The sequence below is a fragment of the Mesorhizobium sp. B2-4-15 genome (genome assembly GCF_006658505.1).
Taxonomy (GTDB): Bacteria; Pseudomonadota; Alphaproteobacteria; order Rhizobiales; family Rhizobiaceae; genus Mesorhizobium.
Genome location: NZ_VFUZ01000010.1, coordinates 54,610 through 167,563, shown reverse-complemented (window position 1 = coordinate 167,563; position 112,954 = coordinate 54,610). Strand labels below are relative to the sequence as shown.

Annotated in this window: 107 protein-coding genes, 1 tRNA gene and 1 pseudogene (2 of these 109 running past the window's edge); 54 read left to right on the top strand and 55 right to left on the bottom strand. The window is 64.4% G+C overall.

Features of this window, described 5'->3' with window-relative positions; translation table 11 throughout:
• Both FJ930_RS14595 and FJ930_RS14590 read left to right on the top strand, forming a co-directional pair.
• Positions 1–717, top strand: partial view of a ParA family protein gene (locus FJ930_RS14595; protein WP_141838536.1) — the 3' portion only. 84 nt of this gene lie to the left of the window's left edge; 717 of the gene's 801 nt are visible here — the last part of the coding sequence; its start codon lies beyond the left edge, outside the window; the stop codon is at positions 715–717.
• A gap of 76 nt (positions 718–793) precedes the next feature.
• Positions 794–1,684, top strand: coding sequence for a ParB/RepB/Spo0J family partition protein (locus FJ930_RS14590; protein WP_141838534.1), 891 nt, complete (start codon positions 794–796; stop codon positions 1,682–1,684).
• Positions 1,685–1,970: 286 nt separating this feature from the next.
• Here FJ930_RS14590 and holA read toward each other — a convergent pair whose 3' ends face one another.
• The 7 genes from holA to FJ930_RS14555 all read right to left on the bottom strand — a co-directional run bounded on the left by holA (position 1,971) and on the right by FJ930_RS14555 (position 20,137).
• Positions 1,971–3,014 carry a DNA polymerase III subunit delta gene (gene holA / locus FJ930_RS14585; RefSeq protein WP_141838532.1) on the bottom strand — a complete coding sequence of 348 codons (1,044 nt, stop codon included), beginning with the start codon at positions 3,012–3,014 and terminating at the stop codon, positions 1,971–1,973.
• Positions 3,015–3,266: 252 nt separating this feature from the next.
• Positions 3,267–3,818 (bottom strand): GNAT family N-acetyltransferase, encoded by a 552-nt coding sequence (locus FJ930_RS14580; protein WP_141838530.1) that lies wholly within the window; start codon positions 3,816–3,818, stop codon positions 3,267–3,269.
• A 16-nt stretch (positions 3,819–3,834) separates the two neighbouring features.
• Positions 3,835–5,160: a hypothetical protein gene (locus FJ930_RS14575; protein WP_141838529.1), complete on the bottom strand. Its 1,326-nt coding sequence runs from the start codon at positions 5,158–5,160 to the stop codon at positions 3,835–3,837.
• 28 nt (positions 5,161–5,188) lie between these two features.
• Positions 5,189–5,719, bottom strand: a complete 531-nt coding sequence (locus tag FJ930_RS14570) for a tail fiber protein (protein ID WP_141838527.1) — start codon at positions 5,717–5,719, stop codon at positions 5,189–5,191.
• 9 nt (positions 5,720–5,728) lie between these two features.
• Positions 5,729–6,232: a tail fiber protein gene (locus FJ930_RS14565; protein WP_140740516.1), complete on the bottom strand. Its 504-nt coding sequence runs from the start codon at positions 6,230–6,232 to the stop codon at positions 5,729–5,731.
• 12 nt (positions 6,233–6,244) lie between these two features.
• Positions 6,245–6,745, bottom strand: coding sequence for a tail fiber protein (locus FJ930_RS14560; RefSeq protein WP_140740811.1), 501 nt, complete (start codon positions 6,743–6,745; stop codon positions 6,245–6,247).
• A gap of 240 nt (positions 6,746–6,985) precedes the next feature.
• On the bottom strand, positions 6,986–20,137 hold the full coding sequence (locus FJ930_RS14555) for a right-handed parallel beta-helix repeat-containing protein (protein WP_181763378.1): 13,152 nt from the start codon (positions 20,135–20,137) through the stop codon (positions 6,986–6,988).
• Between the two features lie 354 nt (positions 20,138–20,491).
• Here FJ930_RS14555 and FJ930_RS14550 point away from each other — a divergent pair, with 354 nt between their 5' ends.
• Positions 20,492–20,971 carry an invasion associated locus B family protein gene (locus FJ930_RS14550; RefSeq protein WP_246676919.1) on the top strand — a complete coding sequence of 160 codons (480 nt, stop codon included), beginning with the start codon at positions 20,492–20,494 and terminating at the stop codon, positions 20,969–20,971.
• 196 nt (positions 20,972–21,167) lie between these two features.
• The gene (locus tag FJ930_RS14545; RefSeq protein WP_141838523.1) at positions 21,168–22,412 is read left to right on the top strand and encodes a Xaa-Pro peptidase family protein; all 1,245 of its coding nucleotides are present in this window, start codon (positions 21,168–21,170) and stop codon (positions 22,410–22,412) included.
• A 325-nt stretch (positions 22,413–22,737) separates the two neighbouring features.
• On the opposite strand, the gene FJ930_RS14535 is transcribed toward FJ930_RS14545, so the two are convergent.
• The 5 genes from FJ930_RS14535 to FJ930_RS14510 all read right to left on the bottom strand — a co-directional run bounded on the left by FJ930_RS14535 (position 22,738) and on the right by FJ930_RS14510 (position 28,548).
• Positions 22,738–24,174, bottom strand: a complete 1,437-nt coding sequence (locus FJ930_RS14535; protein WP_141838522.1) for an amidase — start codon at positions 24,172–24,174, stop codon at positions 22,738–22,740.
• Between the two features lie 75 nt (positions 24,175–24,249).
• Positions 24,250–25,341 carry a Gfo/Idh/MocA family oxidoreductase gene (locus FJ930_RS14530; protein WP_141838520.1) on the bottom strand — a complete coding sequence of 364 codons (1,092 nt, stop codon included), beginning with the start codon at positions 25,339–25,341 and terminating at the stop codon, positions 24,250–24,252.
• Between the two features lie 306 nt (positions 25,342–25,647).
• Entirely contained in the window at positions 25,648–26,814 is a 1,167-nt protein-coding gene (locus FJ930_RS14520) for an ABC transporter substrate-binding protein (protein WP_140740501.1), read from the bottom strand.
• A 61-nt stretch (positions 26,815–26,875) separates the two neighbouring features.
• Positions 26,876–27,718, bottom strand: coding sequence for an ABC transporter permease (locus tag FJ930_RS14515; protein ID WP_141838518.1), 843 nt, complete (start codon positions 27,716–27,718; stop codon positions 26,876–26,878).
• Positions 27,715–28,548 carry an ABC transporter ATP-binding protein gene (locus tag FJ930_RS14510; protein ID WP_140740495.1) on the bottom strand — a complete coding sequence of 278 codons (834 nt, stop codon included), beginning with the start codon at positions 28,546–28,548 and terminating at the stop codon, positions 27,715–27,717. Before FJ930_RS14510 ends, FJ930_RS14515 begins: the two co-directional genes overlap by 4 nt.
• 310 nt (positions 28,549–28,858) lie before the next feature.
• On the opposite strand from FJ930_RS14510, the gene FJ930_RS14505 reads away from it, so the two are divergent.
• From FJ930_RS14505 to FJ930_RS14495, 3 genes are all read left to right on the top strand, one after another.
• A complete protein-coding gene (locus FJ930_RS14505; protein ID WP_140697548.1) occupies positions 28,859–29,791 on the top strand; it encodes a MurR/RpiR family transcriptional regulator in 933 nt (310 codons plus the stop codon).
• 112 nt (positions 29,792–29,903) lie between these two features.
• Entirely contained in the window at positions 29,904–31,700 is a 1,797-nt protein-coding gene (locus FJ930_RS14500) for an NAD(P)/FAD-dependent oxidoreductase (RefSeq protein WP_141838517.1), read from the top strand.
• 106 nt (positions 31,701–31,806) lie between these two features.
• Positions 31,807–32,388, top strand: a complete 582-nt coding sequence (locus FJ930_RS14495) for a CatB-related O-acetyltransferase (RefSeq protein ID WP_141838515.1) — start codon at positions 31,807–31,809, stop codon at positions 32,386–32,388.
• Positions 32,389–32,438: 50 nt separating this feature from the next.
• Here FJ930_RS14495 and FJ930_RS14490 read toward each other — a convergent pair whose 3' ends face one another.
• Together FJ930_RS14490 and FJ930_RS14485 are read right to left on the bottom strand one after the other, a co-directional pair.
• A complete protein-coding gene (locus tag FJ930_RS14490; protein ID WP_141838512.1) occupies positions 32,439–33,674 on the bottom strand; it encodes an amidohydrolase/deacetylase family metallohydrolase in 1,236 nt (411 codons plus the stop codon).
• 28 nt (positions 33,675–33,702) lie between these two features.
• Positions 33,703–34,068 carry a RidA family protein gene (locus tag FJ930_RS14485; RefSeq protein ID WP_141838510.1) on the bottom strand — a complete coding sequence of 122 codons (366 nt, stop codon included), beginning with the start codon at positions 34,066–34,068 and terminating at the stop codon, positions 33,703–33,705.
• Positions 34,069–34,286: 218 nt separating this feature from the next.
• Between FJ930_RS14485 and FJ930_RS14480 the strand changes: the two genes are divergently transcribed.
• Positions 34,287–34,772 carry a hypothetical protein gene (locus FJ930_RS14480; protein ID WP_141838508.1) on the top strand — a complete coding sequence of 162 codons (486 nt, stop codon included), beginning with the start codon at positions 34,287–34,289 and terminating at the stop codon, positions 34,770–34,772.
• A 146-nt stretch (positions 34,773–34,918) separates the two neighbouring features.
• Here FJ930_RS14480 and FJ930_RS14475 read toward each other — a convergent pair whose 3' ends face one another.
• Complete coding sequence (locus tag FJ930_RS14475; RefSeq protein ID WP_141838506.1) at positions 34,919–35,554, bottom strand: isoprenylcysteine carboxylmethyltransferase family protein; 636 nt, start codon at positions 35,552–35,554, stop codon at positions 34,919–34,921.
• Positions 35,555–35,818: 264 nt separating this feature from the next.
• Here FJ930_RS14475 and FJ930_RS14470 point away from each other — a divergent pair, with 264 nt between their 5' ends.
• The 9 genes from FJ930_RS14470 to FJ930_RS14430 all read left to right on the top strand — a co-directional run bounded on the left by FJ930_RS14470 (position 35,819) and on the right by FJ930_RS14430 (position 44,231).
• Positions 35,819–36,076 carry a hypothetical protein gene (locus FJ930_RS14470; RefSeq protein ID WP_140740474.1) on the top strand — a complete coding sequence of 86 codons (258 nt, stop codon included), beginning with the start codon at positions 35,819–35,821 and terminating at the stop codon, positions 36,074–36,076.
• Between the two features lie 27 nt (positions 36,077–36,103).
• The gene (locus FJ930_RS14465) at positions 36,104–36,901 is read left to right on the top strand and encodes a hypothetical protein (RefSeq protein ID WP_141838504.1); all 798 of its coding nucleotides are present in this window, start codon (positions 36,104–36,106) and stop codon (positions 36,899–36,901) included.
• A 107-nt stretch (positions 36,902–37,008) separates the two neighbouring features.
• On the top strand, positions 37,009–37,692 hold the full coding sequence (locus FJ930_RS14460) for a winged helix-turn-helix domain-containing protein (protein WP_141838502.1): 684 nt from the start codon (positions 37,009–37,011) through the stop codon (positions 37,690–37,692).
• Positions 37,689–39,068 (top strand): ATP-binding protein, encoded by a 1,380-nt coding sequence (locus tag FJ930_RS14455; protein WP_141838500.1) that lies wholly within the window; start codon positions 37,689–37,691, stop codon positions 39,066–39,068. The genes FJ930_RS14460 and FJ930_RS14455 overlap by 4 nt, the downstream gene beginning before the upstream one ends.
• Positions 39,069–39,199: 131 nt before the next feature.
• On the top strand, positions 39,200–39,805 hold the full coding sequence (locus tag FJ930_RS14450) for a hypothetical protein (RefSeq protein WP_141838498.1): 606 nt from the start codon (positions 39,200–39,202) through the stop codon (positions 39,803–39,805).
• Position 39,806: 1 nt separating this feature from the next.
• The gene (locus tag FJ930_RS14445; RefSeq protein ID WP_140740459.1) at positions 39,807–40,469 is read left to right on the top strand and encodes an ABC transporter ATP-binding protein; all 663 of its coding nucleotides are present in this window, start codon (positions 39,807–39,809) and stop codon (positions 40,467–40,469) included.
• Complete coding sequence (locus FJ930_RS14440; RefSeq protein WP_246676918.1) at positions 40,462–41,145, top strand: ABC transporter ATP-binding protein; 684 nt, start codon at positions 40,462–40,464, stop codon at positions 41,143–41,145. Before FJ930_RS14445 ends, FJ930_RS14440 begins: the two co-directional genes overlap by 8 nt.
• Positions 41,142–43,796, top strand: a complete 2,655-nt coding sequence (locus tag FJ930_RS14435; protein WP_141838494.1) for an ABC transporter permease — start codon at positions 41,142–41,144, stop codon at positions 43,794–43,796. Before FJ930_RS14440 ends, FJ930_RS14435 begins: the two co-directional genes overlap by 4 nt.
• A 180-nt stretch (positions 43,797–43,976) precedes the next feature.
• On the top strand, positions 43,977–44,231 hold the full coding sequence (locus tag FJ930_RS14430) for a DUF1344 domain-containing protein (RefSeq protein WP_141838492.1): 255 nt from the start codon (positions 43,977–43,979) through the stop codon (positions 44,229–44,231).
• Between the two features lie 563 nt (positions 44,232–44,794).
• On the opposite strand, the gene FJ930_RS14425 is transcribed toward FJ930_RS14430, so the two are convergent.
• The gene (locus FJ930_RS14425; protein WP_140740809.1) at positions 44,795–45,223 is read right to left on the bottom strand and encodes an Lrp/AsnC family transcriptional regulator; all 429 of its coding nucleotides are present in this window, start codon (positions 45,221–45,223) and stop codon (positions 44,795–44,797) included.
• A 122-nt stretch (positions 45,224–45,345) separates the two neighbouring features.
• Here FJ930_RS14425 and FJ930_RS14420 point away from each other — a divergent pair, with 122 nt between their 5' ends.
• Entirely contained in the window at positions 45,346–46,449 is a 1,104-nt protein-coding gene (locus tag FJ930_RS14420) for a saccharopine dehydrogenase family protein (RefSeq protein WP_181763377.1), read from the top strand.
• Positions 46,450–46,646: 197 nt separating this feature from the next.
• Here the strand turns inward: FJ930_RS14420 and lpdA are convergent, their stop codons facing one another.
• The 5 genes from lpdA to FJ930_RS14395 form a co-directional block, all read right to left on the bottom strand.
• On the bottom strand, positions 46,647–48,041 hold the full coding sequence (lpdA, locus tag FJ930_RS14415; protein ID WP_141838488.1) for a dihydrolipoyl dehydrogenase: 1,395 nt from the start codon (positions 48,039–48,041) through the stop codon (positions 46,647–46,649).
• 264 nt (positions 48,042–48,305) lie between these two features.
• On the bottom strand, positions 48,306–49,685 hold the full coding sequence (locus FJ930_RS14410) for a dihydrolipoamide acetyltransferase family protein (protein WP_141838486.1): 1,380 nt from the start codon (positions 49,683–49,685) through the stop codon (positions 48,306–48,308).
• Positions 49,686–49,702: 17 nt separating this feature from the next.
• Positions 49,703–50,716: an alpha-ketoacid dehydrogenase subunit beta gene (locus FJ930_RS14405; RefSeq protein ID WP_141838484.1), complete on the bottom strand. Its 1,014-nt coding sequence runs from the start codon at positions 50,714–50,716 to the stop codon at positions 49,703–49,705.
• A gap of 3 nt (positions 50,717–50,719) precedes the next feature.
• Positions 50,720–51,952: a 3-methyl-2-oxobutanoate dehydrogenase (2-methylpropanoyl-transferring) subunit alpha gene (locus FJ930_RS14400; RefSeq protein WP_141838482.1), complete on the bottom strand. Its 1,233-nt coding sequence runs from the start codon at positions 51,950–51,952 to the stop codon at positions 50,720–50,722.
• A gap of 304 nt (positions 51,953–52,256) precedes the next feature.
• Positions 52,257–52,529 (bottom strand): hypothetical protein, encoded by a 273-nt coding sequence (locus tag FJ930_RS14395; RefSeq protein ID WP_140740436.1) that lies wholly within the window; start codon positions 52,527–52,529, stop codon positions 52,257–52,259.
• A gap of 318 nt (positions 52,530–52,847) precedes the next feature.
• Between FJ930_RS14395 and FJ930_RS14390 the strand changes: the two genes are divergently transcribed.
• A complete protein-coding gene (locus FJ930_RS14390; RefSeq protein WP_141838480.1) occupies positions 52,848–53,651 on the top strand; it encodes a SapC family protein in 804 nt (267 codons plus the stop codon).
• 170 nt (positions 53,652–53,821) lie between these two features.
• The gene (locus tag FJ930_RS14385; RefSeq protein WP_141838478.1) at positions 53,822–54,022 is read left to right on the top strand and encodes a DUF2934 domain-containing protein; all 201 of its coding nucleotides are present in this window, start codon (positions 53,822–53,824) and stop codon (positions 54,020–54,022) included.
• A 168-nt stretch (positions 54,023–54,190) separates the two neighbouring features.
• On the opposite strand, the gene FJ930_RS14380 is transcribed toward FJ930_RS14385, so the two are convergent.
• Both FJ930_RS14380 and FJ930_RS14375 read right to left on the bottom strand, forming a co-directional pair.
• The gene (locus FJ930_RS14380; RefSeq protein WP_141838587.1) at positions 54,191–54,754 is read right to left on the bottom strand and encodes a type 1 glutamine amidotransferase domain-containing protein; all 564 of its coding nucleotides are present in this window, start codon (positions 54,752–54,754) and stop codon (positions 54,191–54,193) included.
• Positions 54,755–54,927: 173 nt separating this feature from the next.
• Positions 54,928–55,002 (bottom strand) — tRNA-Gly (locus FJ930_RS14375).
• A 214-nt stretch (positions 55,003–55,216) separates the two neighbouring features.
• Here FJ930_RS14375 and FJ930_RS14370 point away from each other — a divergent pair.
• The 4 genes from FJ930_RS14370 (at position 55,217) to FJ930_RS14355 (ending at position 58,026) form a co-directional block, all read left to right on the top strand.
• A complete protein-coding gene (locus FJ930_RS14370; RefSeq protein WP_141838476.1) occupies positions 55,217–55,714 on the top strand; it encodes a prolyl-tRNA synthetase associated domain-containing protein in 498 nt (165 codons plus the stop codon).
• An 85-nt stretch (positions 55,715–55,799) separates the two neighbouring features.
• Positions 55,800–56,807, top strand: a complete 1,008-nt coding sequence (trxA, locus tag FJ930_RS14365) for a thioredoxin (RefSeq protein WP_140740803.1) — start codon at positions 55,800–55,802, stop codon at positions 56,805–56,807.
• 207 nt (positions 56,808–57,014) lie between these two features.
• The gene (locus FJ930_RS14360; protein ID WP_140740407.1) at positions 57,015–57,686 is read left to right on the top strand and encodes an LON peptidase substrate-binding domain-containing protein; all 672 of its coding nucleotides are present in this window, start codon (positions 57,015–57,017) and stop codon (positions 57,684–57,686) included.
• A gap of 91 nt (positions 57,687–57,777) precedes the next feature.
• Positions 57,778–58,026 carry a Trm112 family protein gene (locus FJ930_RS14355; protein WP_140610253.1) on the top strand — a complete coding sequence of 83 codons (249 nt, stop codon included), beginning with the start codon at positions 57,778–57,780 and terminating at the stop codon, positions 58,024–58,026.
• Positions 58,027–58,270: 244 nt separating this feature from the next.
• Here FJ930_RS14355 and FJ930_RS14350 read toward each other — a convergent pair whose 3' ends face one another.
• The 3 genes from FJ930_RS14350 to FJ930_RS30480 are packed head-to-tail and all read right to left on the bottom strand — an operon-like array spanning position 58,271 to position 64,087.
• A complete protein-coding gene (locus FJ930_RS14350) occupies positions 58,271–61,618 on the bottom strand; it encodes an error-prone DNA polymerase (RefSeq protein ID WP_141838474.1) in 3,348 nt (1,115 codons plus the stop codon).
• Positions 61,615–63,093 (bottom strand): DNA polymerase Y family protein, encoded by a 1,479-nt coding sequence (locus FJ930_RS14345; RefSeq protein WP_246676917.1) that lies wholly within the window; start codon positions 63,091–63,093, stop codon positions 61,615–61,617. The genes FJ930_RS14350 and FJ930_RS14345 overlap by 4 nt, the downstream gene beginning before the upstream one ends.
• Positions 63,035–64,087, bottom strand: a complete 1,053-nt coding sequence (locus tag FJ930_RS30480; protein ID WP_141838472.1) for a hypothetical protein — start codon at positions 64,085–64,087, stop codon at positions 63,035–63,037. Before FJ930_RS30480 ends, FJ930_RS14345 begins: the two co-directional genes overlap by 59 nt.
• A gap of 182 nt (positions 64,088–64,269) precedes the next feature.
• Here FJ930_RS30480 and FJ930_RS14335 point away from each other — a divergent pair, with 182 nt between their 5' ends.
• On the top strand, positions 64,270–64,692 hold the full coding sequence (locus FJ930_RS14335; RefSeq protein ID WP_140610249.1) for a metallopeptidase family protein: 423 nt from the start codon (positions 64,270–64,272) through the stop codon (positions 64,690–64,692).
• Between the two features lie 162 nt (positions 64,693–64,854).
• Here FJ930_RS14335 and FJ930_RS14330 read toward each other — a convergent pair whose 3' ends face one another.
• Together FJ930_RS14330 and FJ930_RS14325 are read right to left on the bottom strand one after the other, a co-directional pair.
• Positions 64,855–65,061: a DUF1737 domain-containing protein gene (locus FJ930_RS14330; protein WP_027145959.1), complete on the bottom strand. Its 207-nt coding sequence runs from the start codon at positions 65,059–65,061 to the stop codon at positions 64,855–64,857.
• A gap of 33 nt (positions 65,062–65,094) precedes the next feature.
• Positions 65,095–65,990: pseudogene (locus FJ930_RS14325) on the bottom strand (CoA ester lyase).
• Between the two features lie 533 nt (positions 65,991–66,523).
• Here FJ930_RS14325 and FJ930_RS14320 point away from each other — a divergent pair.
• The 4 genes from FJ930_RS14320 to FJ930_RS14305 are packed head-to-tail and all read left to right on the top strand — an operon-like array spanning position 66,524 to position 70,557.
• Positions 66,524–67,063 (top strand): DUF4153 domain-containing protein, encoded by a 540-nt coding sequence (locus FJ930_RS14320; RefSeq protein WP_348642725.1) that lies wholly within the window; start codon positions 66,524–66,526, stop codon positions 67,061–67,063.
• A 3-nt stretch (positions 67,064–67,066) separates the two neighbouring features.
• On the top strand, positions 67,067–67,759 hold the full coding sequence (locus FJ930_RS14315) for a response regulator transcription factor (RefSeq protein ID WP_141838471.1): 693 nt from the start codon (positions 67,067–67,069) through the stop codon (positions 67,757–67,759).
• Positions 67,750–69,351 carry an ATP-binding protein gene (locus FJ930_RS14310; RefSeq protein WP_141838469.1) on the top strand — a complete coding sequence of 534 codons (1,602 nt, stop codon included), beginning with the start codon at positions 67,750–67,752 and terminating at the stop codon, positions 69,349–69,351. Before FJ930_RS14315 ends, FJ930_RS14310 begins: the two co-directional genes overlap by 10 nt.
• 39 nt (positions 69,352–69,390) lie before the next feature.
• Positions 69,391–70,557: an FAD-binding oxidoreductase gene (locus tag FJ930_RS14305; RefSeq protein ID WP_141838467.1), complete on the top strand. Its 1,167-nt coding sequence runs from the start codon at positions 69,391–69,393 to the stop codon at positions 70,555–70,557.
• A gap of 169 nt (positions 70,558–70,726) precedes the next feature.
• On the opposite strand, the gene FJ930_RS14300 is transcribed toward FJ930_RS14305, so the two are convergent.
• The 5 genes from FJ930_RS14300 to FJ930_RS14280 form a co-directional block, all read right to left on the bottom strand.
• On the bottom strand, positions 70,727–71,347 hold the full coding sequence (locus FJ930_RS14300) for a DUF72 domain-containing protein (protein WP_348642724.1): 621 nt from the start codon (positions 71,345–71,347) through the stop codon (positions 70,727–70,729).
• A gap of 66 nt (positions 71,348–71,413) precedes the next feature.
• Complete coding sequence (locus FJ930_RS14295; protein ID WP_140740389.1) at positions 71,414–71,905, bottom strand: SRPBCC domain-containing protein; 492 nt, start codon at positions 71,903–71,905, stop codon at positions 71,414–71,416.
• Between the two features lie 42 nt (positions 71,906–71,947).
• Positions 71,948–72,394 carry an SRPBCC family protein gene (locus FJ930_RS14290; RefSeq protein WP_141838464.1) on the bottom strand — a complete coding sequence of 149 codons (447 nt, stop codon included), beginning with the start codon at positions 72,392–72,394 and terminating at the stop codon, positions 71,948–71,950.
• Positions 72,391–72,705, bottom strand: coding sequence for a metalloregulator ArsR/SmtB family transcription factor (locus tag FJ930_RS14285; protein WP_140740799.1), 315 nt, complete (start codon positions 72,703–72,705; stop codon positions 72,391–72,393). The genes FJ930_RS14290 and FJ930_RS14285 overlap by 4 nt, the downstream gene beginning before the upstream one ends.
• A gap of 90 nt (positions 72,706–72,795) precedes the next feature.
• Complete coding sequence (locus tag FJ930_RS14280; protein WP_140740386.1) at positions 72,796–73,221, bottom strand: GNAT family N-acetyltransferase; 426 nt, start codon at positions 73,219–73,221, stop codon at positions 72,796–72,798.
• A 152-nt stretch (positions 73,222–73,373) separates the two neighbouring features.
• On the opposite strand from FJ930_RS14280, the gene leuD reads away from it, so the two are divergent.
• From leuD to leuB, 5 genes are all read left to right on the top strand, one after another.
• The gene (gene leuD, locus FJ930_RS14275; RefSeq protein WP_141838462.1) at positions 73,374–73,979 is read left to right on the top strand and encodes a 3-isopropylmalate dehydratase small subunit; all 606 of its coding nucleotides are present in this window, start codon (positions 73,374–73,376) and stop codon (positions 73,977–73,979) included.
• A gap of 70 nt (positions 73,980–74,049) precedes the next feature.
• Positions 74,050–74,979 carry a hypothetical protein gene (locus tag FJ930_RS14270; RefSeq protein WP_141838460.1) on the top strand — a complete coding sequence of 310 codons (930 nt, stop codon included), beginning with the start codon at positions 74,050–74,052 and terminating at the stop codon, positions 74,977–74,979.
• A 359-nt stretch (positions 74,980–75,338) separates the two neighbouring features.
• Entirely contained in the window at positions 75,339–75,722 is a 384-nt protein-coding gene (locus FJ930_RS14260) for a RidA family protein (RefSeq protein ID WP_141838458.1), read from the top strand.
• A gap of 11 nt (positions 75,723–75,733) precedes the next feature.
• Entirely contained in the window at positions 75,734–76,084 is a 351-nt protein-coding gene (locus FJ930_RS14255; RefSeq protein WP_141838456.1) for a VOC family protein, read from the top strand.
• A 297-nt stretch (positions 76,085–76,381) separates the two neighbouring features.
• Entirely contained in the window at positions 76,382–77,485 is a 1,104-nt protein-coding gene (leuB, locus tag FJ930_RS14245) for a 3-isopropylmalate dehydrogenase (protein ID WP_141838455.1), read from the top strand.
• 119 nt (positions 77,486–77,604) lie between these two features.
• On the opposite strand, the gene FJ930_RS14240 is transcribed toward leuB, so the two are convergent.
• From FJ930_RS14240 to FJ930_RS14230, 3 genes are all read right to left on the bottom strand, one after another.
• Positions 77,605–78,063, bottom strand: a complete 459-nt coding sequence (locus tag FJ930_RS14240; protein WP_140740378.1) for a MarR family winged helix-turn-helix transcriptional regulator — start codon at positions 78,061–78,063, stop codon at positions 77,605–77,607.
• Positions 78,056–78,484 (bottom strand): polyketide cyclase, encoded by a 429-nt coding sequence (locus tag FJ930_RS14235; protein WP_140740375.1) that lies wholly within the window; start codon positions 78,482–78,484, stop codon positions 78,056–78,058. Before FJ930_RS14235 ends, FJ930_RS14240 begins: the two co-directional genes overlap by 8 nt.
• A gap of 177 nt (positions 78,485–78,661) precedes the next feature.
• Positions 78,662–79,297, bottom strand: coding sequence for a DUF805 domain-containing protein (locus FJ930_RS14230; protein WP_246676916.1), 636 nt, complete (start codon positions 79,295–79,297; stop codon positions 78,662–78,664).
• 75 nt (positions 79,298–79,372) lie between these two features.
• Between FJ930_RS14230 and FJ930_RS14225 the strand changes: the two genes are divergently transcribed.
• On the top strand, positions 79,373–79,627 hold the full coding sequence (locus tag FJ930_RS14225; protein ID WP_246676915.1) for a hypothetical protein: 255 nt from the start codon (positions 79,373–79,375) through the stop codon (positions 79,625–79,627).
• Here the strand turns inward: FJ930_RS14225 and FJ930_RS14220 are convergent.
• Entirely contained in the window at positions 79,622–81,487 is a 1,866-nt protein-coding gene (locus tag FJ930_RS14220) for a DEAD/DEAH box helicase (protein WP_141838451.1), read from the bottom strand. The genes FJ930_RS14225 and FJ930_RS14220 overlap by 6 nt on opposite strands.
• A 616-nt stretch (positions 81,488–82,103) precedes the next feature.
• On the opposite strand from FJ930_RS14220, the gene FJ930_RS14210 reads away from it, so the two are divergent.
• Entirely contained in the window at positions 82,104–83,138 is a 1,035-nt protein-coding gene (locus FJ930_RS14210) for an aspartate-semialdehyde dehydrogenase (protein ID WP_140740365.1), read from the top strand.
• A gap of 281 nt (positions 83,139–83,419) precedes the next feature.
• Here FJ930_RS14210 and FJ930_RS14205 read toward each other — a convergent pair whose 3' ends face one another.
• Positions 83,420–83,827: an ACT domain-containing protein gene (locus FJ930_RS14205; RefSeq protein ID WP_141838447.1), complete on the bottom strand. Its 408-nt coding sequence runs from the start codon at positions 83,825–83,827 to the stop codon at positions 83,420–83,422.
• Positions 83,828–84,009: 182 nt separating this feature from the next.
• On the opposite strand from FJ930_RS14205, the gene FJ930_RS14200 reads away from it, so the two are divergent.
• The 4 genes from FJ930_RS14200 (at position 84,010) to FJ930_RS14185 (ending at position 86,395) form a co-directional block, all read left to right on the top strand.
• On the top strand, positions 84,010–84,915 hold the full coding sequence (locus FJ930_RS14200; RefSeq protein WP_141838445.1) for a bestrophin family protein: 906 nt from the start codon (positions 84,010–84,012) through the stop codon (positions 84,913–84,915).
• A gap of 131 nt (positions 84,916–85,046) precedes the next feature.
• Complete coding sequence (locus FJ930_RS14195) at positions 85,047–85,457, top strand: DoxX family protein (protein ID WP_141838443.1); 411 nt, start codon at positions 85,047–85,049, stop codon at positions 85,455–85,457.
• Positions 85,458–85,474: 17 nt separating this feature from the next.
• Positions 85,475–86,002, top strand: a complete 528-nt coding sequence (locus FJ930_RS14190; protein ID WP_141838441.1) for an SRPBCC family protein — start codon at positions 85,475–85,477, stop codon at positions 86,000–86,002.
• 129 nt (positions 86,003–86,131) lie between these two features.
• The gene (locus tag FJ930_RS14185) at positions 86,132–86,395 is read left to right on the top strand and encodes a YMGG-like glycine zipper-containing protein (RefSeq protein ID WP_140740348.1); all 264 of its coding nucleotides are present in this window, start codon (positions 86,132–86,134) and stop codon (positions 86,393–86,395) included.
• Positions 86,396–86,471: 76 nt separating this feature from the next.
• Here FJ930_RS14185 and rpsP read toward each other — a convergent pair whose 3' ends face one another.
• The 6 genes from rpsP to FJ930_RS14155 form a co-directional block, all read right to left on the bottom strand.
• Positions 86,472–86,870: a 30S ribosomal protein S16 gene (rpsP, locus tag FJ930_RS14180; protein ID WP_140695945.1), complete on the bottom strand. Its 399-nt coding sequence runs from the start codon at positions 86,868–86,870 to the stop codon at positions 86,472–86,474.
• Between the two features lie 51 nt (positions 86,871–86,921).
• On the bottom strand, positions 86,922–87,248 hold the full coding sequence (locus FJ930_RS14175) for a chorismate mutase (protein WP_140610224.1): 327 nt from the start codon (positions 87,246–87,248) through the stop codon (positions 86,922–86,924).
• Between the two features lie 10 nt (positions 87,249–87,258).
• The gene (ffh, locus tag FJ930_RS14170; protein WP_141838439.1) at positions 87,259–88,848 is read right to left on the bottom strand and encodes a signal recognition particle protein; all 1,590 of its coding nucleotides are present in this window, start codon (positions 88,846–88,848) and stop codon (positions 87,259–87,261) included.
• Positions 88,849–89,166: 318 nt separating this feature from the next.
• Positions 89,167–90,126, bottom strand: coding sequence for a type II CAAX endopeptidase family protein (locus FJ930_RS14165; RefSeq protein ID WP_141838437.1), 960 nt, complete (start codon positions 90,124–90,126; stop codon positions 89,167–89,169).
• A gap of 179 nt (positions 90,127–90,305) precedes the next feature.
• Positions 90,306–90,911: a DUF1236 domain-containing protein gene (locus FJ930_RS14160; RefSeq protein WP_140740336.1), complete on the bottom strand. Its 606-nt coding sequence runs from the start codon at positions 90,909–90,911 to the stop codon at positions 90,306–90,308.
• Positions 90,912–90,974: 63 nt separating this feature from the next.
• The gene (locus FJ930_RS14155; protein ID WP_141838435.1) at positions 90,975–92,072 is read right to left on the bottom strand and encodes a putative zinc-binding metallopeptidase; all 1,098 of its coding nucleotides are present in this window, start codon (positions 92,070–92,072) and stop codon (positions 90,975–90,977) included.
• 248 nt (positions 92,073–92,320) lie between these two features.
• Here FJ930_RS14155 and FJ930_RS14150 point away from each other — a divergent pair, with 248 nt between their 5' ends.
• The gene (locus tag FJ930_RS14150) at positions 92,321–93,118 is read left to right on the top strand and encodes a lytic transglycosylase domain-containing protein (RefSeq protein ID WP_141838433.1); all 798 of its coding nucleotides are present in this window, start codon (positions 92,321–92,323) and stop codon (positions 93,116–93,118) included.
• Positions 93,119–93,226: 108 nt separating this feature from the next.
• On the opposite strand, the gene FJ930_RS14145 is transcribed toward FJ930_RS14150, so the two are convergent.
• Complete coding sequence (locus FJ930_RS14145) at positions 93,227–94,450, bottom strand: argininosuccinate synthase (protein WP_140740327.1); 1,224 nt, start codon at positions 94,448–94,450, stop codon at positions 93,227–93,229.
• 306 nt (positions 94,451–94,756) lie between these two features.
• Between FJ930_RS14145 and FJ930_RS14140 the strand changes: the two genes are divergently transcribed.
• The 9 genes from FJ930_RS14140 (at position 94,757) to FJ930_RS14100 (ending at position 103,519) form a co-directional block, all read left to right on the top strand.
• A complete protein-coding gene (locus FJ930_RS14140; protein WP_141838431.1) occupies positions 94,757–96,814 on the top strand; it encodes a bifunctional diguanylate cyclase/phosphodiesterase in 2,058 nt (685 codons plus the stop codon).
• Between the two features lie 377 nt (positions 96,815–97,191).
• Positions 97,192–98,040 carry an amino acid ABC transporter permease gene (locus tag FJ930_RS14135; RefSeq protein ID WP_246676914.1) on the top strand — a complete coding sequence of 283 codons (849 nt, stop codon included), beginning with the start codon at positions 97,192–97,194 and terminating at the stop codon, positions 98,038–98,040.
• On the top strand, positions 98,037–98,801 hold the full coding sequence (locus FJ930_RS14130) for an amino acid ABC transporter ATP-binding protein (protein ID WP_141838427.1): 765 nt from the start codon (positions 98,037–98,039) through the stop codon (positions 98,799–98,801). Before FJ930_RS14135 ends, FJ930_RS14130 begins: the two co-directional genes overlap by 4 nt.
• Positions 98,802–98,839: 38 nt before the next feature.
• A complete protein-coding gene (locus FJ930_RS14125; protein WP_181763375.1) occupies positions 98,840–99,703 on the top strand; it encodes an ABC transporter substrate-binding protein in 864 nt (287 codons plus the stop codon).
• 7 nt (positions 99,704–99,710) lie between these two features.
• The gene (locus FJ930_RS14120) at positions 99,711–100,538 is read left to right on the top strand and encodes a GntR family transcriptional regulator (protein ID WP_141838423.1); all 828 of its coding nucleotides are present in this window, start codon (positions 99,711–99,713) and stop codon (positions 100,536–100,538) included.
• Complete coding sequence (locus FJ930_RS14115; RefSeq protein ID WP_141838421.1) at positions 100,535–101,275, top strand: BtpA/SgcQ family protein; 741 nt, start codon at positions 100,535–100,537, stop codon at positions 101,273–101,275. Before FJ930_RS14120 ends, FJ930_RS14115 begins: the two co-directional genes overlap by 4 nt.
• 14 nt (positions 101,276–101,289) lie before the next feature.
• Positions 101,290–101,787, top strand: a complete 498-nt coding sequence (locus tag FJ930_RS14110; RefSeq protein WP_181763374.1) for an ureidoglycolate lyase — start codon at positions 101,290–101,292, stop codon at positions 101,785–101,787.
• Positions 101,784–102,749, top strand: a complete 966-nt coding sequence (locus FJ930_RS14105; RefSeq protein WP_141838417.1) for a carbohydrate kinase family protein — start codon at positions 101,784–101,786, stop codon at positions 102,747–102,749. Before FJ930_RS14110 ends, FJ930_RS14105 begins: the two co-directional genes overlap by 4 nt.
• Positions 102,750–102,877: 128 nt before the next feature.
• Positions 102,878–103,519, top strand: a complete 642-nt coding sequence (locus tag FJ930_RS14100) for a LysE family translocator (RefSeq protein WP_141838415.1) — start codon at positions 102,878–102,880, stop codon at positions 103,517–103,519.
• A 73-nt stretch (positions 103,520–103,592) separates the two neighbouring features.
• Here FJ930_RS14100 and FJ930_RS14095 read toward each other — a convergent pair whose 3' ends face one another.
• From FJ930_RS14095 to rlmN, 3 genes are read right to left on the bottom strand one after another with little or no spacing between them, the layout of a single operon-like run.
• Positions 103,593–104,054 carry a hypothetical protein gene (locus FJ930_RS14095; RefSeq protein ID WP_141838413.1) on the bottom strand — a complete coding sequence of 154 codons (462 nt, stop codon included), beginning with the start codon at positions 104,052–104,054 and terminating at the stop codon, positions 103,593–103,595.
• On the bottom strand, positions 104,051–104,500 hold the full coding sequence (locus FJ930_RS14090; RefSeq protein WP_141838411.1) for a hypothetical protein: 450 nt from the start codon (positions 104,498–104,500) through the stop codon (positions 104,051–104,053). The genes FJ930_RS14095 and FJ930_RS14090 overlap by 4 nt, the downstream gene beginning before the upstream one ends.
• Positions 104,497–105,732 (bottom strand): 23S rRNA (adenine(2503)-C(2))-methyltransferase RlmN, encoded by a 1,236-nt coding sequence (rlmN, locus tag FJ930_RS14085; RefSeq protein WP_141838409.1) that lies wholly within the window; start codon positions 105,730–105,732, stop codon positions 104,497–104,499. The genes FJ930_RS14090 and rlmN overlap by 4 nt, the downstream gene beginning before the upstream one ends.
• Positions 105,733–105,987: 255 nt before the next feature.
• On the opposite strand from rlmN, the gene FJ930_RS14080 reads away from it, so the two are divergent.
• Positions 105,988–106,287: a hypothetical protein gene (locus FJ930_RS14080; protein ID WP_141838407.1), complete on the top strand. Its 300-nt coding sequence runs from the start codon at positions 105,988–105,990 to the stop codon at positions 106,285–106,287.
• Positions 106,288–106,440: 153 nt separating this feature from the next.
• Here FJ930_RS14080 and FJ930_RS14075 read toward each other — a convergent pair whose 3' ends face one another.
• From FJ930_RS14075 to FJ930_RS14065, 3 genes are all read right to left on the bottom strand, one after another.
• Positions 106,441–107,298 (bottom strand): sigma-70 family RNA polymerase sigma factor, encoded by an 858-nt coding sequence (locus FJ930_RS14075; RefSeq protein ID WP_141838406.1) that lies wholly within the window; start codon positions 107,296–107,298, stop codon positions 106,441–106,443.
• Positions 107,299–107,481: 183 nt separating this feature from the next.
• On the bottom strand, positions 107,482–107,796 hold the full coding sequence (locus FJ930_RS14070) for an EthD family reductase (RefSeq protein ID WP_141838403.1): 315 nt from the start codon (positions 107,794–107,796) through the stop codon (positions 107,482–107,484).
• Positions 107,797–107,850: 54 nt separating this feature from the next.
• Positions 107,851–108,156 (bottom strand): antibiotic biosynthesis monooxygenase family protein, encoded by a 306-nt coding sequence (locus FJ930_RS14065; protein ID WP_141838401.1) that lies wholly within the window; start codon positions 108,154–108,156, stop codon positions 107,851–107,853.
• A 282-nt stretch (positions 108,157–108,438) separates the two neighbouring features.
• Here FJ930_RS14065 and FJ930_RS14060 point away from each other — a divergent pair, with 282 nt between their 5' ends.
• Positions 108,439–109,791: a chloride channel protein gene (locus FJ930_RS14060; protein ID WP_141838399.1), complete on the top strand. Its 1,353-nt coding sequence runs from the start codon at positions 108,439–108,441 to the stop codon at positions 109,789–109,791.
• A gap of 66 nt (positions 109,792–109,857) precedes the next feature.
• Here FJ930_RS14060 and FJ930_RS14055 read toward each other — a convergent pair whose 3' ends face one another.
• Entirely contained in the window at positions 109,858–110,361 is a 504-nt protein-coding gene (locus FJ930_RS14055) for an invasion associated locus B family protein (protein ID WP_141838397.1), read from the bottom strand.
• A 365-nt stretch (positions 110,362–110,726) separates the two neighbouring features.
• Between FJ930_RS14055 and FJ930_RS14050 the strand changes: the two genes are divergently transcribed.
• Positions 110,727–111,341: an isoprenylcysteine carboxylmethyltransferase family protein gene (locus FJ930_RS14050; protein WP_141838395.1), complete on the top strand. Its 615-nt coding sequence runs from the start codon at positions 110,727–110,729 to the stop codon at positions 111,339–111,341.
• Positions 111,342–111,386: 45 nt separating this feature from the next.
• Here the strand turns inward: FJ930_RS14050 and FJ930_RS14045 are convergent, their stop codons facing one another.
• Positions 111,387–111,749, bottom strand: a complete 363-nt coding sequence (locus FJ930_RS14045; RefSeq protein WP_141838393.1) for a YkvA family protein — start codon at positions 111,747–111,749, stop codon at positions 111,387–111,389.
• A gap of 136 nt (positions 111,750–111,885) precedes the next feature.
• The gene (locus FJ930_RS14040; protein WP_141838391.1) at positions 111,886–112,182 is read right to left on the bottom strand and encodes a 4a-hydroxytetrahydrobiopterin dehydratase; all 297 of its coding nucleotides are present in this window, start codon (positions 112,180–112,182) and stop codon (positions 111,886–111,888) included.
• A 160-nt stretch (positions 112,183–112,342) separates the two neighbouring features.
• Here FJ930_RS14040 and FJ930_RS14035 point away from each other — a divergent pair, with 160 nt between their 5' ends.
• Positions 112,343–112,861: a low molecular weight protein-tyrosine-phosphatase gene (locus tag FJ930_RS14035; protein WP_141838389.1), complete on the top strand. Its 519-nt coding sequence runs from the start codon at positions 112,343–112,345 to the stop codon at positions 112,859–112,861.
• Here the strand turns inward: FJ930_RS14035 and thpR are convergent.
• A protein-coding gene (thpR, locus tag FJ930_RS14030) for an RNA 2',3'-cyclic phosphodiesterase (protein ID WP_141838387.1) crosses the window boundary here: on the bottom strand, positions 112,765–112,954 show its end. Its footprint extends 407 nt past the window's final position; the window shows 190 of its 597 coding nt (coding positions 408–597); its start codon lies beyond the right edge, outside the window; the stop codon is at positions 112,765–112,767. The genes FJ930_RS14035 and thpR overlap by 97 nt on opposite strands.

The following is a 112,954-nucleotide window of genomic DNA, read 5'->3' as shown; positions in this document are numbered from 1 at the left end:
ACGGCGCTGGCCGCCATCGGCGAAAAAGTGCTGATCGTCGATCTCGATCCGCAAGGCAACGCCAGCACCGGTCTCGGCATCGACCGCAAGGACCGCACGGTCTCGTCCTATGACGTGCTGACGGGCGAGCTGGATCTTGAAGCCGCGGCGGTTCCGACCGCCGTGCCAGGCCTGTCGATCGTGCCGTCGACGCTCGATCTGCTCGGCATCGAAATGGAAATCGCCTCGGCGCCGGATCGGGTGCTGCGGCTGCGCAACGCCTTGCGCGCCGCGGCCGGGCGCTCGGCCAATTTCGGCTATGTGCTGATCGACTGCCCGCCCTCGCTCAATCTGCTCACGCTCAATTCGATGGCGGCCGCCGATTCGGTGTTGGTGCCGCTGCAATGCGAGTTCTTCGCGCTTGAAGGCCTCAGCCAGCTGCTGGAAACGGTCGAGCAGGTGCGCCGTTCGATCAATCCGGATCTCACCATCCAGGGCATCGTGCTGACCATGTATGATGGCCGCAACAATCTGGCCAACCAGGTGGTGCAGGACGTCCGGGAGCACATGGGCGACAAGGTCTATGAGACCATCATCCCGCGCAATGTGCGGGTGTCCGAGGCGCCGTCCTATGGCAAGCCGGCGATTCTGTACGATCTGAAGTGCTCGGGCAGCCAGGCCTACCTGCAATTGGCCTCCGAGGTCATCCGCCGCGAGCGCAAATTGCGCGCCGCTTGATGAGTTCCTGCGCATAATCAACAGCGATTCGATACCGAAACGATCTGACGACAACGATCTGAAGCCTGGAATAAAGATGAGCGAAGACCTTTCGAGAAAAAGACTGGGGCGGGGACTGGCAGCGCTGATCGGCGAGATCGATCGCCCGGCGGCGCCGGAAAAGCCCGGCATGAGCGCCGATGGCAAGGTGCCGATCGAGTTTCTCAGCCCCAACCCGAAGAATCCACGCCGGCATTTTGGTGACGCCGAACTTACCGATCTCGCCCAGTCGATCCGCGAACATGGCGTCGTGCAGCCGGTCGTCGCGCGGCCATCGCCGACACAGGCCGGCCGCTACGAGATCATCGCCGGCGAGCGCCGCTGGCGGGCGGCACAGCGCGCCGGGCTGACCGAAATTCCGGTCATCATCCGCGATGTCAATGACCGCACCGCGCTCGAACTGGCGATCATAGAGAACGTTCAGCGTGCCGACCTCAACGCGGTCGAAGAGGCGATGGGTTACCAACAGCTGATCGACGACCATGGCTACACCCAGGCCGATCTCGGCCAGGTGATCGGCAAGAGCCGCAGCCATGTCGCCAACACGCTGCGGCTGCTGAAATTGCCCGACGTGATCCGCGACATGCTGGTCGACGGCGTGCTGTCGGCGGGGCATGCCCGCACGCTGGTCACCGCGGAGGATCCGGCTGGCCTCGCCAAGCGCATCGTCGAGGAGGGGCTTTCCGTGCGCCAGGCCGAGGCGCTGGCGCAGATGCCGGCCGGCAGCGCCGCGAAAGAAGCTCGGCCCGCGGCCACGCCGGAACAGAAAGACGCGGATACGCTGGCGCTCGAAAAGCTGCTGACCGACACGCTCGGCATGATCGTGACCGTCGATCACAAGGGCAAAGGCGGCGGCCTGCTTCGTGTCGCCTATCGCAGCCTTGAGCAACTGGACGAGGTTTGCCGCAGGTTGAAGGCCGAGCGGTAGGCGTGTTGAAGCGCTGAGGATTAGCCGGCTAAATCTTTGATTGAAGATGATGAGGGCCGGCAGCTGCCGGCCTTTCTCATTTCAGCGTTGGCGATTGGCGAAAATCTCCCCCCTTGAGGGGGAGATGGCCGGCAGGCCAGAGGGGGTCGGTTCGACCGGACGCTAACGTCCTGAGGCGATTGAGGTTAGCGCTCCGCGCGCGGCGACCCCCTCTGTCGCCTTCGGCGACATCTCCCCCTCGAGGGGGGAGATTCCGACCGCGCTTTTTGCGACGATCTCCGTGCCGCTACCGCTGTGCCAGCCTCGCGCTCTCAACCGCTATCCCCAGCAGCGCCTGTCTTGCCAGTGCGACGGAGAGGTCTGGTCTGCGCCGTGTCTGCAGCACGGCCGTCTGCAGCCGGGTCAGCGCGCGGCCAAGCGCTTCGCTGCTCCAGCGTTCCAGCGCCTTCTCCACCAGCTTGCGTCGCGAGAAGAAAACCGGCGGGCGCGCGCCGGCAACGACCGAAGCCGCGTTGCGGCCGCTCGATTCCATCTGGCCGCGCATGAGCTGGATCTGCTGCAATTGCCGCATGGCGGAGGACAGAACGAGAAAAGGCGGGCCGCCGGACTGGCAGTGGCGGGTGAAAGCGGTGTCGAAGTCGCCGATCTTGCCTTCGAGAAGCGCATCGACGGCGTCGTCGAACGAGGCGCCGGATACGTCGCCGGACATCGCCTTGACCTCCTCCAGACCGATCTCCTTCTGCCCGTGAGCATAGAGGACGAGCTTCTCGATCTCGCCACGCGAGGCCAGCCGGTCGCCGCCGAGATTGCGGCGCAGCGCCTGCCTTGCCTCCAGCGTCATCGACATGCCGGCCTTGCGCAGCTCGTCGTCGATGACCGTGTCGATATCGCGGGCCTCGTCGGCGTAGCAGGGCAGCGCCATGGCGTTGTCGGCGCCTTCGACCACGGCGCGCAGGCCAACGCCCTTCTTGAGATCGCCGGCCTCGATCAGGATGATGGCGTCTCGCGCCGGCTCCGCCGTCAACGCCTTGACGTCGTCGGCCAGCGCCTTCTGCCCGGTGGCATTGCGCACCCACAGCAGCCGCCGGTCGGAAAACATCGGTACGGTGCGGGCTTCGTCGAGCAGCCGGCCCTCGTCGCGGTCGACCTCGGAGCCCTCAAGCCGGACCACGGAGAACGGATCATCCAGCGGCAGCCCGGTCTTCTCGGCAAAGGCCTTCGCCCGCTCGGAAACGAGCCCCCGATCAGGACCATAGAGCAGGACGATCGAGGTGCGCGGATCGGGCCGCGACAGCCAGGAATCGACCTCGAAAGCTTTCTTCTGTGCCATGAAGGGTGGTTAGCATGACTGGAGCTAGTGGTGGTAGCTCGAGATTTGGCGGGGGTGCCTCCTCGTCCTCTCCACCCCTTGGGGGATGGCCTGACGGCAAGGGCTAAAGCGCGTCGCGTCGAAACGGATTCATGCGTCGGGCTTTAGGTCTTTGTCTTTACGCATGTCGTTCTCCCAAAACCGAGGTCACTTTTAGGCGACATGCACAGGGATGAGGTCGAGGCGGATTTTGCTGGATCGGATCACCGGCATTTAGCGGCGTGCTACTGGCCGGTTCGGCGCCACCGGAGGCGCGCAAGCCATCAGGTCGTAGACGCCCTTGTCCTCGACGATTGTGAAGCCGAGCCTGACATAGAGCTGCCGCGCCGGATTGTCTTTCTCGACATGGATGGAAGCTGATTTGCCGGCTAACCATGCCTCCTCGACCAGGTCGCGCAACAGGGCCGAACCATAGCCGTTGCGGCGGTATGCCGGCAGGAAAGCGATGTCGATGATGCGATGCTGGCTCGGCCAGCGTTCGATATAGAGACGCCCTATATCCTGCCCGGCGCCGTTCACCACCAGCCACTCGGCCTTGGGATAATGCCTGACATAGTGGGCGCGCTGCGCCTGGAACTGCATGTCGAGAAAGGCAGCCTTCTGCGCGTCGCTCCAATCCGTCACGGCGAGTTCCTCGGCGCGGGTCGAGGCGTAGAGCCGCGACAGAAACGGTATGTCGGCCTCCTCGGCCGGGCGAAAATTCAGCCCGGCCTGCCCGGAGCGAGGCCAGGCCGGAAGGGGGCGTGCCGGCTTACCGTTTGTCACGCTGCCCGCAACGCCGTCAGACCGGCGGCGTCAGGTCGCGCACCACGACAATCTGCTTGAGGTTGTCGTTGGTCAGCGACGTCCAGGCATGCTCCCACTCGGAACTGTCGATGGCCATCTGGTTGACCGTCCAGAGTCCGTGGGTGCCGTCCGGCATGGTCATCAGGCTGAACAAGGCGAGCCGGCCGTCGGCATTGTAGTTGAGCGTCAGGCGTGTCGAGTAGAGGGACGCGCCGAAATCGCGCCATCCCGACCAGTTCTGGGTGCGGGCGTCCCACTGCGCGTTGAATTCGTGGACACGCTGCTGGTCGGACGAGACCAGCACGATGTCGCCATCACCCTGGATGCCGGCGGCGAGCGTGTATTTGGGCACCCTGGAGTAGCCCGGCGTCGCCCATTGCGTCCATGTATCCGAGCCGGCGGGCTGCTGGCGCGTGTGCAGTACCTGCCCGTTCTGGGTCAGGGCGAACAGGTTGGTGGCGCCCAGCGGGCCGACCACCGGCGCCATCTCGGTGAACCCGCCGGTCTGGCCGTTGTCGATCTGCACCCACGGCGTCCAGTCGGTGGCTTTCAGCGCTTCCGCCTTCGCCTGCTGGCAGCGGTAGAGGTGGAGGCCCGAATTGATGCCGAACAGCCCGATGCGGCCATCGGCCTGCCGTATGGCGGTGACTGCCACCAGCCCACCGGGAATCTGGATCCACTCACCCCACATCTTGGCCGGTGGAACGCGCACGTCGACGGTGACGACGATCGGCGTCGTCGTGCCGGGCGGCGTAATGGTTTTCTTCACCTGAACGACCTGGTCCGGATTCTGGTAGATCCACCAGATGCGGCCCTGATGATCGGTGACGAAAACCTCGATGCGGCCGTCGGCATCGTTGGCCATCGACAGTTTCTGGTAGCTGGTGGCGCCGGGGGGCGCACCGATGTCCATCGGCGGATTCCATTTCTCGATCGGGCCGATCTGGTTGGCGTCCTCGGTGATGAAGGAGAGTTTGGTGCTCCCTGACTTCTGCGCCACCACCGCCACCCGCCCGTCCTTGGTCAGGCCGGCGGTCATGATCACATAGGCGCCGGGAGCGATGGCCGACCAGTTGGCCGGCCACGGGCCGTTCGGGGCGGTCTGCGCCTTCTGGATCAGGCGTCCGGCAGCCGAATCGATCCCCACCACCATCAGCCGCGACAATTCGAAAAAGGGCGTGCCAGCCGGCATGTTCTGATAGACGGGCGCTGTGCCTGATGCCCGCGAGCGGGCCGGCGCCCGTCTTTCGCTGGACGCAGGCGCGGCTTCCGCCTTCTTGCCACTGGCCGCTTTCGACTTTGGAGCTGTTGTCTTGGCCATTTGATCGGTCCTGCCTGTTGGCTCGGTGTCAGGTTCTCGGCGGGTAGACGCCTTGCAGCGCGATGCAGAAATTGAGTGTGAGATACGGCATCAGGTTGTTGTGCGGCTGGTCGGCGCCGGCAGACGTCAAAGCCTGATCGGCCATCGCGACCATGTTGGCGTTTGTCGTGGCCTGATAGGCATTTCCCTGGGCCGATTGCGCAAATGAAGTCGCTGGCGTCGGCGTCTGAATGTCGGCAGGGTCGCCATTGTGCGCCCTCATGAAGTGGCTGTGCGACGGGATCTCGGATTGAAGCAAAGATACCGTGTCCGAACCGCCGGTCTCGCCCAGATAGTGCAGCGAAAGGCCGATGCCCTGGCCCGGATGCATGGGGGCATTGCCCTGCATATCCGGCAGGGCGAAATTGGACTTGCCGTCGCCGCCATAGGTGGTCCCCAGCAACGAAAATAGCGCCGTGTTCTGAGAAAGCGGCAGCAGTTGGCCATCGCAGAAGGCCCAGCCCTTGGGTGGGAAATTGAAGGGAAAGATCCGGATTTCGGCGACGAATGGATCGGCCATGACGTCCTCTTAGGTCTGTGACGGAAAGATGCCGAACAGCGAGATGATGAAGTCGACGCAAAGATAAGGTTGGAAATTGTTATGTGGCTGGTTACCGCCTACGAAACTGACAGCTGCAGCCGCCATGTTGGCGTCGGTGACATCCGCCGTGTACAGCGTGACTGAGGGCGATGCGGCGGTCACGGAGGCAGCCGGCGAGTTCCGGGTGCCGGCCGCTGTCGAAGCGAGCATCGCATGACCATGATTTGGAAGCTGCTGCATCGTCAGCGTGATCTCTTCCGCACCGCCAGTCTCGGCCAGGACAAAGCCGTTGCCCTGGTGAATCGGCAGCCGGCCGCGCAGGTCAGGCAACGCGAAAGTCGATTGGCCGTCGCCGCCATAAGTGGTGCCGATCAGATTGAACAGCGTCTCGTTCTCGGAGATCGGCAAGAGTTGTCCTTCGCAGAACATCCAACCGGCCGGCGCGAAATTGCCGGCAAACATGCGGATTTCGCCAACGTAAGGCTGTGCCACGATGCGTCTCCGTTAATTCTGCGAGGGGAAGATGCCCTGCAGCGCAATGCAGAAGCTAAGCGTCAGGAACGGTTGCATGTTGAGGTGCGCCTGACTGCCGCCAGCATTGGCAATGGTTGTCGGATTCAATGAGGTGAGGCTGGTTGGCGCCCCATAGGCATTGAGCGTGGACGCCAGGACATTGTTGGCGGGAAAGCTGACGTTTCCGGCAGTGGCTGTCGATGCCATGGCTGTGTGCACATGCGTGGGCATTTCGGAGATCGACAGCGTGTGGCTCTGTTCACCGCCGCGCTCGCCAAGCGTGTGGCCGCCGCCCCTGTGCATGGGCGCGCGTGCCTGCAGGTTAGGCAAGCCGAAATTCACCCGGCCATCGCCGCCAAAAGTGGTTCCGAGCAGCGAAAACAGCCCCTGGTTCTGGTTGATGGGAAGAAGCTGGCCGTTACACAACGCCCACCCTTTGGGTGGAAAATCGAATGACATGATCCTGATTTCGGAAAGAAAAGGCTCTGCCATCGAAATCCCCTCCGACACGGCTCATAACAACATCTGGCGGGCAAAGTCTCATCGTGTCGAACCATAAAGCATATGGTTCAGCAAAACGCCCTCTGATCGTCACGGAACTTTGACACCGCCAAATTAGCACTCAGCATAGCCGCTGATGTAGTTGAATTCAAGTAGCCATTAACAGTTCCGACGCGGTTCTATTCTAGCGAAAACTTAGTCAACTTGATGGGCCGACACGAGAACGAACCGTCAATTCGGCACCGTCGGCAGTGGTGTCGTGCCGCTCAGGAATCCATGTCCACTCGTCGTGAATTGCGACGTCGTCGTGATGTCGCTTGCCGGCGTCAGGCCTGGATTCAGGCCGCTGAGATACGAGATGACAGCCGCCGTATCGCCGGCGGCGCCGGCATAGCCTTGTAGATGGACGGTAGAGTCGTTGCGCTGACGAATCCGGATTGTGCTTCCCGAGTTGGGCGGCGTGGCGCCGAGATCCACCGTGTTTCCGAAGATATTGAGGAATGCGACGCTGTTGGTCGAAACCGCGGCAGCGCCAATATTGAAGACAATACCGTGCTGCGAACCGGCGCCGGGGGTGTCGATGATGTTGTTGCTTACCGTCGCATTGAGCACAGCCGTTCCGTTGTCCGGCTCGCCATCCTGAAGGTTTATTGCGGGGCCACCACCCCAACCCGAAACGTGATTGCTATCGATGATGACCGTCATGATGCCGCCGGTAGAATGGTTCTCCGCGCGAATGCCGGAAGACTGCGTCGTGCCCGAAGTGGCGTTGCCCACGGTGCCGATGGTGTTGCCCGCTACCTGACCCTGCCAAATGCCGCTGCCCGCGCCCTCATTGACGTTGATTGCACCGCCCTGAATCGTTCCCGTCATCGTATTGTTCGAGATGTTGAAATTCACATGCTCGGTGCTGCCGGCGGAGCCACCGGAAATTGTTATGCCTTGGCCGAGCGCGTTGACGCCACCGCCACCCGAGAAAGTATTGCCCGTGGCGACGATGGTCATCGTCGCACTGTTGTCGCCGACGGTTTGCAGATGGTCGCCATTGGTGGCGGCAAACGTGTTGCCGGTCACATGCGCGGTGACGGTGGCGGTGCCATTCGCCTCGATGAAGAGATTGTCGTTGCCATTGGTGCCGGTATCGGTGTCGCGGATGGTGCTGCCCGAGATCGTCAGGGCGAGCGTACCGCTTGAGGTCAGGATGCTGATATTGTCCTGATGACCTCCCTTGACGACGCTGTTGGTAATGGCCGCCGTGCCGGTCAGATCGGTGAAATAGATGCTGCCCTGATTGATCGCGCTGCCCCCATTGGCACCGTCGATCGTCGAGTTGGCAAGTGAGAAACCATTGACAGTCGTGCCGCCGATGCCGTTACCGGATGTGTTGGTGACATGGATATTTGTCAGTGACACCTTGGCCGTGTTCGTCAGCGATATGCCGTCGCCCGACGTGTTCTGGATTGTACCACCGCTATTTGCGGCACCCGTGCCTGTCACCGTCAACCCGCCGCTGGACCCGGTGGTGTTGAGCACGATGCCGTTGACCGCGCCGTTGGACGAAATGCTCTGGAACGTCAGGTTGCCCGCGCCGATCGTCGTATTGGCGACGTTGAGTGCGGTCGCGGTGCCCGAGTTGATGCTGCTGCCGGTGCCGGTGGCGCTGATTGTGCCACCGCCGGTGGCGCTGAAGCCGTTGGTGCCGCTGCTCGAGGTGTCGATCGTCAGCGTGTTGGCGAAGTTGATGGTCGAGCCGGTGTTGCTGTTCAGGAAGATGCCGTCGCTCGCGCCAGTCGAAGTGATGGCGCCGTTGAACGTGACCGAGCCGCCGGTACGGTTCTGGATGTCGATCGTCCGGCCGTTGCTGCTCTTGGTGATCGAGCCGCCGTAGGTGATGGAGGTGGTGCCGCCAGAGCCAAGGAAGGCGACGCCCGTGGCGCCTGTCAGCGAACCGGTTCCCAGGCTGACGACGCCGGCGCCGGTGACACCGCTGACCACGACATTGTTGACGCCGCCGCCCGAGGTGGTCGAGGTGAAGTTGATGCCTGTCGTCGTGGCGATGCCGTTAAGGTTGATCGCCTGGCTGGCAGTCGTGCTCACCGAGCCGGTGGCGACATTGACCGTGCCGCCATTGGTGGCGGTGAAGGCCGTGTTGGAGCCGCCCGTTGTGATGGTGAGATTGGCGAAGCTGACGGTCGAGGTCTGGCCGCCATTGTTGATCGAGACAGCGGCGCCGGTGGCGTTGTTGTGGCTGACGGCGCCGGTGAAGCTGACCGTGTTTGCTCCCGTCGCGCCGGAGATGACGATGCCGCTGGCCCCAATGCTCGATGTAACCGTGCCGGCAAAGCCGAAGCTGCCGCCGGAGCGGTTGGTGATGCTGACAGCCGTGCCGGCGACGCTGGCGACCGAGCTCGTGCTGTCGAAGCTGAACGCAGCATCGCCACCGACGACGGACAGGCCACCGCCGCCCGTCGTATCGACATTGGTGGCGGTGACCGTACCGGAGGCAGCGCCGAACTTGATGGCGGTCCCGGGCGCCCCCGTGGAGACGAGGAAGAGATTGGCCAGCGTCGTCGTGCCGGTGGCGCCGGTGCCGAAGTCGATATCGGCACCGGTGACGTTCCTGATCGTCATGTTGCTGATCGTGGCGTTCGCAGTGCCGTTGCCGCTGATGCCGATAGCGGCATTCACGCCCGTGCCGTCGTCACCATTGATGGTAAAGCCGTCGATGATGTTGCCGCTGCTGCCCAGCGTGATGACGCTGCTGCCATCCGCGCTTGTCAGCGTCGCCGCGCCGCCGGACGTCTGATCGGCGATCGAAAGGCTGTTGCTGGCCAGCTGGACCGGCAACGGCACATTCAGCGCCAGATTGATGTTGCCGTTGCCGAAGCCGCGCACCTGTTCATTGGCCTGCAGAACCAGCGTGTTGTTGCCGTTGCTGCTTGCCGCGGTGATGACGCCATTGTTGACGAGAACGATGATGTCGGTCGAAACCGCCGCCGCTTCCGCTGTCGAGAGCGTCGCGAGGTTGTTCTGGTCCTTGCCGCTGCCGTCGCCGGTCGCGCTGGCGCCGACGAAATAGATCTTGCCGATGCCGAAGCCGAGGCCGGGGCTCGCCTGGAAGTTCACGTCCTTGAAATTGTAGGTGCCGGAGGCCGGCGCGCTGGAGGCGTCGATGCCGACATTGGCGCTGATGGTCGAGCCCTGGTCGGTCCCCGATTCGCCGTCGCCAAAGGTGAAGGCAAGGTTCGTCGTGCTGTTCAGGAATATGCCGGTGTTGACGCCGGCGATGCTGGAGCTCACGCCGCCGGCAGCAGCGTCGCCGAGGCGCATGGTCTGGCCGCCGGTGGCGCCGCGCAGGTCGACGCCGATCGAGGTGCCGGCGGCAGCCGCGTTGGTAACGTCGAAATCGGCGGCCGTGATCGCCGCGTTGATCGTCGCGCCGTTGAGACTGAAGGCTGTCGCCGTGGAGCTGTTGAGGCCGATGGCGAGCGAGTTGAAGGACAGCGGGGGACCCAACGTGCCGGAAACGGAGACGCCGGTGCCGGTGATGCCTTGCAGGGTGACCGTGCCGAGCGCGACGGCGCCGGCGCCGGACGACGCGACGTTGGTCAGCGAGATGCCGGTCGCCGCGCCATTGGCCGAGACGCTGGAGAAGTTCACGCCGCCAGCGCCGACGGTGACACCGTTCAGGCTGAGCGCGGTGCCGGTGCCGGTCGAAATGGTGTTGCCGGACCCCGTGGCGCTGATTGTGCCACCGCCCGTGGCGCTGAAGCCGGCGGCGCCGCTGCCGCTGGTGTTGAGGGTCAGCGTGTTGGTGAAATTGATGATCGCGCCGGTGTTGGTGGCAAGAGCAATGCCGCCGCTGGTGCCGCTGGCTGCAATGGTTCCGCCGAAGCTTGCCGTGCCGCCGGTGCGGTTCTGCACCGAGACAATGTTGTTCGCATTGTTCTTGGCGATGGTGCCGGCATAGGTGATGTTGCCCGCGCCGCCATCGACGTTGAAGCCCACGCCGCTCGGGTTGGTGATCGAGGTGTTGGCGCCGAAGCTGAAGGTGCCGTTCGAGCCGGTGGTGATGTCGACGCCGGCATCGCCGCCGTTCAGCGTCGTCGTGCCGTTGAAATTGTAGGTGCCGTCGGCGTTGCTGAACTGCAGGCCGGTGCCGTTGGTCGCCGACAGCGTGCCGGTGCTGAAGGTCAGCGTGCCGGTATGGCCGCCCGAGACGCTGACCATGGCGGCGTTGCTGGCCTGCGTGATGTTGCCGGAATAAGTGACATTCGCCGTGCCGCCGGAAACCAGGAACGAGGCACCCGTCGCGCCGCTCAGCGCGCCGCTGCCGAGGCCGAGCGTGCCGCCGAGATTGGTCAGGCCGACATTGTTGGCGCCACCGCCCGATGACGTCGAGTCGAGCGCGATGGCGGCAGTCATGTTCGCGAGGCTGATCGCCTGGCCGCTGATGGAATTCACCGTCTCGCTGCCGCCGGTGGCGGCGACGGTCATCATACCGCCTGTTCCGACAATGCCGGTGCCGGTCGTTGTGTCTATGGTCAGGCCGCCGTCGAAGCCGGTCGTGCCGCCGCTCTGCGTAAATCCGGCGCCGCTCGTCGTGTCGATATTGGCGAGCCCGGTGACGTTGAGCGTGCCGGTCGCCCAGCCGATGCCGCCGCCGGTCGTGTTGTTGACCGTCACGGTGTTGAAATTGAAGGTGCCTGTGTTGGTGTTGATGGCGCTGATGCCATCGCCCGTCGTGCCGGTGATGGTCGTGGCTCCGGTGACGGTGAATGTGCCGGCGACACCGTCGAAGATGATGCCGTTGGCGCCGCCGCTGGCGGAGACGCTGTCGACCGTCATGTTGACCGTCAGCGGGTCGAGGTTGAATGCGGCGCCGTTGGTGGTGTCGACCGATCCGCCGCTGCTGTTGAGAGAGAAGGTGGTGGCGGGCGGCCCTTTGGCGTCGACCAGCAGGCCGGTGCCGCCATCGTTGAAGACGGTGAACGTGCCGAGATCGAGCGTACCGCTGGTGTTGACGAGACTGATGCCGTCGCCGCTGACCCGCGCGGCCAATGTCCCAATGTCGAGCGTGCCCACACTGACGGTGCCACCGCTGCCGGTGGAGTCGAAAGTGACTCCGCTGAAGGCGATGCCGCCGCCGGTGCCGCCGCCAACCGTGTTGCCGGCAAACGACCGGATGGCGATCGAATTCTGCGTCGCATTGATGTTCTGGCCGACAAAGGATGCGGCCAGTGCGGATCCGGTCGATTGCAGCGTGTTGCCGTCGAGCGAGAGCAGAAGCGTGCTGGCCGGCGCACTGGTGGTCGAGAAGTCGAGCGCACGACCGCCGGCCGCGATGTCGTTGTTCCGGAGGAAGAAGCTGGAGGCGGACGTCGCATCGACGGCGACGCCGGCGCCGGCGCCGGTGTTGCGGATGATCAGGTTCTCGATGCCGCCGGTGAAGGCGCCACTGCCGGTGGTCGCCAAATTGATGACCGAGGTGGCGCTGTTGCTCTGCAGGATCGGGCGCAGCGAATCGATGCCGATCGGCGCCGCGATAACAGGTGTGTTCTGCACCGTGGTGAAATGGAACGCCGCCGAGGCGCCGCCGCCGGCATCGACACCGAGCTGCGACACATCGACGGCCGCGTCGCCGCTCTTGAAGGCGAGCAGCACTTGCCCGTCATCGAGCTGGAACGTGCTTCCGGCCATGTCGATCGTCGACTGGCTGCCGCCGGTGGTCTTGTCGATCAGCACGATGACATTGGCGGTGGAGGCCTGGGCGCTCGTATAGCTGCCTGGGTTGGCAAGGCTGCCGTCGCCGGTGCCGCCTTCGACGACATAGTAGACACTGATCGATGACAGGTTGGCGGTGTCGCCAGAGAAATTGACGTCGTTGAAATTGTAGTCGCCCGCGGTCGGCAGGCTGTCGGTGGCGTGGATGACCTGGCCGCCCGTGGTCGCGATCGACGATTCGGCCGGCCCCTGGCCGTCGCCGAACACCAGTCTGGCGTTGGTCGCGCTGGAGAGCTGGACGCCATAGCCGACATTGCTGATGGTCGAGGTCTGGCCGGTCGGGTTGTTGTTGACGAGATCGCCGAGCTGGATCGTGCCGGTGCCGGTGGTGCCCGCCATGTCGATGCCGATCGTGCCGGCGAAGCCGCCGCCGCCAACGTCGAAATCACCGGCGGTGATGGTGCTCGTGCCAAGCGAGGCACCATTGAGGTCGAGGCCGACCGCGTTGGTGGTATTGAGCCCGATCTTCAGGCTGTCGAAGCCGAGCGCCGAACCGAGCGTGCCGGAAATATCGACGCCGCGCGAGGTGATGTCTTTCAGGTCGACCGCGCCCAGGCTGATGCCGCCGCCGCTGACATTGTTGAGCGAAACGCCGGTCGCCGCGCCGTCGGTTGTGACGGAGGCGAAGTTGAACCCGCCGGCTCCCACGGTCGCGCCGTCGAGGTTGAGCGCGGTGCCGGTCCCGGTCGTGATGGTGTTGCCGCTGCCGATGACGCTGACCGTGCCGCCCTCGAAGGTGCTGGCGCTGAAGCCGGTGCCGCTGGCGGTGGTGATCTTGAGACCGCCATTGGTGAAGTCGAGCGTACCCACACCCTGGTGATTGACCGTATCTCCACTTGGGTCCTTGGTGACGGCGTTGTTGCCACCGCTACTGGTGTCGAAGACCTTCGACGTGCCGTCGAAGGTAATCGCTCCATCCGAGAAGCCATTGACATAGACGCCTTGGCCCGAACCATGGTGGTCGATGGTGCTCGAAATCGTATACGAGCCGTCGGCCGTCCAGAAATCAAAGGCGTTCGAGGACGTGGTCGAGCTGACCGAGCCGGTCAGGGTCAGGTGGGTCCAGTCGCCCGCGCCAGTTGCCACGGCGGCGCCGGTGCCGACCTTGATCGACCCGTTGTAGTCCAGCGTACCAAAGGCAAGATTATTACCGCCCGAGAGGGCGAGGGCCGAATTGAGGGTGCTTGTCGTCGCGCCGATGCTGGCGCTGCCGCCATTGCCGCCGACATGGATGGTCCCACCCTGCGTGTTCAGCGCGACGCCCCATTTCCCACCGTCGATGGTCAGGGTGGATCCGGCGACATTGGCGATGTTTATGGTGCCAAGCTGGCCGCCAATATCAAACCCGGTCTCGCTCACGTCGAGATCGATCGTGCCGGTGAAATTGACCGCGCCAGCGCCGCTCAAATTGGCCAGCGAGCCGCCGATGTATCCAGTATCCCTGAGCCCGCCAATGTTGACATCGCCCGCGAGATTGGCGCCCGATAGGAGCACGCCAGCACCGTCCGAATTCGATACGGCCGAGATGCTGTTGAAGGTAACACCGGCACTGCCCACATCCGCGGAAGCTATGATCAACCCATTCGCGCCGGAGGTGATCCTGTTGCCGCTGCCGGATACGCTGACAGTGCCGCCATAGCCCGCGACGAAGCCTGCCCCGGCTGCCGTCGTTATATCAAGGCCGCCATTGGCGAAATTGATCGTGCCGTTCGTGTTGGGTGCCGGCGCGCCCGCCGGATAATTGCCCGCGAGACCCAGGCTGACGCCGTCGGTCGCGCCCGAGCTGATCTGCTTGGTGGCGCCCGAGAAGGTGACGGTTGCCGCCATGCCGTTGTCGATCCCGCCAATGAGAATATTGCCGCCGCCAGCCGCGTTGTTGTCGGTGAGGTTGCCCGACAGGGTCACCGAACCGCCGGTGAGTTCCTGGACGGAGACCGCGGCACCCAGACCGTTGGTGGCAATGGTGCCCGCATAGGAGATGACGGCGTTGCCGCCGCTGGCATTGGTGGCCGAGCCGACATTGAATGACGTGCCCGTGCCGGTGTTGGTCAGCGTGCCGGTGCCGAAATTGGCGGTGCCGGCCAGATTCCGCAGGTCGATGCCGTTGCCGGAGGTGAATGTCGCGCTGGTCGAGGCGAAATTGATGCCGGCGGCGATGCCGTCGAGCGCCATCGCTTGCCCGTTGGCGTTTGTCAGGGTCCCGGTCGTGACGTTGATCGTGCCGCCGCCGGTGGCGGTGAAAGCTGTCGCTCCATTGGTGGAAACGTCCAGGTCGGCGAAGGTGACCGTGGAGCCGGTGTTGCCGGTGAGCGAGATGCCATTGCCGCCGATCGTCGCCTTGTCGGCGAAATTCACCAAGCCGCCTGTGCGGTTGGCGATGTTGACGCCGCCGCCGGTCAGCGTTCCGGCCGTTGCGCTGTTCGGCAAGGTGCCGCGCGTCACCGTGATGTCGCCGGCGCCGCCATTGGCTTCGAGCAGCGTGCCGGCGACGTTGATGTTGTTGTTGATGATCGACAAATTGGTGTCGACGTCGACGACCTTGAACGCCGTCTGGCCGGCGGCGACATTGCTGACCGTCACGCCTTCGATGATGACGCCGCCGGTGTTGTCGAAGCCGATCGCGTTCTGGTCGATCGTGAAAACGGAACCGGTGGCGCCGGTGAAGTCGAAAGCCGTGTTGCGCACCTGGTTGCCGCCGAGCAGGTGCATGAAATCGCCGCTGCCGGTGACCACGCCTTCATTGCCGGTGACGCTGCCGCCGGTGGCGCCGAGATTGCCCTGGACATTGATCGGCTGGACGGTGCCGGAGGTAAGGATGGAGGTGCCGTTGCCGAAGCCGGTGATCGACTGGCCTGAATCGAGCGTGAACGGCGTCGCGCTGAGGTCGACCGTGCCGACGAAGGCGAAGGTCAGGTTGCCGGTCATGGCATCGGCCTGGGCAACCGTGACCGTCGTCACCGCGCCGCTGAGCCCGTCGGTGCCGGCGGCGATCACACCACCGCTCTGGGAGACCATGATGACGCCGCCGACCGCGCTGACCAGATGGGCGGGGCCGGTGAAGGTCACGTCGTCGAAATCGTAATTGCCGAGGCTCGGATCGAGCCCGATGGTGTTGACGGTGTAGCCGCCGGCCGCCGCGGTGATGGAGGATTGCCGCCCGTCGCCCGCATTGCCGTCGCCGAAGGTGAAGTTGGCGTTGGCCGAGGTCGCCGTGGTGCCGCCCGAGGACAGCTCGACGCCGACGCCTGCATTGGTGATGCTGGAGCCGCGCAGGAAGGTGATGGTCTTGTTGCCTGACGTCGACGACAGGTCGATGCCGCGCGAGGTCAGGTCGCCGGTGCCGGTGATCGTCGTCAGGCCGAAACCGGCCGTGGTGGACGAGCCGCTGAAGTCGATGCCGGTCTGGTTGGCGCCGGCACCCAGCGTCACATTCGTCGTGCCGAACGTCACGTCGGCATTGGTGCCGCTGAAATTGATGCCGGCCGTGCTGGCGGCCGAGCCCATCGTCACGCTGGTCGTGCCCGTGAACGTCACCGAACCCGCACTGCCGCCGATATCGATGCCGTTGCCGCCGGCGCCCGAAACGGTAACCGCGCCGAAAGTGGCGCTGCCGGCGACGTTCGAAATCGACAGGCCGTTTCCGGTTGCATTGGTGACCGACAAGGGCGCGGTCACGCTGAGGGTCGCGCCGGCGCCAAGGCCGGAGACAACCGCACCACCGCCGCCGGTCGCGGTCAGCGCCGAGCCCGAGAAGCTGATCGTGCCGCCGGTCGGGGCACCATTGGAGCCGATGGCGAATAGGTTGCCGGTGCCGGTCGAGGTTATCGCGCCGGTGAAGGCAACCGAGCCGCCGGTGATGCCATCGACCTTCACGGCCGTGCCGAGCGCGGTCGCCGAACTGGTGATGGTCGCGCCGATGGTGATGGCCGCACTGCTGCCGGAAACGACGACGCCATCGCCGGTGCCGGAATTGGTGATGGTGCCGCCGATGCCGATCGTACCGGTGTTGCCGTTCAGGCTGACGTCGGCGCCGTTGACGCCCGACGTGACGAGATTGTTGACGCTGACGGTTGCGCCACTGTTTTGTACCGTAAATCCGGGTCCGCTGCCGCCGACCGTGGCCAGGGTTGTCGTGCCGTTGAACGTGTAGGTGCCGCTTGCGATATTGCTGAGGCGAATGGCGTCGCCATTGGCGCGGCTGATGCTTACGGCGCCGAAGGTGACATTGCCGCCGCTGGTGTTGTCGATGACGATGCCGGTCGGAACGGCGCCGCCGGAGCCGTCGACGGTCACGCTGGCGAAGGTCACGCCGGCAGCGCCGATGGTCAGGCCGCTGGCGCCGCCGAGAAGCTGGAGGCCCTTTTCGGTTGCGCCGGCGCCGGTGTTGATCGTGTTGCCGGAGCCGGTCACCGTCAGCGTGCCGCCATTGACGGCGCTGAAGCCAAAGCCGCCGTCGGTGGTCAGGTCGAGGCCGCCGGTGAAGTTGATCGCGCCGCCCGTATCGCCGCTCAGGTCGATCGCGTTGGCCGCGCCGGTGCTGGCGGTGATCTTGCCGCCGAATGTGGTGCTGCCGCCGGTCATGGCGTTGATCTTGACGGCGCTCGCGGCGGCGGTCTGGTTGATCGTGCCGTTATAGGTGAGGTTTGGCGTCGAGGAATCGATGTTGAACGCCACGCCTGTCGTGCCGGCGATCGAGCTTGCCGCGTCGAAGGTCAAGGTGCCGGTGGTGCCGCCGGTGATGCTGACGCCGGTGCCGGCGCTGGTAACGTCGAAATTGTTGAAGGAGCCGGTGCCGCTGAAATTGTCGAGCGCAAGGCCGGTGGCGACGCCGCTCACCGTCACGCCCTGGACCGTTAGGCTGCCGGAGCCGGAGGCACTGATCGCGGCTCCGGAGCCGCTGGAAATGTTGAAATCGAGCAACGAGCCGCCGGCCGCGGCGGTCACGACGGCGCCGGCACCGGAATTGGTCAGCGTCGCCGCGCCGCCGCCGGGGTCCGAAATCATTGTGTCGTGCTGGATGTTGTCACCGGTGACGTTGACCGGAATACCGCCGAGCGAGAAGCCGCGGCCGTTGCCGAACGATGCCAGCGTCTGGCCGGTGCTGAGCGAGAAGCCGCCCGTGGTGGCGATGGGCGAGCCCTCGTTGACCAGCACGAAGATCGCGTTGCTCTGGGTGTCGAGGTCGGCCTGATCGATCGCCAGCAGGCTCGAGGTCGAGGAGCCGTCCCCGGACGATCCGATGGCGCCGACGAAGATGACATTCTGCTGGTCGAACAGCTGCGGACCGCTGAAAATGGTCGACCCGAACCCGTAATGGCCAAGCGTCTGGTTGAGGCCGCGCGCGTCGAGCGAAGCGGTGCTGCCCGAAATGGAACCGCCGCCGAAGCTGAATTCGGCATTGGCCGAATGGGTCAGCGACCCAGCAATGCCAAAGCGCACGCCCGTGTCGACGCCCGAAATGGTGCCGCCATCGGTGATGGTGATCGTGGCGTCGCCGGTCGTGTCGGCGAGGTCGATGCCGATGCTGCCGCCGGCGCCGGTGATGTTGAGCGACCGCGCGGTGAAATTCGTCTGGCTGCCGGAGAAATCAAGGCCCGTGCCGACGCCGAGGCCGGAGATGACGATGTTGCCGGCCACCACGGCGGCGTTGACGCCCGTAAACGACATGCCGCCGGCGCCGGGGTTGGTGACGTTGATGTCGCCGAAGCGGATCGTTGCGGGCGAATCGGAAATGGCGATCGCCGGTCCGGTCGTGTTCGAGATCGTGGTGTTGCCGGTGACGGTGAAGCTGCCCGAGACATGGTCGAGCACGACACCGGCCTGACCGCCGGTCTGGATGATCGAATCGAGCACGACATGGGCGGTGATCGGGTCGATATAGACGCCGATGCCGCCATTGCCGGCGATGGTGCCGCCGGTGGTGGTGAACGTGCCGCCGCTCGACGTGCCCTGCACGGTGATGCCGCGGTCGGTATTGTTCAGCGCGTTGATCGTGGCGAAGGTGTAGGTGCCCTGGCCCGTAATATCCAGGCCATCATCGCCATTGCCCTGCAGCAGCGTCGTGCCGGTGAAGTTGTAGGTGCCGTTGCCTTCGATGTGCAGGCCGTCGAGACCGTTGCCCGAGGCGGTGAAATTGGATCCGGTGATCCCGGTCGAAGTGCCCTTGAAGTCGGCGCCGTTGCCGCCGGCATTGGTCACCGTGACGTTGGTCAGCTTGGCGCCGGTGATGTTGTTGCCGAAAATGCCGTCGGCGCCACCGGTGATGGTGATGCCATTCAGTGTGTTGCCGTTGCCGAGCGTGATGACGTTGTTGGCGACGTTGGTGCCCTGGATGGTGCCGTCGCTGCCGCCCAGGTTGAAGGTCGTGGTCCCGCCGTTGAAAAGCCTGGCGGTAACGCTCTCGCCGCCGCCGATGACGGTCTGGCCATTGGCCAGCGTCACGCCGGCGGTCGTGAGATTGCCATTGCCGCCAAGGGCCACCACAAAGCCGCCGCTGCCGGCCTTGGTGACCGCGTCGTCGAGCGTCGTCGGATCGCCCAGCGTGCCGGCGCCGGCAAGCCCGCCATCGGCGAAGTAGAACTTGCCGAAGGCGGCATTGGTGGCGGCGTTGATGGCGACGCGTGTCGTCGAACCGCCGGTCTTGTCCTGCGACTGGATGCGGACACCGATATCGCCGCGCACACGCTCGTTGAGCCGCTTGCGAAGGCCTTCGCTGACCGGATAGACCGGCTCCGGCCCGCTGTCTGCTCCATCACCCGAGCCATGGCCGGAATTGAACGGGATGTTCAGCCGCACGCTGCCGGCGAACTGTGTGTCGTCGCGGTTGTCGTTGCGGACCTCGCCGGCGAAGACCAGCGAGGTGCCGCTGCCGAAGACATCGCCGATCGTGTATTCCAACCCGGCCTTGGCGCCGGTGATGCTGCCGTCGTCGCCGTGCGGATCCTCGAAATGGTAGCCGCCGATATCGAGCCGCAGCGAATGCTTGTCGGGCAAGTTGACCGGTACCTGGGCGCCGATCTCGCCCTCGATGCCCCATGCCGCGTAATTGCGATGGTCGAGCACCGATATCTGCTCGATCAGCTGATTGGAGACCATCGAAAGCGTCGAGCTCGCCGAATGGTCGGTGCTGTCGCCCTTGATCGGCACGAAGACGTTCACATGCGCGTCGAAGTTCGGCGTGATCGCCTCGGCGCCCAGCGTGGCCGATGTGAACTGGGTGCCGTTGTAGTTTTCGAGATTGATATAGGCGTAGCCGCCGACCATCAGGTCGGGGTTGACGATCCGGCGAATGCCGAGGCCGATGTCCTGGCCGGAGGCATCCTTGAAATCGTGCTTGGCCCGGACGTCCAGGAACAGCACCGATTCGGCGGTCTGCTTGATCGGGATGAAGCCTTCAAGCGCGGCATTGCCGCCATTGTTGTCGGCGCCGATGATGGCCCTGACCTGCGGCTGCCAAAGCCCGGTGTCGTCGGAATAGGCGGCTGCCCCCGAAAGCGCCAGCGCCAGCGTCGAAAGCGCCGTCGTCTTCAGGAGGTTTGCGGCGAAACGCGAACGGCCACGGACGGCGCGCGCGCGGAGCCCCTCCCGACGCAGCGCCATACCACCAACCTGCCGAGATTCCTCGGTAGTTCCCATCCCCGGCGTGCCCTTCCAGGACTACACGTCCCGCGTGTCATCCATACGCGAATTCTATTGTATAGCGAGTCCAGACTATTGCGAGTGCTGTTGTCGAGACTCAAAATTCAGTTCTGTGGCAAGAGGGCCACAGTATTTTTGCCGGCTTGCTTGGCGAGGCGCCGGCTTTCGGAGCAGTCGCGGGTGTTGTATCAAGCCTTTTCGGGCAAAATACCTGCTTGGGCAAGGAAATTGGGGGGCACGGAGATTATGATACTTGTTTTAGCTATTGCTAATCTAAGAAGAGTGGCCGCGGCATCGGCTGCCTTTTGGCTGGCGATGGCTTGGGTTGGACCCGTGCTGGCCGAGGAAGGCAAGCCAGCCCAGCCACAGCAGGCCGACGCCAATCCGTGGGCCGTGAACTGCTCCAGCGGCTTGGCGACCACCGAGCTCCAGTGCCAGGTGTCGCAGAACCTGACCGAGGCCAAGACAGGACAGCGCGTGCTGACCGTGACCGTGCGCCGCGACAATGGCAACGGCAGCCTGGCCATGCTGCTCGCCCTGCCGCACGGCCTGTTCCTGCCATCCGGGGCCAGCTACCAGATCGACCAGGGGCAGAAGACGACCATCGCCATCCAGACCAGCGACCAGAACGGCGCCTATGCAGCCACCCCCCTGTCGCCCGAACTCGTCAAGGCGATGAAGTCCGGGACCAATCTGAACATCGGCATGGAATCGGTCACCCGCAAGCCGGTCACCATTCCGGTGTCGCTGGCCGGCTTCACTGCCGCGATCGCCAAGCTGGAATCGACCAAGTAGCCGATCTCGCCGTTCGTCTGAGTGGACGCCTGTGTCCACGGATCGATGCCTCGGCGATTGGCGGCAACACCCGTCACTTCGCCCAATCCCGAATGTCGCCAATGTGAGGCGACGGCGGACCTTCTGCATCGAGGAACCGGCTTGATTGTCCGCACCCGCAATGCTCCGTTGGCGCTTCTGATGTCAGGAGAAAGACATGACGGGCTTTGTCGACCGCCAGCGTGCCGCGCTGTTGATGGAACGGGCCGGCATCGAGGCGCTGGTGCTCTGCGCGCCCGAGGCATTCCATTATGCGACTGGGGCTTGGATCGGCCCGGCGGGGCTGTTCCGGCGCGCCGGCGCGGGCTTCGTTGTCATCCCGGCCCGGCAGGACCTGCCGATCGGCGTCGTGGTCGCGGACTTCAACGCGGCGCAGGTGAGGACCGCCGCGCCCGAAGCGGCCGTGCGCTCGCACCCGATCTGGATCGAATCCGCACCGGTCGAAATTGGAACCCAGGGACGTCCCTTGGTCGAGCGCATCGAGGCCGGCCTGGCCTCGCTTGGCCGCGCGCCGGATTTCTCGCGCCCCGCCACCTTCGATCTCGCCGCTTCGGTGCGCCAGTTGCAGGCGATGCTGGAAGAATTCGGGCTGGCGCGCACGACGCTGGGCATCGACCTCGACTTCGTTCCGGCCGCCGATCTTGCGGCCATCCAGGCGCTGCTGCCGCACCACCGGGTGGTCGACGGCTCGGAGGTCCTGGACCGGCTGCGGGCCGTCAAGTCACAGCGCGAGATCGACCTCCTGCAGCAGGGCATCATCCTGTCGGAAGCGGGGCTGGAGCGTCTGCAGGTGGATGCGATGGCTGGCATGCGCCAGGCCGACCTCGTCGCGCTCTACCGGAAAGGCGTCGCCGAAGCGGCCGCAGGCCTGTCGCATCCGGTCGTGACGGCGGAATATGTGACGCTTGGCGCCCGCGCCAAAGGCGCCGATACCAAGGCGATGCCCGGCGATCCGCTGAAGTGCGACATGGTCTGCACGGTCGGCTTCTATGCCTCCGACATGTCGCGCAACTTCATCTTCGGGCCGCCTTCCCCAGATCAGGCACAGCTGCACGCGATCGCCGAGCGCGCCTTCGAGGACGGGCTGGCGGCCCTTGTGCCGGGCAATTCCCTCGCCCATGTCCACCGCGTGACCACCGACAGCCTGGAGCGGCAGGGGTTGCGCTCCTACCGCCGCGGCCATTTCGGCCACAGCGTCGGCCAGTCGGTCTTCTCCGAGCAATGGCCGTTCATCTCAGCCGACAGCGATATCGTGATCGAAGCCGGCATGGTGCTGGCCTTCGAGATCCCGCTCTACATCGATGGCCTCGCCAGCTTCAACCTCGAGGACCAGTTCCTGGTCACGCCGGATGGTCCTGTCGCGATGAACAGGCTGCCGAGGCGGCTGGAGACGATCGGTTAGCGAGGACGCTGTCGTCTGGCTGGCCGCGCACTTTGGGCGGCCTGCTGCGCCATGGCCGCTGTTCACAATGACACCGCCGCTGGCGCTGCCCCTCACCTGCCTGCCGGCATTCCCTCCCCTTATAGTGACGGGGAGAGGGACGCTCTCAGTGCCGATCTCGCCAATCTTGCGCGCCGTCAGAAAGGCGCCGGCGTCGCGGCCAGCTGCTCTCGCCCCGTTCACGGGGAGAGATGTCCGGCAGGACAGTGAGGGACAGCACCGACGGCAGAGATTGTTGCGTCATGTTGATATTGGGTGATGCCGGCATCACCGACATCAACGCGTCCTACGCGCTCACCGGCGGCCGCCGATACTTCCAGGGCATTTCCTGCTCGAGCTGCGCCGACGCGGCGAGCACCATCGCTTCGTCGCCGTAGCGTCCGACCAGCTGCACGCCGATCGGGACACCGCCTTTCGACCAGCCGAGCGGCAGCGAGATCGCCGGCTGGCCGGAGATGTTGAAGGGGAAGGCGAAGACGGCATCCGTCCATTTTGCGTTGTAGCGGTCGATGTCGGTTTCCGACATGTCGTAATAGCCGAACGGGCGCGGCAGCTGGGTGAGCGTGGGCGTGATGAAGAGATCGTAGGCGGTGAGATCGCCGACAATGTCGCGGCCGACCTGCCTGAGCTGCTCGACGTCGGAAATGTGCCTGACACCGCTGGTGGCGCGGCCGCGCTCGATAATCGCCCAGGTCACCGCCTCGACATCTTGTGGCGTCACCGGCCGGCCGATCACGGTTTCCAGATAGTCGAAGGTCGCCGCCGTCTGAACGCAGGTCATGTTGGTGTAGGTCGCCCACACACCGTTGGCATCGAGCGGCATGTCGTGCTCCTCGACATGATGGCCGAGCCGCTGGAGCGTCGCCACCGTTGCCAGCACCGCCGCCTTCACCTCCGGATCGATGGCCGTGCCATTGGGCGGCGTGACGGTGAAGCCGATGCGCAACGTCTTGGGCGCCCGCGCCGACAGGCTTAGCCAGGAGGCATCCGGCACCGGCGGCGTGTAGGGGTCGCCCGGCAGCGCGCCGGCCACCGCATCGAGATAGGCCGCCGTGTCGCGCACGCTGCGCGAGCAGCAGAGAAAATAGGCGCCGCCATACCAGTAGTCGCCGAACGGGGCGAGGCTGACGCGGCCGCGCGACGGTTTGAGCCCGACAATGCCGCAACAGGAGGCCGGAATGCGGATCGAGCCGGCGCCATCGCTGGCTTCCGCGATCGGCACGATGCGCGCGGCGACGGCGGAAGCCGCACCGCCGCTGGAACCACCTGGCGTGATGCCCTCCTTCCACGGGTTCTTCGTCGTTCCGTAGAGTTTTGGTTCGGTCGTGATCGACCAGCCGTTTTCGGGCGCGTTCGATTTGCCGACCAGCACCAGCCCGGCCGCCTTCATGCGGCGGACCACTTCGGTGTCGAAATCGGCGACGACATCTTTCAGGTAGAAAGAGGAGTTGGTGTTGGGCGCGCCTGTCCAGGACGAAGCCAGTTCCTTGAGCAGGAACGGCACACCGGCGAAAGGCGCCGATTTGTCGACCGCGCCTGCCTGTGCGCGTGCCATGTCATAGAGGCGATGGATGACCGCGTTGAGCGCCGGATTAAGCCGTTCGACCAGCATGATCGCCGCCTCGACCAGCTCGGCCGGCGAAACCTCGCCCCGATGCACCAGACCGGCGAGATCCAGCGCGTCGGAGTCCGCATAGGTTTTCAACAGACCGTCGGTGACCATGTCTCTCTCCCAGTTTGCGACGTTGGCGCTGCCCTCACCGCCGGCGCCTCCGCCGCCGCCAGCAACCGGGTTGCATCAGGCCAGGTCGACGGTCCGGCCGAGCGCGATGCTCTGCTCGGCCGCCAGCACGATGCGCAGGCTGTTGACCGCCGCGTCCATCTGCTCGGTCAGGTCGAGATCCTCGCGGATCGCTCGCAGGAAGAAGGCCTGTTCACGGTCACACAGTTCCTGATGGCCGGGCTCGTCCTCCATGCTGACGATCTCGTCCGGCTTGGAGAAATTCTTGTCGCCGTCGACGGCAGCATAGTGGATCTTCAGCGCGTCGGTCTTGGTATGGCGGTCAATGTCAGCGGAATCCGAAACCTCCTCGGCTTCCTTGCCGTTGCTCGCCTGCTGGCCGGCGACGATCGACACCGCCCCTTTCGGGCCGACCACGTCCTTCACGAAATAGGCCGTCTCGCTCATCATCGGGCCCCAGCCGGCCTCGTACCAGCCGACCGAGCCGTCCTCGAAGGTGACATGCAGATGCCCATAATTCTGCTTGTCGGCCTCCGCCCAGAGTTTGGCGCCGATGCCATGCACGCGCACCGGCTTGGCGCCGGTCAGCTGGCACATGACGTCGACATAGTGCACGCCGCAATCAACGATCGGGATCAGCGAATCGATCAGGTTCTTGTGCCAATGCCAGGCGGTGCCGCTGCTCTGCTGGTTGAGGTTGAGACGCATCACCAGCGGTTTGCCGAGCGTCTTGCCGACCTCGATGAACTTGATCCAGGAAGGATGGACGCGCAGGATGTAACCCAGCACCAGCTTGCGGTTTTTCGCCCGCGCGGCGGCGACCACCCTTTCGGCGTCCTCGATGTTGGTGGCGAGTGGCTTTTCCATGAACACATGGCAATTGGCCGCGATCGCCTTCAGCGCATATTCGGCATGGGTGTTCGGCCAGCTGTTGATCGAGACGGCGCCGGGCTTCGTCTCCTTCAGCGCCAGGTCGAAATCCTCATAGAGCGGGTAGCCGGAAAGCTCCGCCGGGATCTTCTTGCTGCTCTTGATCGAGCGGCTCATGATGCCGACGATCTCGAAGCCTTCGGAGCGATGATAGGCGCTGGCGTGCGACGCGCCCATATTGCCCAGACCCACCACCAGCACTTTCACCTTGTCGGCCATGTCAGCCTCCCATTTATTGATCGAATTGTGGGCAGCGACGTGTCGCCACCAATGTATTGCCCTGGCAATCGAGCTACGTCGGCGCCGCCCCTCATTGCCCTGCCGGGCATTTCTCCCCGTATAGTGACGGGGAGAAAGAAGTCTTCGCCGAGGATTTCGCCAATCGCCCGCGTTGCAGAAAGAGCGCGGAGGGCACGGCCATCTCCCTTCTCCCCGTCACTATACGGGGAGAAGGTGCCGGCAGGCGGATGAGGGGCAGCGCCGACACCGCCAAATCACCAGACTGCCCTGCTAATCCGCCAGTCCCTACTTCACCGCCGAATCGAACAGATGCGCCTTGATCTTCTCGACATCGAGCGCGGCAAAGCCTTCCGACAGCTTGATGCCGTCGGCATCGGCCTTGACCTTGGCCTTGTCGAAATTGTTGGCCGCCGGGATCAGCTCGTTGGTGCAGACATCCTCGGCCTTCACCGGATTGGTGATCTGGCCGATCTTGTGGATCTCGTCGAAGAAACCCTGCCAGCTCGCCATGTCGTGCGAGCCCCAGCCGCCGCGCTTGTCCATGTCGCCGCGGAAGACGTTGATCTGCTGCAGGATCGAGGTGGTGCCGAGCTCCGGGCCGAGATTCTTGGCCAGTGTCGGGAACTGCTCGAACACCGCTTCGACCGCCGCGCGCGGATTCTGGTAGCCGAATTCGAGGCCCATCGCCCAGCCGCGCAGATACTTTTCCAGGAACGCCTTCTTGTCGGGATCCGCCAGGTCGGCGGTGCGAACGACGAAGGTGTTGGCCGGCAGTTTCGAATGCTGGACGCCGAGCCAATACTCGAAATCGAGTCCCTTGGCGATCCATTCGGCGCGCAGGCCTTCCCACGACAGGGCGGCGTCGCCCTGGCCGCCGGCAAGGGCTGTGCCCCAGGTCGGCCAGCCGGCTTCGACATATTTGACCTTCTTGATGTCGACGCCTTGTGCCGCCAGCAGCGGATCGGTGATCGACTGCCAGGCGGCGGAGCCGAGCAGGATGGTCTTGCCTTCCAGCTTCTTCAAGTCGTTCGATCCCTCGCCCTTGCGGAAAGCGATGCTGAACGTGTCGCGCGCGCCCATGTGGAACACCGACTTCAGCTTCATGCCGTTCTGGATGGCGAAGGAGAACACGCCGGGCGAGGGGAAGCCCATGTCGGCCTGGCCGACATCGACGAACTTCACCGTCGCGGTGCCGTCCGACGGGCCGGGCTGCATGTCGGTGTCGAGCCCGTCGAAATAGCCGGCCTTCTTGGCCGCCCAGTAGGGATAGTCGTCGAGCACTTCGAGCGTGCCGCGCGGCGAGATCCAGGTGAATTTGCCATAGGCCTCGGCCCTGGCCTTCAAGCCCGTGGCGCCGAGCGCGGTGGCCGTCACCAGGCCGGCGCCGGTCACTTGCAGGAAAGTGCGGCGGCTGATGCCCGCCGCGTTGTTGATTGGATTCTCCATCTTCATAACATTCCCCTTTTTGTTGATTGTCAGTCTCTTGCCGACCGTCTCCCGGGCGTCTTCTGCCTTATGCCTCCCAACTCGCCCATTTCTTCCCGATCAGGAAGAACAGCACGTAGATCAGAATGCCGAGCGTCGACAGGATCAGCACCACGGCGAAGAACTGCGGCATCTGGATCATCGACGAATAGGTTGTCAGCCGGTTGCCGAGGCCGAAACCGCCGCCGACCATCTCGGCGCCGACGGCGGTGAGCAGGCCGAAGATGGCGCCGATCATCAGCCCGACCAGGATCATCGGCAGCGCCATCGGCGCGCGGATCTTCCAGAATATCTGCAAGGTGCTGGCGCCGTAGGATCGCGCCAGCGCGATCTTGGCGCTGTCGACGCGGCGAAAGCCGGTGGCGGCGTTGATCATCACCATCGGCCCGGCGGCCAGCGCCACCGCGATGATGCGCGGGGTGTAGCCGAAGCCGAAACGCAGGATCAGCAGCGGCACCAGCGCCAGCATCGGCGTGGTGACGAGCAGCAATATGTAGGGCGCGACGATCTTTTCGGCGAAAGGGAACTGGGTGATGACGGCCGCCAGCACCAGGCCGACCACGGCGCCGATGGCGAAGCCGGACACCAGTTCGACTAAGGTATAGCCGAGATGCGGCGCGATCAGCGGGAACTCGTCGAACAGCGCGTAGGCGATCGAGCTCGGCGGCGGCATGATGTAGAGCGGCACGTGGAACAGCCGCAGCGCCAGTTCGATGCCGCCGATGATGATCACCGCAACCGCGATGATGGCCGCCACTTCCTTGCCCGACGAGATGCCGGGACCGCTGGCGAAGGCCGACAGATTGGTCAGGCTGACGTCCTGTCCGTCACTTGCCTTGGATTTGGAAAATTCCGGAATGGCGTCGCTCATGGCCTGATCCTCACGATCTCGGCACTTGTGCGCGCCTGTTCCGGCGGCTTCGGCCTGGCGCGCTCGCCGACGATGTCCATCTTGATCCGGTTGGTGAGGTCGAAGACTTCTTTCGTCGCCATGATCTCCAGCGAGCGCGGCCGCGGAAACGGCACGCGGTACTCACGGGCGACCTTGCCCGGCCGGGCGCTCAGCACCACCACGCGGTCCGAGAGAAAAATCGCTTCCTCGATGCTGTGGGTGATGAAGACGATGGTGGTCTTGGTGTCGAGCCAGATTTCCTCGACCAGCCGGTTCATCTCCTCGCGGGTGAAGCTGTCGAGCGCGCCGAACGGCTCGTCCATCAACAGCACCGAGGGCTTCAGCGCCAGCGCCCGCACGATCGCCGCGCGCTGCTGCATGCCGCCCGAAAGCTCGCGCGGGAACTTGCCGCCGAAACCGTCGAGCCCGACGCGGTTGAGGAGATGTGCGATCCAGGCGCGGTCCGGCTTCTCGCCCTTGATCTCGAAGGGGAAGCGGATATTGGCGTCGAGATTGCGCCAGGGCAGGAGGTTGGCTTCCTGGAAGACGATGCCGATATCGGGATGCGGACCGGTGATCGCCTTGCCGTCGAGCCGGATCTCGCCGCTGGTCAGGCCGTGCAGGCCCGACATCGACCACAAAAGCGTGGTCTTGCCGCAACCGGACGGGCCGACGATCGAGACGATTTCATTGGCGCGGATGTCGAGACTGCAGCGGTCCAGCGCCAAGAGGTCGCCGGACGCCGTGTGATAGATCTTGGTCGCTGCCTGCACGCCGAGCTTCGGCGTTGTTGCTTCGCCCGCGTTCATCCGCCCCTCGGAGATTGCGTGATGATCCAATGGTCATCAGACTGCCAAAAATCAGTCTGTAACTATCCTACTTTGCTGTCAAGCGGTCGTGATGGCAAACGTATAATGAAAATTCCGAGCTTCCATTAATCCATTGTTATTGTGCGTTTTTCTCCGTCTTGAAATTCGTGTTGCTTTCCTACATACTCAGCGCAAGGGCTCCGGCATGCCCTGGCGGCACGCACCGGTTGCATCCATGGCCAGGCGCATGGAACGACAGCGTGCAAACATGGTAAGAGGTCAGGTCGAAAAGACAGGGAAGACCGACTTGATGACCGAAGCTGACAGCCAGGAAGTGAGCAGTGATCTGGAAGGGCGCGACCTCCGGCGCATCCCCGACATCATCTCACTGGTCAAGGATTCCTATGCCGAGCTGCGCCCGGCCGAGCGCCGCGTCGCCGATGTCGTGTTGGACGACGTCAAATACGCCGTCGACGCCTCCAATGCGGCCCTTGCCCAGCGCGCCGGGGTCAGCGAACCGACGGTCACCCGGTTCTGCCGCGCCATCGGCTGCGAGGGCGTGCGCGATTTCAAGCTGAAGCTGGCGCAGAGTCTTGTCGTCGGCGCGCTTTATCTGGCCAAGCCGCCGGCGACCAGCGGCGACAACGGCATGCCGTTCTGGAACGCGGTGTTCGGCGAAGCACGCCGGGCCCTGCAGGAGGCCGAGCGCCAACTCGACCCGGCGCAGCTGCAGAAGGCCGCCGAACTCATTGCCAAGGCGCGCCAGGTTACCGTGTTCGGGCTGGGCGGCAGTTCCTCGGCGCTGGCACAGGAAACCCAATACCGGTTGTTTCGCTACGGCATATCGATCAGCGCCCAGTGCGATCCCTACCTGATGCGCATGACCGCCTCGACGCTGAAGCCCGGCGATCTGGTGATCGCCATTTCGGCGACCGGGCGCACGCGCGAGGTGATAGAGGCGGTCGAACTCGCCAAGCACTACCGCGCCAACGCCATCGCCGTGACCGCGCCCGACACCGAGCTCGCGCGCGCCTGCGACGTCAGGCTGACGGTTGCCGTGCCCGAATATCCCGACACGCTGAAGCCGACCGCATCGCGCTTCGCCTTCCTGGCGATGATCGACCTCTTGGCGGTGGCCTCGGCCTACAAGCTCGATGGCCCGGCGCGCGAGACGGTGCGCCGCATCAAGTACAACGCCCAGATCCACCGCACCGGCAAGGAGATGGAGCCGCTGGGGGACTAGTCTCTTCTCCCCGTTCACGGGGAGAAGGTGCCGGCAGGCGGATGAGGGGCAGCGCAGGGTTGGACAGTTACCGTCCCAACGGATGGGGCGCATTGCAGGAAGAGGGACAGACATGCTCGAAATGGCACCAACGAAACAGGCGGCCGCATGGCTCGGCTCCTTTGCGCAGGCGCTTGAAGCCGGCGACGTGGCGGCGGCCGGCAATCTGTTCGTCGACGATTGCTACTGGCGCGATCTTCTGACCTTCACCTGGAACGTGAAGACCATGGAAGGCCGCGAGGCCATCACCGACATGCTCAAGGCGACGCTGGCGACGACGAAACCCGCCGCATGGCAGCTCAGCGGCGAGGCGACCTCGGACGAAGGCACGATTGAAGCCTGGTTCACATTCGAGACCGCGGTCGCCTCGGGACAAGGCGTCATGCGCCTGCGCGACGGACGTTGCCGGACATTGTTCACCGCCATGACGGACCTGAAAGGCTTCGAGGAGCGCAAGGGCGCGGCGCGGCCGCTCGGCGTGCGCCATAAGGCCGATCCCGAGCGCGAGACCTGGTCGGAGGCGCGGGCGCGCGAGACGCGCGAACTTGGCGCCTCCGAGCAGCCCTATTGCCTGGTCATCGGTGGCGGTCAGGGCGGCATCATGCTCGGCGCGCGTCTCAGGCAGCTCGGCGTGCCGACCGTCGTCATCGAGAAGAACGCGCGGCCAGGCGATTCCTGGCGCAACCGCTACCGCACGCTCGTGCTGCACGATCCGGTCTGGTACGACCATCTGCCCTACATTCCGTTTCCCGATAACTGGCCGGTCTTCACGCCCAAGGACAAGATGGGCGACTGGCTGGAAATGTACACGCGCGTCATGGAGCTCAATTACTGGGCCGCCACCAAGTGCCTCAGCGCGAGCTATGACGAGGCGGAGAAGGTCTGGACCGTGGTGGTCGATCGCGTCGGCAGGCAGGTCACGCTGAAGCCGAAGCACATCGTCTTCGCCACCGGCGCCTACGGGCCGCCGCGAAAGATCGACCTGGCCGGCGCGGACCAGTTCAAGGGCGAGTTGCTGCATTCCAGCCAGTATTCGAGCGGCGAGAAATTCCGTGGCAGGAAGGTCGCGGTCATCGGCGCGGCAAGCTCCGGGCATGACGTCTGCGTCGACCTTTGGGAGAGCGGCGCCGACGTCACCATGATCCAGCGCTCGCCGACCACCGTGGTCAAGTCGGACACGCTTATGGAAGTAGGCTTTGAAATCTTCTCGGAAAGCGCGCTGGCGCGCGGCATCACCACCGAGAAGGCCGACATGATTGTCGCCTCGACGCCGTTCGCTCTGGTGCCCAGGGGCCAGCGGGCGCTCTACGACGTCATCCGGGCGCGCGACGCGGGCTTCTACGATCGCCTGCGTGCCTCGGGCTTCGCCATCGATTTCGGCGACGACGAGACGGGCCTGCTGATGAAGGCCTACCGCACCGGCTCCGGCTACTACATCGACGTCGGAGCCTCGGACCTGATCATCGACGGCAAGATCGGCATCCGCAGTGGCGTGGCGATCAAGTCGCTGACGCCGAACGGCATCCTGTTCGATGACGGCACCGAGATCGAGGCCGACGCCATCATTGCCTGCACCGGCTACCAGTCGATGAACGAGAATGTGGCCGCGCTCGTCTCGCGCGAAGTCGCCGACAAGGTCGGTCCCTGCTGGGGCCTTGGCTCCGGCGTCAACGGCGACCCTGGCCCGTGGCAAGGCGAGCTGCGCAACATGTGGAAGCCGACGGCGCAGGAAGCGCTGTGGTTCCATGGCGGCAACCTGGCGCTGTCGCGCTTCTATTCGAAATATGTGGCGCTGCAGATCAAGGCGCGCATGGAAGGCATCGCGACGCCGGTTTATGGGCCGCCGAGCAATTTCTCACGCCGGAATTGAAGGAGCTGGGGCCACCGGACCAGCCCGGACGAAAAATCGTCCTCGAAGGTTTCAGATGCAGTAAGGATTCCCGCTATAGTGCCCGGCGACTCGGGGGAGGACGCCGATGGGATTTCTAAGAGGGCTTCGCATCAAGCTTGGACTGAAAAAGGACCCGTTGCCGCCACTGCCAGGTGTCGAGATCGGGCGTCATACTTACGGCCTCAGCAAGAAATCGTTCTTCGTTCCGCGTGAAACCGTGCCGGTGCGGATAGGATCATTCTGTTCGGTCGGCCCCGACGTTCTCTTTATCTGCGCGGCGGAACACCGCCTCGACAGCGCGACCACCTATCCGATCCAATCCGTGGACGGGAAGATCCGCAACGGAAATGGAACCGTCGGCAAGGGTCCGATCACGGTCGGCCATGACGTCTGGATCGGTGCCCGCTGTGTCATCCTCAGCGGCGTCACGATCGGTAATGGAGCGGTGATCGGTGCCGGCAGCATCGTCACGAGGGAGATTCCGCCCTATGCCATCGCGGTCGGCAATCCGGCTCGTGTCATGCGCTACCGGTTCGCGCCCGATGTCATCGAGCGCCTGCAATCGTTGAAATGGTGGGACTGGAGCGATGACCTGATCCGCGCGCGTATCGAGCTTTTGACGACGATGGATGTCGTGAGTTTCCTGAACACGCTCGGCCTGGCATGACTGCCCCGGCGGTCGCCTGACCGCCGACCCCCGACCTCGCCGGTAAGGCCTCACTCGTGCCGATGCCCGAAGTGCCGGGCAGCGACCTCGACATGGGTATGGTTGGCATGTGCCTCGAAACGCTCGGTCTCGCCGAGGTCGTTCGCCGCCTCGTTCGGCCACCAGGTGCCGCCGATGACGATGCCTTCCGACACCAGCCGCTGGTCGGCGACCAGCGAGGCGCCGACCGCGTCGACGAAAGTGAAGCGGCCCGACCGCTGGCGAAGCACGGCGACGTCGCCGACAGCGCCGACAGCCAGCGTGCCGAGATCTGGCCGCGCGATCGCCCGCGCCGGAGCCTGCGTCGCGGCGCGCAGCACCTCGACCAGCGGCATGCCGAGCGCGATCAGCTTCGACATGCAGACCAGTATGTCGAAGGCCGGACCATCGACGCAGTAGAGATGCACGTCGCTCGAGATGACGTCGGGCGCCAGACCCTCGGCGAGCATGGCGCGGGCGACGTCGAAGTCGAACGAGCCCATGCCATGGCCGAGATCGAAAATGACGCCGCGCTCACGCGCCAGCCGCATGTCGGGCCGCACCGCGCCGGAAGCGAAGACCGGCGCATTGGGGAACGGCCGGAAGCAGTGGGTGAGGATATCGCCCCGGCGCAGGCGCGGCAGCACTTCCGAGCGGCCGGGCGGCGGCTCGTCGATATGCGCCATCAGCGGCAAGCCAGCCTTGTCGGCGGCCTCCAGCGCGAGATCGACCGGCGCGATGCCGCTGGTGCCGCCGGCATGCTTGCCGGAACGGACCTTGACGCCGACGACGACGTCGGCGTGCTCACGCGCCGCCGCGACCACCTCGCGCGGTTCGCACAGCCTGAGATCGCTGCACTCGCCGACCGACACTGTCTGCGAGAAGCCGAAGATGCCGGCGAAGGAAATGTTGACATAGGCCAGGATGCGCGTCTTCGAGCGCTCCATGACGTGGCGGCGGAAGCCGAGGAAATTGCCGGCGCCGGCACTTCCCGCGTCGATGAAAGTGGTGGTGCCGCTCTTGGCGGCGAGCCGGTCGGCGTCGACGCCGAGCGAGGTGCCGCCCCAATAGACGTGACTGTGCAGGTCGATCAGGCCGGGCGCGACGATGCAGCCGGTCGCGTCGACGACCTGCGCGGCTCTGGTCACGGGGATGTCGGCGTCGACCGCCGCGACACGGCCATTGGCGATGGCGACATCGCGAGGCGCGTCGAGCCCCGACGCCGGATCGATCAGCCGTCCGCCCTTCAGCAGGAGGTCGAATTGCATGGGGGAACCTCCGCTTCCTTTGCCTTTGTCAGACCGGCCGGTAGGCGACCGCCTCGACCTCGATCTTGATATCGATCATCAGCCGCGATTCGACCGTGGTGCGGGCCGGCGGGTTCTTGGGAAAGTGCCTGGCGTAGACGGCATTGAAGGCGCCGAAATCGCGCGCGTCCTCGAGCCAGACGGTGGTTTTCACCACATCGTCCAGGGTGCAGCCGGCCAGTGCGAGCGCGGCCTTCACATTGGCGAGCACCTGCTCGGTCTGTTCGGTAATGCTGCCTTTCACCACGATGCCATCGCCGCCGACCGGGACCTGGCCCGAGACATAGACGAAATCGCCGGCCCGCACGGCGGGCGACAGCGGCACATGGGATGTTCCAAAAGTCTGCTTGGGCAAGGGATGACCTCCTCCGATGACGCGACGCGGCGCCAGGACGGCGCCCGCTTGGCGCAGATTTACCGCGATCGGGGCGATCCCGATAGAGGTCTTGTTGGAAAGCAACATTCTTCGAAAACCATGTTGCTTTATTACATAAGCGCCTGCATCGTGCGCGCTTGCCGGACGGTCTAGAAGCCGCGGCGGACAGATGCCTTGCGAGACCGGAGAACCCGACAATGACCTTCGACAAGAACCCGTTTCCATCGGGCGACGCCGACCGCCACGCGCTGTGGGAAATGCTGGTGCGGCGCGATATCGACGCCTTCATCGGCCAGGACTGGTCGATGGTCGAGAATGATTTCGTCGCCGAAAGCTTTTTCGGCATGCATGCGCATTTCCTCGCCAATGCCGACGCATGGCGGTTGCAGTTCCCGAGGCTGGAAGTCTATCGCGACGAGTGGCTGCGCCAGGCCAAGGAGACGGCGGCGACGGAATTCGCGGAACCGCTGCGCGAGGCGCTGTTTCGCGTCACCAATCTGCGCGACATCGATGTCGATGGCGACCGCGCCGTGCTGCACAAGAAGTTCGACGGCTCCGTCGCCAAGGCCGACGGCGGCGTAGACAGGCTGAAATGGCAGACGCTGTATTTCTGCAGGAAGGTCGGCGGGAGCTGGAAGATCGCGGGCTTCGTCGGCTACATGCCTTATCCGCTGGGAGCATAGCGTATTCCCGGACCGCGCGTTGCGGTTTCGTCCGGAATTGTACCGAGGCTTGGAGCGGCCGACGATCCTGGCGCTGAACCGCACTGGTCGAAGTGCCGCACGACCTGAAACGATTTTCCTGATGATTGCCGGGCGGGCGCGGATGATCAGTAGAGCGTGACGAAGGCCGGGAACAGCAGGCCCGTCTCCCGGAAATATTCGATCAGCTCGATGGCCGGGAAGATGGCGAGGAAATAAAGCCCGTCGAGGAAGGTGCGCTTGAGCGCGCGCGTCGAGAACTGCAGCTCGTCATGGTCGCGGTAAAGCAGCGGGTTCGGCCAGAAGCGGGGGGTGGCCTCGATATAGGCGACGTAAGCCGGCCCGAACTTGCCCAGCAGGAATCCGGCTTCCTTGCGCGCGGTGACGCGAAAGATGAAGAAGGAGGCGGCGCCCAGCAGCAGGGCCGCCATCAGGGAGCCATAGATCAATCCGATGCCGACCGCGCCCACTGTCGAGAAGAAATAGAGCGGGTTCTGGGTCATCGAAAACGGTCCGGTCGAGACCAGTTCCTGGTTCTTCTTGCCGCCGACATAGAGGATGCTCCACAGCCGCCCGACGATACAGACGAGCACCAGGCTGAGGCCAAGTTGCTCGAGCGTCTCATGGCCGCTCGAGCCCTCGCTCAAGGCTGGCTTGGCGAAAAACAGAAGCAGCACGGCGAATACCGCCGCGACCCGCACGAAGATCAGTCGCTTGCGCTGGACAAAGGCATCGGAAACCGGCTTGAGGGGCGCGTAGGTCATTGGTGTTTTCCTTGGGCGCTGACAGGCCCGGGAGCACTGGGGCACGCCATTGATGGCGGATGCAAGGCAGTGGCCTTCTATCAGCGCACCACGAGGCTTTCGTAAAGGCCTTTTGGCCGATCGGCGCCCATTCTTACGAAATTGTATGGCGGCGGACAGGCGAGTGTGAATTCGCGTCCCTACTGTCGAGATGCCGGCTTGCTCCTCCTGCGAGCCAGAATCAACCCACAGCCGGGCAACCGGAACCAGACAGGAAAACATCTCATGAGAAGATACGCGCTCGCCATTGCACTGGGCATCGTCGCCGTCTCCGGTCCGGTCTCCTCCGTTTTCGCGGCCACAGCGCCTTGCGAGGAGACGCTGAAGACGCTGCGCGCGGCGGAAGCGACGGCAAAGCTCGGCGATGCCGACAAGAACAAGGTCTCGGAACTGGAGACCAAGGGCATCGAACGCTGCAACGCGGATGACGACAAGCGCGCCGACGACTTCTTCGCCCAGGCCATGAAAGTCATGGGCAAGTAATTTTCGCGAATCATCAGGACGGTCGCCATGCTTTCTCCCAACACGCAAAACATCGCCGCACCGAGCCAGAACAGGGTCCCCGAGGTCACTGTCGATTTCTGGTTGATCAAGCTTATGGCGGTGACCATGGGCGAAACGGCGGCCGACTATCTCGCCGTCAACCTCGGGCTCGGGCTGACCGTCACGTCATTGATCATGACCGGAGTCCTGATCGTTGCCCTTGTCCTCCAGTTTGCCCAGAAACGCTACGTGCCCTGGGCCTACTGGCTGGCGGTGGTGCTGATCAGCGTCGTCGGTACGCTGATCACCGACAACCTCGTCGACAATTTCGGCGTGCGGCTGCAGACCACGACGATCGCCTTCAGCGTGGTGCTCGTGGCGACGTTCGCGGTCTGGTACGCGAGCGAACGGACGCTTTCGATCCACACCATCTTCACCACAAGGCGCGAGGTCTTCTACTGGCTGGCGATCCTCTTCACCTTTTCGCTCGGCACCGCTGCCGGCGATCTTGTCGCCGAAACCTTCGACATGGGCTACCTGACCACGGGCCTGCTGTTCGGCGGCGTGATCGCGCTCATCGCACTCGCCTATTATCTCAAACATCTGGACGGCATCCTTGCGTTCTGGCTGGCCTATATCCTGACGCGGCCGCTTGGCGCCTCCTTCGGCGATCTGCTGTCGCAGCCGGTCGAATATGGCGGCCTCGGCTTCGGCACCACCTTCACCAGCCTGGCATTCCTCGGCTGCATCGTCGCCCTTGTCCTTTACATGACGCTCAGGAAGAAGGCCGATGAGCTGGATGAGATCCTGCTGGAGTCGGAATAAACCCGCGGCGGGCGCGCGCTGCGCCTGGCAGGCGTCACGGCCATCCTAGGAACGGACCCGCGCCGGTGATAGCCTGTTCGCGGTAGCGGCAACCAACCGGGACAGCGATGCGACTTCTTCTCGTCGAGGACGACCAAAGGACCGCCGACTACATCGTCAGGGGGCTGACAGAGGCCGGCCATGTCTGCGACCTCCTGCGCAACGGACATGACGCGCTTTTCGCCGCGACCAGCGGCGCCTATGACGTGATCATAGCCGATCGCATGATCCCGGGTCTCGACGGCCTGTCGATGGTCAAGGCGATCCGTGCCGCCGGCGTTCGCACGCCGGCTATCTTTCTCACCTCCGTCGGCGGCGTCGACGACCGCGTCGAGGGCCTGGAGGCGGGTGGCGACGACTATCTGGTCAAGCCCTTCGCCTTTTCCGAGCTGCTTGCCCGCATCAATGCGCTCGGCCGGCGGCCGGCGGCGCAGGAACAGAAGACGGTTCTGCGGGTTGGCGACCTCGAAATGGACCTCATCATGCGCCGCGTCACGCGGCAGGGCCAGCCGATCGACCTGCAGCCGCGCGAGTTCAGCCTGCTGGAAGTGCTGATGCGCGGCGAGGGCCGCGTGATCACCCGCACAATGCTTCTGGAACGCGTCTGGGATTTTCATTTCGACCCCAAGACCAGCGTCGTCGAAACCCATATCAGCCGGCTGCGGGCCAAGATCGACAAGCCGTTCGAAACCCAGCTGATCCACACGGTCCGTAACACCGGCTACAGCCTGCACGCACCGCTCGCGCCATGATGGAAGCATGGGCCCGCCTGCCGCGCAGTACGCCGTTCCGGCTCGCCCTGACATTCGCCTTCCTGTTCATGCTGGCTTTCGTGCTGTCGGGCGCCATCGTCTACCAGATGATGAGCGCCGATCTTGCCGAACAGCTCGACGAGAGCATCAAGGAAACCTATTCCGTCGTCGCCGCGACCTATTCCGACAGCGATCTCAAGGAACTGGTGGAGACCGTCCAGAGCCACTCCATGCGCAACCCGAAGAAGGAACAGCTTTTTTCGCTGACCGACGCGGCCGGCAACCGTCTGGCCGGCAATTTCACCGCGGCGGGTCTTCCCGACGGCTTTTCGTTGTTCGGCGCCGAAATGCCCGGCATTCCTCCGGATACCGAATACCGCGCCTATTCCGGCTCGGTCGGCGGCAACACCCTGACGATCGCATTCAGCCTGTCCGAGACGGACGAACTGGAAACGATCATGCTGATGAGCTTCGGCTGGGCAACCCTGATCATCACCGGGTTGGCGGTCGCCGGCGGCGCCCTGCTCGCCTCGCGCGTCCAGCGCCGTCTCGACGGCATTGCCGCCACCATGGTCGATGTCTCGCATGGCCGGCTGGATACACGCATTCCGCTGACCGGCAATGGCGACGACATCGACATCGTCTCCAGCCAGGTCAATGCGGCGCTCGACCGGCTGTCGAGCCTGGTTGACGGCATGAAACAGGTCAGCACCAACATCGCGCACGATTTGAAGACACCGCTCAATCGCCTGCAGATGATCCTGGAAGGCGCCGCCGACAAGGCAGCGCAGGATCAGGACGTCTCGGACGATCTCGCCGATGCGCGGGCCGAGGGCTATCAGATCAACGAGACCTTCGATGCGCTGTTGCGGATCGCACAGATCGAGGCCGGCGCGCGCAAGGCGCGCTTCACCGATGTCGACCTCGACGAGATCCTGCAAATCATAGCGGAGATCTATACCGACGTTGCCGAGGACGACGGCAAGGTGCTGTCATCCAGGCAACTGAAGGAGGCCGCGGACCGAATCCATGGGGACCGCGAACTGTTGACCCAGATGTTCGCCAATCTGGTGGAGAACGCGCTTCGCCATTGCCCGTCCGGCACGACCATCAAACTGTCGGTGACGCGTCAGGGCGATCGTGTTCTTGCCAGCGTCGCCGACAACGGACCCGGCATTCCCACGGACGAACGCGAAAGGGTGTTTCAGCGGCTGTACCGGCTGGACCACAGCCGCTCGACGCCGGGCAGCGGCCTTGGGCTGAGCCTTGTCAGGGCCATTGCCGATCTGCACGGCGCATCCATTACGTTGGAGGACTGCCGGCCCGGGCTCGCCGTGGTGGTGAGCTTTCCGCTGGTAAGATCGCCGGCGCCATAGAGCCGGAAGCCAAAGCCGAAAGCTTGCCAACGCGCCGATAGCTTACAAAAGCGTATGAGGCTGGCGACCCGCCCGTAAGCTTGCAGCGCCATACTGGATGGACTTCACCTTCCATCGAAAGGCCGCGGAAAATGAAAACCCATTCTCGGAAAACCATCGGCGTCCTGCCGGTTCTCGCCTTCACAGCATGCCTGGGAACGACAGCTGTCCTGGCTCCGGTGCTTGGCTGCCTGCCGGCCTCGGCCGCCGAGAAACCCGTGCAACCGGAGAAAAACCCTCCGGGCGACATCCCCGATACGCAGGTCTTCATCGACTATACTTCACCGGAAGGGTTCACCCTGAAGGTGCCGGAGGGTTGGGCACGGTCGGATCGTGCCGACGGCGCCAGCTTCGTCGATAAGCTAGACGGCGTCGTCGTCTCGGTTTCCAAGGCGGATACCGCGCCGACCGTCGACAGCGTCAAGGCGAACGATGTCGTCAAGCTCGAGGCCGCCGGGCGCGCCGTGCGGGTGAGCGCCGTCAAGCAGGTCAAACTGCCGGCCGGCGCCGCGATCCGCATCGTCTATACCTCGAACTCCGAACCGAACGCGGTAACCAACCGGCAGGTTCGCCTCGAGAACGAGCGCTATCTCTATTTCAAGGACGGCAAGCTCGTCGTGCTCGAACTCTACGCGCCCAAGGGCGCCGACAATGTCGATCAGTGGCAACTGATGTCCAACTCGTTCCGGTGGAAATGAGATGCACGCGTTGGACGCGCATGAGATCTATCGGTTCTTCCACATCGGCGATGACGAGACGACCGCGTTGCGGGGCGTCAGTTTCCACGTCGCCGCCGGCGAGATCGTTGCCCTGGTCGGGCCTTCCGGCAGCGGCAAATCCACCTTGCTGGCCTGCGTAACCGGCCTCGATGAACCGGATGGCGGCTATGTCGAGGTGTCCGGTGTCCGGCTGACCCGGCGACCGGAGGCCCATCGCACGCGTGTTCGCGCCGCCAGCTTCGGCATTCTGCCGCAATCGGGAAACCTGTTCGGCCACCTGAATGTCGAGCAGAATCTTCGATTGCAGATGCTCCTGGCGAAGAAGCCGGATGACCGGCGAATGGCCAGCCTGCTGGAAAGCGTCGGCCTTTCGCATCGCGCACGTGCCTTTCCGACCGAGCTGTCCGGCGGCGAGACGGCGCGGGCGGGCCTTGCGGTGGCGCTGGCCGCCGACCCGCTGATCCTGGTTGCGGACGAGCCGACCGCGGAAGTCGATAGCGATACCGAATCCCGGCTGATCGCTCATTTCGAGGCGAGGCGCGACGCCGGACGGGCGACGCTGCTGGCCACCCATAGCAAGGCGCTGGCGCAGCGGGCGGATCGCATCATCAGACTGAAGGATGGGAGGATCGATCGTGGGTGAAACGCTTGTCGTCGCAAAAGACCTCGGGCGGGACTTCCGGGACGGCAACGCCGGTCGGATCGAGGTGCTGCGCAATGTCGACTGCGAGATCGTGTCGGGCGCACGCATCGCGCTCGTCGGACCTTCGGGCAGCGGCAAGACGACGCTGCTGCATATTCTTGGCGGCCTCGACAGGCCGACCGCCGGCATCGTCGAATGGCCCGGCCTCGGCGCATTCCAGGCCTTGAGGCCGCGCCAGATCGGCTTCGTGTTCCAGTCGCCCAGCCTGTTTCCCGCCCTAACCGCCGTCCAGAACGTCGGCCTGCCCTTGCTGCTGGCCGGCGAGAATGCCGGCGCCGAGGAGATCGGGGCATCGCTTCTGCAATCGTTCGGCCTCGGCGAACTCGGCGACAAACTGCCGGAGGAACTGTCCGGCGGCCAGGCTCAGCGTATCGCCATGGCGCGCGCCCTGGTCATGGGTCCGAAGCTTGTGCTGGCCGATGAACCAACCGGGCAGCTGGACAGCCGAACCGCGCTGCGTTTCTTCGACGCCGTGCTCGACCGCCTGGAAGGAACCGACATCGCCCTGGTTGTCGCCACGCATGACGAAGCCATGGCCAACCGCATGGCGACGCGCTGGACGATGGACCATGGCCGGCTCACCACCGGGCTTCGGCCGGGGACCGCGGCGGCATGATGTTCCTGCTGTGGATTCGTGGTGTGCTCGCTCGCCGTTTCATGCGCGTGGCGGGCGCGGCAGCCGGCATCGCACTGACGGTCGCCCTGCTTGCGGCGATGGCGCTCTTCCTCGCCAATGCCAGTGCATCGATGACCGCTCGCGCCGTGTCGGCGGTCCCGATCGATTGGCAGGTGCAAGTGATTTCCGGCGCCGATCCGGGTCTCGTCGGCAAGGCCCTGACCGAAGCCGCTCCGGTCAAGGCCGTGCATCAGGTCCGCTATGCCGATGTCGCCGGTTTCGAGGCTCGAACCGGCGGCACGACCCAGACGACGGGGCCTGGCCAGGTGGTTGCTTTCGATAGCGGGTATTCCAGCGATTTCCCGGCGGAGACCCGGTTGCTTTCCGGTAGCCCCGACGGAGCGCTGATTGCCCAGCAGACCGCTGCCAACCTCCATGTCGCCCCCGGCGACACGGTCTCGATCCAGCGGACGGGTTTGCCGCCGGCGGAGGTCAGGATTGCCGGCGTGGTCGACCTGCCCGACGCCGACGCCCTGTTCCAGGCTGTCGGTCTGCCGCCTCAGGCAGCGCCACAGGCCCCGCCCGACAACGTCCTTATCCTGCCGCAGGAGACCTGGCGGCAAACGTTCGACCCGCAGGCCAAGGCGCGCCCCGACACCGCCCGGCTGCAATTGCATGTGCGGCTCGCGCACGGGGCGCTGCCGCCGGATCCGGTCGCGGCCTATACCTTTGTCACTGCCGCGCAGCGCAATCTCGAGGCAAGAGTCGCCGGCCAGGCCCTGGTGGCCGATAATCTCGGCTCGCGCCTCGGAGCGGTTCGAGAGGATGCGTTGTACGCCTCCGTGCTGTTTCTGTTCCTCGGACTGCCAGGCATCGCATTGGCGATTGCGCTTACCTTTGCCGTTACCTCGTCCGGCGCGGAACGCCGGCGCACCGAGCAGGCGCTGCTTCGCGTCCGCGGCGCGACGGCCAGGGACATATTGCTTCTGTCCGCGACGGAGGCCGCCGTCGCCGCCATTGGCGGAACCGCCTTCGGCATGGCCGTGGTATTCCTCCTTGGCATGGCCGCACCAGGCCTTGACGCTGCGCTTGGCGTGGACCAGCCGAAGCTGCTTCTTGTCGCCTTCTTCGGACTGCTGGTCGGGTTCGTCGCCTTTCTCTACCCGGCCTGGCGGGACGCGCGCTGGGCGACCGTGATGGCGGCGCGGCGCACCGTGAGCCGGCCACATCCACCGCTGTGGCAGCGCCTGTGGCTGGACGGCCTGCTGCTCGCCGCGGCGGGATTAGTCTTCTGGCAATCGGCGAGCACCGGATACCAGATCGTGCTTGCGCCCGAAGGCGTGGCCGCGACAGCCGTGGACTACAAGGCGTTCGTCGCCCCCGCCCTGTTCTGGCTCGGCATGGCGCTGCTGACCATCAGGCTGTCGGCCACGGTCATCGCACGCAACGGCACGCTCCTGAGATTGATTGTCGCCCCGGTATCGGGAGCACTGGCGCCAATCGTATCGGCCGCCCTGTCGCGGCAATCGGGCCGCCTGACGATCGGCATTGCGATGACCGCGCTGGCCATCTCCTTCGCAACCTCGACGGCCATCTTCAACACCACCTACAATGCCCAGGCACGTATCGACGCCGAGCTCACCAACGGCTCCGACGTCACCGTCTTCGGCACGACGGACAAGCCCGCCGGAGCCCACCTCGCGGCGCTCGCCTCGTTGCCCGATGCGGCGGCGGCCGAACCCATGCAACATCGTTTTGCCTATGTCGGCGCCGACCTGCAGGATCTTTATGGCATCGACCCCAATCGCATCGGACGCGCAACAGGTCTTTCCGACGCCTATTTCAGCGGCGCCAGCGCCGCCGGCACGCTTGCCCTGCTCGCCGCGACGCCGGACGGTGTCCTGGTGTCGGAAGAGACCGTGCAGGATTTCCAGCTCCAGCAAGGCGATACGATCAACCTGCGGCTCGTCGGTGCAAGGGATCACCAGTATCATCCCGTGGCCTTCAAGTTCATCGGCGTCGCCCGCGAATTTCCGACAGCGCCAAAGGATTCGTTCCTTGTCGCCAATTCGGCCTATGTCGCCCGCATGACCGGCTCCGATGCATCCGAATATGTGCTTATGCGGGCCAAGGCGGATCCCGCCGAGCTGGCGCGACAGGCTTCTTCGGTGCTCGATTTCGATCAAACGCTGAAGGTGGCCGACATCGGCCAGGCGGCACATCTCATCGGCTCGAGCCTGACCGCGGTCGACCTTGGCGGTTTGACGGCAATCGAACTGGGCTTTGCGGTCGTCATGGCCGCGGCCGCCGCCGGGCTGATGCTGGCACTGGGATTCTTCGAGCGTCGCCGGCCTTTCGCCATCCTTGCCGCGATCGGCGCCAAACCCCGCCAGCTCGCGGCCTTCCTTTGGGGCGAAGGTCTGCTTATCCTTGTCGGCGGCATGGCGTTCGGCCTCCTTTCGGGGCTGCTGACGGCATGGATGCTGGTCAAGCTGCTGACCGGCGTATTCGATCCGCCGCCCGAGGCCTTGTCGATCCCCTGGCTCTATCTGGCAGCCGTGCTCGGCCTCGTCGCCGCTTCGGTGGCTGCCGCCGTTTTGTCCGCCAGGCCATCGGCGGGACAGGCAACGGAACTGCTGCGCGACCTGTGAAGCCGGACCTCGATTTACCTATTTGTAAATCCGCGGCCAGATCATCGAAAACTCCACGGTCTAGGCTCGATCCGTCTCTCGTCAGGAGAGACGAATCCGGCGACCAAACGGCCCGGATACGGGAGCCGCTCATCGGCCAGCAGCCGGCGGCTCCGCAACCAAGCCAACGGGAAGAACAACATGAAAAAATCAGCTATCGCAGCCGCAATGGTACTCGCCGCCTTGTCCTCAACCGCCGCTTTCGCCAAGGCGGCCACCGGCACAATCGCCAGTGTCGACAAGAAGGGCGACTCGATCACGCTTTCCGACGGCAAGACCTTCGTCCTGCCGGAAGGCATCGAGGCCGAGACGCTGAAGGTGGGCGAGAAGGTGGTGGTGACCTACTCGACCAAGGCCGGCAAGCTGGCGGCATCGAGCATCCAGCCGGCTAAATAGGTGCTCTCACCCGGAGCAATTCCGGGAAAGATGCGTAGCGTCTTTCCGTGAGACCATGAACCGCTCCGGGCCGGAGCCCCAGCCGGCGGCGATCTTGACTGTTGCCGGCGCGCGCCGGCTTCCCCTAGCCCGGATCCATCCGGGCTAGGGGAACGCGGTGATCAGGCATTCGAGCCGAGTGTTTTCAGGGACGCAAGGCGAACCAGGGCCGCCCGGCGCTTGACGCGGGCCACGTGGCAGCCGTCGAACGGCATCCGCCGACTACCAGAACCAGAGCGGATGGAAGCCGTAGTACATGACGATTAGCAGGAGGGCGATGGCCAGCAGGACGACGCTGGTCGTGATCCAGATCCCTCGGCTCGGCCAGACGGGAGCACTGCGCGGTACGGTCAAAGCCACCTTTCGGAACACGACAGGCCTTGCTTGGAACAATTTCAGCCGCAGCGGTTCAAGTGCGACACTGCCGCGTCAATCATACCGGTGTTTTGCCGGGTTCTTACAAATCGGTAAGAGGGTAGAACCGTTCACGACCGGCCCGGGGACCGCATAGCCTCGGCCGCCGTTCAGCGGTCGATCCGCGTCGACAGGATGATCGACGACGAGGTCCGCTCGACCCCGTCCATGGCGCCGATCTGGTCGAGCAGCGCGTCGAGGTCGCGGATCGATGGCGCGTCGACGATGACGATCATATCGAAATTGCCGCTCACCGAGTGGAGCGTCCTGACCGGTGGCAGCGCCTGCAATGCCCGCACCACCTTGTCGGCGAGCTTTGGCGTGACGGTGAGCAGCACATGCGCCCGGACCAGCCCCTGCTCATAGTCCGGCGACAGCCGGACGCCATAGCCGGCGATGATGCCGCGCTGTTCCAGCCGCTCGATCCGGCTCTGTACCGTCGTGCGCGACACGCCGAGCCGCCGCGCCAATTCAGCTGTCGAGGCGCGTGCATTGGCGCGCAGCAGGGAGAGCAGGGCCTGTTCGGCTTCACTGAGCATTTCGACGAAATCCCTCGGCATATTACCTGAAAACAGGTTTCACTTTGCCATATTCCACGCTTCCTTTCGACAGGCAAGCTGCGATCATCCCGACAAACACGGATTGGCAGGGATATTTGACCATGAACAACATTGTTATCGTCGGCGCCGGCAAGATTGGCTCGACCATCGCCGAGATGCTGGCCGCGACGGGCGATTACCACGTCACCGTCGTCGACCGCTCGGCGGCGCAGCTCGCCGCGACCGAAGTGCCTGAGGGCATCGAGACGCTCGAACTCGATATCGCAGCACCCGGCGCGCTTGAGGCGGCGCTCGCCGGCAAGTTCGCGGTGTTGAGCGCCGCGCCCTTCCACCTTACCACGCGCATCGCCGAGGCGGCGGCCAGCGCCGGCGTGCACTATCTCGATCTCACCGAGGACGTCGTCTCGACCAGGCGGGTCAAGGAGCTTGCCCGTTCCGCCAAGAGCGCCTTCATTCCACAATGCGGGCTGGCGCCGGGCTTCATCTCGATCGTCGCCAACGATCTCGCCAGCCGTTTCGACACGCTGGAAAGCGTGCGCATGCGCGTCGGCGCCTTGCCGCAATACCCGTCCAACGCGCTGAACTACAATCTGACCTGGAGCACCGACGGCGTCATCAACGAATATTGCGAGCCCTGCGAGGCGATCGTCGAGGGCGAGTTGGTCGAAGTGCCGCCGCTGGAGGAGCGCGAGGAGTTCTCGCTCGACGGCGTCACCTACGAGGCGTTCAACACCTCCGGCGGGCTCGGCACACTGGCCGAGACGCTGAAGGGCAAGGTGCGCACGCTGAACTACCGCACCATCCGCTATCCCGGGCACGCCGCGATCATGAAGGCGCTGCTCAACGACCTTGGGCTGCGCCACCGCCGCGACGTGCTGAAAGATATTTTCGAGAGCGCCCTGCCGGCAACGCTGCAGGACGTGGTCATCGTCTTCGTCACCGTCTCCGGCCGCAAGAACGGCCGCCTGCTGCAGGAAACCTACGCCAACAAGATCTATTCCCGGCGCGTCGGCCAGACCGTGCGCAGCGCCATCCAGATCACCACGGCGTCCGGCATCTGCGCGGTGCTCGACATGCTGGCCGACGGCAGCCTGCCGGCGACCGGCTTCGTCAAGCAGGAAGAGATCGCGCTGGACGCCTTCCTCGCCAACCGCTTCGGCCGCGCCTACGCCCAGCACGAAATGGTGAGCCGGCTGGCGAGCTGAGGCGCGTAATCTCCCTCCTTGAGGGGGAGATGTCGCCGAAGGCGACAGAGGGGGGTTCCCGCGCGTGGAGCGCCGGCCTCTATCGGTCGCTAGAGGTCGCATCCCGTCGAACCGACCCCCTCTGGCCTGCCGGCCATCTCCCCCTCGAGGGGGGAGATCACGCGCTCCGAGGACGGACCTGCAGGACATTGCTGCACCTAAACATGCAGCGCGTGTCCCAGCGCCTTCAGCGCCGCCTCCTGGAACCCTTCGCCTTGCGTCGGGTGGGAATGGATCGTTCCGGCGATATCCTCGAGCCGCGCGCCCATCTCCAGCGCCAGCCCAAAGGCCGTCGACAGTTCCGACACGCCCTGCCCGACCGCCTGGATGCCGAGCACCAGATGGTTGTCGGCGCGGGCGACGACGCGAACGAAGCCATCTTCGCCAAGCTTGGTCATCGCCCGTCCGTTGGCGGCGAACGGGAACATGCCAATCTTGATCTCGCCCTGGGCCATGGCCTCTTCGGGCGACAGTCCGGCCGTCACCAGCTCCGGGTCGGTGAAGCAGACGGCGGGAACGGAACGCCTGTCCCAGCCGCGCTTGTGGCCGGCGACGATCTCGGCGACCATTTCGCCTTGCGCCATCGCCCGGTGCGCCAGCATCGGCTCGCCGGTGACATCGCCGATGGCGAAGATGCCGCGCATCGAGGTGCGGCACTGGTCGTCGATGCGGATGAACTTGCCCGCCTTGTCGAGGTCGATCTGCTCGAGCCCCCAGCCTTCGGTCACCGGCTTGCGGCCGACCGTCACCAGGATCTTGTCCGCGGCGAGCTTGGCGTTCTTGCCGTCCGATGTCTCGACCAGCAGGGCGTCGCCCTTGGTTGACAGGCCCTTGGCCTTGGCGCCGGTCATCACCTCGATGCCAAGCGCGGAAAGCCGCTTGACCACCGGCCGGGTCAGCTCGGCGTCGTACTGCGCCAGCACGCGCGGCAGGGCCTCGACCACGGTCACCTTGGCGCCCATCTTGGCGAAGGCGATGCCGAGCTCCAGGCCGATATAGCCGCCACCGACGACCACGAGCCTCTTGGGGACCTCGCCCAGCGCCAGCGCTTCGGTGGACGAAATGACAGGTCCGGCGAACGGCAGGAACGGCAATTCAACCGGCGCCGAGCCGGTGGCGATGACGACCGCCTCGGCCCGGACCATCTGCATGCCCGTCTCGGTCTCCACCTCGACGGTCTTGCCGTCACGGAATGTCGCCCAGCCATGCACGGTCTTCACGCCGGCCTTCTTGAGCAGGCCGGCGACTCCGCTGTTCAGCCGGCTGACGATGGCGTCCTTCCAGGCGATAGTCCTGGTCAGGTCGAGCACTGGCGCGGTCACCGAGATGCCGAGCGAGCTCTTGCCGCTGGCCATGTGCGACACCTTCTCGAATTCTTCCGCCGCATGGATCAGCGCCTTGGAAGGAATACAGCCGACATTGAGGCAGGTGCCACCCGGCTTGCCCACCTCGACGATCACCGTATCGATGCCGAGCTGCCCGGCGCGGATGGCGCAGATATAGCCTCCGGGACCGGCACCGATGACGAGCAACTTGCAGGAGATTTCTTTCATCTTGGCACCTCGATCGGTCGCGGTGCCTTGGGAGCGCAGCGCCTATGTTGGAGATTGGCGGAGGCGTTCGTACTTTCGTCATCCTGGGGCGGAGCAAGGAGCGTAGCGACGCGCGCAGACCCCGGGATCCATGCCGTTACGTCAAGGCGTTGCAACGGTCCAGAATTCTGTTGTGCTGCGCGCCTCGGCCGAGGTCGCGGCATGGATCCTCGGGTCAAGCCCGAGGATGACGAAGGTAAGGGGACAGCGTCCGTATCCATAAACCTAATCCACGAAGATCAGCGCCGGCGTTTCCAGCAGCGTCTTGATACGCTGGATGAAGACGGCCGCGTCCCAGCCGTCGATGACGCGATGGTCGAAGCTGGACGACAGGTTCATCATCTTGCGTGGGATGAACTGCGTGCCGTCCCATACCGGCCGCACCATCATCTTGTTGACGCCGATGATCGCCACCTCGGGGTGATTGATGACGGGCGTCGTCGCGACACCGCCCATGGCGCCGAGTGAGGTGATGGTGATGGTCGAGCCGGACAGCTCGTCGCGTGTCGCCGTGCCGGACTTGGCCGCCTCGGCCAGCCTGGCGACCTCGGCGCCGCACTCCCAGATGTCGCGCGCCTCGGCATGCTTGACCACCGGCACCACCAGTCCGGACGGCGTCTGCGCGGCGATGCCGATATGAATGCCACCATGCTGATGGATGACACCGGCCTCGTCGTCGAACAGCGAATTGAGCTGGGGCTGATCCGCTATCGCCCTGACCATCGCCCGCATCAGGAAGGGGAGCAGCGTCAGTTTCGGCCTTTCCGCGCCCGCCTTGGCAGGGCGTTTTTCCTTGTTGAGCGCGGCGCGCAGCTCTTCCAGCGCGGTGACGTCGATCTCCTCGACATAGGTGATGTGCGGGATGCGCGATTTGGACAGCGTCATCTTCTCGGCGATCTTTCGCCGAAGCCCAACCACCTTGATGTCCTCGACAGCATCGTTGCGGGCAAGGCCCGATGCCTTGGCCATTTGCGGCCCGCGTGCCAGGAACGCCTCGATATCCTCATGGCCGATGCGTCCGGCCGGGCCGCTTCCCACAACCTGCCTGAGATCGATGCCGGCCTCTTTCGCGCGCAGCCGGACGGCTGGCGACGCCAACGGCTTTTCGCCCTCCGGGCGCGGCGCGCCCACCGTCGCAGTACCCCCACCCCTAACCCCTCCCCACAAGGGGGAGGGGGATTCGGTCACAGCCGCTCCAACGTCATCGTTTCTTGGATTCGCGGATGACGGTGGCGCGCGCTTTGCTTCGACCTTGGGAGCCGAAACGCGTTCCCCTCCCCCTTGTGGGGAGGGGTTAGGGGTGGGGGTAGGTGTCGCCGTAACCTCCGGCGATTTCGCGCCTTCCGCTTTCACATTCCCCTCGCCCGCCACCTTCAGCCGCACGATGGGCGAGCCAATGGCCACGGTGTCGCCGATCTCGGCGCCCAGCCACAGGATCTCGCCATCGACGGGCGACGGAATCTCGACCGTCGCCTTGTCGGTCATGACGGCGGCGAGCACCGTGTCCTCGCGCACGATGTCGCCAACCTTGACGTGCCATTCGACGAGCTCGGCCTCGGCCACGCCCTCGCCGACATCGGGCAGCTTGATGATGTGTTCGCCCATCTCAGGCCTCCCCCGCTCTACGCTTCTATTGTTTCGATGAGGGCGCGGCCGACGCGGGCCGGTCCCGGAAAATAGTCCCATTCCTGCGCATGCGGATAGGGCGTGTCCCAGCCGGCGACACGCGCCACCGGCGCCTCGAGATGGTAGAAACAGTTTTCCTGAACCAGTGCCGAAAGCTCCGCGCCAAAGCCGGAGGTCAGCGTCGCCTCATGCACGACGACGCAGCGCCCGGTCTTCTTCACCGAGGCCACGATCGTGTCGAGGTCGAGCGGCAGAAGGGTCCTGAGATCGATGATCTCGGCATCGATGCCGGTCTCCTCGGCAGCGGCCTGTGCGATATAGACCATGGTGCCGTAGGCGAGCACGGTGACGGCGGACCCCGCCCGGCGGATCGCCGCCTTGCCAAGCGGCACGGTGTAGTGGCCGTCGGCGACCTCGCCGAGCTCATGCTTCGACCATGGCGTCACTGGCCGGTCGTGATGGCCGTCGAAGGGGCCGTTGTAGAGCCGTTTCGGTTCGAGGAAGATCACCGGATCGGGATCCTCTATCGCCGCGATCAAAAGCCCCTTGGCGTCATGCGGGTTGGACGGCACCACCGTTTTCAGGCCCGACACATGGGTGAACAGCGCTTCCGGGCTCTGGCTGTGCGTCTGGCCGCCGAAGATGCCGCCGCCGGTCGGCATGCGCACCACGATCGGGCAGGTGAAATCGCCGTTGGAGCGGTAGCGAAGCCGCGATGCTTCCTGGGTCAGCTGGTCGTAGGCCGGATACATATAGTCGGCGAACTGAATTTCCACGCAAGGTTTCAAACCGTACGCGGCCATGCCGATGGCCGAGCCGACAATGCCGGATTCGTTGATCGGCGCGTCGAAGCAGCGGCTCTTGCCGTATTTGGCCTGCAGGCCCTGCGTGCAGCGGAAGACGCCGCCGAAGAAGCCGACATCCTCGCCGAACACGACGACGCGCTCATCGCGTCCCATCGACACATCCATGGCGTCGCGGATCGCCTCGATCATGGTCCGTCTCGGCATGGCTCAGACTCCCGCCTGCTGGCGCTGGCGCCGGAGATGCGGCGGCATCTCGGCATAGAGGCCTTCGAACATGTCGCGCGTCGATGGCTTGCCGCCGGCATGCAGCGTGCCATGGCTCTCGGCTTCCTTCTGCGCCGCGATCACCGTATCGAGGATTTCGGCTTCGGCCTGCGCATGCCGCTCATCCGACCAGACACCAAGCTGGATGAGATGGTTCTTCAGCCGCACTATGGGGTCGCCGAGCGGCCAGGCGTCGGATTCGGTCTTTGGCCGGTAGGCGGACGGATCGTCCGAGCTGGAATGGGCACCGGCGCGGTAGGTGACATATTCGACCAGCGTCGGCCCGAGATTGCTGCGCGCGCGCTCGGCCGCCCATTTGGCCACCGCATGCACGGCGAGATAGTCGTTGCCATCGACGCGCAGCGACGGGATGCCGAAACCGAGGCCTCGCGCGGCGAAGGTGCCGGAGCCGCCACGCGCAATGCCCTGGAAGGTCGAGATCGCCCATTGGTTATTGACGACGTTGAGGATCACCGGCGCCTTGTAGGTGGAGGCGAAGACCAGGGCCGAATGGAAATCCGATTCCGCCGTCGAGCCGTCGCCGATCCAGGCGGCGGCGATCCTGGAATCATTCGATATGGCCGAGGCCATCGCCCAGCCGACCGCCTGGATATACTGCGTCGCCAGATTGCCCGAAATCGAGAAGAAGCCGTGTTCCTTCGACGAATACATGATCGGCAGCTGCCGCCCCTTCAGCGGGTCGGCCTCGTTGGAGTAGATCTGGTTCATCATCGTGACCATCGGATAGCCGTCGGCGATGAGCAGGCCGGCCTGCCGGTAGGTCGGAAAATTCATGTCGCCCGGCGCGAGCGCCTTGCGGAAGGCGCAGCTCACCGCCTCCTCACCGAGATGCTGCATGTAAAAGGAGGTCTTGCCCTGGCGCTGCGCCATCTGCATGCGGGCATCGAAGGTCCTCAGCGTCATCATGTGGCGCAGGCCGGTCAGCAGTTCTTCGTCGGTGAGCAGCCCGGCCCATGGCCCGACGGCTTCGCCGTTGCGGTTCAGCACCCGGTTGATCGAGAAGGCCATGTCGCGGATGGTGCGCGGATCGACACCGATTTCCGGGCGCGGCACCGAGCCGGCCTTGGGGATGGGCACGTTGGAAAAGTCAGGCGTTCCGCCCGGCCGCACTTCAGGCTCCGGAACGTGAAACCGCAACATTCCAGCATCGGCCATGACCTTTGTCCTCCAATGTTGCCTGGCGCCGATATTTGCACATCCGCGCGCCTGGACCAGTGCGAATTCGCCGGCGCATCGGGCCGGCCGCGCCGGCCGATCCAGCCTCCCGCCCACAAGATGAAGATATGTCCGCGAAATTTCTTGTCGATGTTGCGCGGCGGTGCGCAATTTGGCGAATGGTTGGAAGCGCGTCGCCGCAAGAGGAGGTATTCTGGAGGGCCTGGCTCCCATCTCGCCCTTGTGGCGAGGTCGGACCGCAGGTCCGGTAGGGGACCGGCACCAGCCTCGCAAGACTACAAGACTAGTTGAAAACCGCTTCGTAAAGCCGCCCCGCCGCATCGGCCGCGACCGGCACGATGAAGATGTCATGGGCTCCGCCCTTGCCGGCAAGACTATAGGTCGCCTGCGGCAGCGCCACGTCGCGCGGCCCCCGAAACAGCAGGGAGAACCCGCCGCCGGGGCGCGGGCTGGCGGGGATGGCGCGGACATCGGTCAATTCCAGGGCAATCGGCCGCTCGCCGATCGTGGTGGTGAAGGCCGTGCCGACCGCTTGTTCGAAATCCGATTTCGTCATGCCATGCGCCTCGACTTGCCTGGAGCGTTCAGCTTCCGGTTCCCTGGTTTCCGGAATTGCGGCAATGTCGCCGCTTCGCCGCAAGCTGTCCATAGCCGCAAGGCGGGCTTGCCGCACAACGCGGTGCAAACCCCGGCGTAAATCCGCATTATCCGGCCATGCCTGCTTTTGTCGTGGCGAGGAACGCGGTAGAGCCTTTACTTCAATCCTGCGCACGATCTCTTGCCGACCGAAGATCGGCGCAGAAAAACAGATCCCGGCGGGATCGCGTATAAGCGGGCCGACGCAACCGGGTCGCGGCGGAAGAGGAACCGAACGATGGCTGACAGCGGTGCGAGAACGGCAGCGGCGCCGGCGGATGCTTCAATGCCGCTGTTTTATTCGAGGCCCGAGGCGCTCAACCCGGCGCGGCACGGTTTTCTCGGCCTCACGGCGCGCAGCGACTTTTCCTTCGCGCGCTCCGCGCACGCCCTTCCGGTGGTGGCGTCGGAAATGCCGGCGGCGATGCGCTCCTATCCGATCGTCTTCATCGGCACCGGCAAGGCGCCGGTGATCATCACCGGCGTGCGTCAGGGCGAGAACCTGTTCGTCGACGCCGACGGCCGGTGGACGGCACCGCACTATGTCCCCGCCTATGTGCGCCGCTATCCTTTCATCCTTGCCGAGGACCCGACCACGGCAGGCCGGCTGGCGCTGTGTGTCGACCGGGCAAGCGAGCGTGTCGTCGACCAGTCCGTCGCACCACCGCGCGAAGACAAGATCGCGCCATTCTTCAACGGCGCAGAGCCGGCCGAGGCAACCAAGCAGGCGCTCGCCTTCTGCAATCAGTTCCAGATCGACTTCAGAGCCACCCGCGAGATGGTCGAGAAAATCGACGCCCTCGGCCTGTTCGCGCCGCGCCAGAGCAAGGTGATGCTGGAAGGCGGTGAAGTGCTCAACCTCACCGATTTCCAGGTGATCGACGAGGAGGCATTCAACAAATTGAGCGACGAGGCCTTTCTCGACCTGAGAAAATCAGGCGCGCTCGTCCTGGTCTATTGCCATCTCGCTTCGACCAACAGCTGGACATCGCTGGTCCACCAGGCGTCGCTGCGCAAGGCGGACGGAATAAGGGGCGGTTGATCATCTGCGGGGGTCGCGACCCTAACTCTTTGTTTCGACGCTATTCCGGACGGAAACCGCTTCAAACTTTCCCTGGAATTGCCTGGCTCGGGCATTTCCAGTCGACCCGTGGTGGAACATTTCCCGCACTGTCCTGTTGCCTCCTTTTAAAATCCGGAAGGAACGCAGCTATGGTGATCAGCCAGGAAGAACGCATAGCGCATATCGGGAAGCGGGCCCGCGAACTCTGGGAACGCGAAGGACTGATGCCCGATCGTGAGAAAGCTTGCTGGGACAAGGCAGTCGAAGAGTTCGAATCAGGCAAGTTGACGGCAGGGCGAAAGCAGGCCGGTGCGGATGCCACCAGCCGCACTGCGGACGCCAAGCACTGAAGTCCGGCCCGTGGCCTTGCAACTCGCGGAGCATGGCGCCATCCCGGCAGCTCCGCCACCCCAAGCCACCCGCCTCGAGCGCGCCGGCCCCAAAACCGATTCGCGCGACGAGCTTGAGCCCTGTCGTATGTCGTTGCCGAGGTCACATTTTGGGCGAGGTGCATCAACCTACGCCGCGGCTCTCTCCTCGTGCAGGCCCTCCCTGATCTCCTCGGCGAGCTTGTCGCAGAAAGCGTCGAGATCGCCGGGGTTGCGACTTGTGACAAGGCCCTGATCGGCGACGACTTCACTGTCTTCCCAAAGGCCGCCCGCATTGATGACGTCGGTCTTGATGGATTTATAGGACGTAAGCCGGCGTCCCCTGGCGATACCGGTTTCCGCCAGCAGCCAAGGCGCGTGGCAGATGGCGCCGACGACCCTCTTGGCCGACCAGAACGCCTTGATAAACTCCAGCGCCTTCGTCTCGACCCGCAGGAGGTCGGGATTGATCACTCCGCCGGGCAGGACGATTGCGTCGTAATCATCCGCGAGCGCCTGATCGAGGGTCTTGTCGACGGGAACATCGCGGCCCCAGTCCTTGTGGTTCCAGCCTTTGATGTTGCCGCTTTCGAGCGACACGACATCGACCTCCGCGCCCGCTTCGCGCAACTTCTTCAGCGGCACTTCCAATTCGGACTGTTCGAAACCATTGGTCGCAAGGATAGCGACGCGCTTGCCGGAGATGTTCTGCATCATTGTCTCCATGGATTGGACGGGATGCAGGGCTAACGAGCCGGAGCCGCGAGCGTTCCGAGCTGTAATCTTATGTGACCGACAGAGCTGGAATCACCCTGAAGCGCCGCCCAGAAAGCGAAAAAGCCGCGGCGAGCCGCGGCTTTTCGATGCTTGATTCCCTGGGAGGAAACTGGAGCGGGTGAAGCGATTCGAACGCTCGACCCCAACCTTGGCAAGGTTGTGCTCTACCCCTGAGCTACACCCGCTCACACGGCCCTTGGCCGCAAGCCGGGCCTATATGGCTGAAGAGCGCGGCGATTGCAACAGGGAAATCGCAGCCTTTTTTGACGCGCCGTGACGATGCCGGCAAGACTTGCCGGCAAAGGGTGGATTTGTGCGCCCTGGCGCGCGGTGGTCTTGTGTCGGGCGCCTCATTGGCCGTAAACGGCATGGCTGGAAACCAGCCGAAGAAGAAACCCAATGCCGAAGACCGAAGCCGAGCTTCTTGCCTTTCTCGCCGAACTCGGCATCGCCGTTTCGACAAAACGCCATCCGCCGCTCCATACCGTCGCCGATTCGCAGGCGCTGCGCGGCGAGATTACCGGCGGCCACACGAAAAACCTGTTCCTGAAGGACAAAAAGGACAATTTCTTCCTCGTCACCGTCGGCGAGGACGCCGTCGTCGATCTCAAGCAGATCCATCAATTGATAGGCGCCGTCAGCCGTGTTTCCTTCGGCAAGCCGGAGATGCTGATGGAACTGCTCGGCGTCACGCCGGGCGCGGTCACCGTCTTCGGCGTCGTCAACGATACGGCAAACAGGGTGAAGCTGGTGCTCGACAAGGATTTGATGGAACATGCCGTCATCAACGCGCATCCGCTCACCAATGAGGCGACGACATCGATCGCGGCGGCGGATCTCATCAGATTCGTCGAGGCAACCGGGCATGATGCTGCTATCTTGAAAGTCTCGGCATGATCGCCACATGGATGGCGAAACCGACTTCCAATTGAAGACATTGCGCCGGCCCGCTGTTCGGCGGCGCGACCGAAAGGGTGACGAGATGAGCGACAACAATCGGTTTGGCGGGTCATTCGGCAGCAATGGCGGCCAGTATGCCACCACGGTGCAGTATGGCGGAACCGAACCCGCGCGCGCAAACGCCGCGTTTGGGGAGGCGGCGGCCGCCCCTGTAACCGGCGAGATTATCAAGGACACAACGACCGCGGCCTTCGCGGCCGACGTCATCCAGGAATCGCGCCGCCAGCCGGTGCTGGTCGATTTCTGGGCGCCGTGGTGCGGGCCCTGCAAGCAGCTGACCCCGCAGCTGGAAAAGGCGGTCAAGGCGGCCGGCGGCAAGGTCAAGCTGGTCAAGATGAACATCGACGATCACCCCTCGATCGCCGGCCAGCTCGGCATCCAGTCGATTCCGGCGGTCATCGCCTTCAAGGACGGCCAGCCAGTCGACGGCTTCATGGGCGCCATCCCCGAAAGCCAGATCGTCCAGTTCATCGACAAGGTCGGCGGCAAGGGCAATGGCGCGCCGGCCGTGGCCGAGGCGATTGCCGCGGCCACCGAGGCGCGCGACGCCGGCGATATGCAGGCCGCCGCCGACATCTATGACGCCATCCTGGCGCAGGCGCCCGAGACCATCGAGGCGATCGCCGGACTGGGCGAGATCCTGTTCGGGGCCGGTGACGTTGAAGGCGCCGAGGCGCTGCTGGCAACCGCACCCGAGGCCAAGAAGGACGCGCCGGCGCTTGCCGCGCTGCGCGCCAAGATGGCGCTCGCCGCACAGGCGGCGGAATTGGGCAACCCGGCCGAGTTCGAGCGCCGGCTGGCCGACAATCCCAACGACCATCAGGCGCGCTTCGACCTGGCCATGATCCAGAACGCCCGGGGCGAGCGCACGGCGGCGGCGGACAATCTCCTTGCCATCATCAAGGCCGACCGCACGTGGAACGAGGACGGCGCCAAGGCGCAATTGCTGCGTTTCTTCGAAGCCTGGGGCATGACCGACGAGGCGACGCTGGCCGCCCGGCGCAAATTGTCGTCGCTGCTGTTTTCCTGAGCCCGAGGCCGTTTCGTCGCACGGGCTTGCGGGCGGCGCCGACTGCGCCAGATTAGAAAACTGGCTTCGGCGGGCCGGTGGCCCTGGCAGGCAAAGGCGGATCGGGCGTGGACGCGCACTATGTCTTTGTTTTTATGCATGTCGTTCTCCCAAGACCGAGGTCACTTTTGGGCGACATGCATTGGGTGAAGCGATCGGAGGAATGAGGTGCAAGCGGGAAACGCGCATTACCGGCTCGCCAAGGATCTGCCGTCAGCGATCCCGATCTTTCCGCTCGAGGGAGCGCTTTTGCTGCCCGGCGGCCGCATGCCGCTCAACATCTTCGAGCCGCGCTACCTGCAGATGGTGGATGAGGCGGTGGCCGGCTCGCGGCTCATCGGCATCATCCAGCCCAGTCTCGACGGCGCGCTGCGCGAGGATGGCGAGCCGGAGCTGTGCAATGTCGGCTGCGCCGGGCGCATCATCGCCTTTTCCGAGACCGGTGATGGCCGCTACCTGATCTCGCTGCAGGGCGTGTGCCGGTTCCGCATCGGCCAGGAGCTGACGGTCAAGACGCCGTTTCGCCAGGTCAAGCCGGCGCCATTCCTGGCCGATCTCGGTGACGACCAGGCGGCGAACGAGATCGATCGGCCGGCGCTGCTCAAAGCGTTTCGCGCCTATCTGCAAGCCAATGATCTTGAGGCCGACTGGGAAAGCGTCAGCCGCGCCGAAAACGCCATGCTGGTCAATGCGCTGTCGATGATGGCGCCTTACGGGCCGGCCGAGAAACAGGCGCTGCTCGAGGCCGCTGACCTGAAGACAAGGGCCGAGACGCTGATCGCCATCACCGAAATGGCGCTGGCGCGCGAGAATGAGGATTTTGGCTCGAGCCTGCAATGAGATGTGCCGATATTCAGGTGACCATTTGCAGGCCGGCATCACCCGAATTTCAATACATCTCAGGTCGGCAGTTGGTTGAGGGGAGGCCGTGATGGCGGCGGATGGACGTGACGGAAGGAAGGTCAGTGTCGACCCGAAGCTGCTGGAGCTTTTGGCATGCCCGCTGACCAAAGGGCCGCTGGCCTGGGATCCGGAGCGGGGTGAACTGGTCTCGCGGGTCGCCAAGCTCGCCTATCCGGTGCGCGACGGCATCCCGATCATGCTGCCCTCGGAAGCGCGGACATTGTCGGCGGAAGACGTTTTGCCCGTGACGCCGCCACGGCTGAGCGGACCGAGCTGAACGGCGCGGAAGCACTCCTTTTCGTCGTCATTCCAGGGCGGAGCAGCCGCGAAGCGCGTGGCGAAGACCCTGGAATCCATGCCGCGACACAGGTGACATGTGAAAGCGGGCCAAAGCCGGGTGCCTTTCCTCTCGGGAAGCCATGCTGGACCGTGGCATTCTTTACCAGACGTCACGGCATGAATCCTCGGGTCTCCGCGACGTCGCTTCGCTCCTGCTCCGCCCGTGGATGACGAAGGTAAGGCTACTGAAAATTGCGCCCCTTGGGTATGACCCTTTCCGCTTCTTCCGACAGCGTTGCCAGGTCCTGGCCGATCGGCGCGTTCCGTAGTGCGGGTTGGCTGGAGCGATCCGGACCTTTCCCGGAGGCGTGTCGTGTGGCAGGCGGGCCGGCCGCGCTGACCTTCTCCAGCAGCACGGTCAGCCAGGGTGTCAAATCCTCGATCTTTTCCGCGACGATATGGATGACACCGGATTCCGACTGCAATTTTCCGCTGACCTTCACGAAGCGCGCGCCCATGACGATAGGCCGGAAGCGGGTAAAGGTTCTCTCCCAGAAAATGACATTGGCGACGGCCTTGTCGTCCTCCAGCGTCAGGAAGATCGCATTGCCCTTGCCGGGGCGCTGGCGCACCAGCACGAGACCGGCAACAGAAACCCGCCTGCCGTCGCGCACGGAAGGCAGGTTGGCGTTGGGGGTGATGCCGGCCTGGTCGAGCCGCTCGCGCAGGAAGGCGACCGGATGCGCCTTCAGCGACAGGCCGAGCGAGCGGTAATCATGGATGACATGCTCGCCGAGCGGCATTTTGGGCAGCTTCGTCTCGGGTTCCAGTTCGCGCAGGCGCAGCGCCGGCTGGTCGAACAGCGGCAGTTTTTCGGCCGCACTCTTGCCGTCGAGCGCACGCACCTGCCAAAGCGCGGCACGGCGGTCGAGGCCGAGCGAGCGGAAGGCATCGGCCTGCGCCAGCCTCTCGATCTCGCCGACATCGAGGCCGGAGCGCAGCCAGACGTCCCGGACGGTTTCGTAGCCTGCACCGCGCCGCGCGACGAAAGCCTCCATGCGTTCCTGGGAAAGTCCCTTGATCTGCCGGAAGCCGAGCCGCACCGCATGATCCGCCTCGATGACACCGCGCATTTCGGCATGGCGCGGCAGGATGCGGGCCGGATCGAAAGGTGCTTTTTCCAGGGTGCAGTCCCAGACGGAATAATTGACGTCGACCTCGCGGATATCGACGCCATGGTCGCGCGCGTCGCGCACCAGCTGCGCCGGCTGATAAAAGCCCATCGGCTGCGAATTCAGGATCGCGGCGCAGAACACGTCGGGATAGAAGGTCTTGAACCAGCAGGAGGCATAGACGAGCAAGGCGAAGGAAGCGGCATGGCTTTCGGGAAAGCCATATTCGCCAAAACCCTCGATCTGCCTGAAGCAGCGCTCGGCGAACTCCTTCGTGTAGCCCTTGCCGACCATACCCTCGATCATGCGCTGGCGGTAATTGCCGATGGTGCCGGTGCGCTTGAAGGTGGCCATGGCGCGGCGCAATTCGTCGGCTTCGCCCGGTTTGAAGCCGCCGGCGACGATGGCGATCTTCATGGCCTGTTCCTGGAACAACGGTACGCCCAGCGTCCTGCCAAGGATCGCCTCCAATTCTGGCTTTTGATATTCAGCTGCTTCCTTGCCCTGCCGGCGGCGCAGATAGGGATGGACCATGTCGCCCTGGATAGGGCCGGGCCGGACGATCGCCACCTCGATGACGAGATCGTAGAAATCCTTTGGCTTGAGCCTTGGCAGCATCGACATCTGGGCACGCGATTCGATCTGGAAGACACCGAGCGTGTCGGCGCGGCCGATCATGTCATAGACGCGTCTGTCTTCCGGCGGCAGGGTGGCCAGCACATAGGGTTGGCCATAGTCATCCCGCGCCTTCGGATAATGGTCCGTGAGCAAAGTGAAGGCACGCTGCAGGCAGGTCAGCATGCCCAGCGCCAGAATATCGACCTTGAGGATCTTCACCGCGTCGAGGTCGTCCTTGTCCCATTCGACCATCTTGCGCTCGTCCATCGCCGTCTTGATGATGGGGACGATCTCGTCGAGCCGGTCCCTGGTGATGACGAAGCCGCCGACATGCTGGGAGAGATGGCGGGGAAAGCCCATGATCTCGTTGGCGCGCTCCATCACATGCCGCGATACGGGATCGCTGCGGTCGAGCCCCCCGGCCCGGGCTTCCTTCTCGCCGAGTTCCGAGGTCGACCAGCCCCAGATCGATCCGGACAGGGACGCCCTGACATCCTCCGACAGGCCCATCGCCTTGGAGACTTCGCGCAGTGCCGAGCGGCCGCGATAGCTGATGACGGCGGCGGCGAGAGCGGTACGCTTGGCGCTGTATTTCGAATAGATGTACTGCATGACCTCTTCGCGCCGCTCATGCTCGAAGTCGACGTCGATATCGGGCGGCTCGTTGCGCTCCTCGGAAATGAAGCGCTCGAAGAGTGTGTCAATCTTGTCCGGGCCTACCTCGGTGATGCCGATGCAGAAGCAGATGATGGAATTGGCGGCGGAGCCGCGTCCCTGGCAGAGGATGTTCTGGCTACGGGCGAATTTTATGATGTCGTGGACGGTCAGGAAGTAGCGCGCGTAGTTCAGGCGTTCGATGAGAGCGAGTTCTTCCTCGATGCGTTTTATGACGCTGGCGGGGACACCGCCGGGGAAGCGCCTGGCCGCACCTTCCCGCGCCAGCCTTTCCAGCTCGGCCTGCGGGCCAAGGCCCGATTCCGTCGGCTCGTCGGGGTAATTGTATTGAAGGTCGCTGAGCGAGAAGGTGAGTTCTTCCGCGAACCGCAAGGTCTCGGCCAGCGCCTGCGGATGGCGGCGGAACAGGCGGGCCATCTCCAGCGGCGGCTTCAGGTGACGCTCGGCATTGGCGGTGAGTTGCAGCCCGACTTCGGCCACCGGCGTGTTGAGGCGGATCGCGGTCAGTACGTCCTGCAGTGGGCGGCGTTCCGCCGTGTGGTAGAGGACATCATTGGTCGCCATCAGCGGGATGCCGGCAGCCTCGGCAAGCGCCGCCGCCTGCTCGATCCGGAAACGGTCATTGCCCGCATAACAGGGCGAGACGCCAAGGCGCAGGGCCCTGCCGAAGCGGTCCTTGAGCTGGCGGAGCAAAGCGAGGCTGTCTTCTCCGCCCGCCGCCAGATCTGGCAGGACCGCCAGCGATATCCGGTCTCCCCATTCGAGCAGATCGCCGCGCTGGAGAAGGGTGGCGCCTTTTTCGGTCTCGTCGCGCAGATTGGCTTGCGTCAGCATGCGGCACAGATGGCCCCAGCCCGCGCGGTCCCTGGGATAGGCGAGAATATCGGGCGTGCCGTCGCCAAAGACCAGCCGGCAGCCGGGGTGATAGGCGAGCTTTTCGACCTTGGCCTGCTGCCAGGCGCGCACCACGCCGGCCACCGTGTTGCGGTCGGCAAGGCCGATCGCGGAGAAGCCCAGGAGCTTGGCCGCGACCACCAGCTCCTCCGGCTTGGAGGCGCCGCGCAGGAAGGAGAAATTCGACTGGATGCCGAACTCGGCATAGGGGATGACGGTCAGCGCGTTCATGCGAAGACCCCATGCATGAACCAGCGCGGCGCGATCCGCGAGACGCCGCCGTAAAGGCCTTGCCGGTAGAGCCAGTAGCGGCGGCCGTCGGCATCCTCGATGCGGAAATAGTCGCGTGTCGATATCGCAGCGTCGCTCGGCGCCTCGCGCCACCATTCGGCGGCGATGCGTTCCGGCCCTTCGGCACGCGTCACCCGGTAGAGCGCGCGGCGCCAGCGGAAGTGCAGCGGCGGCCCCTCCGGCATTTCGGTGGCCGGCACCTCGATGGGCTCGGGCGCGCGGAACAGCCGGATCGGCCGCTCCGGCGGGAAAATGGTCATCGGCGCCTGCATCCTGTCCGGTCTCTTTGGTGGCGTGGTCCGGCGCGGCGCCTCGGTGAAAGGGATGATGGCGACGGCGCGTTCCGGCAGATGGCTTTCGACGGCGACCGGCCGCAGGATCGCGCCCTCGCCCAGCCGGGCGCGGATGCGATCGGCGAACAGCGCGATGTCGGCACCGTCATCGGTCGTCTCGCCTATCAGATCGGTCTGCGGCATGTCGAAAGCGGCGGCGGCCAGTACGGAAAGCCGCACCAGGTCGAAGCCATAGCCGGCATCGATGTCCTGCTCGAGCGCGGCCAGCCTTTCATGGAACAGTTTCTGGATCAGCATGGGTTCGCGCATCGGCCGCGAGGTGCCCAAGGCGATGCGGCTGACGGCGCCGTCGACGCGAAACAGCAGCAGGGCCAGCGAGCGAGCGCCCTCGCCACGGCGCTCGAGATCGGTCTTCAGGGTCGTCGCCAGCAGGCCCACCAGCCGTTCGATGTCCTCGGTCAGGGTGACAGGTTCGGCGAGATGCCGTTCGACCGAAAGCGGCGCGACGGGCAGGCGCGGCGAGACCGCCTCGTCGAGGCGACCAAGCGCCTGGTCGAGCCGCAAAAGCAAGGAGGCGCCGAAGCGGCGGGCGAGCGGCGCGCGCGGGGCGGCCATAACGGCACCCGCCGTGCGCAGGCCGACGCTTTCCAGGCTGGCGCGGATTTCCGGCGCTATGCGCAGCGCGGCCAGCGGCAAGGGCGCGAGCAGCGCTTCCTCCTCGCCGCCGGCGATGATGCGGTCGCCGCAGAACCGTGCCGCCGCCCAGGCCGCCCCCGGTGTCAGGGCAAGGCCGGCGCGGACATCGAAACCCTGATGGAAGAAGCGCGACAGGATGTCGTCCAGCATGACGCGTTCGCCGCCGAACAGATGGGTGCAGCCGGTGACGTCGAGAAACAGGCCGTCCGCCCCGTCCAGCGCCACCAGCGGGGTATAGCGGTCGCACCAGTCGGCCAGGCCTTCGAGCAGGCGGCGATCGGCTTCCGGATCGGCTTCGACGATGTCGATCGACGGATGCATGGCGCGCGCATCGGCAATCCCCATGTCGCGCTTCAGGTGCAGCGCCTCAGCCCGCTCGTCGAGGGCCGAGATGCGTTGCGCGTTGCCCTGGCGATGGCTGATCACGAGCGGTGGGTGATCCGCCGACGGCCGGGAACGCCAGGACCGCCCCAGGCGCTGCCGCAGGATCCTTTCGGCCGCGAGATAGGGAAACCACAGGGACAGGATTCTCTGTCCGTTGGGTCCGTTTTTCTTCGCCCCTTCTTTCGTCGAATGCGCGTTCATCGGGGTTCCACTCCAGTGTGAATTGTCCAGGCAGGGCCGTGCGGCTCTTGCCGATGGTGATGGTGAAGGCGGGGCGGCCGATCGAGCCGGCGAGCGGTCCGGCGACCGTGGCGCGCGGCACCGCCGGCGCCGGCGAGACGATGAGGCGGACAGGCGCCGCCGTCGGTTCGGGTTCGGCCGCCTGCCGCAGCAGGAACACCGGCCGGCCGGCACTTATCGCCCTGGCATGCAGCCGGCGCGTCGCGGTCAGGTCCAGCCGCTGCGGATTGCCGCGGATTTCGAGGATGACGGCGGCGAGCGCCGTCATCCGGGCGGCCTCCTCGGCGACCCACAGCGCATCGAGAAGCCTTGGCGCCTCGGAAAACAGCAATTGCCCGGGCTCGATGCCGAACGAGGCATGCAGCCCCCCGGCATAGGGAAAGCCCGCCTCGCGGAAGATTTCCGTGGTGCCGATCCACAGCACCGGCAGCCCTTGCGCCTGCTTGAGGATCAGGCTGGTGAGCGACAGGGCGAAGCCGGCGACGGCCCCGGCATCGCGGGTTTCCAGGCCATGGATTTCGCTGAGCGCGGCTTTCGGCAGGCCGCCGCTCAGGGCGGCATCGAGGCGCTCGACACCAATGGGCAGAAAGGCATCCGGCAACGCCGCGGCCTTGCCGCGCCGGACGATGGTGAGATCGGCGCCGGGCGTGAGATCGGGCTTGGCAATCGCGTTGGCGTCGGCATCAAGCGGCGCCGCGGCTGGCGCCTGCAGGCGCTCCGGCAGCGTTCCCTCGATCTTCGCGATTTGGCGGCGCAGGGCAAAAACAGTCTCCCGCGCCACGGCGTTCATCGCCATGACGGTCAGCTTCCACTCACAATTGTTCCTGTTATGTTCCTATAGATTCCAGAGGGGGCCGGAAGAGTCAAGCAGAGTCACGAGGAATTTATTCCTTCCGGCCCACACGGCACAGGCGTGGCGACCGGCCGATTTGCCTCGACCCGTCCGAAAGCCTATATGCCGGGATCAAAGGATAAAGCATGGCCCGCATCTACAAGACCCGTACCTGGCACGACCAGTTCTCGCCCTCGATGGAGGAATTGGAGTTCCTGGCGCTGGAGTCCTATGCCCATCTGCCGGAAGAGTTTCGCAAGCTGACCGGCGAGATCGTCATCCAGATCGCCGAATTCCCGACCGACGAGATCATGGACGATTTGTCGCTGGAAACGCCGTTCGACCTGCTCGGCCTGTTCGAGGGGCGCGGCATCGCCGAACGCTGGAACCCGCAGACCGGCGAAGGCCCGAACCGCATCACGCTCTATCGCCGCGCCATGCTCGACTACTGGGCCGAAAACGAGGAAACGCTGGGCGACATCGTCACCCACGTGCTGATCCACGAGATCGGTCATCATTTCGGCCTGTCGGACGATGATATGGAGCGGATCGAGGAAGCTGCCGAGTAGGCTATGCTGACATTCAGGTGAGGCCGGCCTGCAAATGGTGGTCCCCTGCGCTTCCGGTGCTCACGTACCCGAAAGTACGCTCCGCTCCGGTTCTCGGACACCACCATTTTCGACTCGGCCTGACCTGAATCTCAGCACAGCCTGTGTCGGCGCCACGCACGATTACCAGTCGCTGAGCTTGGTGTCCGGTCCATACTCCTGACCGTCGACATCCTTCACCACCGCCTGGCCGCAGCGCATCGTCTTGGCTTTCTTGTCATAGGCGTAGGTCGGCGAGCCGAACAGGTGCCAGCCCTTGTTCAGCGCCGCCGTCACCTTGTGGCAGAAGCTGGCGTCGTCCGGGGCAGTCAGAAATCGATAGAGTTTCATGGTTCAGGTCCTGTCGTGAATAGGTTAGCCGGATCATGCGCCGATGGCGGCGGCCTTCGCCAGCAGTTTTTCGGCCTGCGCCAGATGCAGCCGCTCGACCATCCTGCCGTCCAGCGCGATCACGCCCTTGCCGGCATTTTCGGCAAGCGCGAAGGCGTCCTTCACCGCGCGGGCCTCGGCCACCGCCGCGGCGGATGGCGCAAAGGCGCGGTTCGCCGCTCCGATCTGCGCCGGGTGGATCAAGGTCTTGCCGTCGAACCCCATGGCGGCGGCTTCCCCGCATTCCCGCGCGAAGGTTTCCGCGTCGCGAAAATCGTTGAACACCCCGTCAACCATGTCGAGGCCACCGGCGCGCGCCGCCAGCAGCATCTGCATCAGCCATGGCATGAGATAGCGGCGGTCCGGCATCGCCAGCACGCCGGTATCCTTGATCAGGTCGTTTGTTCGGCAACGAAACAATCCAGCCGCGAGGCGGGATCGCGGCCAAGCTCGGCGATGGCGCCGATATTGAGCATGGCCTTGGGCGTTTCGATCATCGCCCATAGTTTCACGCTGTCGGGGGCGAAATTGTCGTCCAGCACATCGCCAACCTCGAGCACGTCGCGCGGCGTGTCGACCTTGGGCAGCAGAATGCCATCCGGCTCCGCCTTCGCCATGGCCATCAGGTCGTCGGTACCCCATTCGCTGGAAAGCGCGTTGACGCGCACGATCATCTCGCGGCGCCGGCCAATCCGGTCGGCATCCGGGCGGTTGGAGAAAATGCGGGCCAGCCTGTCGCGGGCGGCGATCTTGTCGGCCGGAGCGACGGCATCCTCAAGGTCGATGATGACGGCATCGCAGGAAAGCTGCTCGATCTTGGCCAGCGCCTTGTCGTTGGAGGCCGGGACGTAGAGCACCGAGCGGCGCGGGCGATAGGGTTTGGTCGTCATGCCCGATCTATGCCGGTTGCGGCTGGTCGAGGCAAGCGTGGAGAGGCAGGCACCAGCCACGTCGAAGTTGGCGCCGCCCCTCATTGCCCTGCCGGGCATTTCTCCCCGTATAGGGACGGGGAGAAAGGGGCAGTTTCGGCCTCGGCGCTTGTTCTTCAGCGTAGGCGATTGGCGAAATGATCGCGACAGCGGCCCTCTCCCCGTCCCTATACGGGGAGTTGAGAAGTGGTCCGCGCAGCGGACGAAAAGCCAATTGCTTGGCTTTTCGAACGACAAACGTCGCCTCGACCCTGCACGAAAACTGCACGCGATTGCCGAAAACCTCCTCGGATCCGCCCTGCCGCCTCCCCGCCGGCCTGCCAGACAGGCGGCATGCACAAGCCAGTCAAACTCCCTTGGTCCCTGCCTTACCGGCTGCGCAGCGAAGGCTGGTGGCTGGTCGAGCGGCCACGCGCGCAGCCGGCGGCGACCCTCATTCCTTTCATCCGCAAATGCCCGCCGACAAATCGGCCGAAAGCCTTGGGGAAGAGGTCATGACGTCATTGTTCACCGCCGCGCCGGGCCATGGCAACCGCTTCGGCGCAGCCGTACTGGCGTATCGCGGCCTCGTCTGGATGGGGCTGGTGGCGGCCGGGCTTGCCCTGATCATCGCCCGCATCGCGCTCGGAAAATCCAATGAATGGCTCTCGTCCGCCAATCTTCTGACGTTATCGGCGACGCTTTATGCCTGCTGCTTCATCGATTTCGCGGCAACGATCGCCACCTACAATGTCGACCATTCCCAAGAAATGACCGGACAAGGCATCCCCCTCGACGTCTGGTACCTGCGCTCGCTCGGCCCGGGCGCGTTTCCGGCGCTCGATCGTTTCCTCGATCACCAGGGCAGGACGGCTGGAGCCGGCGCTACACGCGAACTTGCCAGACTGCGTGGCGTCGACGAGGGATGGTACCGCAGCGCCCTGGAAAACTGGCGCGCCTGGAGCTTTCGCGACTGGCGCCTGCTTGGCTATCTCGACACCAGGGCCCTACCTGTGATTCCCTCCGTTTCCGAACCCTTCGCGCCGGGCCGCTGATCCATGCCGCATCATATCCTCGTCGCCGACGACGACCCGCATATCCGCGAAGTGATCTGCTTCGCGCTGGAAAAGGCCGGCATGAAGACAGCCGCCGTATCGGATGGCGCCGCCGCCCTGCAGGCGATCGAGCGGCGCGCGCCCGACCTTGTCGTGCTCGACATCGGCATGCCTGAAATGGACGGGCTGGAGGTCTGCCGCCGGCTGCGGCAGCGTTCCGACGTGCCGGTGCTGTTCCTGTCCGCGCGGGACGAAGAAATAGACCGCATCCTTGGCCTGGAAATGGGTGGCGACGACTACGTGACAAAGCCGTTCAGCCCGCGCGAGCTGGTCGCCCGTGTCAATGTCATCCTGCGCCGCGCCCGCCCGGCGGCGCCCGAACCGATCGACGACAGGGAGTTCGCTCACGGCAAGCTCGCCTTGGCGCCGGCCAGTCATAGCGCCAGCTTCGACGGCAAGCCGCTTGCCCTGACGGGCATCGAATTCTCGATCCTGAAAGGGTTTCTGGCGCGGCCGACGCATGTGCTCCACCGCGACGCGGTGATGGCCAGTGCCTATGCCGGCAAGATCCATGTCGCCGACCGCACCGTCGACAGCCATATCCGCAACATCCGCGCCAAGCTGGCGGCGGTGGGTTGCCCCGAAGTCATCGAGACCGTGCACGGCGTCGGCTTCCGGCTCGGCCGATGCGGCTGACGACATCCCGCAAATGGATCGGCCGCAAATGGCGGCCGCGCCTTGCCACCGTCGTCGTCGCCATCCTGATCCTGGTGATGGCCTTGCCGCTGGTCGGCCTGTTCTTCTTCCGCCTCTACGAGAACCAGCTGATCCGCCAGACCGAGGCGGAGCTGATCGCGCAAGGCGCGGCCATCGCCGCCATCTATGCGCAGGAGGTGCGCGACGCCGGCATTCTACCGGACAAGCTCGGCGCGCCGATGCCGCAGGCTGGTGGAAGCGCGAGCCGGGACACCAACCCCGACGGGCCATACCGGCCGATCGAGCCGCGCCTCGATCTGGCTTCGGATTATGTGCTTCCGACAAGGCCGGCGGCGATGCAAGCGACCGCCGATCCCGCCTTCGCCGCGATCGGCACGCGCCTGTCCGGCATTCTCGACGCGACGCAGAAAACCACGCTGGCCGGCTTCCGGTTGCTCGATCCCCGGGGCGTCGTCATCGCCGGGCGCGACGAGGTCGGGCAGTCGCTGGCCGAGGTCCAGGAGGTGCGCGCCGCGCTTGACGGCCGCTATGCCAGCGCGCTCCGGCTGCGCATTTCCGACCAGCCGGCGCCGCCGCTCTATTCGGTCAGCCGCGGCACCAGGGTGCGCGTCTTCGTCGCTTTGCCCGTGGCCGTCGACGGCCATGTCGCCGGCGTGGTCTATGTCTCGCGGACACCCAACAACATCGTCAAGCATCTCTATGGCGAGCGCGGCAAGGTGACGTTGGCGGCCATCGCCATCCTCGGCGGCACCCTGCTCATCGGCCTGGTGTTCCTGCGCGCCGTCAGCCGGCCGATCTATGCGCTGATCGACCGCACCCAGCGCATCGCCGCCGGCGAGCGTGACGCGATCCGGCCGCTCGACCATCACGGCACCTACGAAATGGCGGAGCTTTCCGCCGCTTTCCTCGACATGGCGGAAAAGCTGCAAGCGCGCTCAGACAGCATCCAGACCTTCGCCACCCATGTCTCGCACGAGCTCAAATCGCCGCTGACGGCGATCCAGGGCGCGGCCGAGCTGCTACGCGATTCCGGCTCGGCGATGGACGATGCCGAGCGGCGGCGCTTCTCCAACAACATCGTTACCGATGCAGGGCGGCTCAACCTGCTGGTCCGGCGCCTGCTCGATCTGGCGCGAGCCGAAAACCTCGCGCCCAGCGGCGAAAGCACCTCGGTCAGGTCGGCGCTGGCGCTGCTTCCTGTCGACACCAGGCTGGCGGTTCGCGTCGAGGCGGGCGGCGATCTGACCTTGCGCATATCGGCCGAAAACGCGGCAATCGTGCTAGGCAATCTCATCGACAATTCCGCTAGGCACGGCGCGACGCTGGTTTCGATCACCGCCGCAAGCGCCGGCGGCAAGGCGACATTGCTGGTCGGCGACGACGGCGCCGGCATCTCATCGAGCAACCGGGCGCGCATCTTCGAGCCGTTCTTCACGACGCGGCGTGAGTCCGGTGGCACCGGCATGGGCCTCGGCATCGTGCTGGCCCTCCTGAAAGCGCATGATGGTATGATCCGGCTGGTTGACAGCGAGCGCGGCACGCGCTTCGAGATTATCCTGCCTGCCGCCTAGCTTCTCGATCCGCGGCTCGACTTGGAAAGGGCATAAAGCGTGCGCTACGACATCGTCATCATCGGCGGGGCCATCGTCGGATCCTCGATCGCCTACTATCTGCGTGAGGAAGGGTTTTCCGGCTCGATCGCGCTGATCGAACGCGATCCGCAATTCTCCCATGCCGCGACGACGCTATCCATGGCCTCGATCCGTCAGCAATTCTCAATTCCGGAAAACATCCGCCTGTCGCAATTCACGCTGCAGCTGTTCCGGCGGCTGAAGGAGACTTTTGGTTCCGATGCCGATATCGGCTTTCGCGAGGGCGGCTATCTCATCCTTGCCGGCGAGGCGGGGCTGCCGATCCTCAAGGCCAACCACGAGGCGCAGGTCGCCGAAGGCGCCGACATCCTTTTCGAGGATGCCGGCCAGCTGACGCGTCGTTTCCCCTGGCTGTCGGCGGAAGGCATCGCCGCAGGCGCCTATGGCCGCACCGGCGAAGGCTGGTTCGACGCGCATGCGATGCTGATGCTGTTTCGCAAGGCGCTGCGGGACAAGAAAATCGATCTCATCACGGCTGATGTCACCGGCATCGCGCGGCAGGGCAACCAGGTTACCGGCGTGAGCCTCGACAATGGCGAAACGCTGGAGGCCGGCATTGTCGTCAACGCCGCCGGGCCGAATGCCGGCAAGGTCGCCGCCCTTGCCGGGCTGGCGCTGCCGGTCGAGCCGCGCAAGCGCAACGTCTTCGTCTTCGAGGCGCGTGAGAAATATGCCGACATGCCGCTGCTGGTCGACCCCTCCGGCATCTATGTCAGGCCGGAAGGCTCGGTCTATCTCACCGGCGGCGCCGAGTCGGAAGAGGGCGACGGCCCTGCAAATCCCGGGGATTTCGAGGTCGACTGGCCGCTGTTCGAAGAGGTGATCTGGCCGGTGCTGGCGACCCGCATTCCGGCCTTCGAGGCGATCAAGCCGACCCGCGCCTGGGCTGGCCATTATGATTACAACACGCTCGACCAGAACGCGGTGATCGGCCCGCACCCGGAGGTCGGCAATTTCCTCTTCGCCAACGGTTTTTCCGGCCACGGCCTGCAGCAGGCGCCGGCGGTCGGCAAGGCGCTGGCCGAGTTGATCGTCCATGGCGGCTACCGGACCATCGATTGCTCGCCGTTCGGATACGAGCGTGTCGCCGAAGGGCGCGCGTTCCGGGAATTGAATGTGATCTGAGGCACGGGACAATCATCGAAGTTTGCCAAGGCGTCCCAGGGTCTTCGGCCTAGTCTGAAGTCGGGGCAACCATCTCATCGACAGCGAGAGCGTTGCCGAGCGCATGTCCCTTGGCCGTGTTGTCGAAGATGCCCCAGACCTCGGCACCCGATGCGGCGGCCTGCACCTGTCAGCCGATCCGGGCGAGGCTTTCGGCATCGTAGTCCGAATAATAGACGCGCGGCGCGCCATGCCAGCGGAAATAGGCAAGGCCGGGCCAGCCGCCCGGCACCGCGGCTGCCGGCACCGGCGCCGGGTCGGCGGCGACACGCGCGATGCGGCGGTCGGCCAGAAGCGCTTCCGCCTCGGCATCGAACCAGCTGGGATGGCGCGGTTCGCAGACCAGCCTGGTCTGGGTCCGCTTTTCCAACATGTCGAGGAAACCGCCCGCGACGTCCGGCTCGAACGGCAAACTCGGCGGCAATTGCACTAATAGCACGCTCAGCTTTGCGGCGAGGCCTTCGACCTGCTGGAGAAAGACATCGGCAAGCGTTTCGCAGCCGACGAGACGATGCTCATGGGTTATCGTCTTCGGCATCTTCACGGCGAAGCGGAAATGCTCCGGCACCGAACCTGCCCAGCGTTCATAAGTCTCGCGACGATGCGGCTTGTAGAAGGACGTGTCGATCTCGACGATGGGCAGCCGCGTGGCATAGCGTTCGAGACGGGAACCGGACTGCGGGAAATCATCCTTGTATGGCGTGGAAATCCCCCAGCCCGCCGTGCCTATGAACGTTCTGCGGTTTGTCATGCCTGGTGATGTGGCTCGACCGATGTGTAGATCAAGGCAGAACCGCATCGCTGCCGGGGCGCTATTTTAAGCAGCCGCACGCCCTTGCGAGTCAAAATATCCCGCCAGCCAAGTGAGCACCCGCGCCCAGCCATCGGCATGCTCGGCAGCGGCTTCCGCCAAGCCGGCAAAACCGCCATGGCAAATGGTGAGCCGCGTGCCGGCGGCGACAGGCTGCAGCAGCCAGGCGACCGTGGTTTGCCGCCGGCCAAGCGTGGGATGGTCCCATGCATAAGCTCGCGTCTGCACGATCCGGCGCGGCGCTTCGATCTCCAGGAATTCGCCGCCCGCCGGCAGGCAGCTGCCGTCAGACGTGCGGACGACAACCGTCCAGCAGCCGCCGACGCGAAGGTCGGCGGACCATTGGACCATCCGGTAGGTGCCGGCAGACCCCCACCATTGCTCGATCTCCCTGCTGACCAGCGCGCGGAAGATGCGTTCCGCAGGCGCTTCTATCTCGGCGGATGCCATGATCGTTTCGCCATTGGTCATGCTCTGCACCGTGGGAACGTGCATCATGGAAGCCTCCGAACAAGTTTGTTTCGGTAGTGACATGATCCTTCATGCCTTGGATGGCGGGCGCTCGAAACCCTTGCCGGTCTCGAGCAGGCTCTTGAGGCTGGCCAGCACCAGCGGCCAGCCCTTGGCGACATTCCCGATCAGTCTGTGCGGCCCATCGGCCTCGTGAGTGACGGCAAGCTTCATCAATTCGCCGTCCTGTTCGATGGTGAAGGTGCAGCGCGTGTAGCCGTCTTCCTTCACCTCGGGCATCCATTCATTGCGCCATTTGATGACGAGGCGCCGCGGCGGGTCGATATCGAGGATCTCGCCACTGTCGGCGACGCGTCCGTCGGGAAAGATCAGCTTCCAGCTGGAGCCCACTTTCCAATCGCTCTCCTGATAGGAGCAGAGGAAGAACTGCCGGTTGAATTCCGGGTCGGTCAGCGCTTCCCAAAGTTTTTCGGGCGTGGTGCGGATGTAGGTCACGTAAACGAAGGCGTTGCTCATGGCTCGTCCCTTTCAAGGCGTTTCTTCAAGTCGCTGAGGGCGGTCAGCCGTCCCCGCTCGAATTTGCCGATCCAGCGTTCGGCGATCTCGTTGATCGGAACCGGGTTGAGGTAATGCTCCTTCTCGCGCCCCTTGCGGATGGTGGTGACGAGGTTTGCTTCTTCCAGGATTGCCAGATGCTTGGTCACCGCCTGCCGTGTCATGTCCATCTCCGCGCATAGCGCGTTCAGCGTCTGCCCGTTCCTGGCATGGAGGCTATCAAGCAATTGCCGGCGTGTCGGGTCGGCCAGGGCGCGAAAGACGGCATCCATGCTCATGGCTTTAATATGCAACCATTTGGTTGCATGTCAAGTGGCAAAATCGGGCGTCTTTGCCGGCCAGATGCGGTCACAGGAGAAAAATCAGCGTTCGCGGGAGAACCAGAAGGCGTCCGGCATGCGCTTCATGCCGATGCGCTCGTAGAAGCCGGCGGCGTCGGGCACGGAAACCAGGCTGATGGCGACGGAGGGGCCGAGTTGCCGCCGCGCCTCGTCCATCAGGCCCTTGCCGACGCCAAGCCCTTGCGCGGCTTGCGAGACGGCGAGATCGGAGATGTAACAAACCCAGGAGAAGTCCGTCATGGCGCGGGCCATGCCGATCAGCGGCTTGCCTTCGATGTCGAGACGCGCGGTCAGCACCAGATTGGCACCCGACAGCATCGCCTGCAGCCTGTGTGCGTCGTCGACGGGACGGATCTCGCCGAGGCCGGAGTCCACCAGCACACGGCGGAATTCGGCAACGCCGAGGCCAGTTTCACGGGCGTAGAGGACGTGGGAGTTTTCCGACATCGCGCCAGAGTGCACCACCGGGCCATGAATTCGAAGCCGTTTGTGCGCGACCCCCAATGCCGGCGCGCACAAACAGTTGCCTTTTATTTGCCCGCGGCTTTGTGTAAACCGACCTCAACAAAATCCCCGCAACGAAAACACGGGCCAAAGCCATGGAAAAATTCACCAAGCTCACCGGCGTCGCCGCGCCCATGCCGATCGTCAATGTCGATACCGACATGATCATCCCGAAGGATTATCTCAAGACGATCAAGCGCACCGGGCTTGGCACCGGCCTGTTCGCCGAAATGCGCTACAAGGACGACGGTTCGGAAAACCCGGATTTCGTGCTCAACAAGCCAGCCTACCGCAAGGCGCAGATCCTCGTCGCCGGCGACAATTTCGGCTGCGGTTCGAGCCGCGAGCATGCGCCGTGGGCGCTGCTCGATTTCGGCATCCGTTGCGTCATTTCGACCTCGTTCGCCGACATCTTCTACAACAACTGCTTCAAGAACGGCGTGCTGCCCATCACCGTCAGTCCCGAGGACCTGGAGAAGCTGATGGACGACGCGTCGCGCGGCTCCAACGCCACTCTGTCGGTCGATCTCGAAGCCAAGGAAATCCGGGGTCCCGATGGTGGCGTCGTCAAGTTCGACCTCGACGAGTTCAAGCGGCACTGCATGCTCAATGGGCTCGACGACATCGGCCTGACCATGGAGAAGGCCGGCGCCATCGCTTCGTTCGAGAAGCGCAACGCCGAACAGCGCCCCTGGGCCTGAGCGGCACCGTCCGGAACGGATAGCCCGGCCTCCCAGGCCGGGTTCGCGGCGACTGAAGGGAGGGACAGTCATGACACGTTCGCTTCTTGCCGGCATTTGCGGCCTGGCCTTGTTGCTGCCGCCTGCCGTCAGCGCGGTCGCGCAGACACAGACGCCCGCCGCGCAGCCGGCACCGGCAATGGATCAGCCGGCAGCCGGCCAGGGAACGAACGCCGCCGACGCTACCGACGACGACCAGCAGGCGCCGGTGCCGTTCGAGGGCGGCCAACTGACCATCACCCAGAAGGAACAGTATGGCGAGAAGGTGCTGTCCTATGACGGCCAGCAACTGGCCAGCAACTACGACGTTTTTTTTGACAAGATCGTCAAGATCGGCGATGTCAACGTCGCGCTGGTGGATGTCGGTGACGGCGGCAATCAATGCGGCCCGGCCAAGGTCATCGTCTGGAAGCCGAAAGACGGCAAAATCCAGACCACCACTGTCGAGCAGGACCAATGCGGCGCGCCGCCGGCAGCTGTCTCCGACAACGCCATCTATTTCGTGCCCTACCTGTTGCCGGGGGATGAGAAGCCGGCGCTGCAGTGGTCGCCGACATCAGGGCTGACCACATCGGGCAACCTGACCTACATGCCGGAGCCCGGCACCGACTGGAAGGATATCGACCCGTCGAAATACGACAATATCATCGACACCTTCCACAATGAGGCCGTCTACAAGGAAGCCGAAAAGCTGCTCGGCAAGGGCCTGCCCGACATGGCGACAAGCCTGCTGGTTGGCGGCGGCACGGAAAAGACCGCTTCGGGCGCCTTCTACGCCAGCGGCTGCGTGCCGCATGATTGCGGCGGCAATGACGGCTTCATGGCGGTCGACCCCGCCAACCAAAAGCTCTACTTCGCCCGCCGCGGCGACAATGGCCAGCCGAACGCATGGCCGGCGGTGACGACATGGCCTGCCGACGTGAAGGAGGCGCTGGACAAAGCGCTGGGCTCGCCGAATTAGGGTTCTGCGACAAGGCAATCGGATACGTACGGCCTCCACCCATCTCTGTCGTGGATGTGGTGGTGGAAATCCATTCCGTTGAGTTCCCGCCCACCCCCCTCTGCCCTGCCGGGCATCTCCCCCGCAAGGGGGGAGATCGGCAGATCCGGCGCTCCGCTCGTTCCAGCAACGCTGGAGAGTAGCGAAATCTGTCGAGTGCGGGATCTCCCCCCTTGCGGGGGAGATGGCCGGCAGGCCAGAGGGGGGGTGCTGTCCCGCCGACATCACAAGCGTTTGCACCGTCATTCCGACCGGCTTGGCCCATGGCCGGATCGACCTCTTGCCTGCAAGATGACCTGAACAAACCCGCGAGGTCCGTCATGCGAAAACTCATCTCCACCGGCTCGCCTTTCGAAAGGACCGCCGGCTATTCGCGCGCGGTGGTGCAGGGCGACTGGTGCTTCGTGTCGGGGACGACGGGCTACGACTATGCGACCATGACGATGCCGGAGACGGTCGAGGCGCAGACGCGCAACTGCCTGGCGACGATCGGCAAGGCACTGAAGGATGGCGGCTTCGACATGGCTGATGTGGTGCGGGCGCATTACTACATCACCGACCAAGCCTTCGTGGACGTGGTCTTTCCGATCCTGGGCGAGACGTTCGGCGACATCCGGCCGGCGGCGACGATGATCGTCTGCCAGCTCAACAAGCCTGAAATGAAGATCGAGATCGAGGTGACGGCGCTGCGGCGAACGGCATAGGGGGCGGAGCGATGGCGGTCCGGCGCATCGTAACCAACATCGCCACAAAGGATATCGCGGCGGCGAAGCGCTTCTATCATGACGTGCTCGGCCTCGATCTGCTCATGGACATGGGCTGGATCGCCACCTACGGCTCCGGGGAGCGGATGCATGTGCAGGTGAGCTTCATGGCGCAAGGCGGATCCGGCACGCCGGTGCCGGACCTGTCGATCGAGGTGGACGATGTGGACGCGGCGCTTGCCGATATGAAGAAGGCTGGCTTTGTCATCGAATTCGGGCCGGCCGACGAACCCTGGGGCGTTCGGCGCTTCTATGTGCGCGATCCCTTCGGCAGGCTGGTGAATATCCTTTCGCATCGGTAGGCGCCCACGGGTTTCTCGCGAGACGCCGGCGGGACAGCGCCCCCCTCTGCCCTGCCGGGCATCTCCCCCGCTTGGGGGGAGATTGGCTGTTTCGACGCCTCGCGCATCCCTGCAAGGTTCGAGATTGCGAAAGGCGGCGTGAAGTCTGATCTCCCCCCAAGTGGGGGAGATGGCCGGCAGGCCAGAGGGGGGCGCGAAGGATCAAGGCGATTGGTGCTTCGCACCAGTCATCCCCTTGCGCCGCAATCACTTGGCGTTTAGCAAAGCGCCGGTTCAAATCTTTCTGGGACGGTTTTCATGGCAATGAAGCATCTTTTCCTGCTCCCCGGCGACGGCATCGGCCCCGAGGCGATGGCCGAGGTCAAGAAACTGATCGCGGCCATGAACGAAAAGCTCGGCAGCGGCTTCGTCACCGACGAGGGCCTGGTCGGCGGCTGCGCCTACGACGCGCATGGCGCGGCGATTTCCGATGCCGACATGGAAAAGGCGATGGCAGCGGACGCGGTGCTGTTCGGCGCGGTCGGCGGGCCGAAATGGGATGCGGTGCCTTACGAGGTGCGCCCGGAAGCCGGCCTGCTGCGGCTGCGCAAGGACATGGAGCTGTTCGCCAATCTGCGCCCCGCCATCTGCTACCCGGCGCTGGCCGCGTCCTCCTCGCTCAAGCAGGAAGTGGTCGAAGGCCTCGACATCCTCATCGTGCGCGAGCTGACCGGTGGCGTCTATTTCGGCGAGCCCAAGCAGATCATCGATCTCGGCAACGGCCAGAAGCGCGGCATCGACACGCAGGTCTACGATACGTTCGAGATCGAGCGCATTTCGGGCGTCGCCTTCGAGCTGGCGCGCACGCGCAAGAATCACGTCACCTCAATGGAAAAGCGCAACGTCATGAAATCGGGCGTGCTGTGGAACGAGGTCGTCACCCAGACCCACAAGGCGCGCTATCCGGACGTCAAGCTCGACCACATGCTGGCCGATGCCGGCGGCATGCAGCTGGTGCGCTGGCCAAAGCAGTTCGACGTCATCGTCACCGACAATCTGTTCGGCGACATGCTGTCCGACATCGCCGCCATGCTGACCGGCTCGATCGGCATGCTGCCGTCGGCCTCGCTCGGCGCGCCTGACGCCAGGACCAAGAAGCGCAAGGCGCTGTACGAGCCGGTGCACGGCTCGGCCCCGGACATCGCCGGCAAGGGCATCGCCAACCCGATCGCCATGATCGCGTCCTTCGCCATGTGCCTGCGCTATTCATTCGGCATGGTCGAGGAGGCCGATCGCCTCGAAGGCGCGATCGCCGCCGTGCTCGATGCCGGTCTGCGAACGAAGGACATCATGTCCGAAGGTATGACAGAGGTCGGCACGGTCGAGATGGGTGACGCCATCATCGCCAAGTTCCTGGCTTAGAGCAGTTCACCGTTTCACAGAAACGGCAATCTGCTCTAACTCCTTGTTTGACGCAAATTCCGGACGGAAAACCGTTCACACTTTTCCTGGAATTGCCCTAGCCGAAGGGCGGCTCGGCCTCAGCGGATATCGCCGGCCAGCCGCCGCAGCAGGCCGACGAGCCGCGCCTCGTCCACCGGTTCGAAAAAGGCCGCGTCGGCGGCCTCTACGGCGGCGATGGCGCGCTGTGCCGCCGCCGCTCCGGTTGGAGTGACGCGGATCACCTTGGCGCGGGAATCCTTGGGGTCCGCCTCGCGTGCGATCAATCCCTTGGCCTCGAGCCTGGCGACGACATCCGACGTCATCTTCACTTCGGTCCCCGCCTGGGCGGCGAGTTGCACCTGGTTGGGCGGCTCGCCATCGCGGCCGAGCCACATGGCCGAGGCCAGGAGCACGAACTGGACATGCGTCAGGTCGAGCGGCGCCAGTGCCGCCGTCATGACGCGCTGCCAGCGCATGGTGGTTCGCCAGAGCAGCAGGCCGGGGCTCTCCGAAGGTCCGCCCTTGAAGCGTGTATTCAAGTCCTGTCCGTCAGCCACGGTTCGCCAACTCCTTTGCCTCTTCGAACAGCCTGGCCATCGAGGTGTCGAAATCGCCGCTGATCTGCGGCCCGAGTTCCGGTCCGACCTCGGCGGCCGACGGGCCCGAGATTTCGAGCCTATGGGTCACCTGCGTGCCGCCTTCGACCGGCACCAGCGTATGCCGGAACAGCAGCGTCGTATCGCCGAACGAGGTTTGGTCGGCATAGGTAACGTTTTCCACGAGATCGACGATGGTGGATTCGAAGGTGTCCTGCCCCACCGGGGTCACCGAGACACGGGTGCCTTTGGCGAATGGCCCGTGCAGCACGAAGGTATCCGACCCTTCATAGGTCAGGCGGCCTTCATGCAAAGCCTTGAGCGCATTCCAGATGGCGCGAGCCGGTAGCGGGGAAATCGCGGTGTACTCATTGCTCCACATAATCTTGCCTCCATCCGTCTTGTCCGATCGATAAATCGATCTGTGCACAGATTATCTGCGCGCGGACTATAATGCAAGCGGAATCTTCAACTCCGACGCTGAACGGCGGATCTCAGCTGTGACTAACCCTTGTTTCTCCGGCTGAGAAACATTCTCGTTTCCTTTTGGGGCTGGCCTCTAAACCCCAACCCCTGCCGGCACCGGCCCCCACGGGTTTTCACCGACCTGAGACGGCGCTAGCCCCAAGACCAGCACGGCCACTCCACCGATGATTGGGATGAAGCAGGGCAAGACAAGCCAGCCGCTCAGGCCGACATCGTGCAGACGCCGCACTGTCAGCGCAATCCATGACAGGCCGAATACCGCCATGAAGATAAGGGCGGGCAGGTATCCTATCGAGCTCCTACCCGCATTGATGCCGAAGCCGTTGATGGCCAGATTGACGAGTATCCCGAAGCCAAGAAGCGCCGCCAGCACAACATTAAAGCATAGCCAAAAGGCCCAGAATTCCTTGCGGCGGGCACGTCCATCGAAATTGAAATAGTTCACGCTCACCGTGCGCCCGAAATAGGCCCACAGTCCCGTGGAACCCTTTTCGGCAGGTCGGCCTGGCCGTGGACCGGTGCTTGACGACGGTGTGGTTGAGGCGGCCATGGCTATATTGTGGGCCGTGCCGTCGTCCGGCTGGAACTCGACGAGCGTTCCCCTGACGAGGGGGATCTCCTGGCTTAGGTCGGTACGCGAAAAGAAATAGCGCTTGCCGTCGGTTCCGTTAATGTACCCGTAATCTTGATCCTGGTCGTAATGAACCACTGCTCCGCGCACACCCTGCCCCCCAATCCTGTAGCAATATGCCAACTGCTACTACAGGTTGTCCACGATTGCAACATGCACGCAAAAAACTGCGACCGCGCCGTCGCTGATCGAGGCGAGCGGCGGGCTGATGCCGGCGATCGATTCCAACGATCAGGCCGGCTGGTACGCCGCGATCCGCAGGATGGCGGACGATCACGCCTGGCGATCATCGCTGGTGGAGCGCATCGCAAGGCAGCACCGGCCGACACGGCATCGGCAAGCTGGGCCGCCATCAAGGCCGGCCTGAAGGAGAGCGCGGCCAGGCAGCGTGACAGCCTTGTCCTATGAAGGGCGTTTCTTCGTCTTGTGCTTTGGCGCACCGGCATTTTCGAATTTCGGCTTGCCGGGCTTTTTCGCCCACGGCTTTGCCTCATGCGCGGCTGCCGGGCGCTGATCGGCTGAAGCCGGTGCACGCTTCTCGAATTTGCGCTTCGGTGCGCTCGGGTCGAACGGCGCCTTGCCGCGATGCGGTTTCTTGTCCGGGGTTGGCGGCTGATAGCCGGCCCGCGACAGGTCCGGCGTGCCCTCCAGCCGCTTGACCGCGATGTTGCCCTGCAATTTGCGGTCCGGACCGATCGCGGCGAGAAAGCGGTCGGCCCAGTCGGCGGCGATCTGCACGAAGGTTTCCTCCGGCTGCATCTTGATGGCGCCGATTTCGCGCTTGGAGATGCCGCCGGCGCGGCACAGCATCGGGATCAGCCAGCGCGGCTCGGCATTCTGCCGGCGCCCGACCGACAGCGAAAACCAGACACTGGCGCCGAAATCATCACGGCGGCTGGGCGCCTCGTCGCGGCGGGCGAATTTTTCGCCCGCCTGGCTGTCACGCGAAGGCGTGAACGGCGCGACATCCATCAGATCCTCGGGCGCCGAGCGGCTGGACCGGCACTGGCGCACGAAAGCGGCCGCCACCTGCTCGGCGCCGTGCCTGGAGAGAAGCGCGTCGATGAAAGCGCGCTCGTCCTCCTTCACCGGTTCGTCAAAGGCCGGATCGGCTAGGATGCGCTCGTCGTCGCGCCGCATGACGTCGTCGGCCGAGGGCGGGCTTGCCCATGTCGCCGTCAGCTTGGCGCTCTGCAGCAGCCGTTCGGTGCGCCTGCGGGCGCTGTTAGGCACGATCAGCGCGCTGACGCCCTTGCGCCCGGCGCGCCCGGTGCGGCCGCTGCGGTGCAGCAGCGTTTCGGGATTGGTCGGCAGGTCGGCATGGATCACCAGTTCGAGGTTGGGCAGGTCGATGCCGCGCGCCGCCACATCGGTGGCGATGCAGACTTTCGCGCGGCCGTCGCGCATCGCCTGCAAGGCATGGCTGCGTTCGTTCTGGCTGAGCTCGCCCGAAAGCGCGACGACGGAGAAATTGCGATTGTTGAAGCGCGCGGTGAGATGGTTGACCGCGGCGCGCGTGTTGCAGAACACCAGCGCGTTCTTGGCTTCGTAATAGCGCAGCACGTTGATGATGGCGTTCTCGCGGTCGGCCTGGGCGACGCTGAGCGCCCGGTATTCGATGTCGAGGTGCTGCTTCTCCTCGCCGGCGGCCGAGATGCGCACGGCATCGCGCTGGTAGCCCTGGGCGAGCGTCGCGATGGAGCGCGGCACGGTGGCCGAGAACATCAGGGTGCGGCGATCGGTGGGCGCGGCGTCGAGGATGAATTCGAGATCCTCGCGAAAGCCGAGGTCGAGCATCTCGTCGGCCTCGTCGAGCACAACGGCCTTCAATGCCGACATGTCGAGCGAATTGCGGGTGATGTGGTCGCGCAGGCGACCAGGCGTGCCGACGACGATGTGGGCGCCACGCTCCAGCGCGCGCCGTTCGGTGCGCATGTCCATGCCGCCGACGCAGGACGCCACGGTGGCTCCGGTCAGCTCGTAGAGCCATTCCAGTTCGCGCGTCACCTGTAGCGCCAGTTCGCGCGTCGGCGCCACTGCCAATGCCAGCGGCGCGGCGGCACCGGAAAAGCGTTCGGCGCCATCGAGAAGCGTCGGCGCCATGGCGAGGCCGAAGGCCACGGTCTTGCCCGAGCCGGTCTGCGCCGACACCAATGCGTCGGACTGGCCGAGCTCCAGCACCGCCTTTTGCACCGGCGTCAGCTCGGCATAGCCGCGTTTTTCCAGCGCTTGTGCCAGCGCAGGAACGACCCCTTCGAAGTTGGACATCTCGTTCTTTCGGAATTCAGGGTTCCGCGCTCATCATGGAGCACATACCGGGGCTGGCGCAGCGCCAGCCAAAACAATCTTGGCCGTTCGTACTTCCTGGCGCCGCTCTTGTACAGGGCAAGAGGTACCGCTTTCCCTTCTCCCCCTGTGGGAGAAGGTGGATCGGCGCGCAGCGCCAAGACGGTTGAGGTGTGCTGGAAGGATCGCCGTCGGTGCCAAGCTGGAGCACCCCTCATCCGACCGAGCTTTGCTCGGCCACCTTCCCCCACAAAGGGGGGAAGGGAAGAGCAGCGTCGCGCGACCAATTGACTCCTGCCGCAAACCGCGTAAAAGCCCGCTTCGAACGGGATCGTTTTTCGATGCGCGGCCTCTCGATGGCTCCTCTTGCATTCGATGCCCCCTGCCACGATGTAAACCATCGGGCCGGGCGCGTCGGCGCGTCGCCTCGTTCCGGCAAAACCCTATTCTTGGCCAAGAAAACCACCAAAACCACCACCAAAACGGTGTGATTCCCTTGGCCTAACCACCCTCTCCCGGGTCCGGCCCGGGGGACGGAACCCGCATCGGCCGGCGGGTTTTCTCCAACAAACCAAGCGGAGAGGGACAGGAGATTTCGATGAGTTTCAAGGTTGCAGTCGTCGGCGCCACGGGCAATGTGGGCCGGGAAATGCTCAACATACTGGAAGAGCGCGGCTTTCCGGTTAGCGAAGTGGTGGCGCTGGCCTCGCGGCGCAGCATGGGCACGGAAGTGTCGTTCGGCGACCGTACGCTGAAGGTCAGGCCGCTCGACCAGTATGATTTTTCCGACACCGACATCTGCATCATGTCGGCGGGCGGCAACGTCTCCAAGGAATGGTCGCCGAAGATCGGCAAGCAGGGCTGCGTGGTCATCGATAATTCGTCGGCCTTCCGCTACGACCAGGACGTGCCGCTCATCGTGCCGGAAGTGAATCCGGATGCGATCTCGCTGTTCACACGCAAGAACATCATCGCCAATCCGAACTGCTCGACGGCGCAGCTGGTCGTGGCGCTGAAGCCGCTGCATGATGTCGCGACCATCAAGCGTGTCGTCGTCGCCACCTACCAGTCGGTGTCCGGCGCGGGCAAGGAAGGCATGGACGAGCTCTTTACCCAGACCCGCGCGGTATTCGTCGCCGATCAGGTCGACGTCAAGAAGTTCACCAAGCGCATCGCCTTCAACGTCATCCCGCATATCGACGTCTTCCTCGACGACGGCTTCACCAAGGAAGAGTGGAAGATGGTCGCCGAAACCAAGAAGATGCTCGACCCCAAGATCAAGCTGACGGCGACCTGCGTGCGCGTGCCGGTGTTCATCGGCCACTCGGAAGCGGTCAATATCGAGTTCGAAAAGCCGATCACCGCCGACGAGGCACGCGACATCCTGCGCGATGCCCCCGGATGCCAGGTCTTGGACAAGCGCGAGGACGGCGGCTACATCACGCCGCTCGAATCGGCCGGCGAGGACGCCACCTTCATCTCGCGCATCCGCGAGGATTCGACCGTCGACAACGGCCTGTCGATGTGGGTCGTCTCCGACAATCTGCGCAAGGGCGCGGCGCTGAACGCCGTGCAGATCGCAGAGTTGCTGATCGAGCGTGGCCTGATCCAGCCGAAGCAGAAGGCGGCTTAGTTTTCGCTCACGGGCCGTGTCGCCGCTGCCGCGGCGGGCCCTCCGCGAGGGCGCCGGACGACCGGCGGCCCGCGGTCGCGGGCTCGGCGCCTCTCTTCCTTCTCCCCTTGTGGGAGAAGGTGGATCGGCGCACAGCACCGAGACGGTTGAGGGGTGCTGGAAGGAATGAGACATCGGTGCTTTCTGGAGCACCCCTCATCCGACCGAGCTTCGCTCGGCCACCTTCTCCCACAAGGGGAGAAGGGAAGGCCTGCACCTACCTATGTTCGCAGGTGCTGATTTCAGCCTGCGTTGTCCCTGGCCAACTGGCGCAGCAACCCCAATGCCTCCCGAGCCCGGTCCGCGGGGACGAACAGGTGGTCGTGATAAAAGCCCGAGACCGGATTGACGCCCATGCCGGCGGCGGCGAGCCGCGCGGTGATGGCGGCGAGGAAGCCGACTGCTTCCAGCGACGAGTGAATGTTCAGCGTGATCATCCGGCAGCGGAATGAAGCGGCCAGCCCCGTGATATGGGCGGCCATCTCAGTTACAATCAACGTCGTGCCCTCGCGCTCGCGAAACATCATGACCGGATCGAGGCCTTCCGGCCGGAGAACGCCGGGCGCCAGCGTCGCGAAGACATAGGTGCCATCGAGCAATTCCGGCGTCATCGATGCCAGCAGCTTTTTCAGATCGGTCTCGCCGGTCATTTTTCTCGCCTGAACAGGGATGCCTCACCGCCGCGCAATTTCCTCAATATCCGCAACTGCCGGATGCCGATAGTCCGCACACCGCGCGACATCGCGATGTCGCTGGCGGCCGGGCTTGCGCATCTGTCCGATCGCACAATACAGGAGTTGAGGGCCGACGCCGGTCCGTGAAAGGCCCTTCGATGATCGTTCGCCCGCGCCCCACCTTTCTGCAGCTGTTCTTCGTCATGCGCGGCTCCGTGGTGCCGCGCATCCTGCCGCAGATCCTTGGCTTCGCGCTTTATTCGGCGGTCATTCTTGTCGTGGCGCGCCAGTTTCACCTCGACCTCGGCGCCTTCAGCATCGCGCCTTTCGGGTTGGTGGGCGTCACCTTGTCGATCTACCTTTCGTTCCGCAACAATGCCGCCTATGACCGCTGGTGGGAGGCGCGCAAGCTGTGGGGCGCGCTGGTCTTCGAAATCCGCAATCTGGCCCGCGCCACCACCAGCCTCATTCCCGACCAGGTCGAGCAGCGCGCCCTGCTGATGGAGGCGCTGGCCTTCTGTCACTTTCTGCGCGGACAGTTGCGCAAGATCGACAGCGTGAAAGACGCCAGCGCCTTCATCGATGCCGAGGCGGAGCGGGCCGCAAGCTTCGCCAATCCGGCGGACGAGATGGTCAGGCGCATGGGCCGGCGCGCCAATGCCCAGCGCCGGGGCGGTGACCTCGACGCGATCGGCTTCCGCATCCTGGATGAAAGACTGGCGTCGATATCGGCCATCCAGGCCGGCTGCGAGCGGATCGCCGGCACGCCATTGCCCTTCGCCTATACGCTGCTGGTGCACCGCACGGCCTACATCGTCTGCCTGCTTCTACCCATCGGCCTGATCTCGACCGCCGGCTGGGCAACGCCGCTGTTCACGGCGCTGATCGCCTACACCTTCTTCGGTCTCGACGCGCTTTCGGAAGAACTCGAGGATCCGTTCGGCACCGAAGCCAACGACCTTGCCCTCGACGGCCTGTGCCGCGTCTGCGAAATCTCGGTGTTCGAGGCGCTTGGCGAGACGCCGCCGAAGATGATCCCGGCTCAGAGGTTCTACTTCTCCTAATATCCGGTCCAGCTTGCCGCCCGCGACCGGACGGATCAAAAAGACTCCAGGACCCTGTAGGATTGCCGCCCAATGCCGCGTCCTTGGTTCGACCCCGCAAAAGGGCTCAAACCAACCGGAGGGAAGAACCAATGAACATTTCCGAAGCCGCGCCCGTCTCGTCCGGCGCCTTGTGGACCGGTCGCGTGTTCAGCGGCCTCATTGTCCTGTTCATGATCTTCGACGGCGCCATCAAGCTGCCGCCGCTCGACGTGGTGACCCAGTCGATGGTGCCGCTCGGCTGGCCGGCCGATCCGAATGTCGCGCGCATGCTTGGTGCCATCGGCCTGGTCTCGACGGCGCTCTACGCATGGCCGCGCACCTCGGTGCTCGGCGCCATCCTGCTCACCGCCTATATGGGCGGCGCCATCGCCACCAACGTACGTGTCGACAACCCTTTGTTCTCGCACACGCTGTTCGGCGTCTATCTCGGCATCATCCTGTGGGGCGGCCTCTATCTGCGCGACCCCCGCGTGCGCGCGCTGATCCCGTTCAGCCGATAATTCCGGAGGAGAGAAAAATGTTCAGCACCATCCTCATCATCCTGGTCATCATCATTGCCGCCGTTCTCATCTACGCCGCGACACGGCCGAATGATTTCGTCACCACCCGCACGGCCACCATCAAAGCCCCGCCTGAAGCGATCTTCCCGCTGATCAACGATTTCAGCCGCTGGCCGACATGGTCGCCCTATGAAAAGATCGACCCGGATATGAAGCGGACGCTCTCCGGCGCGGCAAGCGGCAAGGGTGCCGCCTATGCCTGGGAAGGCAATGGCAAGGCCGGCAAGGGCCGCATGGAGATCGTCACTTCCGTTCCGTCCTCGCTGGTTTCGCTCAAGCTCGATTTCGAGAAGCCGTTCCGCGCCAACAACACGGTCGACTTCACCTTGGTGCCCTCAGGCGAGAACACCGCCGTCAGTTGGGCGATGCGCGGCAGCCGGCCCTTCATCGCCAAGCTGATGGGCCTTTTCATGAATTTCGACACGCTGATCGGCAGGGATTTCGAGGCCGGTCTCGCCAATCTGAAACGCAACACCGAGGCATGAGCGGCGTGGGACGCCGCTGCTTGTCCGAGCGCGCGGTGCCTCGATCTTCGATCTTTTCGGATCAAATTAGCCGTCTGAGAGTTAAGGGCTTGGCGGCGAGACGGCGACCCGCGTGTGAGAGGAACCAAAATGAAGAAGATCTTGACTGTTCTGGTGTTGGCGACGGCGCTCGGTGCATGTTCGCAGACGGAAAAAGGCGCGGCCGTGGGCGGCCTTGGCGGTGCCGCGGTTGGCGCGGCCGTTGCCGGGGATCCGGTCCAGGGCGCTGTCGTCGGCGGTGCTGTCGGCGCCGTGGCGGGCGCCCTGATCGGCCATGCCAGCGAAAGCGGCCAGTGCCGGTACCGCGATCGCCATGGGCGGGTCTATATCGACCGCTGCCCGAGCGGCTATTAAGCGCTCTTGGGACCGCGGACAGCAGAACGGCGGGCATAGGCCCGCCGTTCTCGTATCCGCTAGGGATGCGAAGCGATTACTCCGCCGTGGCGGCCTCTTCCGCCGGCGCGGCGGCTGCGGCCGCAACAGCGGCAGCGGCGTCGTCCTGCGCCTTCTTCAGAAGTGCCGCGCGTTCCTGGGCCTTCTTGCCCGGCTCGGCCTTCTTCGGGTTGGAGCGGGCGTCGCGCTTGGCAAGGCCGGCCTCGTCGAGGAAGCGCAGCACGCGGTCGGTCGGCTGGGCGCCGTGCGACAGCCAGTGCTTGACGCGGTCGGCGTCGACCTTGACGCGTTCGCCGTCCTTCGGCAGCAGCGGGTTCCAGGAGCCGAGCGACTCGATGAAACGGCCGTCGCGCGGCGAACGGGCGTCGGCGACGACGACGTGGTAGTAAGGACGCTTCTTCGAGCCCGCACGGGCCAGTCTGATCTTCAGTGCCATTTCTTTCTCTCCTAAAAGCTCTGATTTCGTTGATGAGATTGTGGCTGGTTGTCAGCCGGTTTTCGTCACGCCGTTGGCAGCGGCGATCTGTTCGTGGTGCCGGATCACTTCGCGGACGACGAAGTTGAGGAATTTCTCGGCGAAGTCCGGATCGAGATGCGCGTCCTTGGCCAGCTGGCGAAGACGGGCTATCTGCTGCTGCTCGCGTGCCGGATCGGCCGGCGGCAGGCCATGCTCCGCCTTCAGGACGCCGACCGCCTTGGTGCAGCGGAAGCGCTCGGCCAGCATATGGATGAGCGCGGCGTCGATATTGTCGATCGAAGCGCGATAGCCGGCCAGGACAATGCGGGCGTCCGCCATGTCTTTTTCCTCGTTCACAGCGCGCCCCTCACTTCTTCTTGCCAAGGCCGGGCAGCCCGCCGCCCAGGCCCGGCAGCTTCATGCCACCAGGCAGGCCGGGCAGGCCACCGCCGGGGAGGCCGCCGGGCAGACCCTTCATGCCGCCGAGACCAGCGGCCTGCGCCTGCTTCTGCAACGCTTCGAGCTGCTTGGGATCCATCTTCGACAGGTCCGGCATGCCGCCCATTCCACCGGGCATCATGCCGCCCCCCAAACCACCAAGTCCCATCTTGGAGGCGAGACCGCCCATCATGCCGCGCATCAGGCCGCCGCCTTTGCCCTTGCCGCCCATCGCCTTCATCATGTCGGCCATGCCGCGATGCATCTTCAGGAGCTTGTTGATCTCTGCCGCGTCGGTGCCGGAGCCGGCCGCGATGCGCTTCTTGCGCGAGTGCTTGAGAATGTGGGGGTTGGCGCGCTCGGCCTTGGTCATCGAGGAGATGATGGCGAGCTGACGGCCGAACATCTTGTCGTCGAGGCCGGCGGCGGCCATCTGGTCCTTCATCTTGCCCATGCCGGGCATCATGCCCATGATGCCACCCATGCCGCCCATCTTGGACATCTGCTGAAGCTGCTGGGCCAAATCGTTCAGGTCGAACTTGCCCGACTGCATCTTCCTGGCCATCGCCGCCGCCTGCTCGGCGTCGATGTTCTCGGCGGCCTTCTCGACGAGGCTGACGATGTCGCCCATGCCCAGGATGCGGTCGGCGATGCGCTTGGGGTGGAATTCCTCCAGACCGTCCATCTTCTCGCCGGTGCCGATCAGCTTGATCGGCTTGCCGGTGACGGCGCGCATCGAAAGGGCCGCACCGCCACGGCCGTCGCCGTCCATGCGGGTCAGCACCAGACCGGTGATGCCGACGCGTTCGTCGAAGCTCTTCGCCAGGTTGACCGCGTCCTGGCCGGTCAGCGAGTCCGCGACCAGCAGGATCTCGTGCGGGTTCGACACCTTCTTGATGTCGGCCATCTCGACCATCAGCGGTTCGTCGATATGCGTGCGGCCGGCGGTGTCGAGAATGACGACGTCATGGCCGCCGAGCTTGGCCGCCTGCACGGCGCGCCTGGCGATGTCGACGGGGCTCTGCCCGGCAATGATCGGCAGCGTCGCCACCTTGGTCTGCTCGCCGAGCTGGCGCAGCTGCTCCTGCGCGGCGGGACGCCGCGTGTCGAGCGAGGCCATCAGGACCTTCTTGTTCTGACGCTCGGTCAGCCGCTTGGCGATCTTGGCCGAAGTCGTCGTCTTGCCGGAGCCCTGCAGGCCGACCATCATGACGACGACGGGCGCCGGCGCATTGAGATCGATGGCGACGCCCTCTGCGCCGAGCATGTCGACCAGTTCGTCATGGACGATCTTGACGACCATCTGGCCGGGCTTGATCGACTTCAGCACCGCGGCGCCGACGGCCTTTTCGCGCACCTTGTCGGTAAAGGAGCGCACCACTTCAAGCGCGACGTCGGCCTCGAGCAGCGCACGGCGCACCTCGCGAAGCGCTGCCGAGACATCAGCCTCCGACAGCGCGCCACGACCGGTGAGGCCGTTCAGGATGGAGCCAAGGCGCTCCTGCAGCGATTCAAACATTCTTTGTCCTTTTCCCTGACACCCGGATGGTGCCCGAGAGGTAATGCGTTCGCGCCCCGTCTCCAAGCAAAACCCAGTCCAAACAAAAGCCAAAACCAAAAAGCACCCGGGGGCGCACAGCGCTGCCGGGTGTTGGCCTCCAGGATCGGTTTACAGCACTTGGCCTCAAAGAGGCTTCGGCGTCCTGGTCGGCTTGCTCGGAGGGATACTCGTCGCGGAATTCGAGGCGTGTAGACAGGAAATCGGCGCAAGAGTCAAGACAAGGGCCGGGCAGCAAGGCGTATGGCGGCCCTGCGAGAGATTTTCATCGTGCCCGTGTCAGCTGGCTGGCTCGGCTGTGTCAGCAGCAACCCTGAGGGGCGAGCGGGGATGAAGCAGCAAGACGATCGTCAGCAGGCTGCTGACGATGCCGATCATGGCGATGAGAACCGCGTCCGTCGTTGTCCAGCCCGACCCTTCGAGCGGCGTGGCGGTGAACAGGGCGAAGGAATTGTAGCTTTCCTGATGCGAGATCAGCAGGAAGCCGGTCAGATTGTTGCCGAGATGGGCGCCAAGCGCGGCACCCAGATTGCCGGTGGCATAGACCACGAGCGTCAGCAGCAGCGCGAAAGCGGCGATCGAGGCCAGTACGCAGGCGTTGATGGCGGCGGATGAGTTCGTGCTCCAGTGCAGCGCGGTGAACAGCAGGCCGGGCAGCAGCGCCCAGATGAACGGGCTTCTGAAGCGGTAGGCCAGACCGCGCAGCAGGTAGCCGCGAAACAGCACCTCTTCCGACGATGTCTGCAGCAAGGTGAGCGCGACGATCGGGATCAGGAACAGCAACCAGGACGACAGGCTAATCGTGCCGCGCGCGATCCCGGGCTCCAGGAGGTAGAGCAGGATTTCGGATATAAGCGAGGTGATCAGCACCGCGACCAGCCCTTTGAGGAAATCCGGCCGGCAAACACGCCGGCTGTTGCCAAGAAGTGCCGACAAGGGTTCGCCATGGACCCAGCGCATCGCGATCCACAGGCCGATCCAGATTCCGGCGAAGGAGCCAAGCGCGCCGAGGATGCCGATGGGCGAGGCGAGGAAACCCTGCATCCCGCCGGCAGGCGCGGCCCCGCCCTTCGAAGCCTGCCAGGTAAACAAGGCATAGGTCCCGCCAACCAACACGATCGCGGTGGATATCACCCAGAACAGGACGACGATCCCTGTCCCGAAAAACAGTCGCCACAAGGTGGTTTTGTGGTTTGGCGAATGCCGGTAACGTTCGAAGGCGGCAGGGTCAGATATCACGACGGTTCCTTTGCCGAATCCATCACCTGCTGATCTAGCCGATGGGCCTGAAGACCGGAATCGATTTCGCAAAGGAGCGGCGCGCGCCTGCACTTCCGATCCAGGCGCGCGCCAGAAACATCGACTGGCCCTGCATGCTCGAGCGGCGGTGTTGTCGCGGCCGCTTGAGAAAGCCTATGTCAACGCATCACGTACATGATGCGCCGTGTCTGCGGGTCGATCAGCGCCTGCTGACCGTTCACATAGACATAGCGATATTTATAGTCCGGGATCGTGCGCAGCTCGACGGTGTCGGGCAAAGTCGCGCCAGTCACCACCTCGCCGTCGAGATAGACCGGGTCGACGCGGTGGGTATCGACATAGGTCCGGATTTCAGCCGGAGGCGCGGGAAAGTCGCCCACGACCGGATCGCTGGAGATGATCGCGCCGGTATAATCATTCGAGTAGTTGCCGATGTCTTCCGGCGGCGAGACGATCGCGACGCTGGAACCGTGCGGCCGCTGCGTCAGCACCACCCGGCTGCCGCCGAAATCGGCCGTCACATAGTCGGAATAGACCCAGCCCTGGCCGCCCGCTTCGGCAATGGTGCACCATTTGCTGTTCTCGATGCAGCCATTGAGCGTTGCCGACTGGCCAGCGGCGAGCACGCCGATGACTGGATATTGTGGGCCGGGGCCGGCGCGCACGTTGAGATCGGTGACGGCCGAGACGGCTGTGTCGGCAAGCGCGGCACCCGACATCACGGCCAACATGCCGGCGACCGCGGGAAACAACAGGGATTTCATGGGTTCTCTCCGTTTTCATGGTCCCTCGGCGGTGAAAACGGCGCAGCGGCGCATGCGTTCCGGCTAAAGCGCCGTTGCCAACTCACGATTTGTTCCCGCGTCTTTCGGCAAACCGGTCAGAAGGTCGTGAACGAAGGCCAGTTTTCGAGCCGTGACGTCCGAAATGACGAAGGGGTAGAGATCCGGCAGACCCATGCAGCGGTTGATCGAATTGGAGGCTTCCGACAGCACCAGCCAGCGGGCGAGGATCTTGTCGAAAGGCTCGGGTCTGTTCGCAGGCTCGGAAGGGGCTGCCTGCAGCCGGCCGCCGGTGTCGCCCCGCGGCAAGTCGTTGGCCTCCACCGTCTCCAGCCGCCCAAGCGGGAAGTTCAGCGCATGGACCATCTCCAGCGTGTCGGTGATGTGCAGATGGTGGGCCCATGTCTCGGCCCAGTCCTCCCACGGATGCGAGGTCGCATAGGCCGAGATGTGATCTTGCTGCCAGTCGGGCGCGGCACCATTGGCGTAGTAAGTCTTCAGCGCCTGTTCGTAGTCGGCGCGCTCGTCGCCGAACAGGGCGCGGAAGGCTTCCAGCCTTTGCGGATCGTCGCGGATCAGGCGGTCCCAGTAGTAATGGCCGAGTTCGTGCCGGAAATGGCCGAGCAGCGTGCGGTAGTTCTCGCCCATCTCGACACGGCGCTTCTCGCGCTCGGCGGAATCGGCCTCGGCAACGTTGAGCGTGATCAGGCCATTGTCGTGGCCGGTCAGGATGCGTTCGCCGCCGGGGCCGCCGCCGATCGGATCGGCAAGGAAGTCGAACGCCAGGCCCACCTCCTCGGCGGGCGCATGCTTGGGCGCGACCGGCAGGCCGAAGGCGAGCAGCGAATAGACGGCACGCTTCTTCGCCGCCTCGACCCGGATCCAGCGGCGGCGGTTGCCGTCGACCGAGAGATCGGGGATCAACTGGTTCAGCGCGCAGGCACGGCAGAAAACCCGCCCCGGCTCGGCCATCCAGTTGCAGGCGCATTCATCGGCATTGGTGCATTGGATGATGCCGTCGACGCCGGACAGGACAAAGCGCGCCTGTTCGGGGTCGTAGAGCACGCGGCTGGAGCAGTTCAGACACCGGGCGTTCTCGAAGTACAGGCGGTGGCCGCATTGCGGGCAGTCGAAGAGTTTCATCTCGGTCTCGGCGTGCGGGGAGGTGTCGCTTCGAAAACGCGGGCCTTCAAACGTCGTTCCCTACGGTGACGCCAATCAGCAACACGGCAGGTGGATCAGCCGGCTCTCGGCCGCGTTCGCCACAATAATTACTTGATCGTAGGTAAATTCCCCGGCATTCGCCAGCACGGCGCCGCGGACGGTGACAAATGTGCGTTTCGCTGGCAAATTCGCAACTGGGACGTGAATCAGGCAACCAGGAGAACAACATGGCATTTCTTGCCAAGGGTAGGATTTTAGCGGCCGCGGTGGTGGCTGTGCTTGGGCTTGCGACGACCGCGCAGGCGGCGCCAAGCTGTGGCAAGAACGGCGCCGGCTTCGATACCTGGAAACAGGATTTTGCCGCGGAGGCCAAGGCCGAAGGTGTAGGTTCGAGGGGTCTGGCGGCTCTCGCCGGCGCGACCTACGCGACAAGGACGATCGCCGCCGACCGCGCCATCCATAAGGCTTTCAGCGGTTCGGTGGACGATTTCATGAAGCGCCGTGGCGGGGCGGCGATCATTTCCAAGGGCCGTGCGCTGAAGAAGTCGAACGCGGCGTTGTTCGACCAGATCGAGCAGAACTATGGCGTATCGCCGGGTGTGCTGCTCGCCATCTGGGGCATGGAGACCGGCTTCGGTGCCTCCATGGGCAACCAGAACACGATCTCGGCCATTTTGACGCTGACCTATGATTGCCGCCGTCCGGACTACTTTCACCCGCATGCCATTGCGGCCTTGAAGCTGGTCGATCGCGGAACGTTGACCGCCTCGTCGGTCGGCGCCATGCATGGCGAGATCGGCCACACACAGTTCCTGCCCGGGAATGTCCTGAAATATGGCGTGGGGAGCGGAAACCTGCGTGACAAGGCCACTGCGCTGGCCTCCACCGCCAACTTCCTCAAGGGGCATGGCTGGCAGGCCGGCGCGAGCGCGCAGGCGAATATGGGCGCCATTGCCGGCTGGAATTCCGCGAGCGTCTATCAACAGGCCATAGCCCGCATCGCGACCGCGATCGACGCCGACTGACCCGATCTTCGTCCAGCAGCAAGAGCCCGGCTATGCGCCGGGCTTTTGTCGGGTCGTAAGGAAAGCCGGCGCCGGCGCCGGCTTTCTGTTTCCCGTCGAGCCCGGATATCAGCCGTTGCGATTGCGCGCGGCGAGCGTGCGCAGCCTCAGCGCGTTGAGGCGGATGAAGCCGGCGGCGTCCTTCTGGTCGTAGGCGCCGCGGTCGTCCTCGAAGGTGACCAGCGCATCCGAATAGAGCGTCTTTTTCGACTTGCGGCCGGTGACCATGACGTTGCCCTTGTAGAGCTTCAGCCGCACCGTGCCTTCGACATCTTCCTGGCTCTTGTCGATCATCGCCTGCAGCATGACGCGTTCGGGCGAGAACCAGAAGCCGTTGTAGATGAGTTCCGCGTAGCGCGGCATGAACTCGTCCTTGAGATGCGCGGCACCGCGGTCGAGTGTGATCGATTCGATGGCGCGGTGGGCCGCGATCAGTATGGTGCCGCCGGGCGTCTCGTAGACGCCGCGCGACTTCATGCCGACGAAACGGTTCTCGACGAGGTCGAGGCGGCCGATGCCGTTGTCGCGGCCGAGGTCATTGAGCGCCGCCAGCATGGTTGCCGGTGACAGCTTCTTGCCGTTGAGCGCGATCGGATCGCCCTTCAGGAACTCGATCTCGATCTCGGTGACGACGTCCGGCGCATCCATCGGCGAAACGGTGCGCTGGTGGACGAATTCCGGCGGTTCGCTCCACGGGTCTTCCAGCACCTTGCCCTCGGAAGAGGAATGCAGAAGATTGGCGTCGACCGAGAACGGCGCGTCGCCCTTCTTGTCTTTCGGCACGGGAATCTGGTGCTGTTCAGCGAAGTTGATCAAATCGGTGCGCGACTTGAACGACCAGTCGCGCCAGGGCGCGATGACCTTGATGTCGGGGTTGAGCGCATAGGCCGACAGTTCGAACCGGACCTGGTCGTTGCCCTTGCCGGTGGCGCCGTGCGCGATTGCGTCGGCGCCGGTTTCCCTGGCGATCTCGACCAGATGCTTGGAAATCAGCGGCCGGGCGATGGAGGTTCCGAGCAGATAGGTGCCTTCATAGACGGCGTTGGCGCGGAACATCGGGAAGACGAAGTCGGACACGAATTCCTCGCGCACGTCGACGACGCGGATATCCTTGATGCCCATCATTTCGGCCTTGCGGCGCGCCGGCTCCAATTCGCCGCCCTGACCGAGATCGGCGGTGAAGGTGACGACTTCGGCGCCAAGTTCGGTCTGCAGCCATTTCAGGATGATGGAGGTGTCGAGGCCGCCGGAATAGGCGAGCACGACTTTCTTGACGTCTTTGGCCTTGGACATTTCTGCTCCGTCGATGGCGGACGCCCTGACCGGGCATCACGGATGGTCGGAGCGCCTTTTAGCAGGAACGGCAAAGCGAGCAAGCAGGCGCGGCGCCAGACTGCTGATCCAGCGTGTAGCTGGGTGCTGAACACCGGCCAGGGAAACAACTTGCCGCAATCAAAGGCTGCATTTAGCTGTCGCATTTAATCAAGTTTTCATGCCCCGTCGCTAAAAGACCCGACGGAGCTGCGCCGGCCCACAGGACCGTGCCGGGGCAGCCTCGCTCGCTTCGTCGCGAGTATCCTCGGACTTGGGCCATCCTTGATGCGCGTTATATCCTGTATCGTCACGGAGCATAATCTGTGGCTCGTTCTGCTGGCGGCGCTGATGTGCGTCACCGGATGCTGGGTGACGATCGGTCTGCTGGACCGCGCCAGGAAAACCGTTGGTGTGCAGATGCGGGGCTGGCTGTTCCTGGCCGCGGTCGCGGCCGGCTCCTCGGTCTGGTGTACGCATTTCATCGCCATGCTGGCCTACCAGCCCGGTGCGCCGATCACCTTCGATCCGGCGCTCACCATGATATCCCTGGTCATCGCCATGGTCGGAACCGGAACGGGCTTCGGCCTTGCTCTGGACAAAGGCCGCGGTCTGGTGCCGGAATGGGGCGGATGCCTTGTCGGATTGGCGATCTCAGCCATGCATTATACCGGCATGAAGGCCTATCACGTGGCCGGCATCGTCGAGTGGGACGCCCGCTATGTCGTCGCGTCGCTGCTGATCTCGATGGTGTTTTCCGCCGCCGCGATCGGCCAGGCGGTGCGCCGGCCGTACCGCTGGTCGCACTATCTCGGCATCGGGCTGCTGGTGCTGGCGATCGTCGGCCTGCATTTCACGGCAATGGCCGCGGTGGCGGTGACGCCGCTCTCCTTCATCACCACGGGCACCAATCCCGATATCCTGGAAGCGATGGCCGTCGCGGTCGCCGTTGTCGGCCTGATCGTCGCCGCCACCGGCTTCGCCAGCTATCTGATCGACGAGCGCGGCCGGCTCGAGAGCTTCGAGCGGCTCCAGCATCTCGCCCTCAACGACGCGCTTACCGGTCTTGCCAACCGTGTCTCCTTCAACGACCGCCTCGACCATGAGATCAAGCGTGCGCGCGAGGATCAGGATGCGATGACCGCCGTCATCGTCATCGATCTCGACCGTTTCAAGGAAATCAATGACCTCAGGGGACACGCGGCCGGCGACCAGGCGCTCAAGATCATCGCCCGCAGGCTGGCGAAACTCGTCGGCGACGGCGAGTTCGTCGCCCGGCTCGGCGGCGACGAATTTGCCGCCATCAAGCGCTTCAAGGACCAGAAGGATCTTATCGGCCTGGTCTCGCGGCTGGAAAAATCGTTGTTCGAGCCCGTGCGGCTCGACGATTTCGAGACCGTCACCGGCGCCAGCATCGGCGTTGCCGTCTATCCGCGTGACGGCGCCGACCGGGAGAGGCTGGTCAGCAATGCGGACCTGGCCATGTACCGGGCCAAGAACGACGTGACGCGGGCCGTCTGCTTCTATGAATCGGCCATGGACGAGACGGCGCGGGCGCGCCGCACGCTGGCCAACGACCTTCGCCAGGCGATCGAACGCGGCGAGCTGTCGCTGCACTATCAGGTGCAGAGCTCGGTCGCGACCGGCGCCACCTGTGGCTACGAGGCGCTGCTGCGCTGGACCCACCCCGTGCACGGCATGATCCCGCCGGCCGAGTTCATCCCGATCGCCGAGGAGAATGGCTCAATCCTGGCGATCGGCGAATGGGTGCTGCGCACCGCTTGCCGCCAGGCGGCGTCCTGGGACAATGGCCACAAGATCGCGGTCAACCTGTCGCCGGCACAGTTCGCCCACGCCGACCTCGCCAAGCTCACACACCAGATCCTGGTCGAGACCGGGCTGTCGCCGAAGCGCCTCGAACTCGAACTGACGGAATCGACAATCGTTGCCGACAAGGTTCGCACGCTGCACGTGCTGCGCCAGATCAAGGCGCTGGGCGTGACGATCGCGATCGACGATTTCGGCACGGGCTATTCCTCGCTCGACACGCTGCGCTCGTTCCCTTTCGACAAGATCAAGCTCGACCGTTCGTTCATGGCCGATGTCGAGCGCAGCCCGCAGGCCAAGGCGATCATCCGCGCCGTGCTGACACTGGGGCGCAGCCTCGACATTCCAGTGCTCGCCGAGGGCGTCGAGACCCATGTCCAGCTCAGCATCCTGCAAGTCGAGGGTTGCAACGAGGCGCAGGGCTATTTCCTCGGCCGACCCAAACCAATCGACCAGATCGTGCTGACCGGCGCGGCGGTCCCCACGCTTGCCGAGATCGATCGGCCGGTTGCCGCTTAGCGCCAGCCTCCAGTTCGGCGCGGCTTGGCGCATCCTGCATCGGCATGCGGTCCAGCGGCTCACCGTTTTTGCGGACCGCTGGATTCCTTTTTTGACGCGCACCTGGCTTGAACAATGCGGGCGCGCCCCGGAGCGCCCCGGAGCCAGGCGACACGCCTTCAGGTCTGCGATCTCAAAACACTGCTCGTCCGAAGTCGCCCCCCTGTCCTGGCGGCGCATCAATCGCGCCTTCGCGCCTTGATAGCCGCTTGACAGCCGGCAATGCCGCCACTACGAAGTTGTAGACCTAACCAGACATTTGAAGAATGACCACGCCAAAACCCTCCCAATGGTTGCAAGTCTCGGACCTGCCAGGCCCCGATGCCCCGAGACGCCAGTTGGCCCACCCTGGCCGCTGGATCAGCGGCGCGATCGGGCTCTTGATCCTGGCGCTGCTGGTGCGCGCTTTCGCGATGGGGCAGATCCGGTGGGATGTGGTCGGGCAATTCCTCACCGCCCGCGTCATTATCGTCGGGTTTGGCTGGACGTTGTTGATCTCCGCCTGCGCATTGGCCCTGGGCGTCCTGCTTGGATTGGGATTCGGCATCATGCGCACGGCGGCCAACCCGACGCTGAGGTTTGCCGCCTGGCTTTATGTCTGGATCTTTCGCGGCACGCCGGTGCTCCTGCAGCTCCTGATCTGGTTCAACATCGGGCTGGTCTTTCCGCGTCTTTACATTCCAGGCCTGGTTGACGAGCGGATGGTTGACGTGGTGACCCCTTTTGTTGCCGCCGTCCTGGGGCTTGGCGTCAATGAAGGGTCCTACCTCACGGAGGTCGTGCGCGGCGGCATCGGGTCCGTGGACCGCGGCCAGATCGAGGCGGCCAACACGCTGGGCATGACCCCTGGCCAGACGATGCGGCGGATCGTCCTGCCGCAGACCCTGCGGCTGATCCTGCCGGTCCTGGGCAACAGCGCCGTCGGCATGCTCAAGTTTTCTTCGCTCGCCGCGACCATTGCCATGGGCGAAATGCTGAACGCCGCGCAGCGGATCTACTTCATCAACGGCGCCGTCATCGAACTGCTTTTCGTCTGCTCGATCTGGTACCTGACCGGAACCACGCTTTTGTCGACCGGTCAGTTCTATCTGGAACGCCATTTCGGCCAAAGCGCCGCCAGCGCTGGGAGCCGCCGGCAATGGTTCAAGACGCGGTCGCGACAGGCGATTGCTTCGGGTGAAGCATGAGTCTCGCGGTCAAGGCGGTCGGCATCCGCAAGCGGTTCGGCACCCACGAGGTGCTCAAGGGGCTCGACCTGGACGTTAGCTATGGCGAGGTGGTCTGCATCCTCGGCCCGTCCGGCAGCGGCAAAAGCACGTTCCTGCGCTGCATCAACCACCTCGAGGTCCCGAATGCGGGCTATGTCTGGATAGACGGCTCGATCGTGGGCTACGAACCGCGCGCCGGCGTGCTGCACGAGCTGCCGGTCCGCCGCCTGCGCGCCCAGCAACGCCAGCTGGGGATGGTGTTCCAGCACTTCAATCTCTTTGCCCACCGCACCGTGCTGGGCAATGTCATCGAGGGGCCCATGGTCGTGCGTGGCCTGCGCCGTGCCGAGGCGGAGGCACGCGCCATGGAACTCCTGCATCAAGTCGGCATGGCCGACCGGGCGTCGAGCTATCCCTCGCGGCTTTCGGGTGGGCAGAAGCAGCGCGTCGCCATCGCCCGTGCGCTGGCGATGGAGCCCCGCGTGATGCTGTTCGACGAACCGACCAGCGCGCTCGACCCCGAACTGGTGGGCGAAGTGCTGGAGGTGATGCGCGGCCTCGCCAGAGGCGGCACCACCATGATTGTCGTCACACACGAGATCGGCTTTGCCCGCGAGGTCGCCGACCGCGTTCTGGTGATGATCGATGGCGAGATTCGGGAAATGGGAAAACCCGAACAGGTTCTGAGCAACCCCGGTGATCCGCGGGTCAGAACATTCCTCAGTCGCGTGCTGTCCTGAGACAGGGCGCGCAAATTTTCACAATGGGAGAACTAAAAATGACACGACCGTTTTCGCTGGTTCAGCACTTTGCCTCTGTTGCCCTTCTAGGCTTGGCTGTGTGCAGCCCGGCCCGGGCCGCGACCGATGAAGCCGCGGCGGCCAAGCTGCCGGATGCCGTGCGCAGCGCCGGCAAGCTCAATGTCACCATCAGCCTTGCCTACCCGCCGATGGAATATAACGATGCCGGCTCAAGCGACCTCAAGGGCTTCGACATCGATCTGGCAAAGGCCATCGCCGATCGGCTTGGCCTGAAGGCCGATTTCCAGAACGTCGAATTCCCGCAGCTCATTCCACAGGTCGTCACGGGACGTTCGGACCTGATCATGACGGCATTCTCCGACAAGGTCGAACGCCAGACGCAGCTGGATTTCATCGATTACTTCAAGACCGGCAATGTCTTTTATACCGCTGTCGACCTGAAGGACTCGGTCAAGACCGAGGCCGATCTGTGCGGCAAGACCATCGCGGTCGCAACCGGCACCAGCTGGGTTACCTGGGCCGAGGAGCTGAGCAAGAGCATTTGTGCGGCCGACAGCCAGATGAACGTCATCCAGATACCAACGCAGGCCGAACATATCATGCAGATCCGCCAGGGGCGTGCACAGGCCTCGATCATCGGGCTGGAAGGACTGCTCGACCTGATGAAGCAGGAACCTGGCAAGTTCTATCAGATCGGCGCCGTCGGCGAGATCAACCACTATGGCATCGCGCTTGCCAAGCCGAATACGCAATTGCGCGACGCTATCCTTGCGGCCCTCAACACCATGAAGGCAGATGGTACCTATGCCGGGATTCTGGACCGCTATGGCCTGAAAGAGGCCGGCGTCGAGGACTTCACGATAAACGGTGCAAAGAAGTAGAGGAACCATGCCGCGATCTGATCCGCACGATCCCTCCGCCGCCGATCCTTCCGCCGAGACAGGCCGCCCTGAAGTCGACCTGTCGCGGCTGCGGCTCGACACATATTCGGGGGAACAGCTCTACCGTCAGCTGTATCGAATGTTGCGGGCCGCAATCCTGAGCGGGGATATTGCCGAGGGGGAAGCCATCCCATCGGAAAACCAGCTGCGCGATCAGTTCGGTATAGCGCGAACCACCGTCCGCAACGCGATGTCGCTGCTGGTGTCGGAGGGATTGGTGCGGCAGATCCGTGGCCGTGGAACGATCGTTTCTCACCGCCCGGTCAGCCACAGCATCTGGAACTTCGGCAGCTTCACCGAGCTGGCTCGCCGGCAAGGCCAGCGTCCGGTCACACGCACGCTGGAGCATCAGGTCAGGGATGGCGAATTGCATCTGGTCCGGGCGCGCGGCCTCGCCAATGGCGAGGCCGTCACCTGGCTGAACGTGGACAAGTCGTGGTTGAGCCTTGAACTCTATCCCGGCATCGAAAGCTATGATTTCGCTGCGCAGTCGCTCTACGACGTGCTGCGCCGCGACTATGGCAGGCATCCGATGCGCTCGGAGCTTCTGCTGACGGTCGTGCCGCCCTCGGAGCAGCTGAAAGAGGTGTTCGCAACGGCTCCGGACGTGCCGGGCTACCTCTGCGCCAGCGGCGACGTGCTGGATGGCAACGACCGGTTGGTCGAACGAACTTCGATCGTCTACTCGCCCGCCGTCCAGATGAAATTCGCGACGCGCTGGGGACGCAACATGGCGCAGCTCCCCACCGAGCAAAGTGCAGGAGAACATAGATGAGCCGCTTCGGCGAAACCTTCACGACCCCCAAGCCGATTTTGGCAATGCTGCATCTTGCCGGCGAAGGGCATCAGGCCAAGCTTGCGCAGGCCGAGGAAGAGGCGCGCATCCTGACCGGTGAGGGCGTGGATGGGCTGGTGATCGAAAACTACTTCGGCGACGCTGACGATGTCGAGCGCGCTCTTGACCGCATCTGCGGACTGGGCCTGGGTGCCAGGATTGGCGTCAACGTGCTGCGCGACGATGCATTGGCCTTTGCACTGGCTGGCCGCTATCCTGTGGATTTCGTCCAGATCGATTCGGTTGCCGGCCATCTGCCGCCGCAAGCCGATGCGCCCTTCGCGGCGGAACTCGCGGCACGCAGGGCCGCCGTTCCGGTGCTGCTGCTCGGCGGGGTGCGTTTCAAATACAAGCCTGTCCTTTCCGGCCGGCCGGAGGCCGACGATGTCCGGATCGGTGCCGCCCGTTGTGACGCGCTGGTCGTGACCTCGAACGCAACCGGCGAGCCGACGGAGCTGAGCAAGGTGGCGAGATTCCGTGCCGCGACCGGCGGAACGGTGCCTCTCCTGATTGGCGCGGGGATGACGGAAGCCAATGCCGCCGAACAATTGGCGGTCGCCGATGGCGCGATCGTGGGAAGCTGGCTGAAGCGCGATCACCGGGATACCGGCGCGATGGAAGCCGACCATGTCGTGCGCTTCATGCGGGCCGTACGTTCCCTGCGGGCCGCGGCATGACGCGGGATCATATCGTGGCACGCCCCGCGACCGCCGAGGCGTTCGCGCGCTTCGGCACCGTCTATGACCTTGTCGGCGGCAGCGACCGGAAGGTCGTCTGGACGCTTGGCGACGGCTGGCAGGACGGTTTCACCGACAAGCCGCTGATCGGCGGCAGCGGCCATCTCGGCATGACTCGCGGCGGAGCCGCTCCTTGGCATTGCACGGAAATGGAACGCCACCCCGGCACGGAAGAGGCCATCTTCTGCGCGGATCAACCGATCGTCCTGGCGGTGGCTCCGGCTTCCGCCATGGCGGCGCCCCGCCGCGACGAGATCGAGGCATTCGTGATTTCACCCGGCCAGGCGGTGGTGATGGATCGAGGTGTCTGGCACGATGCCTGCCGGGGCCTGACACGCCCGACGCCCTATTTCTGGATGGCGGTCTGCGGACTTGGCGCCAGCCCCTGGATTCCCATCGAGGGCGGGGCGCTTCTGGTCCGCGCGGACGCCAACCAGGGAACGCTTGCATGACCGCCTTCTTCATCGGCGATGTGGCGCTTGACGAATACTACACCGCCGACCGCTGGCCGGGCCGCGCCGACAAGGGCATGGTCACCGAGATGCCGGCCGAAGCGGGCGGGTCGATCGCCAACGCCGCCGTCGTCCATGCGGCCCTCGGCGGGGCAACCGAGTTCATATCGCTGCTGAACGACGGCCCGCTGTCGCGGCGCCTGATCGCCGATTTGCGCGCCAATAATGTCGGCGTGGCGCATATGCTGACCGATCCGGCCATTCCAGAATCGCGCAACCTGATCTTCCTGGTCGACGGCGAACACATCGTGCTGACTGTGGAAATGGGCCAGCAACCGATGTGGCTGCCAGCGGCGACACTGGCGGCGCTGCGTGCACCGGGCTTTCTCTACACGACGCTCTACCGCGCTCGCCGGCTGCATTGCCGGATCGGCGGCGAGGTGCTTGCGCAGGCAAGATTGCTGGCTGATCTGCGCGAGCATGGGCGCCGCATGATTTTCGACCTGGATGTCGGCGGCTGCAGCGCGGAGGATCTGCCCTATCTGTCCGGGGCCGAGGCCGTCATCTTCAACCAGGTGGGCTTTCGCACCGCCTTCGGGCATGACGATCTGTCGCTCATTGGCGACTGGATGCGGGCGGCAAGGATCTCATGGGTGGTTCGTACCCTGGCAAGCGATGGAGCCGAGGCGAGCAATGGCGAGGCAATTCTTCGCACGCGGGGCTATCCGGTCGAGGTGGTCGACGTGACCGGTGCCGGCGACACTTTCGGCGGAACCTTGACCTGGTGCCTGTCGCGCGGGCAGGCCTTCGCCGAGGCACTCGATTTTGCCGTGGCGGCGGCCTCCCGCTCGGTCACCATCCATGGGCCGAGGGGTGGCAAGGCCAGGCTTGAACAGGTTTGCGCGTGGCGCGACGCAGCTCGCCCTGCTGTGTCTGGCGCCATGGCCGCGCATCCTGTATAGGCACACGCATTCCCAGAGCGGTCCATCGTTTCACGGACGGCGAGCCGTTCTGTCTCCTCTCCTTGTCTGACGCAATTCCGCCCGGAAAGCCGTTTCGCACTTTTCCCGGGACTGTTCTGGGGCCATGCATGTCCTTCATTCCCGACACCACCACGCTGATCCAGTTCGCCATCGCCACCGTGATCCTGGCGATCACGCCCGGGCCGGACATGACCTTGTTCGTGTCGCGTACGCTGAGCCAGGGGCGCGCCACCGGCTTCGCCTCGATGGGGGGCGCGCTGTGCGGCACGCTGATCCACACCACACTGGTGGTGGTCGGCGTCTCGGCGCTGATCGTCGCCTCGCCGATGGCATTCTTCGCGCTGAAGATCTTCGGCGCCGGCTATCTCGTCTTTCTCGCCTGGCAGGCGATCGCCAAGGGCTCGGCCTTTTCGCCGGAGAAGAAGACAGGGCCGCAAATCTCGCTGCTGCGCAGTTGGGCGGCGGGGCTCGGCGTCAATCTGCTCAACCCTAAGATCATCCTGTTCTTCATGACCTTCCTGCCGCAGTTCGTCTCCGCGCATGACCCGAACGCGCCGGGAAAGCTGTTTTTCCTCGGCGCCATGTTCATCGTGCTGTCGATTCCGGTAACGGCGCCGATGGTGCTGGCGGCGGAAAAGTTCTCGGCGGCGATGAAGGCCAGCCCGCGCGTCACACGGGTGGTCGACTATCTTTTCGCTGGCGTCTTCTCGGCCTTCGCTCTCAAGATCCTGACCGCCCAGGCGAAGTAGAGGCCTCCCGTTTGGCCAGGATCTCAAGCGAAAACCGGTTTTCGCTTTTCGCTGGCGCGATCCTTCGGCGGGATCATGGCCTGGCTTCGTCCCCCAGCCACCAGCTTCCGGCCCAGCGCCCGGCGCTGAGCCAATAGAAGATGCCGCCGACCATGCCGCCGCCGATCACCGCCATGATCGGGTTGGTGCCGGTGACCGCGAAGGTGGTGTCGCCGGCCTGATCGACAAGGCCGAGGAAGACGGCCGCGACCACCGCGCCCGACAGTGCATAGAACAGCCAGTCGCGCCGGCCGAGGATTTCGGCAACCAGGATGACGATCGCCGCCGGCATGAAGGCAAAATAGGCGACGAACAGGGCGACGAAGGGAATTGAGAAATACAGCGAAGCCGTCGCTGTCGGGTGCGTGTGGTCCGGCGTATAGCCGTGCGACGCCAGGAACAGGATGTTGAGGAACGCGCTCGCCGCCAGCGAGGCGACGGCGTAGCCGAACAGGATGATGGCAAAGCGGACGATGTAGGCGACGAGACGGTTCATCGCGGACTCCGCGGCATGAGGTGACCGGACTTGCGTCCAGCCACAAGCCAATAGACCGAACCGGCGGCGGTGCCGGCCGTGGCCAGGAATCCGAGAAAGCCCGGATTGAAGACAAATCCACCGGCCGAGCCCGGGATAAAAACGCCAAACGCGATGGACGTGATCGCACCCGTGACCGCGAAGTAGAACCATCCTCGCAGGCAGAGCCGCTCGGCGAGGAAGATCGCGGGCCCAACGATCAGCAGCGCGCAGACCGCCACGGTCAACACGGCAAGCGGGAAGGAACCCAGCCAGTCGAACGCGAAGACCATGGACCAGTTGTCATCCTCGATCCCTGCCAGAAGCGCGATCAGCAGCACGGGCACCAGAATCGAGGTCAGCACGGCGGCGACATAACCGACCGCTATCATGGCGATGCGCTTGAGCCCGGCGACGAGACGGCTCACGCCTCGCCGTGCCCCGCGATCATCATGGCTTCCAGCGCCAGCCGGTCGACCTTGCGCATGCGCTCGGATTCCGACTTCAGCTGGCCGCAGGCGGCCAGGATGTCGCGGCCGCGCGGCGTGCGGATCGGCGAGGCATAGCCGGCATTGTTGATGTAGTCGGCGAACTTCTCGATCGTTTCCCAGTCCGAGCACTGGTAGTTGGTGCCCGGCCACGGGTTGAACGGGATCAGGTTGATCTTGGCCGGGATGCCCTTGAGCAGCTTGACCAACGCCTTGGCATCCTCGAGCGAATCGTTGACGTCCTTCAACATCACATATTCGAAGGTGATGCGCTTGGCGTTCGACAGGCCGGGGTAGGCGCGGCAGGCGGCGATCAGTTCCTTGAGCGGATATTTCTTGTTGATCGGCACCAGGAGGTCGCGCAGATCGTCATTGGTGGCGTGCAGCGAGATCGCCAGCATGACGCCGATTTCCTCGCCGGTGCGGAAGATTTCCGGCACGACGCCGGAGGTCGACAGCGTGATGCGGCGCTTGGACAGCGACAGGCCGTCGCCGTCGGAGGCGATCAGCAGCGCCTTCTTCACCGCCTCGAAATTATAGAGCGGCTCGCCCATGCCCATCATGACGACGTTGGATACCTTGCGGCCCTCGGCCGGCACGATGGCGCCATCGGGCGTGTCGCGGTCGGGAAAATCACCGAGCCGGTCGCGCGCGGTGAGCAACTGGGCGAGGATTTCTTCCGCCGTCAGGTTGCGCACCAGCTTCTGCGTGCCGGTATGGCAGAATGAGCAGGTGAGCGTGCAGCCGACCTGCGAGGAGATGCAAAGCGTGCCGCGGCCTTCCTCGGGAATGTAGACGGTCTCGATCTCGACCGGCCGGCCGGCGCCGCGCGGCGGGAAGCGGAACAGCCACTTTCGCGTGCCGTCGGAAGAAATCTGTTCCTCGACGATCTCTGGCCGGGCGATGGTGAAGTGCCTGTCCAGTTCGGCGCGCAAATCCTTGGAGATGTTGAACATGCCGGCGAAGTCGGAAACGCCGCGCACATACATCCAGTGCCAGAGCTGCTGGGCGCGCATTCTTGCCTGGCGTTCCGGCACCGCACCGGACGCAACGAGAGCCTCCGCCAGCTCGGCGCGCGTCAGGCCGATCAGCGACGGCTTTTCGGAGGACATGGCGCGGGCGCGCAACGCGTCACGGGCACCGTCGGCGGTGAGGTTAAGCGAAAGGGTCATGGTTGCACTGATATAAGCGGTTTGCGGCCGATTTCATCCATCGTGCCGGACATCAAGCGCGGCGCATAGCACAGGTTGAGCGCGGAGTCATGCGCGGGCGAAGCGACCGGCTCGTCATGCGGAACCGCCAAGGTCTTCTACTCCGCCGTCGCCGCCAGCGCTCCGGTCACATGTTCGTGTTGAGGTAACAGCAAGTCCCGTGGCCGCGAAGGCTGAAAGGGGCAACTGTGCTCCGGAAAAATGGGAGTTCGTGGAATGCACTCGATCAAGCTTGTTTTTATTGGCAGCCTTGTCGGCCTGTCCGCCTCGCAGGCTTTTGCCGAAGACGCTATGGGCACGATGACGATGATGAAGGCCGGACAAGTGACGGCGATCATGCCGGACGGCCACATGGGCACCATGACGCCGGACGCAAAGATGAGCGGCGAAATGATGAAGATGGCGAAGCCTATCAAGCATTGCATGATGATGATGACCGACGCCAAAGGCAAAGCCTACATGGTCGATACGTCGACCAAGAAGGCACAGGCCGAATGTGAGAAGATGGCCATGTAGTCGTGCCACCGCCCCGCCGGCGAGAGCCGGCGGGGTCCGGCGCCAGCTTCTCGTGGCTTTGGCTCGAGCAAGCACGCTACGACCGCTCAGACGCCCGGCAGCGACCTCACCTCACAGGCTTGACCGGTGTCTGTGCCATGTGATCATGGCCTCTTAGCCGAGCTGAACCCAATCCGTGGCCTCCAGCACATAGGGAGCGAACAGGAAATCCCGGATCCCGATGATCCTGTTTTCCGACCAGTCGACCAGGACAAAATGCGCGGGCCTGTCCATCGGGCCGGTGCTGTCGAAGACGAGCATGGCCGGTTGTCCTTCGACCGCGCCAAGGGCGAACCGCCATTTCGTCACTTCCGCATAGCGCGTGAAATAGGGAACAATCCTGTCGCGCCCTTCCAGGTGCAGCCGGCTCACAAGTTCGAGCTTCACATCGTCGGCGAGCATGGCGCGGATGGCATCGAAATCGCCACCGCGAAACAGATCGACGAAGGCGGCGATCTTGCGCCGGTCCCTATCCGACATCAGCGGCAACCTGGTATCCTCGGGCACCTGGGAAAGTTGGCGCAGCGCGACGCGGCCGCGCTGAAGCGCCGATTTGGCGGCTGCTGCAGAGCACCCGGCAATGCTTGCGATCTCCTCGACCGAATGCCCCAGCACATCCTTTAGGATCACCGCGCAGCGCTGAAGTTCAGGCAGCCGCAGGAAGGTCTGAAAGCTGATCGCGACGATATCCGCCTCGGGCATGGGCGCGGCCTCGACGTCTTCGGTAAGCGGAACGATGGTGTTGCGGGACCTGCCGCGCAGGAAATCCAGGCTCGCATTGTGGGCGATGCGAAACAGCCAGCCCTCGAGATTATCCACCTCGGCGCCTTGGGCTCGCGCGTGCAGGGCCTTGACGAGCGCATCCTGAAGGACATCCTCGCTAGCGATCGCCGACCCCGTCATGCGCGCGCAGTAGCGATGAAGGCGTGGCCGCAGAGCTTTCAGCCGATCCTCGAATTCTTCCGTATTCATCGATCGAGACCCACGGTACTTTCGCGCTTTGTTCCGCTACCGACTGGACGCCGATGTCGATGAGAATTTTCGACATGGCCGCCGGTTGTGACAGGAATGGCGAGTGGCTGCTTTCCAATTTGGGCAATTGTCTTGCCGCCGATGGCGCCGTCAACCGTCGCGATGTAGCGGACAGGAGACGGGTCAAACTTCCCTGGTGTCGAAAACGAACATTTGAACGCCTGATTCATCAGGCGCATAAAGCCGCCGATCCGCCCCGGCCGCTTGCCCCTCCGGGCTTGCGAAGCCTTTTTTCATCGCGTCAAGATCGTCAAAATACACCGTCGCGATCAGGTGAACATCGGGGGGTCCGGCTATCACCGTGACAGGTCCGCTGCTGATCTCATATTTCCTGAGGCCTGGAATTTTCTTGGCAAGAGGTATGTGCGTTCCGAAATAATGCTTTTCGAACGCATCGACGTGAGCCGGCTTCCTGTAGACGACGACCATCTTGGCCATTGCGGTTCTCCTTTCGCTGATTTCGTGATGGTTGCTTGCTCGCACGTCCGGTCGTCACCGGGTCTCGCTCAACATCGTCGATCCCACGATCGAGTCCAGGCTCGCCAGCTCGATGATCTTCGGAAAATAGGCTTTCATGCGCGGGTCGCCGCGCATCGCCTCTATGGCCGCGGGTGTCTCCCATTCGGAGTAGATGACGACGCCGGCACCGTCCGCCGCCGCGATCCGCCGGGTCGCCTTCCAGCCGGGGAGAGTGCGGATCACCGTGTCGATGTTCTGTTTCAGGAGCGCGATCAGCGCATCCTGCTTGCCGGGTTTGACCTTCAGCAGATTGACCAGAATAACGGATTTGTCGGACATGGCATGTCTCCTTCTGTTTCGGACGCAGCAAGGACGATCCGCGGGATGGAAACGGATCGCGACAAAAGATTTTTTGATGGATCGTCCCGAAGCGGGCGCTTGCCGCAGTTGCAGTGCCGGTCGCAATGACCACGGTTGGATCAGCGCTTGTGCGGTCCGTCACCGACGACGCTTCGCGAGGCCCTTGCTCACGGGGAGAGAAGGAAGAATCGCTCCCTATGCAGGGCTGGCCGCGCACGTCGTGGCTGTGTTAGGTCGGAACCACCCTTCCCGAGGACAGACATGGCCGGCACATCGCGAAAATATCCCATGCTGCGGCGGTCGCGGGCGATGTTAGGGTCGCGGCGCGTGTGGCAGCCGCGCCTGGTGTTCTGGGCCGGCGCGGTGTCGATCGGCGTCATCAGCGTGCTGTTCGCGGTGCTGGCCGACAGGGCGCAGGAACTTTTCCATGTCATGACCGGCACCGATGGTGGCTGGCGTTTCTACCTGCCGCTCGTGGTCACCCCACTGGGCTTCGTGCTGAGCGCGTGGCTCGCCTACGCTTTCTTCCCCGGCTCGCAAGGCAGCGGCATTCCGCAAGCGATCGCCGCGCGCCATTTGCGCGACGAGGAGGATCGAGGGCATCTCCTGTCTCTTCGACTGGCAGCGGGCAAGATCGCACTCACCATCGTCGGCCTGTTCTGTGGCGCTTCGATCGGCCGCGAGGGCCCGACCGTACAGGTCGGCGCCTCGCTGATGCTGCAGGCGGCGCGTTGGGGCGGCATGGCGCAGGCGCGAGGCCTGATCCTGGCCGGCTCGGCCGCCGGCATCGCCGCCGCCTTCAACACGCCGCTGGCCGGCATCGTCTTCGCCATCGAGGAGATGGGCCGAACTTATGAATCGCGCACCAACGGGCTGGTGCTGACGGCGGTGATCCTGGCCGGCATCGCCTCGCTCGGCCTGCTTGGCAACTACACCTATTTCGGTGTGTCAAAGGACACGATCTCGTTCGCCGCCGACTGGCCGCTGGTGCTTGGCTGCGGCGTCATTGGCGGCGGTTTTGGCGCGCTGTTTTCCTTGCTGGCCCTGAAGACGACGCGGCGGATCCGGCGCTGGCACACGCAGCAGCCCTTGCGGCGCGCGCTGCTGGTGGCCGCCGCCTGCGGACTTGCCGTGGCGGCAATCGGCATTGCGTCGGGCGGGCTCACCTTCGGCACCGGCTACGCTCAGGCGCGCGGCGCTGTCGAGGGCACGTCGCTGCCATGGCTCTTCTTTGCCGAAAAGTTCCTGGCCGGGCTGCTGTCGATGGTTTCGGGCATTCCCGGCGGCATCTTCGCGCCTTCGCTGGCGGTCGGCGCCGGCATTGGCAGTTCGCTTGGCCTGTTGTTCGGCGCCAGCACGGGCGCGGCGGCGCTGCTCGGCATGGCAGGCTATTTCGCCGGCGTCGTGCAGGCGCCGATGACGGCCTTCGTCATCATCCTGGAGATGACCGGCAATCACGACAATGTCATCGCGCTGATGCTGGCCTCGATGCTGGGTTACGGCACGGCGCGCATGATCTCGCACGAGCCGCTCTATCACGCGCTGTCGCGGGTGTTCATTGCCGAGGCGATCCGGCGGCGGCGGGCGGAAGCCGCGCCAGCTTCCGAAGGCTGAGAGACATACACAGAAGCAAAAGGCCGAGCTTGCGGCCCGGCCTTCGGTTTCAAATGCGGCTTGTGCTTACTTGCACTTGGCGATCGACGACAGCGCCGCCGAAATACCCTTCAGCGAGAAGACATAGGAGGTGGGGTTGCCGCGGCCGGACTTCGCCGTCACCTTCATGTCGGTGCCGGTCTTCATGGCGGCGATCAGCACCGGTTCCTCGGCCGCGTTCTCGACCCAGGCCGACTTGCCGCGCGTGAACATCGAGAAGGACTTCTTGTCGATGGTGACGGTAGCCTTGGAGCCTTCCTGGAAATTGTAGCCGGCAATGAACTGCGGTTCGTAGGACACCTGCTGGCCTGGCCGCTGACTGACGAAGAAGAACATGTCGCCGTGGTCGAGCGTCGGCGGCTGCTTATCGGTCGGCACGGTGAGCACGTAGCAGACCTTGCCGCCCGATGCCTGGTAGCTGTAGGTGCCCCAGGCATTGTGCTGGCCGATCTTGGTCGCTTGCTGCGCCAGTGCCGGCGCTGCGAAGGCCACCACGACCAGGCTCGAAACTATAGCTATCAATCCGCGCATCGTCTTTCCCGTATTCCAAATGGTGCGGAGGCGGGCCGCCTTGCGTCCTGCCGTCGCTTCATTTTGATTTAATCTGGGTTACCAAACGGTGAATTTCCTTTGAGAAAAGGACCCACACCCCCAGGAAACCGCCGCCATCTCCGCGCCGCCGCCTTGTCAGCGGCCGGCACGGCGTCCCTTTGGCGACTTGGAGGCCACGAAAGCGGCAAGAGTTTGACTTTTCAAGCCAGGTCCGCAGCCACCCTGACTTCCGGGACACGTGACGAATATCCCTCCAGCCGCTAAGATGCCCGCTTTCGTTTCCGAGGCGCTCCGAGGCGCTCGGCCTGGGCGCCCTCATTGGTGGCGTATGGGAGATTTCAGTCATGGCCATATCCGGGACGGTCCTGATCCTGGTGGGTGGCACTGTTGTCCTGTTGGTCGTGTTCGGCATTCGTGTTGCCATTCGGGCGGTGGCCGGTGGCGCCGCGGCGGCGCCGCGATCGGGTGATCGGGAGGCTGCAGGCGGATCGGGCGCGCCCGACGTGGCGGGGGTCATCGCGCTGCCACCTTTGATCTTTCTCGGCTTCCTGGCGGCGGCAGCGGTCCTCGAGGCGGTCATTCCCCTGCCGGTCCTGGCCGTGCCGGTGTCCACCCGCTATCTGGGCGGGGCCGTGCTCGCGGCGTGCGGCTTCGTCATCATCTTCATGGCGGCGGGGCGCTTTCGCGCCGCTGGCACCAATATTCCGCCGACACTGCCGACGACGGCGCTGGTCGTCGACGGTATCTACCGGCGGACCAGGAATCCATTTTATCTGGGAGCGACCCTCGTCTATTTGGGCCTGGGCGTCGCGGCGGGAAGTTTTTGGGTCATCGGGCTGGTCGTCCCGCTGCTGTGGGTGATCAATACCGGCGTCATCGCGCGGGAAGAGCGCTATCTAGAGCGGAAATTCGGCGATGCGTATCGTGCCTACAAGGCGCGGGTGCGGCGGTGGGTTTGACCGGCCGCGGAGCAGAGCCTCGTCCACGCCTTACACCGCGCCGGCTCAGCTCCTATCGGCGATGGCATCCTTGGCGGCCTGGCGATGCGCCGGCGTGATATGGGCGCTGACGGCGGTGATCGCGGCGGTCAGCACCGCGATGTCGTCGGTGAAGCCGAGCCCGAAGATGAAGTCCGGGATCAGGTCCACCGGCAGGACGAAATAGCCGAGCGCCGCCACCAATATGCCCTTGGCGCGCAGCGGCGTGTTCTTGTCCATGGCGCAGTAATAGGCCGCGACAACGTCCTCCATGAACGGGATCTGCCGCGCGGCCTTCTTGGCCGTGCGCCAGAACTTCTCGCGCACTTCGCCTTCGCCGCCGAGCTTGCCGCCAAAGCCGAAGAAATCAAAACCGGATTCTTGCGCCATCAACATCTCCTTGCGGGCCGATGCGCTTCCTGGCGCATGTCCGCGCGGGAAGATGTGGTGAAAGCCCAACCCCCCTGCAAGATGCCGGCGCCAATTTGGCTGTCTCGCCGGGATTGCGGACAGGAAGCGAAGCTGTTCAGCCGCCGGCGAAGCGGTTCATCTTCTTCGCCAGCTCGACGTCCAGCGCGGTCACGCCGCCGGCATCATGGGTGTTCAAGGTCACGTCGACCGTCTTGTAGACATTCGACCAGTCCGGATGATGGTCCATCTTCTCGGCGGCCAGCGCGACGCGGGTCATGAAGGCGAAGGCTTCGGAGAAATTGCCGAAGACGAAGCTGCGCTTGATCGAGGCGCCGTCAGAGGCCAGCGCCCAGCCGGCGAGCCCGGCCAGGGCTTCGGTGATGGCATCCTTGGACAGTTTTTCTCTCGTCATGTTCGGTTCCCATGCTATTTGCAAAGATGACCCCCACCATACTGCATGTCGCCCAAAAGTGCGTTGCGGTTTTGGGAAAACGACATGCGCAAAGCAGGCATGTCGCCCAAAAGTGCGTTGCGGTCTTGGGAAAACGACCGGATAGAACAGCCTGGGATCGATGAGCGCAAAGCCCATAAAATCCATTCTCTTCGTCTGCCTCGGCAATATCTGCCGCTCACCGTTGGCCGAGGGCGTCTTTCAGGCCGTATGGACGGAGCGCGGACTGGCGCGGGACATGCTGCTCGATTCGGCGGCGACCAGCGGCTGGGAGGTCGGCTCGGCGCCCGATCCGCGCGCGATGGCGATCGCGGCGCATCACGGCAGAGACATTTCCGGGCAGCGCGCGCGCAAGATCACGCCGCAGGATTTTCACCGCTTCGACCTGATCCTCGGCATGGACCGTTCGAATGTCGCCGACCTCAGGGCACTGGCGCCCGCCGCCATGCGCGACCGGGTGCACCTGTTCCTCGAGTTTGCACAAGGCGACGCGCGCGACGTGCCGGATCCTTACTATGAAGGGCAGGAGGCCTTTGCCGAGGTCTACCGCATGATCCGCGAGGCATCGGAGGCATTGGCGATGCGGCTGACGGCGCGGGCATCGCCGCCCGACAACGGCCAGGCCTCCTCGACGATATAGGGGCCGCCCCCGACCGAATCGCGCGACGACATCAGGACGAAGCGGCTGATGCGGAACGGCATGGTCGAGAAATTGCCGCGCGCCGAGAGATAC

Coding starts and splice junctions, on each gene's coding strand:
- FJ930_RS14590 (WP_141838534.1), top strand. CDS start 794: ATGAGCGAAGACCTTTCGAGAAAAAGACTGGGGCGGGGACTGGCAGCG.
- holA (WP_141838532.1), bottom strand. CDS start 3,014: ATGGCACAGAAGAAAGCTTTCGAGGTCGATTCCTGGCTGTCGCGGCCC.
- FJ930_RS14575 (WP_141838529.1), bottom strand. CDS start 5,160: ATGGCCAAGACAACAGCTCCAAAGTCGAAAGCGGCCAGTGGCAAGAAG.
- FJ930_RS14570 (WP_141838527.1), bottom strand. CDS start 5,719: ATGGCCGATCCATTCGTCGCCGAAATCCGGATCTTTCCCTTCAATTTC.
- FJ930_RS14560 (WP_140740811.1), bottom strand. CDS start 6,745: ATGGCAGAGCCTTTTCTTTCCGAAATCAGGATCATGTCATTCGATTTT.
- FJ930_RS14555 (WP_181763378.1), bottom strand. CDS start 20,137: ATGGCGCTGCGTCGGGAGGGGCTCCGCGCGCGCGCCGTCCGTGGCCGT.
- FJ930_RS14550 (WP_246676919.1), top strand. CDS start 20,492: ATGGCTTGGGTTGGACCCGTGCTGGCCGAGGAAGGCAAGCCAGCCCAG.
- FJ930_RS14545 (WP_141838523.1), top strand. CDS start 21,168: ATGACGGGCTTTGTCGACCGCCAGCGTGCCGCGCTGTTGATGGAACGG.
- FJ930_RS14535 (WP_141838522.1), bottom strand. CDS start 24,174: ATGGTCACCGACGGTCTGTTGAAAACCTATGCGGACTCCGACGCGCTG.
- FJ930_RS14530 (WP_141838520.1), bottom strand. CDS start 25,341: ATGGCCGACAAGGTGAAAGTGCTGGTGGTGGGTCTGGGCAATATGGGC.
- FJ930_RS14520 (WP_140740501.1), bottom strand. CDS start 26,814: ATGAAGATGGAGAATCCAATCAACAACGCGGCGGGCATCAGCCGCCGC.
- FJ930_RS14515 (WP_141838518.1), bottom strand. CDS start 27,718: ATGAGCGACGCCATTCCGGAATTTTCCAAATCCAAGGCAAGTGACGGA.
- FJ930_RS14510 (WP_140740495.1), bottom strand. CDS start 28,548: ATGAACGCGGGCGAAGCAACAACGCCGAAGCTCGGCGTGCAGGCAGCG.
- FJ930_RS14505 (WP_140697548.1), top strand. CDS start 28,859: ATGACCGAAGCTGACAGCCAGGAAGTGAGCAGTGATCTGGAAGGGCGC.
- FJ930_RS14500 (WP_141838517.1), top strand. CDS start 29,904: ATGCTCGAAATGGCACCAACGAAACAGGCGGCCGCATGGCTCGGCTCC.
- FJ930_RS14495 (WP_141838515.1), top strand. CDS start 31,807: ATGGGATTTCTAAGAGGGCTTCGCATCAAGCTTGGACTGAAAAAGGAC.
- FJ930_RS14490 (WP_141838512.1), bottom strand. CDS start 33,674: ATGCAATTCGACCTCCTGCTGAAGGGCGGACGGCTGATCGATCCGGCG.
- FJ930_RS14480 (WP_141838508.1), top strand. CDS start 34,287: ATGACCTTCGACAAGAACCCGTTTCCATCGGGCGACGCCGACCGCCAC.
- FJ930_RS14475 (WP_141838506.1), bottom strand. CDS start 35,554: ATGACCTACGCGCCCCTCAAGCCGGTTTCCGATGCCTTTGTCCAGCGC.
- FJ930_RS14470 (WP_140740474.1), top strand. CDS start 35,819: ATGAGAAGATACGCGCTCGCCATTGCACTGGGCATCGTCGCCGTCTCC.
- FJ930_RS14465 (WP_141838504.1), top strand. CDS start 36,104: ATGCTTTCTCCCAACACGCAAAACATCGCCGCACCGAGCCAGAACAGG.
- FJ930_RS14460 (WP_141838502.1), top strand. CDS start 37,009: ATGCGACTTCTTCTCGTCGAGGACGACCAAAGGACCGCCGACTACATC.
- FJ930_RS14455 (WP_141838500.1), top strand. CDS start 37,689: ATGATGGAAGCATGGGCCCGCCTGCCGCGCAGTACGCCGTTCCGGCTC.
- FJ930_RS14450 (WP_141838498.1), top strand. CDS start 39,200: ATGAAAACCCATTCTCGGAAAACCATCGGCGTCCTGCCGGTTCTCGCC.
- FJ930_RS14445 (WP_140740459.1), top strand. CDS start 39,807: ATGCACGCGTTGGACGCGCATGAGATCTATCGGTTCTTCCACATCGGC.
- FJ930_RS14435 (WP_141838494.1), top strand. CDS start 41,142: ATGATGTTCCTGCTGTGGATTCGTGGTGTGCTCGCTCGCCGTTTCATG.
- FJ930_RS14430 (WP_141838492.1), top strand. CDS start 43,977: ATGAAAAAATCAGCTATCGCAGCCGCAATGGTACTCGCCGCCTTGTCC.
- FJ930_RS14425 (WP_140740809.1), bottom strand. CDS start 45,223: ATGCTCAGTGAAGCCGAACAGGCCCTGCTCTCCCTGCTGCGCGCCAAT.
- FJ930_RS14420 (WP_181763377.1), top strand. CDS start 45,346: ATGAACAACATTGTTATCGTCGGCGCCGGCAAGATTGGCTCGACCATC.
- lpdA (WP_141838488.1), bottom strand. CDS start 48,041: ATGAAAGAAATCTCCTGCAAGTTGCTCGTCATCGGTGCCGGTCCCGGA.
- FJ930_RS14410 (WP_141838486.1), bottom strand. CDS start 49,685: ATGGGCGAACACATCATCAAGCTGCCCGATGTCGGCGAGGGCGTGGCC.
- FJ930_RS14405 (WP_141838484.1), bottom strand. CDS start 50,716: ATGCCGAGACGGACCATGATCGAGGCGATCCGCGACGCCATGGATGTG.
- FJ930_RS14400 (WP_141838482.1), bottom strand. CDS start 51,952: ATGGCCGATGCTGGAATGTTGCGGTTTCACGTTCCGGAGCCTGAAGTG.
- FJ930_RS14395 (WP_140740436.1), bottom strand. CDS start 52,529: ATGACGAAATCGGATTTCGAACAAGCGGTCGGCACGGCCTTCACCACC.
- FJ930_RS14390 (WP_141838480.1), top strand. CDS start 52,848: ATGGCTGACAGCGGTGCGAGAACGGCAGCGGCGCCGGCGGATGCTTCA.
- FJ930_RS14385 (WP_141838478.1), top strand. CDS start 53,822: ATGGTGATCAGCCAGGAAGAACGCATAGCGCATATCGGGAAGCGGGCC.
- FJ930_RS14380 (WP_141838587.1), bottom strand. CDS start 54,754: ATGCAGAACATCTCCGGCAAGCGCGTCGCTATCCTTGCGACCAATGGT.
- FJ930_RS14370 (WP_141838476.1), top strand. CDS start 55,217: ATGCCGAAGACCGAAGCCGAGCTTCTTGCCTTTCTCGCCGAACTCGGC.
- trxA (WP_140740803.1), top strand. CDS start 55,800: ATGAGCGACAACAATCGGTTTGGCGGGTCATTCGGCAGCAATGGCGGC.
- FJ930_RS14355 (WP_140610253.1), top strand. CDS start 57,778: ATGGCGGCGGATGGACGTGACGGAAGGAAGGTCAGTGTCGACCCGAAG.
- FJ930_RS14350 (WP_141838474.1), bottom strand. CDS start 61,618: ATGAACGCGCTGACCGTCATCCCCTATGCCGAGTTCGGCATCCAGTCG.
- FJ930_RS30480 (WP_141838472.1), bottom strand. CDS start 64,087: ATGGCGATGAACGCCGTGGCGCGGGAGACTGTTTTTGCCCTGCGCCGC.
- FJ930_RS14335 (WP_140610249.1), top strand. CDS start 64,270: ATGGCCCGCATCTACAAGACCCGTACCTGGCACGACCAGTTCTCGCCC.
- FJ930_RS14330 (WP_027145959.1), bottom strand. CDS start 65,061: ATGAAACTCTATCGATTTCTGACTGCCCCGGACGACGCCAGCTTCTGC.
- FJ930_RS14320 (WP_348642725.1), top strand. CDS start 66,524: ATGACGTCATTGTTCACCGCCGCGCCGGGCCATGGCAACCGCTTCGGC.
- FJ930_RS14315 (WP_141838471.1), top strand. CDS start 67,067: ATGCCGCATCATATCCTCGTCGCCGACGACGACCCGCATATCCGCGAA.
- FJ930_RS14310 (WP_141838469.1), top strand. CDS start 67,750: ATGCGGCTGACGACATCCCGCAAATGGATCGGCCGCAAATGGCGGCCG.
- FJ930_RS14300 (WP_348642724.1), bottom strand. CDS start 71,347: ATGACAAACCGCAGAACGTTCATAGGCACGGCGGGCTGGGGGATTTCC.
- FJ930_RS14295 (WP_140740389.1), bottom strand. CDS start 71,905: ATGATGCACGTTCCCACGGTGCAGAGCATGACCAATGGCGAAACGATC.
- FJ930_RS14290 (WP_141838464.1), bottom strand. CDS start 72,394: ATGAGCAACGCCTTCGTTTACGTGACCTACATCCGCACCACGCCCGAA.
- FJ930_RS14285 (WP_140740799.1), bottom strand. CDS start 72,705: ATGGATGCCGTCTTTCGCGCCCTGGCCGACCCGACACGCCGGCAATTG.
- FJ930_RS14280 (WP_140740386.1), bottom strand. CDS start 73,221: ATGTCGGAAAACTCCCACGTCCTCTACGCCCGTGAAACTGGCCTCGGC.
- leuD (WP_141838462.1), top strand. CDS start 73,374: ATGGAAAAATTCACCAAGCTCACCGGCGTCGCCGCGCCCATGCCGATC.
- FJ930_RS14270 (WP_141838460.1), top strand. CDS start 74,050: ATGACACGTTCGCTTCTTGCCGGCATTTGCGGCCTGGCCTTGTTGCTG.
- FJ930_RS14260 (WP_141838458.1), top strand. CDS start 75,339: ATGCGAAAACTCATCTCCACCGGCTCGCCTTTCGAAAGGACCGCCGGC.
- FJ930_RS14255 (WP_141838456.1), top strand. CDS start 75,734: ATGGCGGTCCGGCGCATCGTAACCAACATCGCCACAAAGGATATCGCG.
- leuB (WP_141838455.1), top strand. CDS start 76,382: ATGGCAATGAAGCATCTTTTCCTGCTCCCCGGCGACGGCATCGGCCCC.
- FJ930_RS14235 (WP_140740375.1), bottom strand. CDS start 78,484: ATGTGGAGCAATGAGTACACCGCGATTTCCCCGCTACCGGCTCGCGCC.
- FJ930_RS14225 (WP_246676915.1), top strand. CDS start 79,373: ATGCACGCAAAAAACTGCGACCGCGCCGTCGCTGATCGAGGCGAGCGG.
- FJ930_RS14220 (WP_141838451.1), bottom strand. CDS start 81,487: ATGTCCAACTTCGAAGGGGTCGTTCCTGCGCTGGCACAAGCGCTGGAA.
- FJ930_RS14210 (WP_140740365.1), top strand. CDS start 82,104: ATGAGTTTCAAGGTTGCAGTCGTCGGCGCCACGGGCAATGTGGGCCGG.
- FJ930_RS14205 (WP_141838447.1), bottom strand. CDS start 83,827: ATGACCGGCGAGACCGATCTGAAAAAGCTGCTGGCATCGATGACGCCG.
- FJ930_RS14200 (WP_141838445.1), top strand. CDS start 84,010: ATGATCGTTCGCCCGCGCCCCACCTTTCTGCAGCTGTTCTTCGTCATG.
- FJ930_RS14195 (WP_141838443.1), top strand. CDS start 85,047: ATGAACATTTCCGAAGCCGCGCCCGTCTCGTCCGGCGCCTTGTGGACC.
- FJ930_RS14190 (WP_141838441.1), top strand. CDS start 85,475: ATGTTCAGCACCATCCTCATCATCCTGGTCATCATCATTGCCGCCGTT.
- FJ930_RS14185 (WP_140740348.1), top strand. CDS start 86,132: ATGAAGAAGATCTTGACTGTTCTGGTGTTGGCGACGGCGCTCGGTGCA.
- rpsP (WP_140695945.1), bottom strand. CDS start 86,870: ATGGCACTGAAGATCAGACTGGCCCGTGCGGGCTCGAAGAAGCGTCCT.
- ffh (WP_141838439.1), bottom strand. CDS start 88,848: ATGTTTGAATCGCTGCAGGAGCGCCTTGGCTCCATCCTGAACGGCCTC.
- FJ930_RS14160 (WP_140740336.1), bottom strand. CDS start 90,911: ATGAAATCCCTGTTGTTTCCCGCGGTCGCCGGCATGTTGGCCGTGATG.
- FJ930_RS14155 (WP_141838435.1), bottom strand. CDS start 92,072: ATGAAACTCTTCGACTGCCCGCAATGCGGCCACCGCCTGTACTTCGAG.
- FJ930_RS14150 (WP_141838433.1), top strand. CDS start 92,321: ATGGCATTTCTTGCCAAGGGTAGGATTTTAGCGGCCGCGGTGGTGGCT.
- FJ930_RS14145 (WP_140740327.1), bottom strand. CDS start 94,450: ATGTCCAAGGCCAAAGACGTCAAGAAAGTCGTGCTCGCCTATTCCGGC.
- FJ930_RS14140 (WP_141838431.1), top strand. CDS start 94,757: ATGCGCGTTATATCCTGTATCGTCACGGAGCATAATCTGTGGCTCGTT.
- FJ930_RS14130 (WP_141838427.1), top strand. CDS start 98,037: ATGAGTCTCGCGGTCAAGGCGGTCGGCATCCGCAAGCGGTTCGGCACC.
- FJ930_RS14125 (WP_181763375.1), top strand. CDS start 98,840: ATGACACGACCGTTTTCGCTGGTTCAGCACTTTGCCTCTGTTGCCCTT.
- FJ930_RS14120 (WP_141838423.1), top strand. CDS start 99,711: ATGCCGCGATCTGATCCGCACGATCCCTCCGCCGCCGATCCTTCCGCC.
- FJ930_RS14115 (WP_141838421.1), top strand. CDS start 100,535: ATGAGCCGCTTCGGCGAAACCTTCACGACCCCCAAGCCGATTTTGGCA.
- FJ930_RS14105 (WP_141838417.1), top strand. CDS start 101,784: ATGACCGCCTTCTTCATCGGCGATGTGGCGCTTGACGAATACTACACC.
- FJ930_RS14100 (WP_141838415.1), top strand. CDS start 102,878: ATGTCCTTCATTCCCGACACCACCACGCTGATCCAGTTCGCCATCGCC.
- FJ930_RS14095 (WP_141838413.1), bottom strand. CDS start 104,054: ATGAACCGTCTCGTCGCCTACATCGTCCGCTTTGCCATCATCCTGTTC.
- rlmN (WP_141838409.1), bottom strand. CDS start 105,732: ATGACCCTTTCGCTTAACCTCACCGCCGACGGTGCCCGTGACGCGTTG.
- FJ930_RS14080 (WP_141838407.1), top strand. CDS start 105,988: ATGCACTCGATCAAGCTTGTTTTTATTGGCAGCCTTGTCGGCCTGTCC.
- FJ930_RS14075 (WP_141838406.1), bottom strand. CDS start 107,298: ATGAATACGGAAGAATTCGAGGATCGGCTGAAAGCTCTGCGGCCACGC.
- FJ930_RS14070 (WP_141838403.1), bottom strand. CDS start 107,796: ATGGCCAAGATGGTCGTCGTCTACAGGAAGCCGGCTCACGTCGATGCG.
- FJ930_RS14065 (WP_141838401.1), bottom strand. CDS start 108,156: ATGTCCGACAAATCCGTTATTCTGGTCAATCTGCTGAAGGTCAAACCC.
- FJ930_RS14060 (WP_141838399.1), top strand. CDS start 108,439: ATGGCCGGCACATCGCGAAAATATCCCATGCTGCGGCGGTCGCGGGCG.
- FJ930_RS14055 (WP_141838397.1), bottom strand. CDS start 110,361: ATGCGCGGATTGATAGCTATAGTTTCGAGCCTGGTCGTGGTGGCCTTC.
- FJ930_RS14050 (WP_141838395.1), top strand. CDS start 110,727: ATGGCCATATCCGGGACGGTCCTGATCCTGGTGGGTGGCACTGTTGTC.
- FJ930_RS14045 (WP_141838393.1), bottom strand. CDS start 111,749: ATGGCGCAAGAATCCGGTTTTGATTTCTTCGGCTTTGGCGGCAAGCTC.
- FJ930_RS14040 (WP_141838391.1), bottom strand. CDS start 112,182: ATGACGAGAGAAAAACTGTCCAAGGATGCCATCACCGAAGCCCTGGCC.
- FJ930_RS14035 (WP_141838389.1), top strand. CDS start 112,343: ATGAGCGCAAAGCCCATAAAATCCATTCTCTTCGTCTGCCTCGGCAAT.